Source organism: Streptomyces sp. NPDC021020, assembly GCF_044333285.1.
Classification (GTDB): Bacteria; Actinomycetota; Actinomycetes; order Streptomycetales; family Streptomycetaceae; genus Actinacidiphila.
Genome location: NZ_JBIRQQ010000006.1, coordinates 1 through 112197, shown reverse-complemented (window position 1 = coordinate 112197; position 112197 = coordinate 1). Strand labels below are relative to the sequence as shown.

At 74.2% G+C, this 112197-nt stretch carries 109 protein-coding genes, 1 tRNA gene, 1 other RNA gene and 1 pseudogene (1 of these 112 only partly in view); 52 read left to right on the top strand and 60 right to left on the bottom strand.

The genetic code is table 11. From position 1 onward, the window contains the following. The 7 genes and pseudogenes from ACH4SL_RS19085 to ACH4SL_RS19055 form a co-directional block, all read right to left on the bottom strand. A protein-coding gene (locus ACH4SL_RS19085; RefSeq protein WP_398446925.1) for a caspase family protein crosses the window boundary here: on the bottom strand, nt 1–3166 show its 5' portion. The gene continues 1517 nt to the left of window position 1, outside the view; 3166 of the gene's 4683 nt are visible here — the first part of the coding sequence; it begins with the start codon at nt 3164–3166; the stop codon falls past the left edge of the window. Between the two features lie 112 nt (nt 3167–3278). Further along, the gene (locus tag ACH4SL_RS19080; protein ID WP_398446923.1) at nt 3279–3968 is read right to left on the bottom strand and encodes a DUF4232 domain-containing protein; all 690 of its coding nucleotides are present in this window, start codon (nt 3966–3968) and stop codon (nt 3279–3281) included. Nucleotides 3969–4232: 264 nt separating this feature from the next. Then, on the bottom strand, nt 4233–4778 hold the full coding sequence (locus ACH4SL_RS19075) for a hypothetical protein (RefSeq protein ID WP_398446921.1): 546 nt from the start codon (nt 4776–4778) through the stop codon (nt 4233–4235). A 134-nt stretch (nt 4779–4912) separates the two neighbouring features. Then, complete coding sequence (locus ACH4SL_RS19070; protein ID WP_398446919.1) at nt 4913–6079, bottom strand: endo-1,4-beta-xylanase; 1167 nt, start codon at nt 6077–6079, stop codon at nt 4913–4915. A 211-nt stretch (nt 6080–6290) separates the two neighbouring features. Continuing rightward, nucleotides 6291–6626 (bottom strand): annotated as a pseudogene (locus ACH4SL_RS19065) (transposase); the annotation flags it as partial. 167 nt (nt 6627–6793) lie between these two features. After that, on the bottom strand, nt 6794–8032 hold the full coding sequence (locus tag ACH4SL_RS19060) for a metallophosphoesterase (RefSeq protein WP_398446917.1): 1239 nt from the start codon (nt 8030–8032) through the stop codon (nt 6794–6796). Nucleotides 8033–8101: 69 nt separating this feature from the next. After that, the gene (locus ACH4SL_RS19055; RefSeq protein ID WP_398446915.1) at nt 8102–9073 is read right to left on the bottom strand and encodes a hypothetical protein; all 972 of its coding nucleotides are present in this window, start codon (nt 9071–9073) and stop codon (nt 8102–8104) included. 47 nt (nt 9074–9120) lie between these two features. Here ACH4SL_RS19055 and ACH4SL_RS19050 point away from each other — a divergent pair, with 47 nt between their 5' ends. The 3 genes from ACH4SL_RS19050 (at nt 9121) to ACH4SL_RS19040 (ending at nt 12089) form a co-directional block, all read left to right on the top strand. Continuing rightward, complete coding sequence (locus ACH4SL_RS19050; RefSeq protein WP_398446913.1) at nt 9121–9705, top strand: TerD family protein; 585 nt, start codon at nt 9121–9123, stop codon at nt 9703–9705. Nucleotides 9706–9805: 100 nt separating this feature from the next. Further along, on the top strand, nt 9806–10414 hold the full coding sequence (locus tag ACH4SL_RS19045) for a hypothetical protein (RefSeq protein WP_398446911.1): 609 nt from the start codon (nt 9806–9808) through the stop codon (nt 10412–10414). A 1-nt stretch (nt 10415) separates the two neighbouring features. After that, nucleotides 10416–12089 carry a hypothetical protein gene (locus tag ACH4SL_RS19040; RefSeq protein ID WP_398446909.1) on the top strand — a complete coding sequence of 558 codons (1674 nt, stop codon included), beginning with the start codon at nt 10416–10418 and terminating at the stop codon, nt 12087–12089. A gap of 35 nt (nt 12090–12124) precedes the next feature. On the opposite strand, the gene ACH4SL_RS19035 is transcribed toward ACH4SL_RS19040, so the two are convergent. Continuing rightward, entirely contained in the window at nt 12125–12541 is a 417-nt protein-coding gene (locus tag ACH4SL_RS19035; RefSeq protein WP_398446907.1) for a hypothetical protein, read from the bottom strand. A 176-nt stretch (nt 12542–12717) separates the two neighbouring features. Here ACH4SL_RS19035 and ACH4SL_RS19030 point away from each other — a divergent pair, with 176 nt between their 5' ends. Both ACH4SL_RS19030 and ACH4SL_RS19025 read left to right on the top strand, forming a co-directional pair. Next, complete coding sequence (locus tag ACH4SL_RS19030) at nt 12718–13992, top strand: sensor histidine kinase (protein WP_398446904.1); 1275 nt, start codon at nt 12718–12720, stop codon at nt 13990–13992. Further along, nucleotides 13977–14627, top strand: a complete 651-nt coding sequence (locus ACH4SL_RS19025; protein ID WP_398446902.1) for a response regulator — start codon at nt 13977–13979, stop codon at nt 14625–14627. The genes ACH4SL_RS19030 and ACH4SL_RS19025 overlap by 16 nt, the downstream gene beginning before the upstream one ends. A 159-nt stretch (nt 14628–14786) precedes the next feature. Here the strand turns inward: ACH4SL_RS19025 and ACH4SL_RS19020 are convergent, their stop codons facing one another. The 4 genes from ACH4SL_RS19020 to ACH4SL_RS19005 all read right to left on the bottom strand — a co-directional run bounded on the left by ACH4SL_RS19020 (nt 14787) and on the right by ACH4SL_RS19005 (nt 17983). After that, nucleotides 14787–15008 (bottom strand): hypothetical protein, encoded by a 222-nt coding sequence (locus ACH4SL_RS19020; protein WP_031512513.1) that lies wholly within the window; start codon nt 15006–15008, stop codon nt 14787–14789. A 144-nt stretch (nt 15009–15152) separates the two neighbouring features. Next, a complete protein-coding gene (locus ACH4SL_RS19015; RefSeq protein WP_398446899.1) occupies nt 15153–16115 on the bottom strand; it encodes an SMP-30/gluconolactonase/LRE family protein in 963 nt (320 codons plus the stop codon). Between the two features lie 54 nt (nt 16116–16169). Further along, entirely contained in the window at nt 16170–17069 is a 900-nt protein-coding gene (locus ACH4SL_RS19010) for a helix-turn-helix domain-containing protein (RefSeq protein WP_398446897.1), read from the bottom strand. Between the two features lie 188 nt (nt 17070–17257). Next, nucleotides 17258–17983 carry an SDR family oxidoreductase gene (locus tag ACH4SL_RS19005; RefSeq protein WP_398446895.1) on the bottom strand — a complete coding sequence of 242 codons (726 nt, stop codon included), beginning with the start codon at nt 17981–17983 and terminating at the stop codon, nt 17258–17260. Nucleotides 17984–18118: 135 nt separating this feature from the next. Here ACH4SL_RS19005 and ACH4SL_RS19000 point away from each other — a divergent pair, with 135 nt between their 5' ends. Then, nucleotides 18119–18967 carry a LysR family transcriptional regulator gene (locus tag ACH4SL_RS19000; protein WP_398446893.1) on the top strand — a complete coding sequence of 283 codons (849 nt, stop codon included), beginning with the start codon at nt 18119–18121 and terminating at the stop codon, nt 18965–18967. A 16-nt stretch (nt 18968–18983) separates the two neighbouring features. Here ACH4SL_RS19000 and ACH4SL_RS18995 read toward each other — a convergent pair whose 3' ends face one another. The 4 genes from ACH4SL_RS18995 to ACH4SL_RS18980 form a co-directional block, all read right to left on the bottom strand. After that, the gene (locus ACH4SL_RS18995; protein WP_398446891.1) at nt 18984–19835 is read right to left on the bottom strand and encodes a PIG-L family deacetylase; all 852 of its coding nucleotides are present in this window, start codon (nt 19833–19835) and stop codon (nt 18984–18986) included. Nucleotides 19836–20032: 197 nt separating this feature from the next. Beyond that, nucleotides 20033–20764 carry a hypothetical protein gene (locus ACH4SL_RS18990; RefSeq protein WP_398446889.1) on the bottom strand — a complete coding sequence of 244 codons (732 nt, stop codon included), beginning with the start codon at nt 20762–20764 and terminating at the stop codon, nt 20033–20035. Nucleotides 20765–20860: 96 nt separating this feature from the next. Further along, complete coding sequence (locus tag ACH4SL_RS18985; protein ID WP_398446887.1) at nt 20861–21724, bottom strand: hypothetical protein; 864 nt, start codon at nt 21722–21724, stop codon at nt 20861–20863. After that, a complete protein-coding gene (locus ACH4SL_RS18980; protein ID WP_398446885.1) occupies nt 21721–22266 on the bottom strand; it encodes an RNA polymerase sigma factor in 546 nt (181 codons plus the stop codon). The genes ACH4SL_RS18985 and ACH4SL_RS18980 overlap by 4 nt, the downstream gene beginning before the upstream one ends. An 85-nt stretch (nt 22267–22351) precedes the next feature. Between ACH4SL_RS18980 and ACH4SL_RS18975 the strand changes: the two genes are divergently transcribed. From ACH4SL_RS18975 to ACH4SL_RS18965, 3 genes are all read left to right on the top strand, one after another. Continuing rightward, on the top strand, nt 22352–23263 hold the full coding sequence (locus ACH4SL_RS18975) for a serine/threonine-protein kinase (RefSeq protein WP_398446883.1): 912 nt from the start codon (nt 22352–22354) through the stop codon (nt 23261–23263). A 145-nt stretch (nt 23264–23408) separates the two neighbouring features. Next, on the top strand, nt 23409–24494 hold the full coding sequence (locus tag ACH4SL_RS18970; RefSeq protein ID WP_398446881.1) for an Ig-like domain-containing protein: 1086 nt from the start codon (nt 23409–23411) through the stop codon (nt 24492–24494). Between the two features lie 58 nt (nt 24495–24552). Continuing rightward, nucleotides 24553–24873, top strand: coding sequence for a hypothetical protein (locus ACH4SL_RS18965; RefSeq protein ID WP_398446879.1), 321 nt, complete (start codon nt 24553–24555; stop codon nt 24871–24873). Nucleotides 24874–25041: 168 nt separating this feature from the next. On the opposite strand, the gene ACH4SL_RS18960 is transcribed toward ACH4SL_RS18965, so the two are convergent. Then, a complete protein-coding gene (locus tag ACH4SL_RS18960; protein WP_398446877.1) occupies nt 25042–27009 on the bottom strand; it encodes a UvrD-helicase domain-containing protein in 1968 nt (655 codons plus the stop codon). Nucleotides 27010–27016: 7 nt separating this feature from the next. Next, the gene (locus tag ACH4SL_RS18955) at nt 27017–27508 is read right to left on the bottom strand and encodes a hypothetical protein (protein ID WP_398446875.1); all 492 of its coding nucleotides are present in this window, start codon (nt 27506–27508) and stop codon (nt 27017–27019) included. 437 nt (nt 27509–27945) lie between these two features. Here ACH4SL_RS18955 and ACH4SL_RS18950 point away from each other — a divergent pair, with 437 nt between their 5' ends. The 3 genes from ACH4SL_RS18950 (at nt 27946) to ACH4SL_RS18940 (ending at nt 30228) form a co-directional block, all read left to right on the top strand. Beyond that, nucleotides 27946–28149, top strand: a complete 204-nt coding sequence (locus ACH4SL_RS18950; protein WP_398446873.1) for a cold-shock protein — start codon at nt 27946–27948, stop codon at nt 28147–28149. A 206-nt stretch (nt 28150–28355) separates the two neighbouring features. Then, entirely contained in the window at nt 28356–29852 is a 1497-nt protein-coding gene (locus ACH4SL_RS18945; RefSeq protein ID WP_398446871.1) for a DEAD/DEAH box helicase, read from the top strand. 52 nt (nt 29853–29904) lie between these two features. Further along, nucleotides 29905–30228 (top strand): SCO5918 family protein, encoded by a 324-nt coding sequence (locus tag ACH4SL_RS18940; RefSeq protein WP_398446868.1) that lies wholly within the window; start codon nt 29905–29907, stop codon nt 30226–30228. 42 nt (nt 30229–30270) lie between these two features. Here the strand turns inward: ACH4SL_RS18940 and ACH4SL_RS18935 are convergent, their stop codons facing one another. The 5 genes from ACH4SL_RS18935 to ACH4SL_RS18915 form a co-directional block, all read right to left on the bottom strand. After that, complete coding sequence (locus ACH4SL_RS18935) at nt 30271–30606, bottom strand: MerR family transcriptional regulator (protein WP_398446866.1); 336 nt, start codon at nt 30604–30606, stop codon at nt 30271–30273. Nucleotides 30607–31524: 918 nt separating this feature from the next. Further along, entirely contained in the window at nt 31525–31947 is a 423-nt protein-coding gene (locus ACH4SL_RS18930; RefSeq protein ID WP_398446864.1) for a PIN domain nuclease, read from the bottom strand. Next, on the bottom strand, nt 31944–32159 hold the full coding sequence (locus tag ACH4SL_RS18925) for a type II toxin-antitoxin system VapB family antitoxin (RefSeq protein WP_398446862.1): 216 nt from the start codon (nt 32157–32159) through the stop codon (nt 31944–31946). Before ACH4SL_RS18925 ends, ACH4SL_RS18930 begins: the two co-directional genes overlap by 4 nt. A gap of 344 nt (nt 32160–32503) precedes the next feature. Then, the gene (locus tag ACH4SL_RS18920; protein WP_398446860.1) at nt 32504–32926 is read right to left on the bottom strand and encodes a PIN domain-containing protein; all 423 of its coding nucleotides are present in this window, start codon (nt 32924–32926) and stop codon (nt 32504–32506) included. Next, nucleotides 32923–33192 carry a CopG family transcriptional regulator gene (locus ACH4SL_RS18915; RefSeq protein WP_398446858.1) on the bottom strand — a complete coding sequence of 90 codons (270 nt, stop codon included), beginning with the start codon at nt 33190–33192 and terminating at the stop codon, nt 32923–32925. Before ACH4SL_RS18915 ends, ACH4SL_RS18920 begins: the two co-directional genes overlap by 4 nt. A 193-nt stretch (nt 33193–33385) precedes the next feature. Between ACH4SL_RS18915 and ACH4SL_RS18910 the strand changes: the two genes are divergently transcribed. Continuing rightward, nucleotides 33386–34117 carry a DUF6000 family protein gene (locus ACH4SL_RS18910; RefSeq protein ID WP_398446856.1) on the top strand — a complete coding sequence of 244 codons (732 nt, stop codon included), beginning with the start codon at nt 33386–33388 and terminating at the stop codon, nt 34115–34117. A 320-nt stretch (nt 34118–34437) separates the two neighbouring features. Here ACH4SL_RS18910 and ACH4SL_RS18905 read toward each other — a convergent pair whose 3' ends face one another. Beyond that, the gene (locus ACH4SL_RS18905) at nt 34438–35640 is read right to left on the bottom strand and encodes an MFS transporter (protein ID WP_398446853.1); all 1203 of its coding nucleotides are present in this window, start codon (nt 35638–35640) and stop codon (nt 34438–34440) included. Between the two features lie 92 nt (nt 35641–35732). Here ACH4SL_RS18905 and ACH4SL_RS18900 point away from each other — a divergent pair, with 92 nt between their 5' ends. From ACH4SL_RS18900 to ACH4SL_RS18890, 3 genes are read left to right on the top strand one after another with little or no spacing between them, the layout of a single operon-like run. Then, nucleotides 35733–36338, top strand: a complete 606-nt coding sequence (locus ACH4SL_RS18900) for a TetR/AcrR family transcriptional regulator (protein ID WP_398446851.1) — start codon at nt 35733–35735, stop codon at nt 36336–36338. Between the two features lie 30 nt (nt 36339–36368). Next, on the top strand, nt 36369–36974 hold the full coding sequence (locus tag ACH4SL_RS18895) for a tyrosine-type recombinase/integrase (RefSeq protein WP_398446849.1): 606 nt from the start codon (nt 36369–36371) through the stop codon (nt 36972–36974). After that, entirely contained in the window at nt 36974–37999 is a 1026-nt protein-coding gene (locus ACH4SL_RS18890; protein ID WP_398446847.1) for a tyrosine-type recombinase/integrase, read from the top strand. The genes ACH4SL_RS18895 and ACH4SL_RS18890 overlap by 1 nt, the downstream gene beginning before the upstream one ends. Here the strand turns inward: ACH4SL_RS18890 and ACH4SL_RS18885 are convergent. Then, nucleotides 37970–38057: transfer RNA gene (locus tag ACH4SL_RS18885), tRNA-Ser, on the bottom strand. The genes ACH4SL_RS18890 and ACH4SL_RS18885 overlap by 30 nt on opposite strands. Before the next feature lie 72 nt (nt 38058–38129). Here ACH4SL_RS18885 and ffs point away from each other — a divergent pair. The 9 genes from ffs (at nt 38130) to ACH4SL_RS18840 (ending at nt 47351) form a co-directional block, all read left to right on the top strand. Next, an RNA gene (ffs, locus tag ACH4SL_RS18880) (signal recognition particle sRNA small type) lies at nt 38130–38226 on the top strand. A gap of 42 nt (nt 38227–38268) precedes the next feature. After that, a complete protein-coding gene (locus ACH4SL_RS18875; RefSeq protein ID WP_398446845.1) occupies nt 38269–40485 on the top strand; it encodes a DNA polymerase III subunit gamma and tau in 2217 nt (738 codons plus the stop codon). Nucleotides 40486–40820: 335 nt separating this feature from the next. Next, on the top strand, nt 40821–41153 hold the full coding sequence (locus ACH4SL_RS18870) for a YbaB/EbfC family nucleoid-associated protein (protein WP_398446843.1): 333 nt from the start codon (nt 40821–40823) through the stop codon (nt 41151–41153). 102 nt (nt 41154–41255) lie between these two features. After that, complete coding sequence (gene recR / locus ACH4SL_RS18865) at nt 41256–41855, top strand: recombination mediator RecR (protein WP_398446840.1); 600 nt, start codon at nt 41256–41258, stop codon at nt 41853–41855. Next, a complete protein-coding gene (locus ACH4SL_RS18860) occupies nt 41848–42567 on the top strand; it encodes a DUF5063 domain-containing protein (protein ID WP_398446838.1) in 720 nt (239 codons plus the stop codon). Before recR ends, ACH4SL_RS18860 begins: the two co-directional genes overlap by 8 nt. Nucleotides 42568–42760: 193 nt before the next feature. Next, on the top strand, nt 42761–44074 hold the full coding sequence (locus tag ACH4SL_RS18855; protein ID WP_398446836.1) for an aspartate kinase: 1314 nt from the start codon (nt 42761–42763) through the stop codon (nt 44072–44074). Nucleotides 44075–44553: 479 nt separating this feature from the next. After that, nucleotides 44554–45237, top strand: a complete 684-nt coding sequence (locus ACH4SL_RS18850; protein ID WP_398446833.1) for a SigE family RNA polymerase sigma factor — start codon at nt 44554–44556, stop codon at nt 45235–45237. Next, entirely contained in the window at nt 45234–46379 is a 1146-nt protein-coding gene (locus ACH4SL_RS18845; RefSeq protein WP_398446831.1) for a hypothetical protein, read from the top strand. Before ACH4SL_RS18850 ends, ACH4SL_RS18845 begins: the two co-directional genes overlap by 4 nt. A gap of 90 nt (nt 46380–46469) precedes the next feature. Next, on the top strand, nt 46470–47351 hold the full coding sequence (locus ACH4SL_RS18840) for an SURF1 family protein (protein WP_398446829.1): 882 nt from the start codon (nt 46470–46472) through the stop codon (nt 47349–47351). Here the strand turns inward: ACH4SL_RS18840 and ACH4SL_RS18835 are convergent. The 4 genes from ACH4SL_RS18835 to ACH4SL_RS18820 form a co-directional block, all read right to left on the bottom strand. Continuing rightward, nucleotides 47331–49370, bottom strand: a complete 2040-nt coding sequence (locus ACH4SL_RS18835; protein ID WP_398446827.1) for a S9 family peptidase — start codon at nt 49368–49370, stop codon at nt 47331–47333. The two genes, ACH4SL_RS18840 and ACH4SL_RS18835, sit on opposite strands and share 21 nt — an antisense overlap. Nucleotides 49371–49466: 96 nt before the next feature. Further along, nucleotides 49467–49952 carry a universal stress protein gene (locus ACH4SL_RS18830; RefSeq protein WP_398446825.1) on the bottom strand — a complete coding sequence of 162 codons (486 nt, stop codon included), beginning with the start codon at nt 49950–49952 and terminating at the stop codon, nt 49467–49469. A 270-nt stretch (nt 49953–50222) separates the two neighbouring features. Continuing rightward, nucleotides 50223–50816 (bottom strand): TetR/AcrR family transcriptional regulator, encoded by a 594-nt coding sequence (locus ACH4SL_RS18825; RefSeq protein ID WP_398446823.1) that lies wholly within the window; start codon nt 50814–50816, stop codon nt 50223–50225. 11 nt (nt 50817–50827) lie between these two features. Continuing rightward, nucleotides 50828–51475: a GNAT family N-acetyltransferase gene (locus tag ACH4SL_RS18820; RefSeq protein ID WP_398446820.1), complete on the bottom strand. Its 648-nt coding sequence runs from the start codon at nt 51473–51475 to the stop codon at nt 50828–50830. 94 nt (nt 51476–51569) lie between these two features. On the opposite strand from ACH4SL_RS18820, the gene ACH4SL_RS18815 reads away from it, so the two are divergent. Beyond that, entirely contained in the window at nt 51570–52505 is a 936-nt protein-coding gene (locus ACH4SL_RS18815) for an NAD(P)-dependent oxidoreductase (RefSeq protein ID WP_398446818.1), read from the top strand. Between the two features lie 51 nt (nt 52506–52556). On the opposite strand, the gene ACH4SL_RS18810 is transcribed toward ACH4SL_RS18815, so the two are convergent. Further along, nucleotides 52557–53222 carry a hypothetical protein gene (locus ACH4SL_RS18810; RefSeq protein ID WP_398446816.1) on the bottom strand — a complete coding sequence of 222 codons (666 nt, stop codon included), beginning with the start codon at nt 53220–53222 and terminating at the stop codon, nt 52557–52559. A gap of 196 nt (nt 53223–53418) precedes the next feature. Between ACH4SL_RS18810 and ACH4SL_RS18805 the strand changes: the two genes are divergently transcribed. Together ACH4SL_RS18805 and ACH4SL_RS18800 are read left to right on the top strand one after the other, a co-directional pair. Next, nucleotides 53419–54447, top strand: a complete 1029-nt coding sequence (locus ACH4SL_RS18805; protein WP_398446811.1) for an ArsR/SmtB family transcription factor — start codon at nt 53419–53421, stop codon at nt 54445–54447. 223 nt (nt 54448–54670) lie between these two features. Then, nucleotides 54671–55894 carry a S8 family peptidase gene (locus tag ACH4SL_RS18800; RefSeq protein WP_398446809.1) on the top strand — a complete coding sequence of 408 codons (1224 nt, stop codon included), beginning with the start codon at nt 54671–54673 and terminating at the stop codon, nt 55892–55894. Between the two features lie 105 nt (nt 55895–55999). On the opposite strand, the gene ACH4SL_RS18795 is transcribed toward ACH4SL_RS18800, so the two are convergent. Genes ACH4SL_RS18795 through ACH4SL_RS18780 form a run of 4 tightly spaced genes read right to left on the bottom strand, consistent with a single transcriptional unit; the run spans nt 56000 to nt 59683 of the window. Then, the gene (locus ACH4SL_RS18795; protein WP_398446807.1) at nt 56000–56620 is read right to left on the bottom strand and encodes a response regulator; all 621 of its coding nucleotides are present in this window, start codon (nt 56618–56620) and stop codon (nt 56000–56002) included. After that, nucleotides 56617–58008 (bottom strand): sensor histidine kinase, encoded by a 1392-nt coding sequence (locus ACH4SL_RS18790; protein ID WP_398446804.1) that lies wholly within the window; start codon nt 58006–58008, stop codon nt 56617–56619. The genes ACH4SL_RS18795 and ACH4SL_RS18790 overlap by 4 nt, the downstream gene beginning before the upstream one ends. Further along, nucleotides 57966–58823: an ABC transporter permease gene (locus ACH4SL_RS18785; protein ID WP_398446802.1), complete on the bottom strand. Its 858-nt coding sequence runs from the start codon at nt 58821–58823 to the stop codon at nt 57966–57968. The genes ACH4SL_RS18790 and ACH4SL_RS18785 overlap by 43 nt, the downstream gene beginning before the upstream one ends. Beyond that, complete coding sequence (locus ACH4SL_RS18780) at nt 58823–59683, bottom strand: ABC transporter ATP-binding protein (protein WP_398447779.1); 861 nt, start codon at nt 59681–59683, stop codon at nt 58823–58825. The genes ACH4SL_RS18785 and ACH4SL_RS18780 overlap by 1 nt, the downstream gene beginning before the upstream one ends. 199 nt (nt 59684–59882) lie before the next feature. Here ACH4SL_RS18780 and ACH4SL_RS18775 point away from each other — a divergent pair, with 199 nt between their 5' ends. Beyond that, on the top strand, nt 59883–61346 hold the full coding sequence (locus ACH4SL_RS18775) for a DUF2252 domain-containing protein (RefSeq protein WP_398446800.1): 1464 nt from the start codon (nt 59883–59885) through the stop codon (nt 61344–61346). A gap of 32 nt (nt 61347–61378) precedes the next feature. Continuing rightward, nucleotides 61379–61786, top strand: coding sequence for an SHOCT domain-containing protein (locus ACH4SL_RS18770; protein WP_398446798.1), 408 nt, complete (start codon nt 61379–61381; stop codon nt 61784–61786). 81 nt (nt 61787–61867) lie between these two features. Here ACH4SL_RS18770 and ACH4SL_RS18765 read toward each other — a convergent pair whose 3' ends face one another. The 8 genes from ACH4SL_RS18765 to ACH4SL_RS18730 form a co-directional block, all read right to left on the bottom strand. Further along, the gene (locus tag ACH4SL_RS18765) at nt 61868–65974 is read right to left on the bottom strand and encodes a molybdopterin-dependent oxidoreductase (protein ID WP_398446796.1); all 4107 of its coding nucleotides are present in this window, start codon (nt 65972–65974) and stop codon (nt 61868–61870) included. 187 nt (nt 65975–66161) lie between these two features. Continuing rightward, nucleotides 66162–66797: a DJ-1/PfpI family protein gene (locus ACH4SL_RS18760; protein WP_398446794.1), complete on the bottom strand. Its 636-nt coding sequence runs from the start codon at nt 66795–66797 to the stop codon at nt 66162–66164. A gap of 4 nt (nt 66798–66801) precedes the next feature. Further along, nucleotides 66802–67818 (bottom strand): GlxA family transcriptional regulator, encoded by a 1017-nt coding sequence (locus ACH4SL_RS18755; protein ID WP_398446791.1) that lies wholly within the window; start codon nt 67816–67818, stop codon nt 66802–66804. 163 nt (nt 67819–67981) lie between these two features. Beyond that, the gene (locus ACH4SL_RS18750; protein WP_398446789.1) at nt 67982–68389 is read right to left on the bottom strand and encodes a rodlin; all 408 of its coding nucleotides are present in this window, start codon (nt 68387–68389) and stop codon (nt 67982–67984) included. 193 nt (nt 68390–68582) lie between these two features. Then, on the bottom strand, nt 68583–68969 hold the full coding sequence (locus ACH4SL_RS18745) for a hypothetical protein (RefSeq protein WP_398446787.1): 387 nt from the start codon (nt 68967–68969) through the stop codon (nt 68583–68585). A gap of 187 nt (nt 68970–69156) precedes the next feature. Further along, entirely contained in the window at nt 69157–69783 is a 627-nt protein-coding gene (locus ACH4SL_RS18740) for a chaplin (protein WP_398446785.1), read from the bottom strand. A gap of 137 nt (nt 69784–69920) precedes the next feature. Beyond that, nucleotides 69921–70109, bottom strand: a complete 189-nt coding sequence (locus ACH4SL_RS18735) for a chaplin (protein WP_398447777.1) — start codon at nt 70107–70109, stop codon at nt 69921–69923. A gap of 340 nt (nt 70110–70449) precedes the next feature. Continuing rightward, nucleotides 70450–70860, bottom strand: a complete 411-nt coding sequence (locus ACH4SL_RS18730; RefSeq protein ID WP_398446782.1) for a rodlin — start codon at nt 70858–70860, stop codon at nt 70450–70452. 485 nt (nt 70861–71345) lie between these two features. Here ACH4SL_RS18730 and ACH4SL_RS18725 point away from each other — a divergent pair, with 485 nt between their 5' ends. From ACH4SL_RS18725 to ACH4SL_RS18690, 8 genes are all read left to right on the top strand, one after another. Continuing rightward, nucleotides 71346–72605: a glycosyltransferase gene (locus ACH4SL_RS18725; protein ID WP_398446780.1), complete on the top strand. Its 1260-nt coding sequence runs from the start codon at nt 71346–71348 to the stop codon at nt 72603–72605. A gap of 626 nt (nt 72606–73231) precedes the next feature. Next, complete coding sequence (locus ACH4SL_RS18720; RefSeq protein WP_398446778.1) at nt 73232–74632, top strand: sugar transferase; 1401 nt, start codon at nt 73232–73234, stop codon at nt 74630–74632. A gap of 188 nt (nt 74633–74820) precedes the next feature. Beyond that, nucleotides 74821–76176, top strand: a complete 1356-nt coding sequence (locus ACH4SL_RS18715; protein WP_398446776.1) for an O-antigen ligase family protein — start codon at nt 74821–74823, stop codon at nt 76174–76176. Nucleotides 76177–76601: 425 nt separating this feature from the next. Next, nucleotides 76602–78275, top strand: coding sequence for a lipid II flippase MurJ (locus tag ACH4SL_RS18710; protein WP_398447775.1), 1674 nt, complete (start codon nt 76602–76604; stop codon nt 78273–78275). Beyond that, a complete protein-coding gene (locus tag ACH4SL_RS18705; RefSeq protein WP_398446774.1) occupies nt 78265–79020 on the top strand; it encodes a polysaccharide deacetylase family protein in 756 nt (251 codons plus the stop codon). Before ACH4SL_RS18710 ends, ACH4SL_RS18705 begins: the two co-directional genes overlap by 11 nt. A 333-nt stretch (nt 79021–79353) precedes the next feature. Then, the gene (locus ACH4SL_RS18700; protein WP_398446772.1) at nt 79354–80481 is read left to right on the top strand and encodes a glycosyltransferase; all 1128 of its coding nucleotides are present in this window, start codon (nt 79354–79356) and stop codon (nt 80479–80481) included. Nucleotides 80482–80489: 8 nt separating this feature from the next. Then, complete coding sequence (locus ACH4SL_RS18695; RefSeq protein WP_398446770.1) at nt 80490–81101, top strand: lipopolysaccharide biosynthesis protein; 612 nt, start codon at nt 80490–80492, stop codon at nt 81099–81101. Between the two features lie 53 nt (nt 81102–81154). Further along, nucleotides 81155–82360: a GNAT family N-acetyltransferase gene (locus ACH4SL_RS18690; protein ID WP_398447773.1), complete on the top strand. Its 1206-nt coding sequence runs from the start codon at nt 81155–81157 to the stop codon at nt 82358–82360. A gap of 25 nt (nt 82361–82385) precedes the next feature. Here the strand turns inward: ACH4SL_RS18690 and ACH4SL_RS18685 are convergent, their stop codons facing one another. Then, a complete protein-coding gene (locus ACH4SL_RS18685; RefSeq protein ID WP_398446768.1) occupies nt 82386–83729 on the bottom strand; it encodes a glycoside hydrolase family 26 protein in 1344 nt (447 codons plus the stop codon). Between the two features lie 384 nt (nt 83730–84113). Here ACH4SL_RS18685 and ACH4SL_RS18680 point away from each other — a divergent pair, with 384 nt between their 5' ends. Together ACH4SL_RS18680 and ACH4SL_RS18675 are read left to right on the top strand one after the other, a co-directional pair. Next, on the top strand, nt 84114–84590 hold the full coding sequence (locus ACH4SL_RS18680) for a tyrosinase family oxidase copper chaperone (RefSeq protein ID WP_398446766.1): 477 nt from the start codon (nt 84114–84116) through the stop codon (nt 84588–84590). A gap of 32 nt (nt 84591–84622) precedes the next feature. Next, nucleotides 84623–85489 carry a tyrosinase family protein gene (locus ACH4SL_RS18675; protein ID WP_398446763.1) on the top strand — a complete coding sequence of 289 codons (867 nt, stop codon included), beginning with the start codon at nt 84623–84625 and terminating at the stop codon, nt 85487–85489. Between the two features lie 84 nt (nt 85490–85573). Here the strand turns inward: ACH4SL_RS18675 and ACH4SL_RS18670 are convergent, their stop codons facing one another. Further along, a complete protein-coding gene (locus tag ACH4SL_RS18670) occupies nt 85574–85876 on the bottom strand; it encodes a chaplin (RefSeq protein WP_398446761.1) in 303 nt (100 codons plus the stop codon). 178 nt (nt 85877–86054) lie between these two features. On the opposite strand from ACH4SL_RS18670, the gene ACH4SL_RS18665 reads away from it, so the two are divergent. Continuing rightward, nucleotides 86055–86558: a DUF5949 family protein gene (locus ACH4SL_RS18665; RefSeq protein WP_398446758.1), complete on the top strand. Its 504-nt coding sequence runs from the start codon at nt 86055–86057 to the stop codon at nt 86556–86558. Between the two features lie 86 nt (nt 86559–86644). Here the strand turns inward: ACH4SL_RS18665 and ACH4SL_RS18660 are convergent, their stop codons facing one another. The 4 genes from ACH4SL_RS18660 to ACH4SL_RS18645 form a co-directional block, all read right to left on the bottom strand. Next, a complete protein-coding gene (locus ACH4SL_RS18660) occupies nt 86645–86920 on the bottom strand; it encodes a hypothetical protein (RefSeq protein ID WP_398446756.1) in 276 nt (91 codons plus the stop codon). A 40-nt stretch (nt 86921–86960) separates the two neighbouring features. After that, a complete protein-coding gene (gene crcB / locus ACH4SL_RS18655) occupies nt 86961–87335 on the bottom strand; it encodes a fluoride efflux transporter CrcB (protein WP_398446754.1) in 375 nt (124 codons plus the stop codon). Next, nucleotides 87332–87676, bottom strand: coding sequence for a DUF190 domain-containing protein (locus ACH4SL_RS18650; RefSeq protein WP_398447771.1), 345 nt, complete (start codon nt 87674–87676; stop codon nt 87332–87334). The genes crcB and ACH4SL_RS18650 overlap by 4 nt, the downstream gene beginning before the upstream one ends. A 65-nt stretch (nt 87677–87741) precedes the next feature. Beyond that, complete coding sequence (locus ACH4SL_RS18645) at nt 87742–88152, bottom strand: CrcB family protein (RefSeq protein WP_398446752.1); 411 nt, start codon at nt 88150–88152, stop codon at nt 87742–87744. Nucleotides 88153–88484: 332 nt separating this feature from the next. On the opposite strand from ACH4SL_RS18645, the gene ACH4SL_RS18640 reads away from it, so the two are divergent. Next, nucleotides 88485–89525, top strand: a complete 1041-nt coding sequence (locus ACH4SL_RS18640) for a hypothetical protein (protein ID WP_398446749.1) — start codon at nt 88485–88487, stop codon at nt 89523–89525. Nucleotides 89526–89532: 7 nt separating this feature from the next. Here ACH4SL_RS18640 and ACH4SL_RS18635 read toward each other — a convergent pair whose 3' ends face one another. From ACH4SL_RS18635 to ACH4SL_RS18620, 4 genes are all read right to left on the bottom strand, one after another. Beyond that, entirely contained in the window at nt 89533–90129 is a 597-nt protein-coding gene (locus ACH4SL_RS18635) for a hypothetical protein (RefSeq protein ID WP_398446747.1), read from the bottom strand. Nucleotides 90130–90141: 12 nt separating this feature from the next. Then, complete coding sequence (locus ACH4SL_RS18630) at nt 90142–90633, bottom strand: DUF1992 domain-containing protein (RefSeq protein WP_398446745.1); 492 nt, start codon at nt 90631–90633, stop codon at nt 90142–90144. Between the two features lie 34 nt (nt 90634–90667). Further along, entirely contained in the window at nt 90668–92341 is a 1674-nt protein-coding gene (locus tag ACH4SL_RS18625; RefSeq protein ID WP_398446743.1) for a SpoIIE family protein phosphatase, read from the bottom strand. Nucleotides 92342–93009: 668 nt separating this feature from the next. Beyond that, nucleotides 93010–94503: an MFS transporter gene (locus ACH4SL_RS18620; protein WP_398446741.1), complete on the bottom strand. Its 1494-nt coding sequence runs from the start codon at nt 94501–94503 to the stop codon at nt 93010–93012. Between the two features lie 573 nt (nt 94504–95076). Between ACH4SL_RS18620 and ACH4SL_RS18615 the strand changes: the two genes are divergently transcribed. Genes ACH4SL_RS18615 through ACH4SL_RS18605 form a run of 3 tightly spaced genes read left to right on the top strand, consistent with a single transcriptional unit; the run spans nt 95077 to nt 97220 of the window. Further along, entirely contained in the window at nt 95077–95892 is an 816-nt protein-coding gene (locus ACH4SL_RS18615) for a heavy metal-binding domain-containing protein (protein ID WP_398446739.1), read from the top strand. Nucleotide 95893: 1 nt separating this feature from the next. After that, nucleotides 95894–96757 carry a heavy metal-binding domain-containing protein gene (locus ACH4SL_RS18610; protein WP_398446737.1) on the top strand — a complete coding sequence of 288 codons (864 nt, stop codon included), beginning with the start codon at nt 95894–95896 and terminating at the stop codon, nt 96755–96757. A 37-nt stretch (nt 96758–96794) separates the two neighbouring features. After that, nucleotides 96795–97220 (top strand): hypothetical protein, encoded by a 426-nt coding sequence (locus tag ACH4SL_RS18605; protein ID WP_398446735.1) that lies wholly within the window; start codon nt 96795–96797, stop codon nt 97218–97220. A gap of 69 nt (nt 97221–97289) precedes the next feature. Here ACH4SL_RS18605 and ACH4SL_RS18600 read toward each other — a convergent pair whose 3' ends face one another. The 3 genes from ACH4SL_RS18600 to ACH4SL_RS18590 all read right to left on the bottom strand — a co-directional run bounded on the left by ACH4SL_RS18600 (nt 97290) and on the right by ACH4SL_RS18590 (nt 100639). Then, entirely contained in the window at nt 97290–99095 is a 1806-nt protein-coding gene (locus ACH4SL_RS18600; RefSeq protein WP_398446733.1) for a DUF6461 domain-containing protein, read from the bottom strand. Nucleotides 99096–99253: 158 nt separating this feature from the next. Continuing rightward, the gene (locus ACH4SL_RS18595) at nt 99254–100024 is read right to left on the bottom strand and encodes a class I SAM-dependent methyltransferase (protein WP_398446731.1); all 771 of its coding nucleotides are present in this window, start codon (nt 100022–100024) and stop codon (nt 99254–99256) included. A 171-nt stretch (nt 100025–100195) separates the two neighbouring features. Then, nucleotides 100196–100639, bottom strand: coding sequence for a MarR family winged helix-turn-helix transcriptional regulator (locus tag ACH4SL_RS18590; RefSeq protein WP_398446729.1), 444 nt, complete (start codon nt 100637–100639; stop codon nt 100196–100198). A gap of 154 nt (nt 100640–100793) precedes the next feature. On the opposite strand from ACH4SL_RS18590, the gene ACH4SL_RS18585 reads away from it, so the two are divergent. Then, nucleotides 100794–101366 carry an isochorismatase family protein gene (locus tag ACH4SL_RS18585; RefSeq protein WP_398446727.1) on the top strand — a complete coding sequence of 191 codons (573 nt, stop codon included), beginning with the start codon at nt 100794–100796 and terminating at the stop codon, nt 101364–101366. Nucleotides 101367–101446: 80 nt separating this feature from the next. Here the strand turns inward: ACH4SL_RS18585 and ACH4SL_RS18580 are convergent, their stop codons facing one another. Continuing rightward, the gene (locus ACH4SL_RS18580; protein ID WP_398446725.1) at nt 101447–102031 is read right to left on the bottom strand and encodes a TetR/AcrR family transcriptional regulator; all 585 of its coding nucleotides are present in this window, start codon (nt 102029–102031) and stop codon (nt 101447–101449) included. Between the two features lie 87 nt (nt 102032–102118). On the opposite strand from ACH4SL_RS18580, the gene ACH4SL_RS18575 reads away from it, so the two are divergent. The 3 genes from ACH4SL_RS18575 (at nt 102119) to ACH4SL_RS18565 (ending at nt 103898) form a co-directional block, all read left to right on the top strand. Beyond that, nucleotides 102119–102487, top strand: a complete 369-nt coding sequence (locus ACH4SL_RS18575; RefSeq protein WP_398446723.1) for a DUF4267 domain-containing protein — start codon at nt 102119–102121, stop codon at nt 102485–102487. A 143-nt stretch (nt 102488–102630) separates the two neighbouring features. Next, complete coding sequence (locus ACH4SL_RS18570) at nt 102631–103140, top strand: cupin domain-containing protein (protein WP_398446720.1); 510 nt, start codon at nt 102631–102633, stop codon at nt 103138–103140. Between the two features lie 50 nt (nt 103141–103190). Then, nucleotides 103191–103898 carry an HAD family hydrolase gene (locus ACH4SL_RS18565; protein ID WP_398447769.1) on the top strand — a complete coding sequence of 236 codons (708 nt, stop codon included), beginning with the start codon at nt 103191–103193 and terminating at the stop codon, nt 103896–103898. 17 nt (nt 103899–103915) lie between these two features. Here the strand turns inward: ACH4SL_RS18565 and ACH4SL_RS18560 are convergent, their stop codons facing one another. Then, the gene (locus ACH4SL_RS18560; protein WP_398446718.1) at nt 103916–105730 is read right to left on the bottom strand and encodes a VWA-like domain-containing protein; all 1815 of its coding nucleotides are present in this window, start codon (nt 105728–105730) and stop codon (nt 103916–103918) included. 37 nt (nt 105731–105767) lie between these two features. Beyond that, on the bottom strand, nt 105768–106829 hold the full coding sequence (locus ACH4SL_RS18555; RefSeq protein WP_398446716.1) for an ATP-binding protein: 1062 nt from the start codon (nt 106827–106829) through the stop codon (nt 105768–105770). Nucleotides 106830–107019: 190 nt separating this feature from the next. Here ACH4SL_RS18555 and ACH4SL_RS18550 point away from each other — a divergent pair, with 190 nt between their 5' ends. Further along, nucleotides 107020–107544, top strand: coding sequence for a hypothetical protein (locus tag ACH4SL_RS18550; RefSeq protein WP_398446714.1), 525 nt, complete (start codon nt 107020–107022; stop codon nt 107542–107544). Nucleotides 107545–107730: 186 nt separating this feature from the next. Beyond that, the gene (locus tag ACH4SL_RS18545; RefSeq protein WP_398446712.1) at nt 107731–109554 is read left to right on the top strand and encodes an acyl-CoA oxidase; all 1824 of its coding nucleotides are present in this window, start codon (nt 107731–107733) and stop codon (nt 109552–109554) included. 41 nt (nt 109555–109595) lie between these two features. On the opposite strand, the gene ACH4SL_RS18540 is transcribed toward ACH4SL_RS18545, so the two are convergent. Then, entirely contained in the window at nt 109596–110552 is a 957-nt protein-coding gene (locus tag ACH4SL_RS18540) for an RNA polymerase sigma-70 factor (RefSeq protein WP_398446710.1), read from the bottom strand. Between the two features lie 203 nt (nt 110553–110755). On the opposite strand from ACH4SL_RS18540, the gene ACH4SL_RS18535 reads away from it, so the two are divergent. Continuing rightward, complete coding sequence (locus tag ACH4SL_RS18535) at nt 110756–111241, top strand: carboxymuconolactone decarboxylase family protein (protein ID WP_398446707.1); 486 nt, start codon at nt 110756–110758, stop codon at nt 111239–111241. Between the two features lie 52 nt (nt 111242–111293). Here the strand turns inward: ACH4SL_RS18535 and ACH4SL_RS18530 are convergent, their stop codons facing one another. Next, nucleotides 111294–111845 (bottom strand): EF-hand domain-containing protein, encoded by a 552-nt coding sequence (locus ACH4SL_RS18530; protein WP_398446705.1) that lies wholly within the window; start codon nt 111843–111845, stop codon nt 111294–111296. Nucleotides 111846–112197: the final 352 nt, after the last annotated feature.

Sequence of the window (112197 nt, the reverse complement as noted above, 5' to 3'; positions counted from 1 at the left end):
GTAACGCGGGGCGTGCGTCGTCGGCGAGCCCGGCACGGAGAAGCGTGGCGAGGCGCCACCGAAGGATCGTCGCGGGGATCTGCCGCGCGTAGGCGGCGGCATAGTCGCACTGCTCGTACGGGCGCGGCTCGGGGGCGAGCACCGGCACGAGCAGGCCGTCCGGGGGGAAGACGCCGACCGCGTCGAGCGGGGCCTCGCGGGAGCCCAGGGGCCATGACACATCCCTGCCGCGGACGGCTTCCACGATCGCGTCGGCCAGCGGCCGCGACGGCACGCCGACCAGCCCCAGCCAGGTGGGGGTCAGCAGGGCGAGGCCGGCACCGTCGGCCAGGCTCGGTGCCGCGGCCACCGCGCGCAGTTCCAGCGGTTGCTTCCGGAGGTTCTGGACCGTCGCGCGGTCGACGCTGAGCTCAGGACGGTGCCGCCCGTGCAGGTTGATGACGACGCCGTGCAGCATCGACTCGGGTCCGTGGGACGCGTCCGCGAACAGCCCGTCCGACAGCGCCACACCCTCCCCGCCGATCCACCACAGGTCCGGGTCGCTGGAGGCGAAAACGCCGCCGCCCGGGTCGCGGTAGTCCGGGTTCTCGTACCAGTGCCGCTCCACCGCCCGCTCCGACAGGACCCCCGGCTCCCACTCCAGCCGCCGGGAGGCGTGCACCGCCGTCGTGCGGTACTGCGCGACCCACAGCACCTCCTCCAGCGCGTCCACGCACGACACCTGGCCCGCCGCGCGGGAGAGCAGCAGCCGCACGGACGTGCCGGTCTCGTCGCCCTCGCCGGTGTCCTCGATGCGGAAGAGGTTGCCGGGGCCGGCGATCGTGACCTTCAGGCGGCGGCCGGGGCGGCCGTCGCGGCCCATCCGGCAGGTGTGGACGACGATCTCGTCGGCGAGCATGAAGTAGCTCAACACCCCGATGCCGAAGCGGCTGTTGGGGAACAGCTCGATCTTCGGGTCGAGCGCCGACCAGGCGGCCTGCTCCTCGACGTATTCGGGGAGGTCGACGAAGCGGGCGCCGCCCTGGGCGAAGGTGCGGCTCAGTTCGTGGACGCCCATGCCGATGCCGTTGTCGTGGCATTCGAGGTACGGCCGGCCGGTGTCGTCGACGCCCTGCCGGAAGGCGATCTCGCCGGTCCAGGGGGGCAGGCGGCGGCCGGAGTTGGTACGCGTCAGGTACTGGGTGCGGGCGTCGCGGTAGCGGACCGCGTCGAGGGCGTTCTGGTACAGCTCGCGGATCGCGAGCTTGCGGTCGCCGTAGAGGGATTCGCCCATCAGCAGCTCCTGGACGCGGTCCTCGGCGAGCTGGAAGCGGATGCCGTCGGACAGGTGCGCGGGGGTGTTGCCGGTCAGGCGGACGAGGTCGGCGTCGGCGAAGGGCGGGAGGGCCCGCAGCGGGGCGAGGGACGGGGAGCGGTTGATGTCGCGCAGCAGGGCGTCGGTGCGGTGGGCGTGCTCGCGCAGGGCGATCTGGACGGCCGGGTGGTGGCAGGCGGCGTTCAGGGAGCGGCCGACGCCGGAGGCGTGCCACTCGGACGCGCGCAGGGTGGCGAGCAGTTCGGGCAGGCCGACGTTGTCGGAGATGCCGAGGTGCTCGACGACGATCTCGGGGAGGTCGACGGGGTCGACGGCCAGCGCGTGCGCGGCCTTGGCGAGGGCGAGGAGGAGGCCGTGGCGCACCTCGTGCTCGTCGCCGGTGCTGGCGGCCACCACGTCGGGCGGGCCCTCGGGGGCGACGGCGAAGGGCGCGGTGAGCCGGCCCTGGAGGAAGCGGGCGAAGCGGTCGGCGGACAGGGCGCCGTCGATCCAGTCCGGCCGGTCGGGGTCCTCCGGCGCGTCCGGCGGTGTGAGGAGGGTCTTGAGCGACTGCGCGCCGTAGACGTCGGGTTGCAGGGCGAGCCAGCGGTGGAAGAGCCACCAGCGGATGCCGGCGGCGTCGGCCTTGCGGTCGGCCGACTCGCCGAGGGCGCGCAGCCGCCGGACGAGGCGGGGGTGGGTGCGGACGAAGTCCTCGAAGCGGTCGCGCTCCGGGCCGGTCGCCCCCTCGGCGAGCAGGCCCGCGCGTCCGGCCGCCTCCACCGCCCAGTACGCCTCGGTGACGAGCGGCAGCAGGACGGCGAGCGCGGCCTCGGTCGGCGAGAAGGTGCTGGTGCGCTCCATCCGGCCGACGAGGAAGTGCATGCGCTTCTGGGCGCGGAGGGCGAACTCCGCGTCGTGCCACGGGTCGTCGGACAGGGCCGCGGTGGCGACCGCGAAGCTGTCGGCGAGTTGGGCCGCGAGCGTGACGCACACCGCCTTGACCGCCTCCCGGGCCGGTCCGGGCGCCGTGCGCTCCCACGCCGAGTGGCCCGCGACCAGGTGCAGCCAGGGGTGCGCGCGCGGCGTCCGGGCGGGGCCGGGGACGACCGCGAAGCCGGCGCGGTCGGTGTCGGTGGCGACGCGGATGCGCTGCGGGGTGCGCGGCTTGCCGTACGCGGCGTGCAGGGTGTCGATCCGGGCCTGCACGCGCTGCTCGAACTCCGCGAGGTCCAGGGAGTGTTCGGTGCCGGCGACGACATCGGCCACGGCCCGCGAGAAGAGGCTGAAGGAGTCGCCCGGCGGGCCCGCCGCCGCCTGGTCCACCGCGCGGTCCGAGGTCCTGACGTACAGGGCGACCTCGGCGGGGGAGCACGCGTAGACGTGGGCGACCTTGCGCCGGAGGGCGGCGGCGATCTTCGGTGTGCTCCATCCGCGCACGCCGGACGGGGACTTGGTGTCCCGCTCGAAGCCCTCCCGGCAGGCGTCGATCAGGAAGACGACCCGGGCGGCGGGCGAATTCTCCAGCTCCTTGCGCCAGTCGATCTGCACGCAGCAGTCGGCGAAGGGCTCGATCGCGAAGCTGGCGTCCTCCGGGATCAGGTAGTCGGCACCCTCGAAGTGCTGGCCGTGCCCGCTGAGCAGGACGAGCAGGCAGTCGCCGCGGTCGGCTTCGCGCAGGAAGCGGCTGACGCGCGCGTTCACGGCCGTCCGCGTGACACCGCGGGCGGACTCCAGGATCTCCGCGGACGCGAAGCCCCGCTCCGTCAGCACGGTCTGCACACGCGTCAGATCACCGGGTACGAAGGCCAGTTCGGAGATGGCCGGGTCGTCGTACTCGCTCGCTCCGATCAACAGCGCCTTGTAGGCCACCGGTTGCCCCTCCAAGCCCCGCCGCCCGCCGAACGCGGCGCGTCAACTCTAGAACCCGGCACCGCGGTCGAGCGGCGAAAACGCGGACGGGGGGCGGGCCTGGGGCGGGGGGTCAGCTCGCGAAGGGCACCGCGTCGGCGGCCTTGGTGTGCCAGCTGGTGACGATGGGCTTGTCGACGGTGAAGGTGCCGGTCTTCAGGGAGACCGGGTTCGGGTCGGCGTCGGAGACGGAGACGATGATGAACGTCAGCTCCTTGCCGCCGTTGGTCGCGGTCGACTTGGGGTTCACCCCGGCGTAGGCGGAGACGCCCGCCTTGAGGGTGATCGGCTGGCCCGCCGACTGCTCGGCGGGCTTGGCCTCCGTACCGTCCGAGCCGAAGGCGATGACGGGCAGGGCGGCGGGGAGGATGCAGGTGATGCCGGGCTTGGCGGTGGCCTTGACCAGGAAGTAGCCGCCCGCCTGCGACTGCGACGTCACGCTCCAGGAGATGTCGTTCGTGCCGCAGGTCTGGCCGTAGCCCTTCTTGTCCGGGGCGCTGCCGCTGTCGTCCGCACCGGACTTCGCGGACTTCGCGGGCTTGCTCGTGCTGTCCGACGAGCCGTCCGCCGGGGCCGCGGCAGTGGTCGACGGCGACGCGGTGGCGGAGGCGGCGGGGGTGGACGGGGCGGAGGACGTCGCGGACGGCGACGGATCCTTGGCCGCGGACGACGAGTCGTCGCCGCCCCCGCAGGCCGTCATGAGCAGCCCCGCACCGAGGGTGGTGGCGGCGGCGAGGGCGGCGGCGCGCAGACGACGGTTCATGGTTCGTGACTCCCCTGGAGAGGGCGGCCGTGCTCGGCCGCCGCTGGGTGAAGCGGGTTGACGATCACTCACACGATGCCTGACCAGGGGGCGGTTCCGCCGTGGCACGCCCATGACGGCGTTGTCGCGCGCCCGTGACATGAGACACAGGAACGGCGGATGTCGTGTGGAGGGGCGCGCGGGGCAGCCGTGCTCCGGCGTCTCGGCGGGCGGTACGCGGTTCGTGCGGTGCCTCGGCGGGCGGTCCGCGGTCCGCGCTGCGTCTCAGCGGGCGGTACGCGGCCCGCGGGCGACGACCGGGGCGCCGCCGTCGTCGGGCAGGACGACGAGATACCGCAGCTCGCCGGCCTCGACCTCCGCCAGCCCCGGCCGTGCGGCGGACGCCAGCGCCCCGGCGGCGGCCCCTGCGCCCTCGGTCAGCTCGCCGAGCCGCGCGTAGTGCGCGGTGAGGGTCGCGGCCGGTCCGTCGAGCCACAGCCGTACCGCCGCGCCCCGGCGGAGCGCCGCGAGCAGGGCGTCCCGCACCTCGCCCGGCGCCGCGGCCAGGACCCGGTCGTGCAGCCGTTCCTGGGTGGACGGCTGCGTCGGCGCGGCCGCCGCCAGGTCGGTGCACCGCGGGCACGAGTGCGGGGCGGAGGGTGCGAACAGATGCCGGTAGGTGGTGAGGGGACGCCCGGTGATGCCGCACAGCGTCCCGCGCGGGCCCACCGCGTGGTCGACGCCCGGCGCGTCGTCCAGTTGGCAGGCGCCGAACCGGGACGGCTCGCGCGCCCCCGCGAACGACCAGCCCTCGTAAGGGAATTGGCTCATGCGGTGAAGCTTCCCACCGCCGCCCGGAGGCCAACAGGCCCGGGGCGTACGGCGAGGGCCCCGGTCGGCAGGTGACCGGGGCCCTCGGGACAAGGGGGCTTGCTGGACAGGGGCGGGGCTACTTGCCGCTGCGGCTACTTGCCGCCGCCCACCGGGCCGTGCTTCTTCGTGCCGGCCGCGGCCTTCAGGTCCTGCTGGAGCGTCGAATACGCGGTCTTGGGCTGCATGTTCACGTCGTAGAGCAGACCGTAGCCCTCGCCGCTGAAGGTGCTCGGGATCCAGGAGTCGCCGTCGTGGACGCCCCACGCGGTGAAGGAGATGCACTGGCTGACGAGTTCGCAGCCCTTGAGCAGCGCGGAGAACTCGTACGGCTGCGCGAACTGCGCGAGCGAGTCGGTGGGCACCTGGGTGGCCGGGGCGTCGACGAAGGTGCGCACGTCGGCCTCGGTGATGGCGACCTTCAGGCCGAGGTCGCCGAAGGCCTGCAGGTCGTTCTGGTAGAGCGTGGCGTTGAAGCCGTACTGCGTGTCGAGGTGGCCCTGCTCGCCGATGCCGTCGATCGGGACGCCCTGCTTGCGCAGCTTCTTGACGAAGTCGTAGACGGCCTGGAATTTGACGTTCGTGCCGTCCTCGCCGGTGATGTTGTAGTCGTTGTACATCAGCAGCGCCTTCGGGTCCGCCTGGTGCGCCCAGCGGAAGACGTCGGCGAGCACGCCCGAGCCGAGGTGCTTGACCCAGAAGTCATCGGCGTTCAGGCCGTCGGCCTGCGGGGTCTCCCAGGAGTTGGCGAAGACCTCGTTGGCGACGTCCCACTGCCACACCTTGCCCTTGAAGTGCGAGACCTCGTCGGTGACGTGCTGGTGCAGGATGTTGCGCAGCTGCGCGTTGCTGATGGTGCCGTTGTCGACGCCGGTGGTCAGCCAGCCCGGGAGCTGGTTGTGCCACATCAGGGTGTGGCCGCGGACCGCCTGCCCGTTCTGCTGGGCGAACTTGACCAGGTCGTCGGCGGCCTTCCAGTTGTGGACGCCCTGGCTCGGCTCGACGGCGTCCCACTTCATGGCGTTCTCGGCGGTGACGGCGGAGAACTGCCCGGCGACGATGTCGGTGTAGGCCTTGTTGCTGCCCAGCTGGGCGGCGTCGACGGCGGTGCCGAAACGCAGCCCCTGCTTCGACGCCAGCGCCCGCAGGGAGGTGTCGTCCTGCTTGCCGTTTCCGTGGGCGGCGGCGACTGCGGCCGGAACGAGCAGGGCGGCCGCGGCGACACCGGCGGCGACGACTGCGGATCTGCGTCGGAGCTTCACAGCGGACTCCCGGGTGGTGAGCGGTCTCGAAAGTTTCGGACCGATGTTCGATCGGAGCTGAAAGCTAGCCCCGGCGTTCTGGCGGAGTCAATGACGCTGCACGGCTCGAATTCGACGGATTCGGCGTCTCATTTGGTGGCCGGTGAGGCGGTGTGCGAGGGGCTGTGACGTGGGCGTACGTGCTCGCGCGTCGTCAGCGGTGCCGCGCCGCGGCGCGTGCGGCCACGGCGTCCACCGCGGCGCGGGACCAGGCGAGTTCCGCCCGGGGGCCGGGCGCCTCGCGCAGCAGGGTCCGCAGTTCGTCCCAGACGCGCGACCTGCTCCACTCGGCGAAGCGCCGGTGCGCGGTGGGCCCGGACGGCCCGAAGACCGGGGGCAGTTGGCGCCAGGTGCAGCCGGAGGTGGCCGCGAACACGATCGCGGCCAGCACCTCGCGGTCGCCGTACCGCCGTCGGCCGCCACCCTGCGGCCGGACGGGCGCGGCCGGTGCCACGCGCTGGAAGGCCTGCCACAGCGCGTCCGGCACGAGCCGCTCGACGATCGTCACGCCGCCAGGCTAACCGTCGAACCAAACGAGATGTTTCCGAGGTGTCGCGCCGGTGTTAATTGCCCCTGTTTCGACGGTCGATGGCGAGTGCGAAACTTTCGGACGGGCGGCCGACCGTGGCCGTGCGGAGCGTTCCACGTGGAACAGCCGCAGCCGTCCGCGACCCGTCAGGACGCGTCGGTGCCGCCCGCGCGCAGTGTGAGCACGGTGATCTCGCTCGGCGCGAACACCCGGAAGGGCGGGCCCCAGAAGCCGGTGCCGCGGCTGGTGTAGAGCCGGGTGCGCGTGCCGTGCCGGCTCAGGCCCTGCACCACCGGCTGGTCGATCCGCACCAGGTAGTGGAAGGGCCAGATCTGCCCGCCGTGCGTGTGCCCGGAGACCATGAGGTCGATGCCCGCGGCGGCGGCCTGCCCCACGTACTTGGGCTGGTGGGCGACGAGCAGCACCGGCCGCTCCGGGTCCGCGCCCTCCAGCGCGCCGCTCAGGTTCGCACGGTGCCCGGCCAGGCCCGAGGACTCCGCGGTCACGTCGTCCACGCCCGCGAGCACGAGCGCGTCCCCGCCCCGCTCGACCACGACATGGCGGTTGTGCAGCGGCTCCCAGCCCAGCTCCGCCATGCGGTCCAGCCAGCCCTGGGCCTCGCCGAAGTATTCGTGGTTGCCCGTGACGTAGACCTTCGCGAGCCGCGCCCGTACCGTCCCGAGCGGCGCGGACTGCGCGGTGCGCTGCGCGGGTGTGCCGTCGGCGATGTCCCCGGCGTGCACGACGACGTCCGCGTCGAGCGCGTTGACCGCCTCCGTGACCCGCGCCGACCAGCGGGCCCGGTCGATGGGCCCGTAGTGGGTGTCGGCCAGGACGACGACCCGGGTCCCGTCCAACCCGCCGCCGAGCCGCAGGAGCGGGACGTCCACCCGCCGTATCCGCGGTACGCGCATGGCCTCGTAGTGGCCCCAGGCCAGCAGCACCGCCGCGACCGCCGCGACGCCCAGCGCGATCGCCCGCGCCCGGTCGGCGCCCCCGGTGCCGAGCCCGATCAGCACGAGGTGGACCAGGCCGCCGAGCACCGACCAGGAGAACAGCACCCACACGACCCCGAGCGTGGTGTCCGCGATACGCGAGGCCCGGTCGTTGCGCCGCCGCCCGTGGCCCGCGGCCATCAGGAACGGGAAGGAGACCAGCCCGGCGCCGAAGACGGCCGTGCCCGCGACGAAGACCGGCAGCGGCCAGCCCGTGCCGAAGGCGAACAGCGTCGCCCACGGCAGCGCGAACAGCAGCCCCAGCACGGACAGCACCACCGGCAGCCCCAACCGCCGCCGCCGCGCCCGCCGCCCTCCGTCGTCCGCGGGCTCCGCCCGTTCGTCCTCGCGCTCCGCCCCCGCCACCCGGACCGACTCGCTCTCCGCCACTGCCCCGCCCTCGCCTCCGCCGCCCTGCCGTCCTCCCCATCATCCGCCACCCGCCCGGCAGGGGGGCGTTCAGAGCACCAGGCGTGCCACCGGCGTCGTCGGCCCGGCCCGCCCGCGCGACCACAACTCGGCGTCGGTCGCCGGACGGGCCGCCAGGATCTCCCGCCGCAGCGCCGCCCGGTGCGCGGCCGCGTCGCCTCCCGGCTGTGTGCCGCCGGTGAGGGTGACGGTCACGCCGTCCCGCTGGAGCACGTACCCCACGGCCTCCCGCTCCGTCCCGCGGAACCACAGCCCCGCGCCCTCCACGACGCACGGCGGTGTCACCTCGCCGGCCGCGTCGCCGTCGCCCGTCAGCAGCGGACCGCACGGGTCGGCCCTGCCGGGCGTGACCGTCTCGGCGCCCACCCACGCGTCCGAGCCGCCGACCGGGACGGTGAACATCGCCGTGAGCCGTGTGCCGTCCCAGCGGTACGGCTCCTGCGCCGCCCCCGGCAGCACCACCACCTGGGCGAGCGCGCGGGACGGGATGCCGTTGGCCTTCAGCCACTCGTGCGCCGCGACGTGCTGCTGCACCTCCCGCACCGGCCACGCGAGCGCGTACAGCGCCAGCAGCCCGCAGAGCGCTCCCAGCACCGCCGCGCGCGACCGTACGAGCGCCCCCCACCCCACGCACAGGGCGGGCAGGCAGTACAGGGCGCAGCTCAACACGCCCCAGCGGAAGGGGAGGAGCAGCGCGAGCAGCAGGGTCGCCGCCGTGTTCGCGAGGAGCAGGGGGAGGAGGAGGGGCCGCACGTCGCGGTGCCCGGCGCGGCGGACGGCGTGGACGGCGAGCAGCATCGGGGCCGCCGCCACCAGCAGCCCCGCGCCCACGACGAGCACCGCGCCGAACGTGCCGAACGGCCAGCCGCCGACGCGGCCGAGCCCCGCCATGGACCCGGTGACCGGGAGTGCCGAGCCCAGCCCGCCCGCGAGGCCCAGGGCGGGCAGGGCGGCCCAGCGGGCGGGGCGGGGGTGCCGGGTGGAGGACAAGGTGGGGAGCACCAGGCACACTTCACATGGCGCAGTGCCAATCGACAAGGGGATCGAGCATGATCACGCTGAAGAAGGACGACGAGCCCGCGGACCTGGGCGGTGTCACCCACCTGTCCATCGGGGTTTCCTGGGACCCCAGTGCCGGGAGCAGCGGCGGGCTGATGGGGAAGATCCGGCAGAAGAGCGGTACCGACCTCGACCTGATCGCGATAGCGATGGCGGGCGCCGAGCCGGTGCGGCTGGCCGGGCTGGACTCCCTCGACCCCTTCGGCAACGGCGCGCTGGTGCACAGCGGCGACAACCAGACGGGGCGCGGCGACGGCGACGACGAGACCGTGACCGTCGTGCTCGACAAGGTGCCGGACGCCATCACGTCCATCGTCTTCGTCGCCGCCGCCTACAAGAAGCGCAGCGCCTTCCAGAATGCCCGCAACATCAGCTTCAAGGTCTACGACGCGACGGGCGGCAGCGCCCAACAGGTCGCCGACATCTGGCCGAGCCTGCTCACCACGGACAACGGCTGCGCGGTGGCCAAGGCGACCCGCGAGGGCAGCGTCTGGAAACTCCAGGTGATCAACGAGACCGGGAAGATCAAGCAGGGGGACGAGCAGGCGCTGATGCGCTTCGCGATGAGCAAGTAGATGGGCAAGTAGCGGTGCCGGCCGCGGCGTAGGGGCCCGCCCGTCCTCGGGCCCCTACCGCCGGATCCCGCGGGCGGCGCGCCCCCGTAGGCTCCGGGCCATGGCCCTGCGACCCGACGAATTCCACGCCCGCGCGCTCGCCGCCGCGGACGCCGAGGCCCGGCTCCCGCTGTCCCGTATGACGGGATGGGACATCAGCCCGTTCGAGCCGGAAGGGCTGCGCGTCTCGCCGCTGCGCCCGCCCGTGCTGCCCGAGCCGCCCCGGCACGGCGAGGACCCGGCGGACTGCGGCTCCTGCCGCGCGCGGGACGAGGGGATCTGGCGCGACGACCGCTGGCGGCTCACCCGCATCGAGAAGGTCGGCGTCCCCCTGGTGCTGATGCTGCACCCGCGCGACCACCACGACCTCGCCGACCTCCCCGACACCCTGGCGGCGGAACTCGGCGTGCTCACCACCCACATCGCCCGCCACGTCCAGGCCCTCGCGCACATCGCCCGCGCCCACGTCTACCGCATCGGCGACGGCGGCGCCCACCTGCACATCTGGTTCTTCGCCCGCCCCGAGGGCCAGGCCCAGCTCTACGGCTCCTGGCTGCCGGTCTGGGACGACCTGCTGCCCGAATACCCCGAGGACACCGCGGCCGCGGACGCGGCGGTCGTGGCGGACGCCCTCGTCGCCTCCTACGGCGGCCACCGCCCGGCGGCGTGACGTGACCGACGGGAGCGGGGACGCCCCCGCGCCGCTGACCGTCAGCCGTGTCCTGGGCGACACGCCCTTCGCCCCCGTGGGCAGGCCCACGGCCGTGGCGTCCGACCCGGCGCGGGGCGTCGTCGTGGTCGGCGGGAGTCTCGGGGCGCTGCAGTGGCCGGGGTGGCTGGTCGGCGGCAGGACGGCGCAGCACCGCGTCGGGGTCTTCCCGCCCGACGGCGCGCGCTGCCTGGCGATCCGGCCCTCGCGGTGGCCGGTCAACGCCGTCGCCCTCCACCCGCGGCTTCCGCTGGCCGCTGTCGGGACGGGCAGTTACGACGGCGGGTACGCCTTCGAGGGCGAGCTGATCCTGCTCGACCTGCGCTCGGGCGACTCCGTGTCCGTCCTGCGGTACGGGCGGGAGATCCGCACCCTGAGCTGGTGCGGCGACGACACGCTCGACGTCGTGGCGTCCCCGTTCACCGACTACGAGGACGCCGGGGCCCACACCCACGGCCACGCCTTCAGCCTCACCTGCGACGACTGGACGTCGGTGCCGGAGCGGGGCTTCACCGTCGCGGAGCAGACCGGCCCGCGCGTGCCGTGCGCCCTCCCGGACGACACGTCAGGGGCGGAGCAAGAGCTCGCCGGGATCTGCGCGGCAGCGGGTGTGCGGTGGAGCACGCGCCGCCTGGTGTGGGCGGTGGAGCCGCACGCGGCCCACGGCGAGGGAAGCGTGGTCGCCGCGCTGGACGGGGTCGCGGCGGAGTCGTGGACGCCCGCCGGGACGCGCGCCTGGTCGGTGCCCGACGACGTCGGCGGCCGTCAGCTGCACCCGGCGCCGGACGGCCGCTCGGTGTGGGTCGCGGCGCCGCAGCACGCGGTATGGACGAACCGCAGGTGGCAGTGGCTGCCCACGCGCGTCGAGCGGCTGTCCCTGGCGGACGGCGCGGTCCTCGACACCCTCGACACGACGGGCACCTCCGTGCTGACCGGCAGCACGGAGGGGTGGTTCGCGCTGCGCGACGCGGAGCCCGGCGGCACGGCGAACCACGGGCCCGCCCAGGTGTTCGCCGCCGGGCGGAGCGGCGCGCCCGTGGGCGACCTCCGGCTGAGCGGCTACGACAGCGTGAACCACTACTTCGCCGTCCGCCGCAGCCCGCACCTGCTCTTCCTCAGCGGCAGCGGTAAGCACCACCACCTCGACAAGCATGTCGTCGTCGCGGAACCGGCCGCCGGAGGGCAGGGCTGGTCCGTCCGGACGCTCTTCCCCCTGGAGTGGCAGACCGACCGCCCCCGGCACCTCTTCGGCGGCCCGGGCGCGTACCTCCACGACGGCCTCGGCGCCGCCGTCGTCCACGCGGGCGCCGTCCACGACGGCCACGGGCTCCTCCCCGGCAACGCGTTCGTCGTCCGCCGCCGCCTTCCCGACGGCGCCCCGGCGTGGGTGTTCACCGCCGACCACGCCCCCACCGCCGTGGACACCGACGGCCCGACCGTCTACGCGGCCTTCACCGACGGGGAGGTCGTCGCCCTGGAGTCCCTCACGGGCCGCGTGCGGTGGCGCCACCACCTCGCGGTGGACGGCGTCGCCACGGTCGCCCTGTCCCTGGCCGCCATGCCCACGGGCTCGCTGCTGCTGGGCACATGGGACGGCCGCATCCTCGACTGCCGCGCCGCGCCCGCCCCCGCCTGAGGCGGAAGCGGGCGCGGCGCGCGGGTCCCCGGGCGTCAGCTCTTCGGGAAGGCCTCCCGCAGCGCCGCCCCGCGGGTGAGGACGGCGACGGCGGCGAGGGACAGGGCGGACAGGCCCTGGAGGACGGCGTACCAGGCGGGGCACAGGCCGGGGACGAGGTCGACGGCGACGATCGCGACCGGCATCGTCGTCGCGAGCGTCCGGAGGCGGTCGAAGGCCCGCGGGGAGCCCTCCGCCGCCTTGGCCGTGTAGCGCAGGAGCAGCGGGGTGGCCGCGAGCAGGACGGCGCCGCGGATCCACAGGAAGGCGGTGGTGTGGTGGCCGGTGGCGGCCATGACCGCGACCGTCGCGAGGACGATCGCGCCGACCGCGCCGAAGAGGGTGACGTACGTGCGGGCGGTGTCGAAAGCCTCGTCGGTGCGGGCGGCCTGGGTCGTGGTGGTGTGCGCCATGGTGGGTCTCCTCCGTCGTCGTGGTGCATCCCACGCTAGAAAGCGCCTGGTCGGCGCGGTATGGGCCTGGCCCCACAGGGGGGTGGGGCTGGACCCACTCCGCGGCCGGACGGGGCGGACGCGGGGCCCGGAGCGCGCACAGTGGGAGCATCGGAGCGCGAGCGGAGGAGCAGGGGATGCGGAAGACACGTGCGTGGGCGGTACGTGCCGGGGTGGGGTTCTGGCGGGCGTGCGCGGTCGCGGCCGTCTGCCTGCTGATACCGGCGGTGTGGGGCGGCGCGGTCGCGCTGGGGATCTGGTGGGGCGCGGCGAACCCGTGGTCGTGGGTCGCGCCCGTGCTGGTCGTGGCGGCGGCCACGCCCCTCCTGGCCCGCCCCGTCTGCCAAGCCGTACGTGCCCTCGTCGGCCGCTGGACGGGCACGGTCGTCCCGTCCGGCTACCGGCAGGCCGGGCCGGTGACGCTGCTGGCCACCGGCTACTGGTGGAACGGCTTCTCCTACGAGCGCACCCGCCGCGACGCCCTCATGGACCAGAAGCTGCGGGTCCGCTGGCGCGACCCGGCGAACTGGCGCGACCTGCGGTTCACCGCCGTCGCGCCCTTCACCGCGGGCCTGGCCGCGGTGGTCCCGCCGGGGTGCGCGGCGCTCGCGGTGCTGGGGCTCGTACAGCCGCAGTCCGGGGCGCGGCTGGCGGGGGCGGCCGCCGCGGTCGTGGCCGTCGCCGCCGCCCCGTACGCCTGGCGGCTCGCCGGGCCGGTGGCCGTGCGCTTCCTGGGGCCCTCGCCCGCGATGGCCCTCGCGGACCGGGTGGCGGAGCTGACCGCGCAGCGGGCGGACGTGACGATCGCGCAGGCCGCCGAGATCCGCCGCATCGAACGCGACCTGCACGACGGGGCGCAGGCCCGGCTCGTCGCGCTCGGCCTCTCGCTGGCCACGGCCCAGCGGCTGCTGGACTCCGACCCCGACCGGGCCAGGGCGCTGATGCGCGACGCCCAGGCGGGTGCCGCGGCCTCGCTCGCCGAGCTGCGGGAGCTGGTCCGGGGCATCGCCCCGCCGGTGCTGAGCGAGCGCGGGCTCGTCGACGCAGTCCGCGCGCTGGCCCTGGACCTGCCCCTCGACACGACGGTCGACGCGGAGGATCCCGTGGACGGGGCGCCGCTGCGCCTGGACCCGCCCATCGAGGCGGCCGTCTACTTCGGGGTCGCCGAGCTGCTCACCAACGCGGCGAAGCACGCGCGGGCGACCCGGGCGCGTATTACCCTCGCCCGCACCGCGGCCGGCCTCGTCGTCGAGGTCCACGACGACGGCCGCGGCGGCGCCGAGGCCCGCCCCGACGGCGGCCTCGCGGGGCTGCGCCGCAGGCTCGCCGCCTTCGACGGCACCCTGGAGGTCACCAGCCCCGCCGGCGGCCCGACCCGGGCCGTCATGATGGTGCCATGCGAATCCTGGTAGCCGAGGACCTCTACCTGCTGCGCGACGGCCTGGTCCGGCTGATCGAGGCCTGCGGCCACGAGGTCGTCGCGCAGGCGGCCACCGGCCCGGAGACCCTCGACGCGCTGCGCACCGCGCGCCCCGACGTGTCCGTCATCGACGTCCGGATGCCGCCGACGCAGTCCGACGAGGGCCTGCGCGCGGCCCTCACCGCCCGCCGCGAGATACCCGGGCTGCCGGTCCTGATCCTCTCCCAGCACGTCGAGCAGCTCTACGCCCGCGAGCTGCTCGCCGACGGCTCCGGCGGCGTCGGCTACCTGCTCAAGGAGAGCGTCTTCGACGCCGACCAGTTCCTCGACGCCCTCGAACGCGTCGCGGCCGGCGGAACCGCCATGGACCCGGCGGTCATCGCCAAGCTGCTGTCGGCCGGCACCCCCGGCGGCGCGCTGGACCGCCTCACCGAACGCGAGCACGCCGTCCTGGGCCTCATGGCCGAGGGCCTGTCCAACCAGGCGATCGGCCGCCGCCTCTTCCTCAGCGAGAGCGCGGTGAGCAAATACACCACGTCGATGTTCGGCAAGCTCGGCATCCTCGACGACGACGACACCAACCGCCGCGTCCGCGCCGTCCTCACGTACCTGAACTCACGCACCTGAGCGCATCTGAGCGCACCTGAGCCACCTGCACGCACCACCACCGCGCCACCCACCGCGCGAGCGCCCGGGACAGGTCGGTCCGGGCGCCCGGCGGTCCGGTGGCGCGGTGGTGCGTGGCGGTCGGGGTGGCGGTAACGGTCGGGTGGACGGTGGGACGGTCTAGAGCTTGGTCATCTTGGTGTACGGGCTCGGGATCCGCATGCGGGCCGAGCCGAAATCCACCAGCGCTGCGACTCCCTCCTCGGTGTCGATCACTCGGCCGAGGCCGTACATGTCATGTGTGACCTGGTCGCCCACGGCGAAGTGCTTGGCGGTGGGCACCACCGGGGCCTTGAAGGGACTGGTGGGCAGGTGGCGCTTGGGTACATCGGACTTTGTCATTGGTGCCAGTGTGCACCCGCGGGAGCCATGTCCGCCCCGTCCGTCCACGTCAGACCCTCGTTTCCGGCAGCTCCGGGCCGCCCGGAGGGCGCGATCGGCGGTGCCCGCGCAGGGAAATCCCCCGCTCGTGGAGCTGCCGCCGCTTCAGCCGTCGAAGCGGGCGAGGACCAGGGTCGGATCCGGCCGGGCGGAGAGGTAGGCGGCGCTCAGCACGTAGACGGTGTCGCCGCGCAGGGCGACGGAGGTCGGGTTCTGCAGGCCGTCGGCCGCGGTCAGGACGACGGAGTGGCTGCCGTCGGAGCGGACGAGCGCGACCTCGCTCGACCCGTTGAGCGCGGCCAGCAGTTCGTCGCCGCGGCCGGTGAAGGCGAAGTCGTCGATCCCGGCGAGGCCCGTGGCCCGGGTGCCGACCACTCCGGCGCGCCCGCCGGGGAGGACGGGGATGCGCAGGACGGTGCCCTTGTCGAGGTTGGTGACCCACAGGGCGCCGCCGCGGATCCGCAGGCCGTTGGCGCCGAGGAAGCCGGTGGAGGCCAGTTCGGGAGCGGTGGACCAGGCGGTGGGGGTGCCGCCCGCGGCCGGGACGCTCCAGATCGTGCCGAGTACGGAGTCGGTGACGTAGAGGGTGCCGGTGCGCGGGTCCAGGGCCAGGCCGTTGGGCAGCCCGTTCGCGGGCAGCGCCGCGATCCGCTGCGGCCGCCCGCCGGGGCGCAGCCGCCACACGCCGGTGAGGTCGGCGGTGCCGGTGGCGTACAGGAAGTACAGGGTGCCGTCGTGGGCGCGGACGACGCCGACGGTCAGCGGGAAGTTCAGGACGGGGGTGCGGACACCGCCGTCGGCGGGCTCGGGCAGCGTGGCGAGGATCCGGACGGCGCCCCTGGGGGAGATCGCCGCGAGCTGCCGGGCCTTGGCGAAGGTGACGTACGCGGTCCCGTCCGGCCCCATCGCGACGTTCTCCGGCGTCCGCCCCGCGTCCGCGTCGAAGTGCTCGGCGATCCGCACGTGGCTCAGCGGCGCCGGGGCGGCCGAGGCGGGGACGGCCGCGGGGGCGGCTGCCGCGAGCACGAGGCCCGCTGTCAGGGCGGAGCGGAGGAGGTTCCTGGACATGTTCTGTCTCCTGCTTGAGAGAGGTGCTTCAGGGATGCGCTTCGGGGATGTGCGTCAGGGCTTCACGGGCTGCCGGGCCGGCCGCGAGGGGTCGGCGGGGAGGCCGGGCCGTGCGGTGGCCTGGACGAGCAGGGCCAGTGCCGCGCGGGAGGGCGAGCCGGGTGCGGTGGTCGCGACGACGACGGCGGGGCCCGGGCCGCTGCTCAGGGTCTGCTGCGTGACGGTCAGCGGACCGACGAGCGGATGGCGCATCTCGTAGTCGGCGACGGTGCACGCCTTGATCCGGTGGTCGGCCCACAGCGAGGCGAAATCCCCGCTCCTCGACGACAGTTCGCCCACCAGCGTGTGCAGGGCCGCGTCCTGCGGGTGCTGCCCGGCCGCCAGGCGCAGGCTCCCGACCACCGCCCTGGCCTTGCCCGGCCAGTCCGCGTACAGCTCGCGGACGTGGGGGTCGAGGAACACCAGCCTGGCCATGTTGGGGCGCTGCCCCGGCTGTTCCGGGGCTCCCGGGTCCAGATGCCCGGCGAACAGCGCGTGGCCCTGGACGTTCCAGGCCAGCACATCGCTGCGCCGGCCCAGCACGATCGCGGGGACGTCCCCGAGCACGTCCAGCAACTGCCGGGTCGGCTCCGGTACGCGTTCCGGCGCGGGCCGCCGGCCGCGGGCGCGCCGCCTTCCCGCACCGGCCAGGTCGTGCAGATACCGCCGCTCGGACTCGTCCAGCAGCAGCGCCCGCGCGAGCGCGTCCAGCACCTCGGGCGACGCGCTCGGCGACTCCCCCTGCTCCAGCCGTGTGTAGTACGAGGCGCTCACCCCGGCGAGCAGCGCGATCTCCTCGCGCCGCAGGCCGGGTACGCGCCGCCGCTCGCCGTAGGTGGGCACCCCGACGTCCTGCGGGCGCAGTTGCGAGCGGCGGGCGTGCAGGAAGTCACCGAGAGGCGTTTTCGCGGTCATGGTCCGAGTGTGGAACGGACCGGCGTCCGTAGCCTGCCCCGGCCAGGGGTACCCACGGCGGGCCGTCCGCCTGCGGTGGGCCGAAGATCACACCGTTGCGGCGTCGTGCATCCGGCGTCGTGCATCTGAACGTCGTGCATCCGACGTCGGGCAAGAGATTCCCTCGCGTCCTCAGCCCCGGGCCCGGGTCACCACGGCACCACCCCGTCCTCGTCGAAGAACGCGCCGGTCGGGCCGTCGTCGGGGAGGGACGCCAGCCGGATCGCGATCGCCGCGCCCTGTTCGGGGGTGCGCACGCCGCGGAAGCCGTTGAGGTCGGTGGCGCAGTAGCCGGGGCAGGCGGCGTTGACCAGGATGTTCGTGTCCCGCAGCTCCTTGGCGTATTGGACGGTCAGGGCGTTGAGGAACGTCTTGGACGGTGCGTACGCCGCGGAGATCGGCCCCGTGTCGGGGCCGGGGGAGGTCTGCCGTGTGAGGGAGCCGACGCTGCTGGACATGTTGACGATCCGCGGGGACGCGGAAAGGCGCAGCAGCGGCAGCAGCGCGTTGGTCACGCGCAGGACGCCGATCACGTTGGTCTCCACGGCCGCCCGTACGGCCGAGGGATCGACCGTGGTGGGCATCTGCGGCATGCCGCCGGTCACCCCGGCGTTGTTGACCAGGACGTCGAGGCGGCCGGCGCGCTCCTCCAGCAGCAGCGCGGCGGCCGCCACGCTCGCGTCGTCCGTCACGTCGAGCGGTACGCCGAACGCGTCCGCCCCGCCCGCCCGCAGCTCGCGCACGGCGGCGTCCCGGCGCGCCTCGTCCCGGGCGCCGACGCCGACGCTCCAGCCGAGGGCGCCCAGCCCCGCGGCGATCTCGTACCCGATTCCCTTGTTCGCGCCGGTGACCAGCGCGATCGTCTGTCCGCTCATGCGGTCCATCGTGTCCCGCACCCCCGCGGCGCGGCCAACACCGTCTGGGTAAGCGGCGATACCTCCCCGGTATCGGACCAGCTCACCGCGGCGGTTCCCGGCGGCGCAGGGGAGGCGTCGGGTAGTTTGGGCGGCATGGAGACGAGGGAGCTGCGGTACTTCGTCGCCGTCGCCGAGGAGCTGCACTTCGGGCGGGCGGCCCAGCGGCTCGGGATCGCCCAGCCCCCGCTGTCGCGGGCGATCCAGCAGCTCGAACGCCGGATCGGCGCCCCGCTGCTGGAACGCGGCAGCCGCGGTGTGACCCTGACCGAGGCCGGATCGGTGCTGCTGCGGGAAGGGCAGGCGGCCCTCGACGCGGTCGACGCCGCCGAGCGCCGGACGCGCCGCGCCGCTCTCGCGCCGACCGGCAGCCCCGGCCTGGTCCTCGTCGTGAAGGCCGGGGCGACGGGCGAGCTGCTGGCGAAGCTGCTGGACGCCTACGCGGCCGAGCCCGACGCGGTCGCCGTCGACGTGATGCTGTGCGGGATCGGCGAGCAGGAGCGGCTGCTGCGGGACGGGCGGGCCGATGTGGCGCTGCTGCACCGCCCGTTCGACTCGACGGCCGGGTTCGACACGGAGGAGCTGCACGCGCAGGGGCAGGTCGTGGTCCTCCCGGCCGGGCACCCCCTCACCGGCCGCGCGCAGGTCCGGATGTCCGACGTCGCCGCGCTGCCGGGCCTGCCGATGCCCCGCTGGCCGGACCTCGACGGCACCTTCCCCGACGGCCCCGGCCCGGCGGTGCACAGCCACACGCAGCTGCTCCAGCTGATCGCGCTCGGCCGGGCGTCGGCGATCCTGCCGGAGTCGGTGCGCCCCGAGCTGCGGGACGGCCTCGCCGCCGTCCCCGTGGCGGACGCGCCGACGGTGACGACGGTGATCGCCTGGCCGCCCCACAGCCGCTCACGGGCGGTCGCCGCGCTCGTCCGGACCGCCACCCGCCTGTGAGGCCCCGGGCCCGGGGTCAGCGCAGTCCGGCGAAGAGGTCGTTCTCGGGCACGGCCGCGCCGGTGGTGTCCCGGACGCGGACGAAGGTCTCCACGCCCATCAGCTCGCCGAAGCGCTCCTTGCCCATCTTGAGGAAGAAGATGTTCTCGCCCTGACTGGCGTGCGCGGCCAGCGCGTCGAACTTCTGGCCGCTGAAGGCGGTGGTGTCCACCCAGGTGGTGATCTCGTCGTCGGGGAGGCCGATCTCGGCCATCGTGACGGTCTCGGCGGTGTCGGCGGCCTCGGCGGGCTCCGGCTCGGGCATGTCCGCGCCGAATTCGCGCATGGCCTCGCCGAAGCGCTGCATCATCGAGCGGGGCGCCGTCGTCCAGTACACCTTCGGCGTCAGGTCGGTCAGCTCCAGCGCCGCCATCGTGATGCGGTGGGCCTGGATGTGGTCGGGGTGGCCGTAGAAGCCGTTCTGGTCGTAGGTGACGACCACGTCGGGCCGGTAGTGCCGCATGAGTTCCGCGAGCCGGGCGGCGCCCTCCTCGACCGGGGTCCGCCAGAAGGACCCGGGGGCGTCGTTGGTGGCCCAGCCCATCATCCCGGAGTCGGCGTAGTCGAGCATCTCCAGGTCGCTGATCTTCAGGACGTCGCAGCTCGCTTCGAGTTCGTGCCGGCGCATCACGGCGACGGCCGCGGGATCGTGTCCGGGCTCGCCGGGCTTGACGCCGTCCGGTCCGTCACCGCAACCGCCGTCGGTACAGGTCACGAGAACCGTGCGGATCCCCTCCGCCGCGTACCGCGCGAGGATTCCCCCGGTCCCGGTGGCCTCGTCGTCGGGGTGGGCGTGCACAGCCATGAGGGTCAAGGGCCGGTCGGTCATGGAACAGTCCTCCTGCGGAAGGCGTCTCGATCCGTCATGCGTCGCGGGCGTACCACGATGCCGGATCCCGGGGCTCGGCGGGACGGGCGACCCTGCGGCTGCGTGTCTCCCGCCCGTGCGGGCGCCGGCCCCCCGTCCATCCAACCGCGCCGACCGGACCGGCTGTTCCCGGCCCGGCGTGGCGCGGGGCTGCAGGATCAGGAGGGGAGCCGGTTCAGGGCCGCGGTGGCGATGCCCTTGACGTAGTCGGGGGCGTCCGTGGGCTGGCCGGTCAGCTCGACGACGGCGACCCGGGTGCCGCTGCGCAGCACGGCGACGCCGCCGGTGACGGCGCCGTCGCCGCTGAAGGCCGGGTACCAGTGGCCGGTACCGCCGTTGACGGTGAGGTTGTGGGCCGCTCCGTAGTACCAGTGCCCGGCCGGCTCGTCCTGGCAGTCCTGCACCAGCGCGTCGAGCCGCTTGGCGTAGGCACTCGCCGACGCGCTGGTGGCGGCGTCCGCGGCCGACTCGGTCAGCAGGCTCTCGGTGCCGAAGGTCCAGGTCACCGACGCGTACCCGGTGGCCTTGCCCTTGGTCAGGTCACGCATCGTCTCCTGGCCCGAGCACGCGGAGAGCGCCTGGCGCCCGGCCAGTTCCACGGTCGCGCCGACCGGGTCGAGGCCCTGCTGGAAGAAGTCCTCGCTCTGGAAGAGGGCGGCGGAGCCGAGGCCGGGCGCGGCGACCGCGGCCGCGGCGGGGCGGGCGGCGACGGGCTGGGCGGCCGCGGTCTTGTGCGCGGTGTTGTGCGCGGTGTTGTGCGCGGCCCCGTCCGCGGTGGCCGACTGGACGCTCACGACGCCGACCGTGACGAGTGCGGCGGTGAGGCAGAGCGCGGCGGCGACACGGTTGCGGCGGACGGAGGTGCGGCGGACTGCCTGGTTCTCGGACATCTTGGTCTCCCTGCTGGTCGGGACGCCCACTGCGTCCTCGTACAACCGGGGAGATGACGCCGGGGGAGGGAAATGTTGGAGCCCTCACCCGCTGTTTCACAGCTGTGACAGAGCGGTCCTGACGATGCGGGTCATCGCGTCCGTGCCCAGGCACGCGTCGACCTCCAGCACCCCGTAGTGGGTGCCGCTGCGGAGCACGGCGATGCCGCCGCAGGGCTCGACGCCCTCGGGCGCCTCGCCGGTGGTGTTGAAGGATCCCTGGTAGGAGCCCATCCAGCTCGCGCTGACGTCGGGGGCGAGGTCCAGCGTCGTGGTCTTGCCGTAGACCCAGTGGCCGGGGGCTTCGTCCTGGCAGGGCACCTCCTCCAGCAGCAGGCGCTGGGTGAAGTTCTGCGCGAGGGCGGCGGTCTCGGCCTCGGCGGCGACCTCGTGGGCGACCTGGCCGCCGGGGTCCGTCACGAGGGTGGAGTCGTCCGGATCGGTGCGGGTGCCGGTCGTCAGCTCGCGGAAGTGGGCGCCGGGGCCGCCCAGCGTCTCGGTGAGCGTCTTCTCCCCGGCGCAGGCCGCGTTGGCGTACGCGCCGTCGCCGTAGCGGTCCTTGGCGTGGACCTTCGCGGTGATGCCGACCGTGCGGAAGGCCGCGGGGTCGAGCAGGTTGGCGGTCGTCACCGGCCCGGAGGCGGCTTTCGGCGGGGCGGACGTGGGGCCGGAGGCCGAGGGGGACGCGCTTTTGCTCGCGAGGGCCGCGGCGGACGCGCTTCTGCTCGTGGGGGCCGCGGCTGCCGGGTGCGCGCTGCCGGCGGGCGGTGGCAGGACGAAGCGGCCGGTCGCCAGGCCGCACACAGCGGCCACCACCACGGCGGCGACGGCGGATCGGCGCCGGACGGCGGCGCGGGGCTCGGCAGCGGCGCGGAGCCTGGAGGCGGTCCGGTCGTCCCCCGCCGCAGGGTCGCCGCTCACAGACCGCCGGCCAAGCGCTCGCGCATGAAGCGCCGCGCCTGGTGGATACGGTCCTTGACCGTGCCCAGCGGCGCGTCCAGCTGGTCGGCCACCTGCACATAGGTCAGGTCGCCCAGGTCGCGCAGCACGAAGGACTCCACCAGGGTGGGGTGCTGCTGCTCCAGCGCGGTGAGCGCCTCCATCAGGTCGAGCCGGGTCCCGGCGATGACGCTGGTGCTCCGCGGGTCCACGGACTCGGGCAGCTCGGCGTGGCTGTCCTCGGCCCGCCGGCGCATCGAGCGGTACGTGGACCGGGCGGCGTTGGACGCGATCACCGTGACCCAGCCCAGGAAGGAGCCCCGGCCGCCGTACTCGCCCAGGTGCGTACTGATGGAGAGCAGCGCGTCCTGCGCGGCCTCCTCGGCGTCGGCGTGGTGCGGCAGGAAACGGGAGCAGCGGCGCAGCACCACCGGCCGCAGCTTGGCCAGCAGGTACTCCATCGCCCCCGGGTCACCCGCCTGGGCAGCCGCCACGAGCCGTTCCAGCTCGCCTTCCTCGAACACCCGGAGCCCCCGTCCTGTCCTTGTCATGTCCCACGCGTCGAACGACAGTTTCCCACCCCCGACGATTCCGGCAGAATGCTGCCACATGCGCAAGCTCGGCCGTTACCTCCTCCTGGACCGGCTCGGAGCCGGCTCCTTCGCGACGGTCTGGAAGGCCTACGACCCGGAGCTCGACACCGAGGTCGCGGTGAAAGTGCTGGCCGAGAACTGGGCCGCCAACGCCGACGTACGCGAACGGTTCCTGGCCGAGGCAAGGCTCCTGCGCCGGATCGCCAGCCCGCGGGTGGTCCGGGTGCACGACGTCGGGGTGCAGGACGACCGGCCCTACTTCGTCATGGACTACGTGCGCGGCGGCACCCTGGCGGAACGGGTCGGGCGGTGCGGCCCGCAGGAGGCGCTGCGGCTGGCCGCGGAGGCGGGCTACGCCGTCCAGGTCCTGCACGAGGCGGGCGTGGTGCACCGCGACGTCAAGCCGTCCAACCTGCTGCTCGCCACCGAATCCGCACCCGCCGCGGTGCTGGTGGCGGATCTGGGCAGCGCGAAGCAGATGGCCGACGCGTCCGGTCTGACGGTGACCACGGGCACGCCCGCGTACATGGCGCCGGAACAGGCCTTCCAGACCGGCGGGTTCGACGGGCGGGCCGACGTGTACGCGCTGGCCGTCGTCACGTACGAACTGCTGACGGGCCACAAGCCGTTCGGCCCCGGCGGACGCGCCACCGCGCTGATGACGGACCAGCCGGCCGCGTCGACGCTGCCCGCGCTGCCGGCCGGCGAGGAGCTGCCGCCGGGGGTGGGCCTGCTGCTGCGGACCGCGATGTCCGTCGAGCCGGCGGACCGGCCGCCGACGGCACAGGCCTTCGCGGACGCGCTGCTGGCCCCGGCCCCGCAGCCCCAGCCCCGGAGCCGTCCCGGGCGGCTGACCCGGCGCGCGGTCTGGTGGGCGTCGGGCGCGGTGTTCACGGCGACGACCCTGCTGAGCTGGCTGTACCGCTGAAGCCACCGGTTTGTCACCGGTCTGGAACAGCTGCCCAGGGCTCCAACATTTCCGGTGCGGTCGGCATCTCCCCAGGTGCACGAGGGCGCGACGGCACATCGCGTTCCTATGACGCACAGGGGAACTCAACGGGAGCGTGGGGAAGATGGCACGGAACGCACGACCGGAATCGATCCGCGGGCAGTACGGGCAGGGCGGGTCGCGCAGGCGCACCCGGCACATCGGCGCGGCGCTGCTCGCCGCCGCGGTGCTCCTGGGCGCCACCGCCTGCCAGGGCGCCGCCGCCAAGGCCGACGGGCCGGCCCCCTCGTCGGCGAAGCCCTCTTCGCCCGCCGCCACACCGGGGAAGGGGACGGGTACGGCCACGGGCACGGGCACCGCCACCCCCTCCTCCTCGCCCTCCGCGACCCACCCCGCGGGCCCGCCCCTGCTGCTCGAAACGATCACCCCGACGAACGGCGCGACCGTCGGCGTGGCGATGCCCATATCCGTGCAGTTCACCAAGCCCGTCGCCCGCAGCGCCCGCGCGACGGTCGAGCGGGCGCTGAAGGTCACCACGTCCACCCCGGTCACCGGCGCCTGGCACTGGTTCAGCAGCACCCGGGCGGACTGGCGGCCGCAGCACTACTGGCCGTCCGGCACCCATGTGGCCATCGACGCCCGCCTCACCGATGTCGGCGACGGCAACGGCCGCTACGGCATCCACGACTACCACCACGCCTTCACCATCGGCGAGGACTGGGAGACCAAGGTCGACGCCCCCGCCCACACCATGGACGTCTACCTCGACAACGTCCGCCAGAAGCACTTCCCGATCGACGCGGGCAGCGCCCAGTTCCCCACCTGGGACGGCACCATGGCCGAGATGGGCAAGGCGCCCTCGGTCCACATGACCTCGTGCAGCGTGCACATCAGCTGCACCCCGGGCGACGTCAACTACTACGACGTCACGCTGCCCTGGGACGTCCAGCTCACCACCAGCGGCACCTACGTCCACTTCTCCGACTCCCACCCCAACCCCGGCCAGGCCGGCTCCCACGGCTGCATCCACCTGTCGCTGGCCGACGCCAAGTGGTTCTACGCCCACGCCCACCAGGGCGACCCCGTCACCGTCACCGGCACCCCGCGCGGCCTCGTCCCCGCCGACAACGGCTACGCCGCCTTCACCATGAACTGGAACACCTGGCTCACCGAAAGCGCCACCGGAGCCCAGCAGACCGCGAGCTCCTGACCCGCTCTTCTTCCTCCGGGGCTACTCTGAGCGCCGACCTGAAGGACGAGGAATCCCCTTGAGCGCGAAGCTCGACGCACTGGCCCGGCTGCTGCCGCCGCCGCAGGAGAACGTGACGGCCCCGCCGTGGGAGCAGTCGAAGGCGGCGTGCGGCTTCGACTTCCCCTCCGACTACCGGGAGTTCGTCAACGCTTACGGCGGCGGGGCGATCCTCACCGCCACCGGCGAACGACCGGTCCAGGTGCTCGCGCCCTGCTCGATCCCCCGGCGCCCCGGCACCCACCCCGCCTCCGAATGGCTGGCCTCCCCCGCCCTCCACTGGACCCAGCATTCCGACTGGCTCCACCTCACCCCACATCCCCCAGCCGATCCCTCCTAGCGCGGGGAGCGCACGGACCTCGGCCGGTGCGGCGAACACATGGAGCCGCGCGGCCTCACGCGCGGCTCCGGAGCGAGCCGCGCGGAGAGCGCCTACGGAACGTAGGACGGCACAGCTGCCTGGGCTCCGGCACGTCGCTGTGGACCCGGCACTGCGGACGGGCACGGACTAGCCGGCGGGTGGCGGCCCCAATGAGTCCCAGGGCGAAGCCGCGCCACCCGCGGCGCCGAGGCGGTTGGCCGTAGAGGGAAGCGCGTGCTCGGCGGTCGTGGTGCGGGCGGGGGCGTCGGGGTGGGTGTCGAACCAGGCCAGGCCGGCGGGGTCGAGGTGCCGGCGGGCGCGGGTGACGGCGACGTAGGCCAGCCGGGCCTCTTCTGGAAGGATCGGCATCGGCAGTGGCCGGCCCTGGGCGTCCGTTTCCTCGGTGGGGGCGGGCTCGAAGTCGGGGCCGATCTGCACGCAGGGCCATTCGCGGCCCTTCGCCTTGTGGGCGGTGGAGACAACGATCTGCGCGTCGTGCTCCTCCGACAGTTTGCGTACGGCGGCCAGGATGACCTCGACACCGTGTTCGTCGATGATGTCCACGAGCGGCAGCAGGTCCTGGCCGGACGGGTCGTACTCGGCGTACTCCTGCAGCTCACCCCAGGTGCTGAACAGTACGAGCTCGGGGTGGGAGGCGCGCCGGCCGGACTTCAACTGGCCCGCGGCGATCGCGAGTTCCTCCAGGGCCGCCCCGCCGCCGACCAGGGCGACGCGGCGGTTGTCCGCCAGGAGCTGCATCACCGCCACCATCGCGCCGACGTTCGTCCGGCACAGGATCGCGTCCGGTGAGTCGGCCGGTCCGATGGTCGTGGTGATCGCAGGAGTGCCGCTGAGCCTGATGGGTGATTCCACGAGGGTCAGCCAGCGGTTGGCCTCCTGCGCGAGCGCGGGCCCGAAGCGGAAGGACTGCGAGAGCGCGAGCTGTTCGCCGTCGAAGCCGGTCATGACGTCGCGCGCGCCGCGCCAGGAGTAGATCGCCTGTGCGGAGTCACCGACCATGACGAGCTGGGCGTGCGCGCGCTGGTTGGTGAAGATCTCCTCCAGGACCGGGTTGGTGTCCTGGGCCTCGTCCAGCAGCAGGTAGTCGCCGTGGATGGTCGGCTCGGTGAGGGCCCACATCTTCAGATAGTGGTCGTGCTCGAAGCGCATCGCGCCGCCGACCGGGTTCTGCAGGTCCTCCCAGGCCTTGCGGGCGTAGGGGAGGATGAACTGCGCCAGCTGGTGGTGGAGTTCCTCCTCGTACAGCCCACGGAGCCTCGGCACGTGGTGCAGCCGAAAAGTGGTGTCGGCGGAGAAGCAGAACCTGCGGACGGTGCGGACCAAGGCATAGGCCAGGCCCTTGTTGGTGACCGTCCGGTCGCCGATCCGCAGCTGGGTCCTCGGCGAGATGCCCAGCTCGGCCGCGCTCCGCCAGGCGGGCTTGCGCGGGGATCGCAGACGCGATTCGAAGCGGCGGCCGACCTCCGCGTAGGCGAGGGAATGGCCGGTGCGGCAGGCCACGTTGGGCGGGAACTTCGCCGCGGCGTCGGCGGCGATGGACTTGTTGAAGGCGATGTAGCGGCCGTGGCGACGATCGGCGCGCGCGAGCATCGTCAGCGTCGTGGTCTTGCCGGTGCCGGCGCCTGCCTGCAGCGCCAGGTGCTTCCCCGACCGGAACACCGCCACGGCGACGTCCTGTTCCGGGGTCGGCCGACGGGCCGCTGCCGCCGTCCGGTGTGTCGGCGCGGCCCCACCGGCGCTGTGCGGAGCAGCCATGTCCGACGGCGCGGCCCGCTCGGCGAGTTCGGTGAGTTCGGTGAGCCAAGCGGTTGCGACGTCCGCCGCCCTGCGGACCAGATCCAGATCGGCCCCGGCGTGGCTGCGGACACCGAGCCGGCGGTTGATCTCCGCGTTGACCGCGCCGTGGTTTTTTGCCGTCGTACGGGCCAGCTCGCCCACGAGGCGCCGGAGTTCTGCCCGCGGGTTCCACTCGATCGGCCCGGGCTTGGCCGGTTGCCGTGGTTCCGGCCTGCCGGAGCGGGAGCCGCCGGCGAACAGCGGCATCTGGTCATCGGGCTCCGAGGAGGCCGGCGGCCCGGCGGATGAACGGCTCAAGGATCCCTCACACAGGCCGAACCACTGGGGGTGGTTCACCGAGAGTATTCGGCCACATGCTTCTTGTACAGCAACGCCCGGACGTCGCCTGGCCGAGCGTACGGAGCACGTCGTCGATGTTGGCCCGGTACAGCCGCAGTTGCCGCAGGCCGCCCGCGTAGCCGCCGCGGTGCTGCGCGATGTCCGCGGCCTGCTTCTGCGCCCGCACGGTGTGCCAGGTCTCGACCGTGCGGTGGCGGCGCTTGCAGATGACGTCCGCGACGGTTGTGGCCCGCTCCCGCTGCGTGTGCGGGGTGTTGCCGTGGCTATCGCGGTGCCAGGCGGTGTCGGTGTAGGCCGCGACGGGGTCGTGGTAGGGCGTGAATCCCTGCCCGGCCATACAGCGGGACCACGTCTTCCAGGCCGCGAGCAGGCGCGGGTCCTGCTTGACCGCCTTCTCGACCTCGACGGCCCGGGTGCTCGCGTAGAGCCAGTCCTCCTCGAGGTCGATGCCGCGCATCAGCCGGCGACCGGCCTCTGCTGTGCAGGAGGGATAGTGTCGACGGGGTAGCGCGGGTCGAGCGGGAAGCCCGGGTGGCCGCGGTCCGCCATGCACTGCCGGACCAGCAACGCCGACGCGGTTTTCCCGGACTTTCTGTGCTCCGACCGCCTCAAAACCTGTTCCGGCCGATCCAGAATTTGGCCGGAGGTGCGCGCAGATTTACTTTCGTGGCGGCTGTAATGGCATTATTCGACCTGCTCGGGCCGCTTCGGCGTGCTACTGTCGTCTCAGTTGCAGTTGCAGTTGTGGTTCCCAATATTTCAGGTTTTTCGGCCGGTGTTCGCACCGCTGAAGAATTCCTGGTAATTCCGGTATCCTCCGGTCGGGGTAATCATCGCGGCGACACGGCATTCGCATCGCGTGGATGCCGGTGCACTGCCCCGAAGGAGAATGACATGAGTTCAGGTACCGTGAAGTGGTTCAACTCGGAAAAGGGCTTCGGCTTCATCGAGCAGGACGGTGGCGGCGCTGACGTGTTCGCCCACTACTCGAACATCGCCGCCCAGGGCTTCCGTGAGCTGCTCGAAGGCCAGAAGGTGAACTTCGACATCGCGCAGGGCCAGAAGGGCCCGACGGCCGAGAACATCGTTCCTGTCTGACGAGCCTGACGCGTCCGACACACTCGCAGCTGGGGCCCGCATCCTTCGGGGTGCGGGCCCCAGCTGCGTTCGCGCGGCAACGGTCCCGCAGGCCGTACGGGGTTACGTTCCCCTTTCGCGTTCCACCCGGCCAATTCTTGCGATTCTCCGTGCCGCTCATCGCCGCGGAAATTCCTTGATGCGGGCCGTGTCAAGGAAGGTTCCGCATGAACCGCACACGTACGAACGGCCTCTCTTCCCGCACCCGCGACCGCAGTGCCGAAGCGGGGAAGAGCAGTCGCTACAGCTCGCAGGGCGGGGGCCGTCCTGGCGGTCCGGCCCCTTCCGCCGGCCGCGGATTCGTATGGCGCGCCCGGGCCCAGGGTGAGTTCACCCTCCCTCGGACGACCAGCCCCGCGCTCCCCGCGGTGGAGAGGTTCGCGGACCTCGACATGCCCGGGACGCTCGTGGCCGCACTGGGCGCGCAAGGCGTGACCGTGCCGTTCCCGATCCAGGCGGCGACGCTTCCGAACTCCCTCGTCGGCCGCGACGTCCTGGGCCGGGGACGCACCGGCTCGGGGAAGACGCTCGCCTTCGGCCTGGCCCTGCTGGCCCGTACAGCCGGGCGGCGCGCCGAGCCCGGCCAACCGCTCGCGCTGGTCCTCGTACCGACCCGCGAGTTGGCGCAGCAGGTCACCGACGCGCTCGCCCCCTACGCCCGCGCCGTGCACCTGCGGCTGGCCACGGTCGTGGGCGGGATGCCGATCGGCCGGCAGACGGCCGCCCTGCGTCATGGCGCAGAGGTCGTCGTCGCCACGCCCGGGCGCCTGAAGGACCTGGTCGATCGCGGCCACTGCCGACTCGACGAGGTGGCCGTCACGGTCCTCGACGAGGCCGACCAGATGACGGACATGGGATTCATGCCGCAGGTCACCGCCTTGCTCGACCAGGTGCGACCCGGAGGGCAGCGCATGCTGTTCTCCGCCACCCTGGACGGTAACGTCGACCTGCTCGTGCGGCGTTACCTGCACGACCCCGTGGTGCACTCCGTCGATCCCTCGGCCGGCGCGGTCACGACGATGGAGCACCATGTGCTCCACGTCCACAGCGCCGACAAGGACGCGGCCACCACCGAGATCGCCGCACGCGACGGCCGCGTGATCCTCTTCCTCGACACCAAGCACGCCGTCGACCGCCTGACCGAGCGTCTTCTGAACAGCGGGGTGCGGGCCGCGTCCTTGCACGGCGGGAAGTCGCAGCCACAGCGCACCCGCACGCTCGCGCAGTTCAGAACAGGTCATGTCGGCGTGCTGGTGGCGACCAACGTCGCCGCACGCGGAATCCACGTCGACAACCTCGATCTCGTCGTCAACGTCGATCCGCCGACCGACCACAAGGACTACCTCCACCGCGGCGGACGCACGGCCCGTGCCGGCGCGTCCGGCAGTGTCGTCACCCTGGTCACGCCCGGCCAGCGCCGGAGCATGGCCCGCCTGATGGCAGCGGCCGGCATCGTTCCGCACACCACACAGGTCCGCGCCGGCGAAGAGGCCCTGCATCGCATCACCGGCGCACAAACCCCCTCCGGCATCCCCGTGGTCATCACCGCGCCGACGGTGGAAGCCCGGCACAAGCGCGGCGCCGCCTCGCGCGGCCGACGCCGCCCCGCTCCGGCCGCCGCGCGTACGCCCGCCGGCCCGGCCGTAGCCGGTGTGGCGGCCTGAGACCTTCGCGCCCCCCACCGAACGCCCCGCCCGCTCTCCCCTGTGAGGCATCATGCGCTGTGTCATCGCCCGCTTCCCGTTCGACCTGACCAAGAACGGCGTGCTGGAATCGATGAAGGGTGTCAAGCCCGAGCTGGTCACCGACGACCTCGACCTCGTCGTCATCGGACGACACCGCTACCCCGCCAAACAGGTCGGCCAGATCATCACCCGCCAGGACCGCCGTGATTTCAGCGCCGTCGAAGTCCTGAGAGCCATGACCCGCCTCGGCTTCAGCTGCCGCCCGCGCCCTACCGCCGGACCCGCTCCCGTGGCCGACCCCTACCGACGGGCTTCCGCCATGCTCGGCGTGCGGCAGCCCTACTGCCAGGTGTGAGCCCGGGGCGTCGCCCCTGCGCGCCCGGCGGCCGGGCGAGGATCAGGCCGGAGGTTCCGACCGGCCGCGACCTCGGAGTTCTTCGTTGATGCGCAGGGCGTCCTCGAGTTGATCCTCAAGGATGATGATGCGGCAGGCCGACTCGATGGGCGTGCCGGCGTCGACGAGTTCGCGAGCCCGGCTGGCCATACGCAGCTGGTAACGGGAGTAGCGGCGGTGACCGCCTTCGGACCGCAGCGGGGTGATCAAGCGGTGTTCACCCAACGCGCGCAGGAAGGCCGGCGTGACGCCGAGCATCTCGGCAGCCCGGCCCATGGTGTAGGCGGGATAGTCGTCGTCGTCGAACTTGTCGGCGGCGCGGGCACTACTAGGGGGCACAGACCTCTTCTTCCACAGGGACGCATCGAGGGGCCCGAGCGCCGACCGGCGCTCGGGCCCCGAGCTTTCAACACCATCTACCGGCTGACTGCACCGGCCTTCTTCTTCCGTAGACCCACCCATGTGGGCGGGGCTGCGAGGATCGCGGTTGCGTGACCGGGGACCACCTTCCAATCCGGGGCCTGCGATACCCGGGCGGACATCGTCCTGACCCCGGGCGATCCTGATGGTGTTCTGCTCCTTACCTCTTCGATCAACGTGCACTTACCGGTAACGCTACTGCTGTGCGACCTCCTGGTCGCTCAGCCCGGCAGCCAGCGGAGGAACCCTCCTCTACCTGGCTCCGCCACTCCGCTGCCGGGCCGCTACCGCGGTGAACTGCTCGCGCGCCAGTTCGTCCCTGCCGCGCCTCACTGACTTTCAGGCTACGCAGAAGAAACTAACCCTCCTCGGCGCCAATGTCTACCTCAGCCGCTACAGATTTTCTTCAGCATCGACCCTCCGTAATGTGCAGCCCCGAGGTACGGAACGACTCCGTACCGGACTGAAGCCCTGCGCTGCGGCCATGACGTCCTGCTCGCTGAGGCACGGAACCGACGGCCCCCATCACGGGGCCGTCCGGTGCAGGACCATGTCTCGAGAGCGGCGAAGTCGGTGGGGGGTGAGGCCGTGGCGGAGGATGCGGGATTCGAACTCGTGAGGGTCACCCCCAACGCGCTTTCCAACTGGGACCAGTGGTCCTCATGCAGCACACGCAGGGGACTCGGTTGTGAAGGTGCCACCGTCCGCGGGGGATGCTGTGCGGCGGCGTCGAAGATTTCGGCGGACCGGGTGAGCGCAGGGGCTGAAACGCGTACCGGGACTGCACGGAGATCCGGGAGAACCTCCGAGGACGGACAGTGCCGGGTGCTGTCGGGGCTATTTCCCAGGATCGGGGCCGTACCACTGGAGGGGCTGACCGGTGACGGCGGCGATGCAGTCGAAGTCGCGGTCGCGATGGAGGAGGGTCAGTCCCTGGAGCTCCGCGGTGGCTGCAACCACCAGGTCCACCGCGCCCGCGCTGCGGTGCTGCCCTTTGCGGGTCAGCAGCTCCTGGACCCGCCAGGCGCGATCGTAGGCTCGGTCATCCACGGGCACCCAGCCGAAGAGCAGGCGCATGTCCTCGATGCCGCGTGCCCGGTCCTCGGCAGAGCGCGCACTGTAGAAGAACTCCAGCTCCGTCACCGGGCAGGTCGCGACGAGTCCCGCTGCCGCCGCCCGATCCCAGCCGTACTGCCCGGCGTCCCCTCGCAGGAAGCGGGCGAGGGCGCTGGTGTCGATCAGGAACTGCGCCGCACTCATCGACGGTAGTTCCTCTTGTCCTCGAAGAGATCCAGGTCAAAGCTGCCCTCGTCGGCGGCTGACCGCAGCCGGGTGAGCGCCAGGGCGCGCCGCCGGTTGTCCAGCACCTCGCGGAGAGCCGTGTTGACCGTGTCCTTCTTCGTGCTCGTGCCCAGTGCCTGGGCTACATCGGCCAGCAGCTCGTCATCGAGGTCGATCACGGTTCGACTCATGGCTACCTCCGTGGATATCAACGATGCACGTCATGATACATCGCTGGATGCACAGACGGCAGAGTCGGACAGCGGTCTTCCCGCAAGACCAGAAAATGCCCGGCTGCCCGTGCTGACTCCGGGCCTCCGAGTCGAGAGCTCAAGGAGGCGCCGCCGCGGCGCGCACGTCACTCCGGCGCAGCCGGCGAGGGGGTGGAGCACGCACTGGCCGCTTGCCTGGAGGAGATGGCCCGAGTGGTTCGCGCACTGCGTGCGATCCGAGAAGACCTGACCCTGGGCGGCACATCCACCGACCGGCGAGTCGGCTCCCCTAATGAGACCAGAACTGAGACCGGACGACGGTGTCATACCTTCTTGACGACGACGGTGTCCGGGACCAGTTTCTCCAGGTCGTCGACGTCCGAGGTGAAGACGGTGACCTGACCCTGCTGCTGTCGTGCCACCACGGCGAGCACCGCGTCGATCGCGTACTTGTGCCCGTGCAACTTGGTGTCGGCCAGGAGTCGGCGGGCCTGTCGGGCCTCGTCCTTTCCGATGTCGGCGACTTTGAGGCGGGAGAGCACCCAGTCCCAGCGCTGCTCGGTGGTCCTGCCGTCGTACGCTTCGACCAACGTCATCGGGGATGTCACCACCTCGGCTTCGCCCCGGGCCGCAAGGTCGAGCCAGGCGATCATCTTCCGGTCGCCGCGTACGGCCAGGGACAAGGCTTCGCAATCGAGCACGAAGACCCGGAGCGGGGGCCCGTGCTCGCCGCCTCGCTTCTTCACGCGGCGTCTCCGACGCTGCCGGCCCGACGACGCTCGTGCTCGGCGTCGAGGCTGTGCAGCTCGTCGAGGGCCGTCATGCGTTCGTCCTCGGTGACCGGGCCGTGCTCTTCCTCCAGCCAGCCGACGAGTTCCACGAGCCGGTCCCGGTCGCGCTTGACCCGCAGTGCCTCGGCGACGTACGCCGACAGGCCGCGCTCAGCCGCCTCCGCGCGGATCTCGTCAAGGAGATCCTCGGGAATCGTCACCGTTACCTTCTTACTCGCCATACAAGGCACCATACTCCTGGTGCTTCGAGCCTGCTACCAGGCAGGCGCATGGGTGGCGGTCCCCCTTGGCGTCCATGCGCGGCGGAGGCCCAAAGGCGGTGCTGGGCATGACCGCGGAGCTGTCAGCCGGGCGTTCGCCGCGCTACGTTTCCTCTCGTCCTGCAACTGACTGATGCGCGCAAGGAGGAGGACCATGTTCCCGCTCCACCCGGTCAACCTCCTTCGGCGCAGGTGGGAGGCGCTGTACGGCCTCGGGGTGGAGATCCGCACGCGGGATCCGCAACGGGCGTTGGAACTGCGGGTGACCCGTCGGTACGTGAAGGCGCACGGACGGTACTGGTACGTGTTCTCGGGAGCGGCCCTGCTGCTGCCTCTTCCTCGCCTGCGGCTCTTCCAGCGGCGGCTGCGCCGGGACGCCCGGCGGGCCACGGCGCGCGAGTTGGAGACGCTGCTTCGCCTGGGATGGCGCGAGCAGGGCGTGGGTCTGTGGCTCATCGCCGCCGGCCGGCGGGTGGACCTGCGGAACTGCCTGGCGGAGATGGCGGCGGAGCAAGAACATCATGGCATGGCGGACCTCGGGCCGGCCGCGGCCTGCCTCGGCGGGGACCAGGACGCCGAAACACTGGTCAGGTACCTGCGCGTCGCACTGCCCCGGGGCGACGAAGACGGACCGCGCATGGCCCTGGCCGCACTGCTTCATCTCGACGACCGCCTCGACGCCCACCGCGCACAGGAGTTCCTCGCTACCGACGGGCCCTGGGAGCGCTACGCGGGCCATGCCGCGGACCCGGACGATCTACGCCGTTCGATTGCCGAGTACCTCGACCTGTTCTCAGGCGGGCGCCCTGCCTCACGCGCCGAACTCATCCGCGACGGCACCTACCCACCCGGCTGGCGGGGCTGGCACCTGCCGACCTTCTTCTGAACGCCGGCGCGGCGGGTCGAGTGCGCCGGCCCGCCAGGCGAACAGGGAAAGGGCGGGCACCGCAGGGCTCACCTGGCGAGCCCGGCCGGAGAATACGAGATTCGAACTCGCGAGAGGTTGCCCCCAACACGCTTTCCAACTGCTCGTCCGGGGGTTCAGCTGTGTTCGCCAGCGTCCTGACCTGGGGTGAAGGGGGCGGGCAGAGATGTGCTGGACCGCGCTGAACGGCAGCGAATGCAACTGCGACTGCGAAGTGCGATGCGGATGGCCCGTTCGACCAGGGTGGCCGTGTTGGCCTGGCCTTCGGCGTTGGGGTGCGGTCAGCGCAAGGCTTCGTTGGTACGGGCGGTCCAGAGCACCAGCGCGGCGAGCAGGGCGCACGCGCCGCCGAGCCAGAGCGGGCCTTGGAGCGTGAGCGTGTCGACGATGATGCTGCCGGCCAGCGCGCCGAAACCGATGGACAGGTTGAACACCGCCACCCACAGCGAGGAGGCCGCTTCCACGGCCTGCGGAGCGGCTTTGATCATCCAGGTCTGGAGGCCCACCGACACACCGCCGAAGGCCAGACCCCAGACGATCAGCATGATGGCGCCGCCGGTCGCGGTCCGGCCCAGGAGCAGGAAGAGCGGCAACGCTGCGGTCATGGCTACGGCGATGGTCAGTACGCTGCGGTGGACGCGGCGGGAGAGCGCCGAGCCGGCGACGAAGTTGCCGACCATACCGGCCGCACCGAATCCGAACAGCAGCGGACCGACATAGTGCTCGTCGACTCCCGACAGCTTCTGCAGTGCCGGGCTCACGAACGTGTAAGCGGCGAAGTGACCGAACACGAGGAGCACCGTCGCGATGATGCCGACGCGCACGCCCGGGTTCCGGAACTGCTCCGTCAGCAGCCTGGGCCGGACGGCCTGGGAAGCGACCAGCCTTGGCAGTACCGCCAGCAGGGCGATCAGGGTCACGAGCGCCAGGGCGCTGAGCGCGGAGAAGGCGATGCGCCAGCCGGTCAGGTCACCGACCAGGGTGCCGAGCGGGACCCCGAACACGTTCGCGGCTCCGACGCCGCCGAAGATGACCGTGGTGGCGCGAGGCACGTCCGCAGGCGCGACGAGCCGGACCGCCAAGCCGGCGGCGACCGCCCAGAAGCCGCCGACGGCTATACCGACCAGCACCCGGAAGCCCACCAGCAGGGCGAAGTCCGGCGCCAGTGCGGAGCCCAGGTTCGCGACGGTCATCAGGGCCATCAGCCCGAGCAGCAGCACGCGGCGGTCCAGTGACCCGACGACCACCGGGACCAGCGGTGCCGCGAACCCGGCGACGATGCTGGGCACCGTCACTGTCAGTCCCGCCGTCCCCTCGGAGACCGACAGTCCGGACCCCACGGAGGTGAGCAGACCGATCGGCAGTTGCTCGGCGGTCACCAACGCGAAGGTGCCCAGTGTCACCGCGCAGACCGCCGGCCAGCGACTCCGGTCCGGGGTTCCTGCCCCCTGCGTCTGGGCGGGGGTCTGCTCTGCGGTCGTCAACGGATCCTCCTCCAACGATTCGGGAGTGATCGCTCCCGAATCGGGACCCTAGTATGGGAGCGAACGCTCCGCAAGGTGGGTAGGGTGGACCCATGGCACGCCCTCGACAGTTCGACGAGCACGACGCGGTCGCCTCGGCGACCGAGTTGTTCTGGCGGCGCGGTTACCACGCCACTTCAGTGCGCGACCTGGGCGACGAGCTGAAGCTCACGCCCAGCAGCCTGTACCGGACGTTCACGGACAAGCACACGCTCTTCCTGCGCGCCCTCGACCACTACCGGGCCAACGAGTCGACGCAGGCCTACCGGCGTCTGGACGCGAGTGACCGACCGGTTCGTGAGGTGCTGCGGGAGTGGATGCTGTGGCTGGTGACCTGCCCGGCCGACGGCGAATCCGGTCGCGGCTGCTTCGTGGTCAACACCGCCACCGAACTCGGCACCACGGACACCCAGGTCCAGGAGCGGACCGAGGCCGCGTTCGCGGTCACCCGGCAAGCCCTCCGTGCGGTGCTGGCCGAGGGGCGGGAGCGAGGCGAGCTGTCCACCGATCTCGACATCGGCGGAGCCGTGGAATTGCTGTTCACGACGGTGCTCGGTCTGCGGGTGCGGGAGCGCGCCGGCCACAGCCTGGACCGCCTGACCACCACGATCGATTTCGCGATCCGGGCCTTGGGGGCCGCACCCGCGCAACCCGCCTGACGGAAGAGCGGGTGGAGAAGCCGGTCAGACGTGGACGGTCGAGTCCTGGCTGACCCACTGGGTCGAGAAGTCGGGGCCCTGCACGTCTCCGAGAACACCATCGACGGCTACCGCGTAGCGGTCTGTCACCACCTCATACCCGGACTCGGCGCACACCGCCTGGCGAAGCTGGAGTCCGAGCACCTGGAGCGCTTCTACAAGAAGATGCAGGACAACGGCAGTTCAGCCGGAACCGCCCACCAGGCACACCGCACCGTGCGCGCGGCCCTCGACGAGGCCAGGCGCCGCCGCCACCTCGCCGAGAACCCGGCCACCATCGCGAAAGCCCCGCGTCTGGTGGAGGAAGAGGTGGTGCCCTACACGGTGGAGGAGGTGCAGCGCCTCCTGGAGGTGGCCGGCCGCCGGCGGAACGCCGCACGGTGGGTCATCGCCCTTGCGCTCGGCCTCAAGTGGGCGGACGTCGACTTCGACCTCGGAGTGCTGGTCGTTCACCGCGGCCCCGCTACCAGCACGGCTGCGGCGACACGTGTGGCCGCAAGCCGGGCTACTGCCCGCAGAAGGTCAACGTCCGCCGCGAGACGAAGGAGACCAAATCCCGCGCCGGACGCCGCCCCATCGGCGTCCCCGACGAGCTGATGAAGCTCCTCGTCCAGCACCGCGACGAACAGGACCGGGAGCGCTCCATTGCCCGCGACCTGTGGGTCGAGAAGGGGTACGTCTTCACCTCACCGACCGGGGAGCCGCTCAACCCCAACACCGACCACCACAAGTGGAAGGAGCTGCTGGAGGCCGCCGGCCTCCGCGACAGCCGCCTGTACGACGCCCGCCACACCGCGGGCACCATCCTGCTCATCCTCGGCGTCTCGGACACCGTCGTCGACGCGACCATGGGCTGGGAACCCGGCCAATCCGCCCGCATGCGCCGCCGCTACCAGCACCTGACCAACCGCGTCCTCAACGCCCTGCCCGGCGGGTGTCTGCTTGAACTCGTAGTCGTTGTAGGCGACGACCGCGCCTCCGGTACCTCGAGCGTCCCCCTTCGGGAGGTCCTCTCCGTACATGTTCGAAGCCTCGCCCCGTCGGCCTTCCGGGCTGCTCAGGAAAGGACACACCATAGCGGCGTAGATCATGCACGTCCGGTGGCCAGGGGCTTCAGCCGTCGGGGCGTTGTTGAGGAACTCCTTACCAAGGCCAAGGACGGCATCGATCATCTCCGCTTCGTCTCCATCGACGACCCGCCAGACCGGCCCAGGCTGCATCTCCCGGCCGCAGACCGTGCATCGCCGCTCGGCGACGCAAAGGAACACCCGGCCCATGCTGGTGCTCGCAAACTGGGGGACTCCGTCCTCCCAGGGAGTGATCGCCGGCACGGGGTACCCGCGTTCGTCTCGCGGGCGGGTGGTGATGCCGGTGGGCATGGTGACGTCGGCGACTCGCAACCAGCGAACATATGGCTCTGCTGGCCGACCGCGCCTGCTCTTCAAGAACACCGCCGACAGGATCAGCGGACTGCCCTGAACCCGCTCGGACCAGCAGCCTCCCGCTGCCCGATCACGGCAACTGCAACCCTCGACGTCGAAGGGCCCCACCGCGGACGGTGGGGCCCTTCGACGTCGTGCCCGGTGAGGCACTGGCGGAGGATACGAGATTCGAACTCGTGAGGGGTTGCCCCCAACACGCTTTCCAAGCGTGCGCCCTAGGCCACTAGGCGAATCCTCCGTGGGGAACAGTACAAGACGGAGGGGGGTGGGGGCGAACTCGTTCGGGGTGGGGGGGATCGGGTAGGGTGGGCGTAGCCCCTCACGTGGCGCTATCTCGCTGAAATCCCCCAGGGCCGGAAGGCAGCAAGGGTAGGTGGGCTCTGGCGGGTGCGTGGGGGGTCTTTGTGTGGGTGGGGACGGTTGTCGGTGGGCGCGGATAGGCTCGTGGTGTGTCGCTCGCTCTGTATCGCCGCTATCGTCCCGAGACCTACGCCGAGGTCATCGGGCAGGAGCATGTCACCGACCCGTTGCAGCAGGCCCTGCGGAACAACCGGGTCAATCATGCGTACCTGTTCAGCGGGCCGCGCGGGTGCGGGAAGACGACCAGTGCGCGGATCCTCGCGCGGTGTCTGAACTGCGAGCAGGGGCCCACGCCCACGCCGTGCGGGGAGTGCCGGTCGTGCCGGGACCTGGCCAGGAACGGGCCGGGGTCGATCGACGTCATCGAGATCGACGCCGCCTCGCACGGTGGTGTCGACGACGCCCGTGACCTGCGGGAGAAGGCGTTCTTCGGGCCCGCCGGCAGCCGGTACAAGATCTACATCATCGACGAAGCCCACATGGTCACCTCGGCCGGCTTCAACGCGCTGCTCAAGGTCGTCGAGGAGCCTCCGGAGCACCTGAAGTTCATCTTCGCCACGACCGAGCCCGAGAAGGTCATCGGGACGATCCGGTCGCGGACGCACCACTACCCCTTCCGGCTCGTGCCGCCGGGGACGCTGCGGGACTACCTCGCGGAGGTCTGCGGGCAGGAGGACATCGCCGTCGAGGACGGGGTCTTCCCGCTGGTCGTACGGGCCGGGGCCGGATCCGTGCGCGACTCGATGTCGGTCATGGACCAGCTCCTCGCCGGGGCCGGGGCGGACGGTGTGACATATGCCATGGCCACCGCGCTGCTGGGGTACACCGACGCGGCGCTGCTGGACGACGTCGTCGACGGCTTCGCCGCCGGGGACGGGGCCGCGGTCTTCCAGATCGTCGACCGGGTCGTCGAGGGCGGGCACGACCCGCGTCGGTTCGTCGCCGACCTGCTGGAGCGGCTGCGCGACCTGGTCATCCTCGCCGCTGTGCCGGACGCCGCGGAGAAGGGGCTCATCGACGCCCCGCGGGACGTCCTGGAGCGGATGCAGGCGCAGGCCTCGGTCTTCGGCGCCGCCGAGCTGAGCCGTGCCGCCGACCTGGTCAATACCGGGTTGACGGAGATGCGGGGGGCGACCTCGCCGCGGCTGCAGCTGGAGCTCATCTGCGCGCGGGTGCTGCTGCCCGCCGCCTACGACGACGAGCGGTCCGTACAGGCGCGGCTGGAGCGGCTGGAGCGGGGCGGTGCCGGTGGCGGCGGCGGGTTCGCGGCCCCCGCGGGCGGTGGCTACGCGCCCGCCGCCCCTGCGCCGGTCGCGCCGCCCGCCCCGGCGGGCCCCCCGCCGGTCGCGCCGCCCGCCGCCGCGGCCCCCGCCCCGGTGGCCCCGCCGTCCGTACCTGCGGCCGCGCCCCCGGAGCCGCCGGCCGCGCCCGCGCCCGTACCTCCCGCCGACGCCCCCGCCCGGCGCGGGGCCTGGCCCACCGCCGCGGCCCCCGGGGCCCCGCCCGCCGCTGCTCCCGCGCCCGCCGCCCCGCAGGGGGGCTCCGCGGGGGTCGGGGATCCCTCGCGGGTACGGCAGATGTGGCCGCAGATCCTGGAGGCCGTCAAGAGCCGGCGCCGCCTCACGTGGATGCTGCTCTTCAACAACGCCCAGGTCTCCGGATTCGACGGCGAGACGCTGCAGATCGGCTTCGACAACCCCGGGGCCCGCAACAGCTTCGCCAACAACGGCAGCGAGGACGTCCTCAAGCAGGCCATCAGCGACGCCCTGGGCGTGCAGTGGCGGATCGAGGCCATCGTCGACCCCTCCGGCGGCGGTCCGGGCGGCGGCCCCGGTCCCGGTCCCGCAGGCTTCGGCGGAGGCGGCGGCGCCCCCGGCGGCTTCGGCGGCTCCCCCCGCCCGCCCGCGCCCCCGCAGGCCCCGCCCGGACCCGCGTCCCCCTCCCCGTCCTACGCGCCCGCGAGCCCGGACGCGTACGGCTCGGTCCAGGCCCCCGCCCGTACCGCACCGCCCACCACCGCGCCCGGCGGCGGACCGGGCGCGTCCGGCGGCAGCACCAGCGCGCCCGTCGCCGTGGCCGCACCGCCCGCGCCCCGCCCCGCTCCGTCCGGGCCCGGGGACGTACCGCCAGGTCAGGCGCCCGGCGGGCAGGGGGGTCGGCTCATGACCGACGAGGTGCCGCCCCCGATCGAGGACGACATCCCCGAGGACGACGACCCCGACCTCGTCGATTCCGCACTCAGTGGTCACGATCTGTTCATCCGCGAGCTGGGCGCGACCGTGGTCGAGGAGATCCGGCACGACTGACCGCCCGCGGTTCCTCCCCGGAAGCGGACTGACCTGCCCGGCAGCGGGCAGACGGTGCACCGGGTACGCCGTTGGGCCTGCGCACCCGCTACTCCCGGCGGAGTCCGCGGGTGGCGCGATCCTCCGTACGGCGTAGGGCGCGGCAGGGGGCGAACACGTAGGCTCGGCGTGTCACGGACGGCAGGGTGCGAGACGATCGAGAGACGGACCGGACCGGTACGAGGAATCGGGTGCCGGAGGAATCCGGGACGAGAACCCGGTACGAAGAACCGGTAAGAGAAGTCGGTACCAAGGACGAAGCTCGTCCGGCGGACGATGCGAGGCAGGAGCGAACCATGATTCCCGGTGGTCAGCCGAACATGCAGGCGCTGCTCCAGCAGGCGCAGAAGATGCAGCAGGACCTGGCCGCGGCCCAGCAGGAGCTGGCCCGGACCGAGGTCGAGGGCTCGGCGGGCGGCGGGCTGGTCACGGCGACCGTGTCCGGCGCGGGCGAGCTGCGCGCGCTGGTGATCGACCCCAAGGCCGTCGACCCGGAGGACACCGAGACGCTGGCCGACCTCGTGGTCGCCGCCGTGCACAACGCGACGGAGGCGGCACAGGAAGTGCAGCAGCGCAAGCTGGGCCCGCTCGCGCAGGGCCTCGGCGGCGGGCTGCCCGGACTCTTCTGACCATCGGACCGTCGGCCCCTGCCGTACCGATCGGACGATCGGATCGGACGACCGGGCGGCCGGTGACCGAAATCCCCACGACTCCCCGAAAGGCGACCCGGCGTGTACGAAGGCGTGGTCCAGGACCTGATCGACGAACTGGGCAGGCTGCCCGGCGTGGGTCCCAAGAGCGCGCAGCGGATCGCCTTCCACATCCTGCAGGCCGACCCCGCCGACGTGCGCCGGCTGGCGCACGTGCTGGCGGAGGTCAAGGCGAAGGTGCGCTTCTGCCAGGTGTGCGGGAACGTCGCGCAGGACGAGCTGTGCCGGGTGTGCCGGGATCCGCGCCGCGACCCGTCGGTGATCTGCGTCGTCGAGGAGCCCAAGGACGTGGTCGCGATCGAGCGCACCCGCGAATTCCGCGGGAAATACCACGTGCTGGGCGGGGCGATCAGCCCGATCGACGGGGTCGGGCCGGACGATCTGCGGATCGCGGAGCTGCTGCGCCGGCTCGCGGACGACTCGGTCACCGAGCTGATCCTGGCGACCGACCCCAATCTGGAGGGCGAGGCGACCGCGACGTACCTCGCCCGGACGGTCAAACCGATGGGTTTGCGTGTGACGCGCCTGGCCAGCGGCCTGCCGGTGGGTGGCGACTTGGAGTACGCGGACGAGGTCACGCTGGGGCGGGCCTTCGAAGGGAGGCGGTTGCTCGATGTCTGAGACCGTGGTGAACAGGAGCCCGGAAAGCCCGGCGGGCGGCGCCGCAGGGATCGTCGATCCCGTGGTGGCGCTGCCGCGCGAGCAGGAACCGGACGAGTACGCCGTCCAGATCGCCGACCAGATCGAGAGCTTCATCCTCTCGGTCCGCGAGATCGGCAAGGGCGACGACCCGGACAGCGCCGTGCCGTATCTGCTGCTGGAGGTCTCGCAGCTGCTGCTGGCGGGCGGGCGGCTCGGGGCGCACGAGGACTTCGTGCCCGACGAGCGCTACGAGCCGGACGCCGGGCCCGAGCCCGACGAGGACGACCTGCGGCAGCGTCTCGCGACGCTGCTGGAGCCGATCGACGTCTACTCCGAGGTCTTCGACCCGTACGTGCCCCGGTCGACGCCGGTGGCCTGCCGGATCTCGGACGACATGGCCGACGTGGTGGCCGATCTCACGCACGGGCTCACGCACTTCCGGGCCGGGCGGGTGTCGGAGGCGCTGTGGTGGTGGCAGTTCTCCTACCTGTCCAACTGGGGGTCGACGGCGAGCGCGAGCCTGCGGGCCCTGCAGTCGCTGGTGGCGCACGTCCGGCTGGACAGCCCGCTGGACGAGCTGGACGGGCTGGACACGGGCGGCGAGGCGGACGACGAGGAGGAGCTGGCGGAGGAGGCCGGCCGCGTCATGGAGGCCGAGTTGGGGACGATGGGGCTGCGCCCGGCTCGGTGAGCTGCGCGGGGGCGGGTGGCGGCCTGCGCGGGGGCGGGTCGGTGGGCCGACCGCGGGGCCCGGCGCGGCGGCCGGGCTGATCGCGTGATCATTCTCTGAGCGTCACATCTCACCATGCGATACGTTCCGGGCGAATCGTGCCTGCTCGTTAAACTGGGCCGACCGCATTCACATCCCTGAGCGAGGAGCGCACGTGGGCCTTGTCGTGCAGAAGTACGGCGGCTCCTCTGTCGCCGATGCCGAAGGCATCAAGCGGGTCGCACGCCGGATCGTGGACACCAAGAAGAACGGCCACCAGGTCGTCGTGGTGGTCTCGGCGATGGGCGACACGACGGACGAGCTGATCGATCTCGCGGAGCAGGTGTCGCCGATCCCGGCGGGCCGCGAATTCGACATGCTGCTGACCGCGGGAGAGCGCATCTCCATGGCGCTGCTGGCGATGGCGATCAAAAACCTCGGCCACGAAGCGCAGTCCTTCACCGGCAGCCAGGCGGGTGTGATCACCGACTCGGTGCACAACAAGGCGCGGATCATCGACGTCACGCCGGGCCGGATCCGTACCGCGCTGGACGAGGGCAACATCGCGATCGTCGCGGGCTTCCAGGGTGTGTCGCAGGACAAGAAGGACATCACCACGCTCGGGCGCGGCGGATCGGACACGACGGCGGTCGCGCTCGCGGCGGCGCTGGACGCCGAGGTCTGCGAGATCTACACGGACGTCGACGGCGTCTTCACCGCGGACCCGCGGGTGGTGAAGAAGGCCCGCAAGATGGACTGGATCGCCTTCGAGGACATGCTGGAGCTGGCGAGCTCCGGCTCGAAGGTGCTGCTGCACCGCTGCGTCGAGTACGCGCGGCGCTACAACATCCCGATCCATGTGCGCTCGTCCTTCTCCGGACTCCCGGGCACCTGGGTCAGCAACGAACGGCCCGAGGGGCTGGAACCGCGGCCGGTGCCGCACCACGTATCGCAAGGAGGCAGCCCAGTGGAGCAGGCGATCATCTCCGGTGTCTCGCACGACACCTCGGAGGCGAAGATCACGGTCGTCGGGGTGCCGGACAAGCCGGGCGAGGCGGCGACGATCTTCCGGGCCATCGCGGACGCCGAGATCAACATCGACATGATCGTGCAGAACGTGTCGGCCGCCACGACCGCGCTGACCGACATCTCCTTCACGCTGCCGAAGGCCGAGGGCGCCAAGGCGATGGAGGCGCTCCAGCGGGCGCAGACGGTGATCGCCTTCGACTCGCTGCGCTACGACGACCAGATCGGCAAGATCTCGCTGGTCGGGGCCGGGATGAAGACCAACCCCGGTGTGACGGCGACCTTCTTCGAGGCGCTGTCCAACGCGGGGGTCAACATCGAGCTGATCTCGACGTCCGAGATCCGCATCTCGGTCGTCACCCGGGCCGACGACGTGAACGCGGCCGTGCAGGCCGTGCACACGGCGTTCGGGCTGGACAGCGACAGCGACGAGGCCGTGGTCTACGGCGGCACCGGCCGCTGAGCTTCCCGGGTTTCCCGGGTTTCCGGCGGGCAGATTCCGGCAAATCAGGTCGAAACTGGCCGAATCCGGTCGGAAGATGGTCTGGACCACTTGAATCCGCCCGTACAACCCTGGAGAATTTGCTCCCCCGTGGCCGCAACCGCCGGCCGCGGGGGAGCGTCTTTGTGTCAGCGCGCTACCGGGTGCTGTCCGGGGTGCTGCACACACCGAATGTGGACGGGGGCCGTCGGTGCAAATCTGGCGCTGAGGGAAGAGCTGGTGCGCATGGGGATATATGACGCTCCGTCGGGTGGAGTGCCTTGCGCGTACAACCCTGACAGGGGGATGCGTGTCCAACTGGCGTGGCGGAGGCACTGGCTATCGATACGGCACTGGGACGAACGGCGGTCGCACCCGCGGTCCGTCCGGCGCGCCCGGCCGACCCGGCCCCTGCGGCCCGCCCCGCCGGAACGAAGCGGGCGCCGTACGGAGGGCTTCCGGTGATCGCGCCCTGGCCGGTGGCGCGGGTGACGCCCGCCGCACCGGACACGGCGACGACCGACGACGGGCAGGACGGCCGGCCGGACGACACGTACGCGGACGGGCAGACGGACGAGTACGCGGGCAGGCACGCCGACGGGGCAGCGGGACGAGCCGACGGACGCGGGGGCACTGACGCCGCGATGGCCGCCGGCACCACGGTCGACCACCTCACCGAGACCTACCGCGCGCACTACCGCGCCCTGCTGGGCCTCGCCGCCCTGCTGCTGGACGACACCGCCTCCTGCGAGGACGTCGTGCAGGAGGCCTTCATACGGGTGCACTCCGCCCGCAGCCGGGTCCGCGACCCCGACAAGACCCTCGCCTACCTCCGCCAGACGGTGGTCAACCTCTCGCGTTCCGCCCTGCGCCGCCGCATCCTCGGGCTGAAACTGCTCTCCAAGCCCATGCCCGACATGGCCTCCGCGGAGGAGGGCGCGTACGAGCTGCTGGAGCGCGACCAGCTCAAGGCCGCGATGCGCTCCCTCCAGCGGCGGCAGCGCGAGGTGCTGGTGCTGCGCTACTTCGCCGACATGACCGAGGCGCAGGTCGCCGAGACGCTCGGGATATCGCTCGGCTCGGTGAAGGCGTACGGCTCGCGCGGCATCGCCGCCCTGCGGGTCGCGATGGAGAGCACGACATGAGCCCAGCCCCCGACGCATACGACGACGACACCCCCGAGATCATGAACCGGCACCACCACACCCCCGCCCCGGGCGCCTCAGCCGAGACCGGCGCCTTCGGCGAGACCGGCGAGGAGGAGCTGCGCGTCCTCTTCCACCAGGCTGTGCGGGACCTGCGGCCCGCGCCCGGCGCGCTGGACCACCTGCGCCACGCCGTGCCCGCCCGGCGGCTGCACCGGCGGCAGGCGATGGCCGGCAGCGTCGCGGCCCTGCTGCTGGTCGGCGCGGCGGTGCCCGCGCTGGTCCACGCCGCGGGCGCCACCGGCGGCCCCACCGCGGCCCCCGCCGGTCCCGGGAGCCCGCGCGCCTCCCAGCCGGACGACGGAGGCCGCGCCGACGCCTGGGGCACCAGCGGCGACGCCGGGGAGGACGCCACGGGGCCGGGCGACGACGCCTCCGGCCCGCAGGCCACGGCCCCCGGCAGCAGCGGCAACTCCGCCGGCCCGGCCACCAGCCCCGGCGGTCTCCCGACGGCCGGCCTCCCGGCCTGCTCCAGCACCCAGCTCGGCGGGGGCAGCAGCAACGCCGTCCCCGGAGCCGACGGGCACGTCCACGGGTGGTTCCGCGTCGCCAACGTCTCCGACTCCGCCTGCACCGTGCCGCCCGGTCCGGCCGCCGTGGGGGCCATCGCCCAGGGCGCCGCCGACCCCGGGCAGATCACCGTCGTCAACCACACCGCGGGTGACGCCGCCACCGAGCTGCCCCCGCCCGCCGCCGACCCGCAGCCGCTCGTCCTCGTCCCGGGCCAGACGTACGAGGTCGCCTTCGCCTGGGTGCCCGCCGACACCGGGCCCGGCGGCTGCCCGCCGACCAGCTCGCCGACGGTCGGCCCCACCACGTCGCCCACCCCCACCGACACCTCCGCCGCCGCCGACAGCGCGGACGGGGCGGGCTCCGCCGCCGCGGGCAAGCCGGACGGCCCGGCCGACGGCGGGCAGTCGGCCGGCACCCCGACCGGGACGGCGGCGCCGGCCGCCATCGCGCTGACCCACACCCCCGCCGCCGGCGCGCCGCTCATCGTCGGCCCGACCCTCCAGGACGCCTGCGCCGGCACCGTCTACACCACCGGGCCGATCGCGGAGAGCCCGCCCGCGAGCCCCTGACCGGCCCGGACGCCCCACCCTGACCAGGGCCCGGCGGCAGGACCGGGTCCCGGTGGCGGGCGGTGCGGCGCTGCCCCGTACCGTGGGGGTGTGTACCGGTTCCTGCTCACCCCGCGCTGGCTGGCCGTCGGCGTGTTCGTGGTGCTCGCCGTCGTCGTGTGCGTCTTCATGGGCACCTGGCAGCTGAGCCGCTTCGAATTCCGGGTGGACCAGCACCGGGACGCGAAGAACTCCCAGGCCCACGCGGCGGAGCAGAAGCCCGTACCGCTCGCCGGGGTGCTGCCCGACACCAGGGCCGACGTGCCCTCGGACGACTCCGGCCGCAAGGTCACCGCGACCGGCCGCTACGACGCGGCGCACCAGATGCTCGTCCCGGACCGCCGGCTGGACGGCCACGACGGCTACTACGTGCTCACCCCGCTGCGGCTCGACGGCGGCGCCGCGCTGCCGGTCGTGCGCGGCTGGCTGCCGGGCACGGTGCCCTCGGGCGGTTCGGCGGACGGCGCTGCCGGCGGCGGGGCGGTGCCGGCCGCACCCTCCGGCGAGGTCACCGTCACCGGCGCGCTGCAATACCCGGAGACGGCGGGGAGCAACGGGGTACCCACCGCGCCCGGCGGGCTCCCCTCCGGGCAGCTGGGCATCATCAGCGCCGCGTCCCTGGTCAACCTCCTTCCGTATCCCGTCTACAACGGCTGGATCACCGCTTCCGAGGCCGCGGCGCCCCTGAAGCCCGTGCCGCCGGTGGCGCCACCGAACAGCGGGCTGGACCTCAAGGCCTTCCAGAACCTCGGCTACACCGGCCAGTGGTTCGTCTTCGCCGGCTTCGTCGTCTTCATGTACTTCCGGCTGGCCCGGCGGGAGGCCGAGGCCCGCGCCGACGCCGAGCTGGGGATCCTCCCCCCGTCCGGCCCGGGCGCGGGACCCGGGGCCGGAGCCGGGGCGAGGACCGGGTCAGCCGCCCACGTGGCGTAGGGCGAAGGCCAGCTCAAGCCGGACCTGCTTGATGCGCTCCTCCACGACGAGCGAGCCGTGGCCCGCGTCGTAGCGGTACACCTCGTGCGGCTTGTCCAGCGTCCGCAGCCGCTCCACGTAGTTGTCGATCTGGCGTATCGGGCAGCGCGGGTCGTTCATCCCCGCACTGATGTAGACCGGCGCGGTGACCTGCTGCACGTACGTCAGCGGCGAGGAGGCCTCGTAGCGCTCGGGCACCTCGGCGGGGGAGCCGCCGAAGAGCGTGCGGTCCAGCGACTTGAGCGCCTCCATCTCGTCGGCGTACGCCGTCGGGTAGTCGGCGACCGGCACCGCGGCTATGCCCACCGCCCAGTCGCCCGGCCGGGTGCCGAGGCCCAGCAGTGTCAGATAGCCGCCCCACGAGCCGCCGGTGAGCACCAGCCGGGCCGGGTCGGCCAGACCCGACTCCACCGCCCACGTACGGACCGCGGTGATGTCCTCCAGCTCGATGAGGCCCACCCGGTGCTTGAGCGCGTCCGTCCACTCCCGGCCGTAACCGGTCGACCCGCGGTAGTTGACCCGCACCACCGCGAAGCCGTGGTCCAGCCAGGCGGCGGGGCCTGCCGCGAAGGCGTCCGACTCGTGCCACGTCGGGCCGCCGTGCACCTCGAAGACGGTCGGCAGCGGTGCGGCGTCCGGCCCGGCGCCGGGCGGGCGCTGCACCAGGGCGTGGATGAGGCCGCCCGGTCCCTCCACCCAGACGTCCTCCACCGGCACCGAGTCGGGTGCCCGCAGTCCCGCCGCCTCCAGCACGACCGCACCGGTGGTGGAGCGCACCGCGGGCGGGCGCTCGGCCGAGGACCACAGATACTCCACCGTGCCGTCCGGCCGGGAGGTGGCGCCGCCGACCGAACCGCGCGGGGTGTCCAGCGCGGTCAGCGTGCCGTCCGCCAGGTCGTACCGGAACAGCTCGCTGCGGGCGTGGTAGTCGTGCACCAGCAGCAGCGCGCCGGCGTCCGGATACCACTCGGCCTGCACGTCGCCCGGCAGGTCTATCGACGGGAGGGTCTGCTCGCCGCTCGCCACGTCCCAGATGAGCGGCAGCCAGCGGTCGGAGCGCTGGTGGCCGACCAGCAGCCGCGGATCGCCGGGCACGGGGGCGAAGCCCCAGCTGTCGAGGCCCAGCTCGCGCACGCCGCCCTCGGTGTCGTCCAGCTCGGCGACCACCGAGCCGTCCGCGACCCGCAGCACCCGCAGGGCGCTGTGCATCGCGTCGCCGTGCTCGGTGTGCTCGACGACGACGAGCGTGCCGTCCTCCGAGAGGTCGCCGACGCCCGCGGACTCCTCGTGCCGGTAGATCTCGTAGGGCTCCGCGCCGTCCGGCGGCACGACGTGCACGGTCGTGCCCTCGTCGTCCGTCGAGCGGCCGACGACCGCGACGCCGCCGACACCGAGGGCCACGCCCGCGGGGTAGGACGGGGCGAGGCCGGGAGCGGCCGGTATGTCCTCGCCCCCGCCGAACGGCTGGCGCATCCACACGCCGAACTCGTCCCCGTTCGTGTCCGAGAACCACCAGACCCACTCGCCGTCCCTGCTCAGGGTGCCGTCCGTCGTGCCGTTCGGCCGGTCGGTGACCTGGCGGCGCTCGCCCGTGCGGCGATCCCACGCGTACAGCTCGAACGTGCCCGTCACGTCGGAGACGTACAGATTGCGCTCCGGGGCGTCCTCCGCCCACTCCGGCAGGCCCACGCGCGGCGCGCGGTACCTCTTCTCCCAGTCGGGGAGGCGGCCGTGGGGCTCGCGCCGGGACGCGGCGCGCTCGGCCGCGGCGGCCGTGACAGCCGCGGAGGCGGCGGGACCCGCGGGGGCCTCCTGCGCGTGCGCGGGGGGAGGGGCCGTGAGGGTGGCCGGGGCCCCGGGCGCGGTGGTGGCGGCCGGGGGGGCCGAGGGCGAGGCCGGTGGTACGGGCTGGGCTGATACGGCGGGCGCCGCGTCGGATGCGGGTGCGGACCCGCTGGCGGATCCGGTCGTCTCGTTCATGCCCTCCATCATGCTCCGCCGGGCAGCCCTCACGAGCGCCCGTCGCCCAGGCTGTGGATAACTCTGAGCAGGGGCCTGACAAAGCAGGGAGCCGCGTTATTCCTGAGGCGTGCTGTCCGGCGCCCCGGCGGTCTCCGGGACGTCCTCGCCGCCGCGCACCACGACCACCGGGCAGTCCGCGTGGACGGTCACGGTGTGGCTCACCGAGCCGAGCAGGGTGGCGCGGAAGGTGCCGTGGCCGCGGACGCCGACCACGATGAGGTCGGCGTCCTCCTCGTCGGCGCGGTCCAGGATCGCCTGCGCCGGGTTGCCCAGGACGACGACCTGCTCGACGGTCTCGGCCTGGGTCGGCGGGAGGCCGTCCTTGACCGCCTCGGCGAGTGCCTGGACGGCGGGCTCCTCCATGTCCAGATCCTGCGGGAGGCCGGGGACGCCCGCCCAGCCGAACGCGCCCGGCAGCTCCCAGGCCATGACGGCGACGAGCCTCCCGCCGGTCAGCTCGGCCTGCCGGCCGGCCCAGCGCAGGGCCTGCACGGAGGGCGCCGAGCCGTCGACCCCGACGATGATCGTGTCGTTCGGCATCTGTCGGCCTTTCGCTTGCGCGGGCGGGTGGACGGATGGGCGGCTACCCGCTGATTCGGAGCGTAAGCACGGGCGGGGGCCGGCGCGACCGGAGCGGGGGCCGGAGCCAGCCGCGCGGGGCGCCGCGGACCGGGGCCGGGGCGGCTGTCCCCGCGGGCCGGTCACGCCGACTGGGCGACCCCGTACGGCTGCGGCTGATGCCGGGGTCTCCCCGCGGGCCGGTCACGCCGGCCCCCGGCGGTCGCCGCGGCCTCTCGCGCGGGAGCGGCTTCAGGGGCGGGCGGCCGCGTCCAGCAGCGGGGTCAGCTCGGTGGTGACCGTGGTCAGGGGGGCGGTGGACTCGTGGGCGCGGCAGAGGAGGATCGCGCCCTCCAGGGCGGAGACCATCAGGGTCGCCAGGGCGGGGGCGCGTTCGGCGGGGACGCCGAGGGTGACCAGGGCCGTGGCCAGGGGGGTGGTCCAGGCCGTGAAGGCGGAGGCCGTCGCCGCGCGGGCGGAGGGGGTGGAGGCCGTGGAGTCGACGGTGGCGGCTGCCACCGGGCAGCCGGTGCGGAAGCCCGTGGACTCGAACTCGTCGATCCACTGCTGGGCCATCGCGGCGAAGAGGGCGCCGGGCGACGGCTCCGGCAGGGCGGCCAGGTAGTGGTCGACGCGCTTGCCTGCGTAGCGGCCGGCCCAGGAGACGGCCTCGTTGACGACCTGTTCCTTGCCGCCGGGGAAGTAGTGCTGGAGGGAGCCGCGCGGCGCCTCGGCGCGGGCGGCGATGTCGCGCATGCCCGTCGCGCCGACGCCGTCGCGGCGGATGAGCTGGGCCGCGGCGAAGACCATACGCTCCCGCGGGCCGTGGGTGCGGGGTGCGGTCATCGCCGGCCTCCTCAGGGTCGGTCCAGCTTATAGACGCCGCTCGGGCCGTCGGTGGTGTACGCCAGGTGCGCGGCGGGAAGATGCCGCCCCAGCGCGCCGAGCAGTGCGGGCCTGCCGGGCAGCACGGTCGCCGCGACGCGCCGGACGCCGCGGGTGCGGGCCCGGGCGAGCAGCAGCTCCAGCATCGCGCGGCCGGCGCCCTGCCGCTGCCAGGGGTCGCCGACGAGGACGCCCAGCTCCGGGACCGTCTCGCCCCCGTCGCCCCCGTCGCCCCCGTCGCCTGCGACGTTCGCGGGCATGGCGAGGCTGGCCAGGCCGATCAGCCGGGTCCGCGAGCCGCCGCGCGCGTACGCCACAACCGCGTCGTGACGGTCCGGGCTGCCCGCGAGCACCTGCTCCAGATACTCCGCCGGGAGCGCGCGCACCCGGCCGAAGAAGCGCAGCCGGACCGTCTCGGGCGAGCAGGCCGCGAACAGGGCGTGCAGCGCGGACGCGTCGGAAGGGCATACGGGCTCCGTCCGCCAGCGCCCGGACGCGGCCGAGTCCGTAGGCGAGGTCGCGGCCGAGGCGCCGTACGCCGTGCGGGCCGCGGCCGCCTCGGGAAGAGGCGGCTCCGCGTCTTCGGGCTGCCGGGCCGAGGTCCCTATGACGGTCGTCATAGGGACCAGTATTATGACGCGCGTCATAGGCCGCAACCCGGCCTCGGCCCGCCCGGGGAGCCCCGGCGCGGCACGGCGGAAAGGGCGCGCCCGCATGCACGGAAACGGAAGAGGGATCGGCTTTCTCGGGCTCGGCGTCATGGGGCGGCCCATGGCGCTCAACCTCCAGCGGCGGCAACCGGCGGGCGCGCCGCTCACGGTGTGGAACAGGACACCTGCCAAGTGCGCGGAACTGCGGGAGGCGGGAGCCGTTGTCGCCGGCTCCGCCGCGGAGGTGCTGCGTACCTGCGACGTCGTCTTCCTGATGCTCGCCGACAGTGCGGCTGTCGACGACGTCCTCGGGCGCGGTACGGACTCCTTCGCCGGACGGGTGCGGGGACGGACTCTCGTCCACATGGGCACCACCTCGCCCGGCTATTCGCACGCGCTGGAGGCGGACGTCCGCGCGGCGGGCGGGCGTTACGTCGAGGCGCCGGTGTCGGGGTCGCGCGTGCCCGCGGAGGGCGGGCAGTTGGTCGCGATGCTCGCCGGTGAGCAGGCGGCGGCTGACGCCGTACGGCCGCTGCTCGCGCCCATGTGCCGGGACGCGGTCGACTGCGGCCCGGTGCCGAACGCCCTACTCACGAAGCTGGCCGTGAACCTCTTCCTGATCACCATGGTCACCGGCCTCACCGAGGCCTACCACTTCGCCGACCGGCACGGTCTGGACCGGGACCGCTTCCTCGCGGTGCTCGACGCCGGGCCCATGGCCAGCGCGGTCTCGCGGATGAAGGCGCCCAAGCTGCGCGAGCGCGACTTCGCCGTCCAGGCGGGCGCGGTGGACGTGCTGAAGAACAACCGGCTCATCGCCGACGCGGCCCGCGCGGCCGGGCTCGCCTCCCCGCTGCTCGACGTCTGCCACGCCCTCTTCACCGAAACCGTGGCAATGGGCCACGGCGAAGGCGACATGGTCGCGGTCCTGCACGCCATCGAGGCCCGCACGTCCGCCGGCGCGCGGGAACGGGACGGCGCGCTCCCGCAGGCCGGGTGACGGACCGGCATACTGCGGCGCCGTCGCAGTATGCCGCGGACGAAGGGCCCGTCAGGACAGCGTCGTGCAGATGTCCTCGTACGGACCGCTCAGGGCCAGCAGCTCCCTGCTCGTCCCGCCACCGACCGTGGTGACCTTCACCGACATGAAGGTGCTCGCCACGATCCACTTGTTGTGGACGGGCCGGTCGGCGGTGTGGAAACCGGCCGACCAGTCGTTGCCGCTGAGGATGTACGAGTCGGGGGTGGGATAGGTGATCACGCCCGTGCCGGAGATGTCGCGCACGATGCTCCTGCCGCTGTCCACGTTGGTGACCTTCATGAGCAGCGGGCCGTCCTCGATGGCGACGACGGGGGTGCCGGCGGAGTCCGTCCAGGTCCGCATCCGCAGGTCGCTCACCGGGAATTCGGTGTGCGTGGGGAAAGTGCACACCTCGCCCGCGGGGTAGTCCCTGGGCGACTCGGTCGGGTAGGTCACCACCGGGCCCTGGAGGCCCCGGAGGCCCTGCACGTCCGCCGGTACGCCCGGCAGGTCCGGGACGGCGTTCGCGGGCGCCGCCTGCGCCTGGACCGGCGCTGCGAGGGCGGCGACCAGCGCGCCCGCGGCCAGCGCCGCCGCGCCCGCCACCCGGGCGGAGTTCCGCCGGGCGGCCCGTGCGCACTCGTCCCCGTCCGGCGCGCCTGCCCGCCGCTCCGCGTCCCGTTGCCGTGCCTTCATGCCACGTCCTCCCGTTCCGTGTGTCCGCCGCCGCCCTGTCGCCGGACGGCCGATCGTGGGCGGCGCTCCCGGGCTCCCCCGTACGCTCGAAAGCGCCGCACACACCACGGTGCCTGGCGAGGAGGACGACGGCGCTACGTTTCGGCCCTGGTCGAAGCGAAAGCCGGGCGGGAGCCGGAGCGAAGGGGGGACGTCCGTGCGCATCCACTTCACGCTGACCGACCTGGCCCGCACCCGGATCGCGGGCCGCCCCAGCCCGCTGGCGGCCGCCACCTTCAGCGCCTTCCGCCTCACCCAGCGGGCGGGCGGCCCGCGGCTCGACGACTGGCGGCGCCTGGTACGCGCCGGGTTCGCGCTCCTCGACGCCCCGGCCCCGCGCCCGCAGCGGCCCTGGCAGACGTATTTCGCCCAGCTCACAGCCTCCGACCCGGCGCATCCGGTGCCGCGCTTCCTGCGCCCGCACATCGGCCTGGAGAGCCTGGAGGAGGAGCTGGAACGGCTGCTCGGCACGCCCTCGCGGGTATTGCGCGCCGACCTGGAATATGTGGGGCGGCACCGCCCGCTGCCCGGCTGGACCCGCCACCTCGCCGCGGGGGACCCGGCCACCGTGGCAGGCCTCGCCGCGGCCGTACGCACCTACCACCGGGTGGCCGTTGCGCCGTTCTGGCGCCGCATCACCGCCGCGCTGGCCGCCGACCGCGCCGCTCGCACCCGGCAGTTGGGGGAGGGCGGTGTCGAGCACGTGCTGGGCGGCCTCGGGCCCCATGTGCGGTGGCGGCCGCCGGTGCTGGAAGTGCGGACGACGGCGCCGCTCGCGTACGACTACCACCTGCGCGGGCGCGGGCTCGTCCTCGCGCCCGGGGCCTTCGGCGGGTACGTGCCGTGCGATCCGGACGACGAGCAGCCGACGCTCTACTACGACGTCGGCGCGGGCGCGGGCGGGGGCGCCCCGCACCCGTTCGCGCCACCGCCGGGCGGCCGGGCGCCGTACGAGGCCCTGGCGGCGCTGATCGGGCACAGCAGGGCGGCGGTGCTGGAGGTCGTCGCGGACGGTGTGACGACCGGCCAGCTCGCGCGGCGGGTAGGGCTGTCGCCCGCTTCGGCGAGCGAGCACGCGAGCGTGCTGCGGCGGGCGGGGCTCGTGGTGACGCGGCGCAGCGGGCGGTGGAGCTTTCACAGCCTGACGGCGCTGGGGGCGGAGCTTCTCGCCGCCGGCGGTGGGTGAGCCGGCCGATCCGGGCCGATCCGGGCCGATCCGGGCCGTTGCGCGGCCGTCCGCCGGCGGGGGCCGGGCGGCCGGTTCCCCGCGCCCCGGGGGAGGGCGGCCATTCGGCTGGTCTGGGGGTGGGGGCGCGTGTGTCGGGCGGGGGAGGGGGACTGATCGTCAGATCGTAAGGGCGCTCGTGTGCGCACTGCCACGACTGTCGACGTCCCCCTGGGAGCTTCCCATGCGTCTGTTCGCGCGCGGTCTGTCGGCCGCCGCCCTGGTGCTTGCACCGCTGGCCGTGGCAGGTACGCCTGCCGTGGCCGCCATCCCGCTGCCCACGCCGCAGGCGACGCTCGCCCCGCTGCGTACGCACGACAACGCGATCGCCGGGCAGTACATCGTCACGCTCGACAAGGCGATGGACCCGGCGTCGACGGCGCAGCAGATCGGCGTCACGCCCTTCTTCACGTACAGCAGCGCGCTGCGCGGCTTCGCCATCACGCTCACGGCGACGCAGCTGGACGCGGTGCGCAGGATGCCGGGGGTGACGTCGGTCGAGCAGAACGCCACGGTCAGCGCCTTCGGGCTCGCGCACACGACGGACACCGCCGCGCCGCTGCTCGACCCGACCGGCAGCAGGGTCAAGGCGAACTCGTGGGGGCTGGACCGTATCGACCAGCGGCAGCTCCCGCTGGACGGGCAGTTCAACACGGTGGGCAAGGGCGCGGGCGCGACGGCGTACATCCTGGACACCGGCATCGACTACGGGCACAGCGAATTCGGCGGGCGGGCCGTGCCGGGCTTCGACGCGATCGGCGACGGGCGCGACGGGCAGGACTGCCAGGGGCACGGCACGCACGTGGCGGGCACGGTCGGCGGTGCCACCTTCGGCGTCGCGCCGCAGGCGAAGCTGGTCAGCGTACGGGTGCTGGGCTGCGACGGGACGGGCAGCTGGGCCGGGGTCGTCGCCGGCTTCGACTGGATCGCCAAGAACGCGCAGCAGCCGGCCGTGCTGAACGCCTCGCTCGGGGGCGGCTACTCCGCCGCCGTCAACGACGCGGCCGACGCGGTCGCCGACGCGGGCGTGCTGCCGGTGGTGGCCGCCGGCAACAGCAGCGAGGACGCGTGCGACGTCTCCCCGGCGAGCGCGGGCGGTGCCTTCACGGTCGGCGCCACCACCTCCTCCGACCAGCAGGCGGGCTTCAGCAACTTCGGCCGCTGCCTGGACATCTACGCCCCCGGCCAGGACATCGTCTCCGCCCGGATCGGCGGCGGCAGCGTCGCGGAGTCCGGTACGTCGATGGCGAGCCCGCACGTCGCGGGGGTGGCGCTGCTGTACAAGGCGGCGCACCCGAGCGCCGGTACGGCGGAGGTCGGCAGCTGGCTGCTCGACGCGTCCACGAAGGGCGTGCTGGCCGTGAGCGCGGGCTCCCCGAACAACCTGCTCTACACCGGCGGTCTCTGACCCCCTGGACCCCTCCACGAGCCTTCACGGCCCCCGCGAGCCGTCTCGCCGCACCCCGCGGCTACGAGGCGGCTCGCGCTCTTCCGGCTCGTGGCGGCAGGCGGCTCAGAGGAGGCCGAGCCGCATCGCCGAGGTGACGGCGGCGGTGCGGTCGTCGACGCCGAGCTTGGCGAAGGAGCGCAGCAGATGGGTCTTGACGGTGGATTCGCCGATGAAGAGGCGGCGGCCGATCTCCGCGTTGGTGCAGCCCTCGGCGACGAGGCGCAGGACGGCGGTCTCGCGGTCGGACAGGTGCGGGCGTTCGGGGCGGGTGCGGAGGTGGTCGACGAGGCGGGCGGCGACCGTGGGGGCCAGGACGGTCTCGCCGCGGGCGGCGGCGCGGACGGCGTCGGCGAGCTCGCCGCGCGCGAGGTCCTTGAGGAGGTAGCCCGCGGCTCCGGCCTCGACCGCGCGCAGGATGTCGCCGTCCGTCTCGTAGGTGGTGAGCACGATGACCCGGCAGGGCAGGCCCGCCGCCGTCATCCGGACGATGGAGTCGACGCCTCCGCCGCCCGGCATACGCAGGTCCATCAGCACGATGTCCGGGAGCAGCACGGCCGCCTGCGCCTCGGCCTGCGGGCCGCTGGACGCCTCCCCGACGACGTCCAGGTCGTCCTCAGCGTCCAGCATCGCGCGCAGGCCCTCCCGGACGACGGGGTGGTCGTCGGCGAGCAGGATGCGGATCACGGTGCGCTCCTCGAGGCCTCGGCGGACCGGGCCGGGGGGTGGGCGGGTTCAAGCAGGGCGTCATCGGACCCGAGCAGGGCGTCGGCCGCCAGCGGCAGGCGCACCGTCACGCACGTACCGGCGCCCGGCGCGCTGCTGACCGTCGCCGTACCGCCCAGCTCGGCGGCTCTGGCGCGCAGGCCGGGGAGGCCGTAGCCGGTGCCCGGCGCGGATCCTGGGGTGAAGCCGCAGCCGGTGTCGCGGACGGTGAGGCGGAGGGCGTCGGCGGCGTAGTCGACGTCGAGGGACACCGGGACGGCGGGCCCGGCGTGCCGGCGGGCGTTGGACAGGGCCTCCTGGCAGCTGCGCAGGGCGACGACCTCGACCGCCGGGGCGAGGGCGCGTACGCGGCCGGACACGGAGACGGCCGCGGCGGCGCCGCTCTGCTCGGAGTGCCGGGCGGCCAGGCGGCGCAGGGCGTCGGGCAGCGAGGTGCCGTCCAGGCCCGCGGGGGCGGTGCCGGCGACGAGGGCGCGGGCCTCGGCGAGGTTCTCGCGGGCGGTACGGCCCATCAGGTCGAGGTGGCGGCGGGCCTGCGCCGGGTGGGTGTCCAGCTCGCCCTCGACGGCCTGGACGAGCATGACCAGGCTGATGAAGCCCTGCGCGAGGGTGTCGTGGATCTCGCGGGAGAGCCGCTCGCGCTCGGCGAGGGCGCCGTGCTCGGCCGAGAGCCGGGCGATCTCGCCGCGGCTGGCCTCCAGTTCGGCCACGAGTTGGGCCCTTTCCGTGCTCTGCTCGATGATACGGATGATCCAGCTGCCGACGACCGCCGAGAAGGCGAGCGTGACCATGCCGAAGACGGAGTTGTAGAACAGGTCGTGCGTGCTGGGCCGCCAGACGACGGCCCACGCGGCGACCGGCGTGACGTTGACGACGGCCACGGCGGCGAGCGCGCCCGGCACCCGGAGCAGCATGAAGCACTGCGGCACGAGGGCGAAGGTGGCCAGCCGGGTCTCGCCGACGAGGGCGGCGGGCGGCAGGAAGAGCAGCACCAGCCCGGTCAGGTAGCGGACGGCGGCGGGGCCGCCGGTCGTCTCGGCCTGACGGCACAGCAGCGGCCGGCCCACGCACAGATACCAGGGGACGGGCAGGCAGAACAGGCACGCCGAGACGACGCGCACCCGCAGGCCGGGGCTCTCGGCGGAGAGCGCGAAGAGGACCGTGCCGAGCCACACCACCGCGAAGTACAGATCCCACGGCAGGAAGGTGCGCTCCCACACGTGCCCGCCGCGGGCGGAGTCCGCGGCGGGCGGTGCGGCGGGAGCCGGGTCCGCCGGCGCCCCCGCGGTTTCGTACGGCCGCACGTTCACCCGTCGTTCCGGCTCTTCCAGCGGAAGGTCAGCAGGCACAGCACCAATCCTCCGACGCACCAGGCGGCGAGCACCAGGGCGGTGCGCCCGTACTCCCAGCTGCCCGCGGGCTCCAGCGCGGCCGCCGCGTGCGGCAGGAACACCCCGCGCAGGCCCTGGCAGAGCCACTTGAGCGGGAAGAACGAGCTGACGGTCAGCATCCAGCTCGGCACGGTGTCGACGAGGATGTAGACGCCGGAGATGAACTGCAGCACCAGGAAGGGCAGGACGACCACCGAGGTGGCGCTGCGCGCGGACTTCGGGACGCTGCTGACGGCGATGCCGAGCAGCGCGCACGCGGTGATGCCGAGCACGAAGATCCAGCCGAAGGTGAGCCAGCCGGTGGCGTCCGAGGGCAGGTCGACGTCGTAGACGGTGGCGCCGAAGACCAGCAGCGCGGCGGTCTCCAGCAGCCCGGTGACGAGCACCAGCCAGATCTTGCCGAGGAAGTACGCGGCCGGGGGCATCGGGGTGCCGCGCAGCCGCCGCAGCACCTTCTCGTCGCGCTCGACAGCGATGGATATGCCGAGCGACTGGAAACTCGTGGACATGATGCCGGCCGCGGTCATCGACGCCACGTAGTACTGCGACGCGGTGGAGCCGGTGCCGGCCATGTCGTCGTGGAAGATCGAGGCGAAGAGGAAGAGGAAGACGATCGGGAAGGCGAAGGTGAAGATCACCTGTTCGCGTAGCCGGAAGAAGAGTTTGATCTCCATCGCCCCGCGTACCATGCCGAGCCGCCAGGCCCCGGAGGGCGCGGCCTTGCCGGTGCTGCGCGGTGCGGACGCCGCCGTCGTCGCCGTGGTGCCGGCCATCACTCTTCCCCCGGTCCGGTGAGTCCGATGAGTCGCAGGTAGACGTCTTCGAGCGTGGGCCGGGTGACCCGCAGCTCGGGGATCTCGCCGTCGAGGCGGCGGGCCAGCTCGCCGACCGTACGCGTCGGGGTGTTCGTCTCGGTGCTGCGCGCGGTGCCGTCCGGCTCCGTCCAGTGCACGGTCGCGCGGGCCTTCGCCCGCCCGGCGAGCGAGGCGGGCGCGCCCTCCGCGACGACGCGGCCGGCGGCGATCACCGCGAGCCGGTCGGCCAGCGCCTCGGCCTCCTCCAGGTAGTGCGTGGTCAGGATGATCGTGGTGCCCTCGGCCGCGAGGCTGCGGATGAGCGACCAGAACTGCCGCCGGGCCGCCGGGTCGAAGCCGGTCGTCGGCTCGTCGAGCAGCAGCAGCTCGGGGCTGCCGATCACGCCGAGCGCCACGTCGAGGCGGCGCCGCTGGCCGCCGGACAGCGCCTTGGTGCGCGCGTCCGCCTTCTGCGTCAGGCCCACCAGGTCGATGACCTCGGCCGGGTCGCGCGGACGCGGGTAATAGCGGGCGAAATGCCGTACCGTCTCGGCGACCGTCAGCTCCGCCGCCGCGGACTCGTCCTGCCAGACGATCCCCACCCTCGCCTGCCAGGCGCGGTTCGCGTGGCCCGGGTCCTGCCCGAGCACCGTGACCTCGCCCCCGTCCCGCCGCCGGTGGCCCTGCAGGATCTCCACCGTCGTGCTCTTGCCGGCCCCGTTGGGCCCCAGGATCCCGAACACCTCGCCCCGCCGGATGTCGAGATCCACCCCGTTCACCGCGTCGACCTCGCCGTATCGCTTGCGAAGCCCGCGGACCGTCACCACGTCGTCCGTCATGGCGTCCACGATCCCGCCCCTCCCGGCCGCGGGGAACGCCCGTACGGCCACGGCAGGGTCCACCGAACGGTGGACAGCGGCCGGGGCGGTCGAGGACGGCGGATACGTGCCCAGGCAGTGCCCGGCCAGGCGCGTACGCCCGCGTGGCGGGCTCCGCGGGCCGGGGTGATGATGGGGGCACCGGAGGGCGGTGGGGCTCATGGGGCGCAACAACCACGACCCCGCGTCCGCGGGTGACCTGGCCGCTCCGCGGCGCAGCACCGCGGAGCGCGCGGCGCACGGCAAGGCCGTCAGGCGGCACATACCCCGCTCGGCGCACGCCCGCTGCAAGGCGGGGCCGGAGCGCTTCGACCCCGTCGCGGTGCTGGAGTCGCAGTCCGCCGACCGGGTGCCCGAGCTGGTGCCCATCCGCTACGGGCGCATGCTGGAGTCACCCTTCCGCTTCTACCGCGGGGCCGCCGCGATCATGGCCGCGGATCTCGGGGCGGCCCCGCACACCGGCCTGACCGCCCAGCTGTGCGGCGACGCCCATCTGCTGAACTTCCGGCTGCTCGCCTCGCCGGAGCGGCACCTCGTCTTCGACATCAACGACTTCGACGAGACGCTGCCCGGTCCCTTCGAGTGGGACCTCAAGCGCCTCGCGACCAGCCTGGAGATCGCCGCCCGCGCCCGGGGCCTGTCCGGCGGGCAGCGCACCGCGGTCGTCCGCGGCGCCGTCGAGTCCTACCGCGAGCGCATGCACCTGTTCGCGGGCATGGACACCCTCGACGTCTGGTACGCCCTCGACGACACCGACCAGCTCGGGGCGCTGCTCGACCAGCGCCCCGACACCCGCCCGGACAAAACCGTCCGCAAGCGCACCGGCAAGGCGCTCGCCAAGGCCCGCACCCGGGACACCGCGCAGGCCTTCGGGCAGCTCGCGCACGTCGTCGACGGGCGGCCGCAGATCATCGTGGACCCGCCGCTCATCACCCCGGTGCGCGAGCTGCTGCCCAGGAACAGGGAGCGCGGCGAGTTCACCGACTGGCTGCGCGGACTGCTGGACCGCTACGCCCGGAGCCTGCCCGCCGAACGGCAGCTGCTGCTCAGCCGCTTCGAGGTCGTCGACATGGCCCGCAAGGTCGTCGGCGTCGGCAGCGTCGGCACCCGCTGCTGGGTGGTCCTCGCGGTCGGCCGGGACGCGCACGACCCGCTCGTGCTCCAGGCCAAGGAGGCCGGCCGGTCCGTCCTCGCGCCGTACGCCGGCGGCCCGGCCGCCGGTCGCGGGCACCAGGGACGGCGCGTGGTCGAGGGGCAGCGGCTCATGCAGTCCGCCGGGGACATCCTGCTCGGCTGGGTGCGCGTCAGGGGCCTGGACGGGCGGCAGCGGGACTTCTACGTGCGCCAGCTGCGCGACTGGAAGGGCATCGCCCGGCCCGAGAGCATGACGCCCGAGATGCTGCGGCTCTTCGCCCGGGTCTGCGGCGCCTCGCTGGCCCGGGCGCACGCTCGCTCCGGCGACCCCGTCGCGATCGCCGCCTACACGGGCACCGGCGACGTCCTCGACCGGGCGCTCGGCGAATTCGCCGAGGCCTACGCCGACCGCAACGAGGCGGACCACCGCGCCCTCGCGGCCGCCGCGTCCGACGGCCGCGTGACCGCGGCCGGCACCGCACCCCGCTGACAGCGCTCACCACGCAGAACCGGAGGCAACCCATGAGCGACACCGTCTATCTCGCCTACGACTACCCCGTGCTCGGCGCCTTCCTGACCGCCCTGTGGGTCTTCCTGTGGGTGCTGTGGGTCTTCCTGCTCTTCCGCATCGTCGTCGACGTCTTCCGGGACGACGACCTGGGCGGCTGGGCGAAGGCCGCCTGGCTGATCTTCGTGCTGGTCCTGCCCTTCCTGGGCGTGTTCGTGTACGTGTGCGTGCGCGGCGGCAGCATGGGCCGGCGCGAGGCGCGGCACGCGAAGGCGCAGCGCGCGGACTTCGACGACTACGTGCGCAGGACCGCCGGTTCCGGCGGGTCCGCGGACGAGCTCGCCAAGCTGGCGGAGATGAAGCGCGAGGGGCACCTCACCGAGGAGGAGTTCCAGCGGGCGAAGGAGAAGATCCTCAGCTGAGCGGGCGGCCCGGGGACGGAGGATCCGGAAGGGCCGGTACATTGCCGCGGCGCGGCAATGTACCGGCCCTTCCGCCGTGCGTCAGTACACGTCGCGGACGTAGCGCTTCTCGGCGGCGAGCTGCTTGAGGTAGGCGGTGGCCGCCTCCGGCCGCATCCCGCCGTGGGTGGTGGCGACGTCGTGCAGGGCGCGGTCGACGTCCTTCGCCATACGGGCGGCGTCCCCGCACACGTACAGGTGCGCGCCGTCCTGGAGCCAGGACCACAGCAGGGGCCCGTTCTCGCGCATCCGGTCCTGGACGTACACCTTCGCGCGCTGGTCGCGGGAGAAGGCGGTGTCGAGCCGGGTGAGGGTGCCGTCGGCCCGGAAGGCGGCGAGGTCGTCCGCGTAGTAGAAGTCGGTGGCGCGGTGCTGCTCGCCGAAGAAGAGCCAGTTGGGCGCGCGGTGGCCGCGGGCGCGGCGCTCGTCGAGGAAGCCCAGGAAGGGCGCGACGCCGGTGCCGGGGCCGACCATGACCATGGGGGTGCCGGGGTCCGCGGGCGGCCGGAAGTGCGGGGCGCGGCGGACCTGCACGGGCACGGTGGTGCCGGGCTCGGCGTCGGCGAGGAAGGGCGAGCAGACGCCGCCGCGGGGCCGGCCGCCGGGGCTCTCGTACCGGACGACGGAGACGGTCAGCGCGATGGCGTACGGGTCGGTGAGCGGGCTGGAGGATATCGAATACTGCCGCGGCTGGAGCTTCTTGAGCACCGCCGCCCACTCGGCGGCCTCGGCGCGCACCGCGTACTCCGCGACGACGTCGACCGCCTGCCGGCCCCACGACCACGCGGCCAGCTCGTCCTTGTTGTCGGGCCGCAGCAGCTTGCGCAGCAACCGGCCGTGGGTGTGGTCGCCGTCGCGCTCGGCGAGGAAGCGCAGCAGGTCGGGGGTGATGCGGGTGATGTCGAAGTGGTGCCGCAGGGCCTCGCCCAGGCTGACGTCGCCCGTGCCGGGAAGGGTGACGGCGGTGTCCGCGGCCAGGCCGGTCGCGTCGAGCCACTCGGCGACGAGGGAGGGCGCGTTGACCGGCGTGACGCTGAGCGCGTCGCCCGCCTCGTACGGCAGCGGGACGGGGCTGTCGCGGGTGTCGAGGACGAAGCGGCGCACCTCCTTGGCGGCGCCCGGCAGGCTGAGCAGCCGGTTGCCGGTCAGCCGGGCGGTGCCGGACGCGGGGCGGCGCTGCCCGGCCGGTGCGGGCGCGGGTTCTGCCGTGGCAGCGGGGGCCGGGGCGGTCTGCGGGCCGGACAGGGCGGTGAGGACCTGGTCGAGCCAGGCGAGGGCGGACGGCTCGTAGTCCGGCTCGCAGTCGGCGCGGGGTGCCAGGCGGACGCCGCCCAGCTCGCCGAGGCGCTCGTCGAGGCGGCGGCCGTGGCCGCAGAAGTCGGCGTAGGAGGAGTCGCCGAGGGCGAGCACGGCGTAGCGGCGGCCGTCGAGCCGCGGGGTGTCGGGGGCGGTGAGGGCGTCCCAGAAGCCCGTGCCGTTGTCGGGGGCCTCGCCGTCGCCGAAGGTGCTGGTGATGAGCAGCAGGTCGGCGGCGACCGGGAGCGCGGCGGGGGAGGCGTCGGCCATTCCCAGGAGGGTGGCGCGGTGCCCGGTCCCGGCCAGCCGCTCCGCGGCCGCGGCGGCGAATTCCTCCGCATTGCCGGTCTGCGAGGCCCACAGGATGACGACGTCCCGCCCGGCGGGCGCGGGGGCGGCGGCGGGCGCGGAGGTGTCCGGGAGCCGCGAGTACATCCCGGCGAGCGCCCCGTTGACCCACTGCGCGTGCTCGGGCGTGAAGGGCGCGTCCGGCGGCAGCACGGGCACCCCGGCGGGCCCCGACCCCAGCCCGGCGAGGAAGCCCGCGAGGTAGCGCCGTTCGGGCCCGTCGAGCACGGGCGGCGCCAGGTCCTGCACGCCGAAGACGCCCGCGGCCGCGTACGCGGCCTCCCCGGGCCCGGCGCTCCCCGCGCCCGCCTCAGGCGCAGGAGGGCGCGCTACGGGCCCCTGGAGGGCCTGCGCGGGTGCCTCCGGGGCGGGCGCGGCCGCCACGCGGGTCAGCGACACCGCGCAGACCTTCAGCTCGGGCTGGAAGGACACCGGGTCGACCGCGTCGCTCGTCACCGCGTTGACGCTGAGGTATTCGCCGAAGAGGTCGTTCCAGTGGAAGGGCGCGAAGCAGCAGCCCGGCAGGACGCGGTCGGTGAGCACCGCGGGCAGCACGGCCCGCCCGCGCCGGGAGGCGACCTCGACCGTGTCGCCCTCGGCGATGCCCAGCTCGGCGGCGTCGCGCGGGTGCAGCTCCACGAAGGGCCCCGGGTTGAGGCGGTTGAGCTTGGGCACCTTGCCGGTCTTGGTGAGGGTGTGCCACTGGTGCTGCAGGCGCCCGGTGTTGAGCACGTACGGGAAGTCGTCGTCCGGCATCTCCGCGGGCGGCACGTGCGGGCGGGGGTGGAAGACGGCGCGGCCGCTGGGGGTGGGGAAGCGCAGGCCGCCGTCCTGCTCGACGTAGCGGATCGGGTTGCGGTCCGGGCCGTCCGCGGTCGGCGCGGGCCACTGCACGGGGGTGCCGCGCAGCCGCTCGTACGTCACGCCGCGCAGGTCGTAGCCGGTGAGCGGGTTGTGGGCGCGGCGGATCTCGTCGAAGACCTCCTCGGCGTCCGCGTAGTCGAAGGCGTCCCCGTAGCCCATGGCCCTGGCCACACCGGCGATGATCCGCCAGTCCGGCATGGCCTCGCCGGGCGGGTCGACGGCCTTGCGGGCGAGCGTCAGGTTGCGCTCGCTGTTGATCAGGACGCCGTCGGACTCCGTCCACAGCGCGCCCGGCAGGACGACGTCGGCGTACGCGTTGGTCTCGGTGTCGGCGAAGGCGTCCTGCGTGACGACGAACTCCGCGGCCTCCAGGCCCTCGATGACGGTGCGGCGGTTCGCCACCGAGGCGACGGGGTTGGTGCAGATGATCCAGCAGGCCCTGATCTCGCCGTCCGCCATCCGCTGGAACATCTCCACGGTGCCGCGCCCGACGCCGTCGGCCCGGACCGTGCCCGCGGGCAGGCCCCACAGCTCCTCCGCGAAGGCGCGGTCCTCGGCGACCAGCACCGAGCGCTGCCCCGGCAGGCCCGGGCCCATGTAGCCCATCTCGCGGCCGCCCATGGCGTTGGGCTGGCCGGTCAGCGAGAACGGGCCGCTGCCGGGGCGGCAGATCGCGCCCGTCGCGAGATGCAGGTTGATCAGCGCGTTGGTGTTCCATGTGCCGTGCGTGGACTGGTTCAGGCCCATCGTCCAGCAGCTCACCCAGTTGGCCGCGCCACCGATCAGCTCCGCGGCGCGGCGGATGTCCTCCTCCGCGAGGCCGGTCGTCGCTGCGACCGACGCCGGGTCGTAGTCGGCGAGGAAGCCGGGCATCGCCTCCCAGCCCTCGGTCCAGCGCTCGATGAAATCCGGGTCGGTGGCGCCCTCGGCGTGCAGCAGCTGCAGCAGGCCGTTGAGCAGCGCGAGGTCCGTGCCGGGGCGCAGCTGGAGGAAGAGGTCCGCCTTCGCGGCGGTCGCGGTGCGCCGCGGGTCCACGACGATGAGCTTCGCGCCCTGCTTGACCCGGTCCATCAGCCGCAGGAAGAGGATGGGGTGGCAGTCGGCCATGTTCGCGCCGATGACGAGGAAGACGTCGGCGCTGTCCAGGTCCTGGTACGAGCCGGGCGGGCCGTCGGCGCCCAGCGACAGCTTGTAGCCGCTGCCCGCGCTCGCCATGCACAGGCGCGAGTTGGACTCGATCTGGTTGGTGCGGACGAAGCCCTTGGCGAGCTTGTTCGCCAGGTACTGCGCCTCCAGGCTGAGCTGGCCCGACACGTACATTGCCACGGCGTCCGGACCGTGCTCGTCGACGATCGCGCGCAGTCGGCGGCCGGTCTCCGCGATCGCCTGCGCGGTGGGCGAGGGCGCGGCCTCCGCGCCGCGCTCGGCCCTTGTCAGAGCGGTCGTCAGACGGCCTGGGGCCGCGAGCATGTCCGCGGTCGTCGCGCCCTTCGTGCACAGGCGGCCGTGGTTCGCCGGGTGCGAGGCGTCGCCGCGGGCCCGCAGGACGGTACGGCGGCCGTCGGGCCCCGCCCCCACGTCCAGGAGCAGGCCGCAGCCGACGCCGCAGTACGAGCACGCTGTGCGCACCGTCGTGGTCACCTGCGGGTCCTCCCACCCGCGGCCGCCGCGGCCGCGCCCGCGTCAGGCTAGGCGGTGCCGATTTCGAGCGGATCACTCCGTGGGCCGCCCGGGGTTACGCCCTCCTTACACCTCGGGGGGCGAGGCGGTGAGGCCCTGCGTATTGCCGCGGCGTGGCAATACGCAGGGCCGTTGCGGTCGCGCGCGGTCAGAGGGCCGGGACGCGGAGCTGGGAGGCGCGGAGGGTTTCGACGAGGGAGGCGGGGGCAGTAGCCACCGAACCCGTGCCGTACGGGGGTTCGGGGGCGTACTCGACGACGAGCTGGATCGCCTCGGCGACCGCGTCGCCGGCGATGCGCCCGGCGAGGGTGAGGGCGAGGTCGATGCCCGCGGAGACGCCCGCCGCCGTCGCGTACTTGCCGTCGAGGACGACCCGGTCGGTGCTGGGCACGGCACCGAGCAGCGGCAGGTGCTCCAGGGCGAGCCAGTGGGAGGCCGCCCGCCTGCCCGTGAGCAGCCCGGCGCCGGCCAGCAGCAGCGAGCCCGAGCACACGGACGTGGTCCAGGCCGTCCCGGGGTCGACGGCCCGCAGCCAGTCCAGGAGCGCGGGGACGCCGAGCGCCGCCTGCGTACCGGGGCCGCCCGGCACGAGTACCAGGTCGGGCGCGGTGACCTCGGCGAGCGGCCGCTCCGCGGTCACGGACAGGCCCATGTCCGTGCGTACGGGCCCGGCCTCGACGGCGGTGAAGACGACCTCGGCCCCGGGTATGCGGGACAGGACCTCGTACGGCCCGACGACGTCGAGCGCGGTGAAGTCCTCGTAGAGCAGGGCGGCGATCTGCACGGTTTCAGCTCCTGACGCTGTGGAAGCGCCGGCGGTATTCGGCCGGCGGGAGGGCGAGGGTGCGGAGGAAGGCGCGGCGCATGGCCTCGGGGGTGCCGTAGCCCGCGGCGCGGGCGACCTCGGCGATCCCGTCGGCGGTGTCCTCCAGCAGCCGCCTGGCCGCTTCGAGGCGCACCCGGTCGACGTAACTGCCGGGCGTGACGCCGACCTCCGCGCGGAAGGCGCGGGCGAACTGCCGGGGCGAGAGCGAGGCGCGGGCGGCGAGCGCCTCGACGGACAGGTCCGCCTCCGGGTGCTCGGTGATCCAGCGCTGGACCTCCCGCAGCGGCTGCCGCTCGGCGAGCTGCGCGGCCAGCTGGGTACTGAACTGCGCCTGCCCGCCGGGCCTGCGCAGGAAGACGACCAGGCCGCGGGCGACCGCCAGGGCCGCGTCGCGTCCGAGGTCGTCCTCGACGAGCGCGAGCGCCAGGTCGATCCCGGCGGTGACGCCCGCGGACGTGGCGTATTTCCCGTCCCGTACGAAGATCGGCTCGGCGTCCACCTCGGTGCCGGGAAAGCGGCGGGCGAGCGTGCCGCAGTAAGCCCAGTGCGTGGTGGCCCGGCGGCCGTCCAGCAGCCCCGCCTCGGCGAGCAGGAACGCGCCCGTGCACACCGACACCACGCGCTCGGCGTCCGGCGCGAGCGCCGCGACACGGGCGACGGTCTCCGGGTCCGGCCGGTGGGTGCCGGACCCGCCGGGCACCAGCAGGGTGCCGGGCGGCGCGGCGGTGCGCAGGTCCTCGTCGGGCAGCAGCCGCAGCCCGGCGCTGGTGCGTACCGGCCCGCCGCCCAGGGCCGCGGTCCGCACCCGGTAGGCCGCGCGGCGGGCCGCCGGATCCGCCGTGGAGGACGCGTACCCGGCGGCGGCGAAGACCTCGACCGGTCCGGTCACGTCGAGGCTCTGCACACCGTCGAAGAGCACCACGAGCACGTCGTGGGCGGGGCGTCGGCCCGCGGCGGCGGGCGTTCCGTGGCTGGTCACGCCCCTCAGCGTGGCAGCGGGCCGCGGAGGGCGGCAATGACGGATTTCCCACCTTTCCTGCCATGCGCTCGCGAGCCGGGGCGTGCGGACATGCGGAGGGCCGCCGGCGAACGAAAGTCGCCGGCGGCCCTCCGGTGCACCGCGCGGGGGCGGTGCGGACGTGTCAGCCGTTCGCGGTGCCGTTGCCGGACAGGACCGGGATGTCGTCGACGATGTGCGACAGCGGCTCGTCGCCCTGGGCCTGCGTCGAGTTCTCGGCGCACTGCTGGTTCTGCGGCGAGGTCAGGACGTTGACGTCCTGGACGGTGACCGGGATCAGGCCGATCAGCGAGCCGACGTTGGCCTTGACCGGGACGCCGAGGCACGGCTTGTTGACGCTGCCCTGGACCAGGCCGATCTGCGGGCTCTGGGTGCCGCTGGTGACGGTGTTGCCGTAGTTCTGCTCGGCGCCGTTGCCGTTGACCGTGGTGGTGCCCTGGTCGTCACCGAGCGCCATGGCCGGGGCGGCGGTCACGCCGACGGCGGCGACGGAAGCGGCGAGGGCGGCTCCGGCGAGCATCTTCTTGATCATTGTGTGTCCCTTTGCGGTGCTCGGTGGCACGGTTCTTGGAAGGTCTGAGCGGTCTGGTCAACCGCTCAGGGAGGTTTTGGTTCCGGCGATTCACTCCGACGGTGGAGCGGGCCGTCGCTGTCCTGACGGCCGGTCGGCCGATCGGCGTACGGCTCGGCCCTCGGACCGGCGGAGCGCCGGGCCGACCGCCGGGTCAGCCGACGAGGCCGCCCATCGGCAGTCCGCCGATCAGCGCGGCGCCCGGTACGGCGTCGGCCACCAGCCCGGACGCGGCGAGGCCCTGGGCGGCGCCCGTGGCGTCCCCGACCAGGACGACCGCCGGGGTCCGGCCCTGCAGGGCGGCGCCCGCGTCGTCGACGGTGCGCATGGCGGAGTCGAGGTTCGCGCTGTCGGCGGCCTTCTGCAGCGGCTGCTCGGCGAGCGCCTGGTCCACGCCGCCGTTGATGCTGGTGGGCATCGTGCTCATGGTGCTGGCGTCGACGGGGTTGGCGGAGTCCGTGGTGGAGGCGAACGCGGGGGCTCCCACACCGACCGCCATCACGGAACCGGCCACGACCGCTGCGACCTTCGAGAACTTCACTTGCCACCCTTTCGGTAGCGCGGGATGTCTGTCGTCACGCACAACGACTACGGAGCGCGACGGAAACTGTGTGCCGCGCCGCCGCCCGACAATCACCCGATAGAGCGCGGTGTTGCCGTCGCGCGTTCGCGTGTTCGCGCGGTAAGGAGCGCAGGAACGCGGTTCGGGGGCGGGCGGCGGGCGTTGCTCAGGAGTACGTGCGCCGGATGCGCGCGGCCCGGGCGGAGCGCCGGTAGATCAGCGTGCCGCCCACCAGCAGAAGGGCGCTGGCGCCGGCCGCGGCCCCCATCGCACCGCCCGAGGCGCCCGTCTCCGCGAGCTGGGTGTGCACCTCGGGCGCCGGGGCCTGCGGCGTGGCGGCGGGCGCCGGGGGCGCCACGTGCGGGGCGGGCGTGCCGTTCGCGCAGGAGTTGCCGAACGAGGGGTTCAGCAGCCCGACGACGTCCACGGAATTCCCGCACACGTTCAACGGCACGTGGACCGGGACGCTCACGTTGTTCCCGGACAGCACGCCCGGCGAGCCCTCGGCGTTGCCCTGCGCGGTCGCCCCGCCGCCACCGGCAGCGGCGGTGTTCGCGGCGGCGGCGATGGCCGCGGCGTCCGTCTCCGTCGAGCTCCCGGCGGAGGGGGTTGCCGCGGAGGACGCGGAGGCCGCGCCGCGGTCCTGCTGCGACAGGTCCTCGGCGGAGTGGCCGGGCGCGTTCTGCCCGCCCTCCGCCGCGGGGGCAGCGTGCGCGTAACCTCCCGTCACCGTGAGGATGCTGCTTGCCGCAGCAACGGTGAGCAGACCCCGGTTCAGAATCTGTCGTCGCATGGACTATCTCCGCTCGTGCAAAGGGTGGTGCAGATGACGGACCGCCCCGGAGTGCTCTGCACACTTGGCCCGGGGCGGCTCCTGGCCGGCCGACGCGTGACGCCCGGCCGTCGGTGTCGATCGGTGTACGGCCGTCGTCAGCCGTTGTTCTCGCAGACGTTGCCGAAGGCCGGGTTCAGCAGGCCGATGACGTCGATGGTGTTGCCGCACACGTTCACCGGGACGTGGACCGGGACCTGGACCAGGTTGCCGGACACGACACCGGGGGAGTTGGCGGCGCCGCCGAGCGCGCCGGAGCTGGCGAAAGCCGGGGTGGCGACGCCCATGGCGACGACGGTGCCCGCGGCGAAGGCCGCTGCCTTGGTGAGCTTCTTCACGTTTCTACTCCTCTAATTTTCCGGCGCTGCGGATGGAGCGCCGCCACGGATTTCGTGCCGGCCGGTCCCGGATGACGGGCCCGTGCGCACCGCGCCGATCGGTAAACGAGCATTGGTGCCGTCAGGTGACTCCTCCTGCTTCTCCTGGTGCCGTCAACCACTCGAATGGAGGGTGGATTTGACATGCGGGGAGAAACGCAGAAGGGAGGGGACGGCTCCGGCCGCCGGTTCCGCACCGGCGGCCGGAGCCGCGCGAGGGGTCCCTGGCGGGCCTTCCGGGCGGCTGACCTCAGCCGTTGCCCTGGCCGTTGCCGGCCAGGACCGGGATGTTGTCCAGGATGTGCGAGAGCGGCTCGTCACCCTGCGACTGGGTGGAGTTCTCGACGCACTGCTGGTTCTGCGGCGAGGTCAGGACGTTGAGGTCCTGGACGGTGACCGGGATGACGCCGATCAGCGAGCCGGCGTTGGCCTTCAGCGGCAGGCCGACGCAGGGCTTGTTGAGCGAGCCCTGGACCAGCGCGAAGGACGGGCTCATGTAGCCGCTGGTGTAGGTGTTGCCGTAGTTCTGCTCGGCGCCGTTGCCGTTGACGGTGGTGGTGCCGCTGTCGTTGCCGAGAGCCATCGCCGGGGCGGCGACCGCGGCCGAGATGCCCGCGACGGAGGCGGCCACGGCAGCCGTGGCGAGGAACTTCTTGATCACGGTGGATCCTTTGCGAACTGGAGTGGTGCCCCGGAAGGCGGGTCGCTCTGACCAACCCCGCGGATCGCGATTAGTAATGACGTTTCACTCGAATGGATAGCGGCGGGCGCGGCGGGCAGGCGTCACCAGGTGCGGGGGTGAATGCCCGGAGTGTCGTGTTGACGTGACGTCAATGCGGTGCCCGGCGCATCCCGGGCGGGCGCGCGCCGGGATTCGGGTGCGGGCGGTGTGATGGTCGTAAGAAGCCGCAATAATGCCCTCGTTCGCGCGGCTTGCGTGATTTTCGACGCGCTGTCTGCGACCGTGCATTTCTGTTTCCGGGCTTACCAGGTCTTTCCGGGTTCTGGTTTCCGGTTTCCGGTTTCCGGGGACGGCAAGACCGCCTCGGTATTCGTTGGGAGCACGGAGGAGCACGCGGGCCACGCAGCGGCCCGCGGAGCCGAGTGGCGGGGTTTGACGGGCTCGTAGAGGGAGAACGGCGCGCGATGCCGCAACATCTGGACGGACTCGCCGGTCTGACGGTGCTGCACATGGCCCAGCCCGTCGAGGGCGGGGTGGCCCGCGTCGTCGTGGACCTGGTCCGCGCGCAGGTACGGGAAGGGGCCCTCGTCGTCGTCGGATGCCCGGCCGGGGAGGGGCCCGTCCATTGCCGGTTTCCGGCGTCCGGACCGTTCGGGGCCGCACCTGCCGCGGACCTCCCGGCCGCGCCCCTCGGGCCCGACACGCTCGCCGCCGCGGCGGCGAGCGCGGGCGCGCGGGTCCTGCGCTGGGACGCCCGGCGGGCGCCCGGCCCCCGGCTGGCCCGCGAGGTCGCGGCGGCGGCCCGTGCGGTGCGGGAGGCGCGGCCCGACCTGGTGCACCTGCACAGTGCCAAGGCCGGGCTGGCCGGCCGGCTCGCCCTGCGCGGCGCCCTGCCCACCGTCTTCCAGCCGCACGCGTGGTCCTTCGACGCGGTCGGCGGCCCCACCGCCCGTGCGGCGCGCGCCTGGGAGCGGTACGCCGCGCGCTGGGCGGACCGGGTGCTGTGCGTCAGCGACGCCGAACGCCGCGCGGGCCTCGCCGCGGGCGTACGGGCCCGCTGGGCGGTCGTGCGCAACGGCGTCGACCTCGCCCGCTTCACCCCCGCCGCCGACCCCGCGGCCGTCCGGGCCGCGCTGCCCGCCCTGTCGGACACCGGGCCCGGCACACCGCTCGTGGTGTGCGTCGGGCGGCTCTGCCCGCAGAAGGGCCAGGACGTGCTGCTGCGGGCGTGGCCCGCGGTCGCCGCGGCAATGCCCGAGGCGCGGCTCGTCCTGGTCGGCGACGGGCCCGACCGGCCGCGGCTGCTCGCGGGCGCGGGGCCGGGGGTCCTGCTCGCGGGCGCCGCCCGCGACACCGTGCCGTGGTACCAGGCCGCGGACGTGGTGGTGCTGCCCTCCCGCTGGGAGGGCATGGCGCTGGCCCCGCTGGAGGCGATGGCCTGCGGGCGTCCCGTGGTCACCACCGACGTCAGCGGCGCCCGCGAGGCCCTGCATCCGCGGGACGTCGGCGACTGCGTCGTCCCGGTCGGCGACCCGGCCGCGCTGGCGGCGGCGCTGCTGCGGCTGCTCGCGAACCGGCCGTTGCGCACGGCCGCGTCGCTGCGGGCCCTCGCGCACGCCCGCGCGCACCACGACGCGGCCCGTACCGCGGCGGACGTCGCGGCGCTCTACCAGGACGTGCTCCAACTCCCCCACTCCGCCCGCCAGCGGCGGCTGCCGCGGTGACCCCCGGCTCCGTCCCCGCCCCCGACCCCGTCCCCGTTCCACCGGCCGAGCCGGCCGCCCCCGGCGAGGGCGGCGCGGTCCCCGCGGCACGCCTGCGCACCCCCGCGGACGCCGAGCCCGGCGGGACGGCTGCGGCCCGCTCCCGTCCCGACTCCGAGGCGACGGATCGGCCGCGAGAAGGCGGCCCGGAGGCGGAGGGCGGCCCGGGGGCTGCGGGCGCGGTCGCCGAGGTGCCTGGGGCGGTGGCGGAGCCGCAGCCTGGCGACCGCCGGTCCGGGCTGCTGGCCGCAGGCGTGCTGGCCGGGGCGGCGGCGGAGCCGGGACCTGACGACCGCTGGGCCGGGCTTGTGCACGGGGCGGTGGTGGACCCGGGAGCGGAGGGGTCGGTGCGGGGGGCGCGGGTCGGGGCGGTGCCGGCTGCTGAGGTGTCCGGGGTGCCTGGGGCGGTGGCGGAGCCGCAGCGTGGCGATCGCCGGTCCGGGTTGCTGGCCGCAGGCGTGGTGGCCGGGGCGGTGGCGGAGCCGGGGGCGGAGGGTTCGGCGCGGGGGACGCGGGTTGGGGCGGTGTCGGCCGCTGGGGTGTCCGGGGTGCCCGGGGTGGCGGGGGATCCGGGGCCGGAGGCTTCTGTGCGGGGGGCGCGGGAGCGGGTCGGGGTGGTGCTGGCCGTCGCGGACTGTGCCGGGGCCCTCGCGGGCGTGCTGGCCGTCGTGCCGTCGCGGGTGGCGCCGGCCTGCGGGATCGTCGCCGGGTGCCTGCTGGTGGCGCAGCAGCGGGCCGGGCTCTACCGGCCGGCCTTCGCGCCCGGGGCCTTCGCGGAACTGCCCGGCCTCGTCGGCCGTGCGGTGCTGGCCTGGGGGTTGTTCGCCGCCGTCGCCCTGCCGGGAGCGCCCGGTTGGGCGGCGCTGCTGGCGGCCGTCGGCGTGACCGTCGCCGTCGCGGGTGCGCTGCGGGCAGCGGTGTACGGCGCGCGGCGCCTCGCGGCCCGCAGGAGGCCCCGCTCGACGCTGGTCGTCGCGGCGGACGCGGCTTCGGCGGGGCGTATTGCCGCGGTTCTGCACGCGCGGCCCGAGTACGGGATGCGCCCGGTGGGCCTTGCCGCGCCCGTGCCGGTGCGTCCCGCGCCGCCCGAGCCCGAGCCGCCCGCGGCCGTACCCGTGCAGCAGGCACCCCATCTGCCGCCGCCCGTGCTGCCGGTGCTGCCGTCACCGGGCGAGGTGACGCGGGCGGTGGTGCAGAACGCCGTGCGGCACGCCGTCGTGACCGGGCCCGCGGCGCCCGACGCCCGCACCATCGCCACGGTGCGGCTGCTGGCCGCGCAAGGGTGCGTGCTGTGGCGGGTCGAGGGTACGGACGCCGCCCTTCCGCACGGGCGCGGGCGGTCCGCCCGCGGGCATCTGTGGGGCTACGCCTGCCACCGGCTCGACCCGTACCCGCCGGTCGCCGCCCGTTTCGCACGGGGCGCCAAGCGGGCGCTGGACGCGGCCGTCGCAGCCGCCGCGCTGCTGTGCCTGGCGCCGCTCTTCGGCGCGTGCGCGCTGGCCGTACGGCTCGCGGACGGGCCCGGCGTGATCTTCCGGCAGGAGCGGATCGGGCTGCACGGGCGGCCCTTCACCCTGCTCAAATTCCGCACCCTGCGCCCCGCCGACGAGCGCGAGTCGGCGACCCTGTGGAGCGTCGCCGGCGACCGGCGCATGAGCCGGGCGGGCCGGCTGCTGCGCCGGACCTCCCTGGACGAGCTGCCCCAGCTCTGGAACGTCCTGCGCGGCGACATGAGCCTCGTCGGGCCGCGTCCGGAACGCCCGCACTATGTGGCGCAGTTCAGCCGGACCCTGCCGGGATACGCCGACCGGCACCGGATGCCCGCGGGTATCACCGGGCTCGCGCAGGTGCACGGGCTGCGCGGCGACACCTCCATCGCCGACCGGGCGCGTCTCGACAACCACTACATCGACAGCTGGACGCTCTGGCAGGACGTGTCGATCCTGCTGCGCACCGCCGTCACGGTGTTCCGCCACACGGGGAGCTGACGTGCCGTGAACGTGACGATCCTCCGCCGCTCCGGCCGTCCCGCCGGGCCCGGGCTCGGCGTATTGCGCAGCCGTGGGTATTGCGCCGCCGCGTCCGCAGCGCTTCCCGGGCCGGGGCCCGCGTTCGGGCTCGCGCCCGGGCTTGTGCTCGCGTTCGGGCTCGCGTTCGTGGCGGGAGGTGAGCTGCCGTGACGCTCGCCGCCGTCGTCGGCCTGCCCTCCGCCCGGGGGCGGGTGGTGCCCCTGCTGCGGCGTTACGCGCCGCTCGCGCCCGTACTGGCCACCGTGCTGCTGCTGGCCCTGCCGGTGGCCGCGGGGGACGTGAGCGCGTCCGGGAAGGTCACGCCGGCGGACGCCGCCTCCGCCGTGCTCGTCGTGACCGCCGCGGTGCGGTGCCTGCGGGAGCGGGCGCGGCCGCTGACGGCCGCCTCCGCGGCCGTGCTGGGGGCTCCGGTGGCGGGATTCGCCGTCGCGGCCGTGACGTCGCTCGACCCGGGCGCGGGGGCCACCGGATTCCTGCGCTACGTGCAGGTCTTCGTGGCGGTGCCCGCGGCCGTGGTGGTGCTGCTGCGCGACCGGCGGGACTTCGACGTCGTCGCCGGCGCGATCGTGCTGCTGGCCCTCGCGCAGGGCGCGGTCGGCACGTGGCAGTACGCCACGGCAACCGGCGCCTCGTACATGGGCCGGGACATCCGCGCGGTCGGCACGTTCGGGCCCTCCGACATCATGGGGATGGCCACGGTCGTCGCATACGGCCTCGTCATCGCCCTCGGCTACGCCCTTGCCACGCCGTCGCCCGGTGCCCCGCGGTGGCTGCGGCCCGCGGCAATGTGCTGCGCGGCGCTCCTCGTCGTCCCCCTCGCGGTGTCCTTCAGCCGCGGTACGTGGATCGCCACGGCGCTCGCCTGCGCCGTGATGGTCCCGCTCGCCGGGCGGCGGCAGGTGCTGCGCGCCCTCGCCGTGCTCGTGGCCGGCGCGGCGGCGGGGGTCGTCCTGGTCGGCGGCTTCGGCGCCGGGTCGCAGGTGATCGGCGCGCGGGTCGCCAGCATCACGGAGGTCACCGCGGCGCCCGACTCCTCCGTCAGCGACCGCTACACCCTCTGGTCCGCCGCGCTCGGCATGTGGCGCGAGCACCCCCTCACCGGCGTCGGCCTCAAGCGCTTCCCCGCCGAGCGCGACGGGCACGCGGCCCTCGGCCTCTCGTCGGCGAGCGACACCGGCGGCGCGGGGCAGGGCTTCGCGCGCGAACCCCTGCTCTCCCCGCACAACATGTACCTGCTCGTCCTGAGCGAGCAGGGCCTGCTCGGCTGCACGCTGCTGGCCGGCGGCTGGGCGGCGCTGCTGGTCCTCGGCCTGCGCAGGCTGCGCGCCGCCCCCGCCACTGCCCGCGGCGCCGGGCTCGGCGCGGTGGGCCTGCTGCTGTGGCAGTGCACGGACTTCGGCTACGCCGACATCGGCGGCCCCTCCACCGCCGCGACGGCACTCCTGCTGGGCCTCGCGGCTTGGTGGGCCCTGCACGCGTCCCCCGCCGGGAGCGAACGGTGAATGCCCCGCTGCGCCCCTCCACCGCCGCGCACGCCCTCGCCGCCGCCCGGACGCGGGCGCTGAGCCGCTTGCGGAGCGCTCGGCGAGCTGCACCGGCGCAGGAGGGGGCGGTCGCCCCCGCGGGCGGTGTTCGGGCGGGTGAGGCGGCGGCGCCGGAGCCGCCCATGGCGTGGGAGGCCGCCTCCTCGGGCGGTCCTCGGGCGGTCGAGGCGGCCGCGGCGCCGGAGCCGCTGTCCCCCGCGGGCGCTCGGGCGGGTGAGGCAGTCGCCGTGGCGCGGGACCTGCTCCGGCCGCAGTCGGCTGCCGGTGCGGACGGAGGTGGCGCCGGGGCTGACACGGCGGAGGGCGCTGGGTGCGGGGCCGTTGCGGGGGCGTGCGAGGACGGCGCCGGGGCGGCTGCCGGCGCGGCAGGTGCGCCTGCGCCGCTGCTCGTCGGACGGGGTGCCGGCACGCCGGACGGAGGCGCCCAGGGCGCCGGTGCGGCGGGGGCGCGGGGGTTTGTGGCGCGGGCCGCGGCGGTCACCGCGGGGCTGAGTGTGGCCGGGTCGGGGCTGGGACTGGTGCGGGACCAGGCCATTGCGCGGTATTTCGGCGCCGGGGCGGGGAGCGACGCCTTTCTCGTCGCCTGGACCGTGCCGGAGATCGCCGCGACCGTTCTCATCGAGGACGCGATGGCGCTGCTGCTCGTGCCCGCCTTCAGCGCGGCCCTTGCCAAGGGCGGTACGGCCGCGCTCATCCGTGGCACACTGCCACGCCTTGCCGCTCTGCTCGCCGCTGTCACGGTCGCGCTCTGCGCCGCGGCCCCGCTCGCCGTCCGCGTCCTGGCCCCGGGCCTGCCCGACCCCGCGCTCGCCGCCGCGTGCGTCCGGCTGACCGCCACCACCGTGCTCGCCTTCGGCCTGGCCGGCTACCTCAGCGCCGCGCTCCGCGCCCACCACCGCTTCCTGCCGCCCGCGGCGATCTACGTGGCCTACAACGTGGGCATCGTCGCGACGCTGCTGGCGCTCCACCGCCCGTTCGGCGTCCGGGCCGCGGCGCTGGGGGTCGCGGTGGGCGGCGCCCTGATGGTGCTGGTGCAACTGCCGCCGTTCCTGCGGGTGGTACGTGGGCGCGGCGGCCGCGCGGACGTGGCCGTGTGCCACGCCGTGGCAATGGGCCGGGCCGAGGGCCCGGTGGCGGCGTACCCCGGCACGCCGGGGCGGTCCGGCGCGGACCGCCGGGCCCCGCACCGGCGGCCGTACCGCGTCGTGCGCGGCAAGGGCGGCGGGCTCGCGGTGGGGCTGGTCGTGCCGGTCGTCGTCTTCGCCGTCAGCCGGCAGGCGCAGGTGCTCGTCGAGCGGTATTTCGCCGCCGGGCTGCCCGCCGGGGCCATCTCGCACCTCAACTACGCGCAGAAGGTCGCGCAATTGCCGATGGCGCTCTCGCTCATGGTCAGCACCGTGACCTTCCCCGTCGTCGCCCGCGCGCTCGCCGCCGGGGAGCGGGAGGGCGCGCGGCGGCGGGTCGAGCGCGACCTCGCGCTCGCGTGCGTCGTCGTGCTGCTCGGCACGGCGTACGTCGTCGCGTGCGCGCCGCAGCTCGTCGGCGTGCTCTTCCAGCGCGGTGCGTTCGGCGCCGCGGACACCGCCGCGACCGCCGCGGTCATGCGCGTCTACGCGCTCGGGCTGCTCGGTCAGACCCTGGTCGGCGCGCTCGTCCGCCCGTACTTCTCCGCGGCGCGGCCCACGTGGTTCCCCGTCGCGGCAATGGCCGCGGGGCTCGCGGTCACGCTCGCCGCGGACGCCGCCGCCGTCGGGGCCTGGGGCGCGTACGGGATCGCCGCGGGGAATGCCGCGGGGATCAGCCTGACCGCCGTGCTGCTGCTGCGCGGGCTGCCCGCGCGGGCGGTGCCCGTCCGGGTGGGCGCGCTCGCGGTGGTCGTGGCCCGGTACGTGCTCGCCGCCGCCGTGGCCGCGGGTGCCGGGTGGTGCACCGTGCGGCTGCTGCCCGGGTCGGCCGTGGCCGGCGCGGGCGCCTGCTGCCTCACCGTTCCGCTCGCCTTCGCCGCCGCGGCCGCCGCGGCCGGCGCGCCTCTCAGGAGCCTGAGCCATGCCGTCTGAAGCCGCCGCACCGGCACCGTGGGTGCTGATGTACCACTCCGTCGCCGCGGGCGGCGAGGACCCCTACCAGGTCACCGTGAGCCCGCGGCGGCTCGCCGCGCACCTCGGCTGGCTGCGACGGGCCGGGCTCACCGGCGTCGGCGTCGGTGAACTCCTCCGGGCCCGCGCGGAGGGCCGCGGGCGCGGCCTGGTCGGGCTCACCTTCGACGACGGCTACGCGGACTTCCTCACCGCCGCGGTGCCGCTGCTGCGGGCGTACGGGCACCGGGCCACGGTCTTCGTGCTGCCCGGCAGGCTCGGCGGCGACAACGCGTGGGACGCGGAGGGGCCGCGCAGGGCGCTGCTGGACGCGGACGGGGTCCGCGCCGCCGCGCAGGCCGGGATGGAGGTCGGCGCGCACGGGCTGCTCCACCGCGACCTCACCGCCTGCGAGGACGCCGCCCTCGCCGTCGAGACCGCCGGGAGCAGGGGGCTGCTCGGAACGCTCACCGGGGAGGCCCCCGCGGGCTTCTGCTACCCGTACGGGGCCGTCGACGCGCGGGCGGTGGTGGCGGTGCGCGCCGCCGGGTACGCGTACGCCTGCGCGGTGACCCCGCCCGCCGGGCTCGCCGCCGGGCCGTACGCCCTGCCGCGCGCGTACGTCGGCGAACGCGACCACGTCGGGCGGCTCCTGGCGAAGGGCGTCCTCCACCGCCTGCCGCTGGCCCGCACCGCGCTGCGCCGGGGGGCGGGGTCCCGTGCGTAGCCCCTGCGGGGTGCGCGGGAGGGGGCTCGGCCCGCGGCCGGCGGTCCGCTTTCCGCCGGGGGCGGCGGCAGAGGGGGCGCCACTTGCCGCGGCGTGGCGATGTGCCGGTCCGTTCGGGCTGGGCGCGGGGTTCTCCCCCGGGGTTTCGCCTGGGAGGTGCCCCCACGCGCTCCTGGAGGGCGCTCGTCCGGCGTGGTGCGTGCCCGCTTCTGCCGGAGCGGGCCGCAGTCCCGCGGGGTGCCGTGTCCGCGGCACCGGTCGGTCGGGTGGCACCGTGCGGCTGCCGGAGAACGTCCGCCCGGTGGGGCGCGGGTCGGCTCCGGGGGTGGGGGGATGAAGGTGCTGCACGTCATCACCGGGCTCGGGGTGGGCGGGGCGGAGCAGCAGCTCAGGTCGCTGGTGCGGCAGATGGCCGACGCCGTACCGGCCGCGCAGGTCGTGGCGTTGACGAACGCGGGGGCCGTGGCCGAGGGGATCAGGGCGGACGGCTTCCAGGTCACGGATCTGGGGATGCGGGGCAATCGCGACCTCGCCGCGCTGCCGCGGCTCACGCGGCTGATCCGGGCGGGCGGCTTCGACCTCGTCCACACGCATCTGTACCGCGCGTGCGTCTACGGGCGGATCGCCGCCCGCCTGGCGGGCGTGCGCGCGGTCGTGGCGACCGAGCACTCGCTGGGTGACTCGCAGATCGAGGGCCGCCCGCTGAGCGCGGGCACGCGGGGGCTGTACCGCGCGACGGAACGCCTGGGCGCCGCGACCGTAGCCGTGTCCGCGACCGTCGCGGAGCGGCTGCGGGCGTGGGGTGTGCCGGAGCGGCGCATCCATGTCGTGCCCAACGGCATCGACCCGGAGCGTTTCCGCTTCGACCCCGCCGTGCGGGCGGCGGCCCGGCGGGTCCTCGGTCTGGACAAGGCGGCCTATGTCGTTGCCGGTGTGGGCCGCCTGGTGCCGGGCAAGCGGTTCGACCTGCTGGTGCGCGCGGTGGCCGCGGACCCCGGCACGTACCTGCTGCTGGCGGGGACGGGGCCGGAGCGCGGCCGGTTGCTGCGGCTCGCCGCGGAGGCGGGGGCCGCGGACCGTGTCCGGGTCGTCGGCGAGGCCGGGGGCGGGACGGGCGGCGGGCCGGACGTACCCGGTGTGCTGGCCGCCGCGGACCTCTTCGTGTCGCCGAGCGCCGAGGAGGCCTTCGGGCTCGCGGCGGTGGAGGCGCTCGCGGCGGGGCTCCCGGTGCTGTACGCGGCCTGCCCGGCGATCGAGGACCTGCCGCCGCAGGACGCCCCCGGCGCGAGCCGGACGGGCGGCACGGCGGAGGAGATCGCCGCGGCGATCGGGCGGCAGCGCCGGGCGGGGCCGGTACGGCTGGCCGTGCCCGCGGCAGTCGCGCACTACCACATCGCCAATACCGCGGACCGGGTCCTGGCGTTGTACGCCACGGCGCTCGGGTCCGCCCGGAAGAAATGAGCTCCTGTATGAGGGCACTCCCGAAGGCAGCGCGGTGGGCCGCGCTGCCGCTGGGCGTCGGCTTCGGCATGCTCGCGGGTCTGGGCTGGGACATTGCCGCGACTCCGCAATATGCCGCGACCAGTTACGTGATGGTCGTGTCGCAGCACGCCGACGCACCGGCCGCGCTGGGCTTCGCGCAGGCCTACGGGCGGGTGGTGACCGGTACCGCGGTGCTCGCGGGCGCGCAGACGGAAGCCGGTACGTCCGCCGAGCGGCTGCGCGGGCACGTGGAGTCGCAGACCTCCCCGGACGCGCCGATGATCTCGGTGACCGGCACGGCGTCGAGCGGCGCCGCGGCGGCGCGTTACGCCAACGCCGTGGCCAAGTCCCTTGCCGCGACCGGCAACCGGGAGGCGTCCAGCACGGGCGTCAGCCTGCTGCTCTTCGCACCGGCGTCCGCGCCCGCCGCGCCGTCCTCCCCGTCCGCGGCCCTGTCGGCAGCGGTCGGCGGGAGCGCGGGCGGCCTGCTGGGCGCCCTTGCCCTGCTCGTCCGCCCGGCCCCGCGCCGTACCCCGGACGCCGCGGACACGGCCGCTCCCGTCCCCGCCCCCGCACCGGCCGTGCGGGAGAGCGCGTGACCCCGCAGCCCGGACCGGCCGCCGACCACGGACCGGCCGCCGCGCCATCGCCCGTGCCCGCGGCCCCGCGGGCCGCCGCCCTGCCCGGCGTGGGGGCCGAGGCGCCGCTCGTGGTCAGCGTGTGCCGGGAGAGCGGGGAATTCGGGAGGCTCGCGGAGGAGTGGGGCGGGCTGTGGCGGCGGTGTGCGGGTGTGACGGGGTTTCAGGGGCATGGGTGGCTGCACTCGTGGTGGCTGGCGTACGGGGGGCGGCGGGATCGGCTCCGGGTCGTGCTGGTGCGCAGGGCGGGGGTGCTGGTGGGGGCGGCGCCGCTGATGCGGACGTACCGGCCGTGGCCGGTCGTGGTGGCGCTCGGCGGGGGGATCACGGACTACACGGACGTGCTGGTCGCCGCGGACGGGGTGGCCGGGACGACGCCGGACGCGGTGGCGCGCGCGCTCGCCGAGGGGATCCGCGCGGTGGCGCGGGGGGCGGTCGTCGACCTGCGGGAAGTGCGGCCGGGGGCGGCGGCGTTCGCGGTGTACGACGCGTGGCGCGGGCCGAAGCGGCGGGCGGCCGGGTCGGTGTGCCTGGAGCTGCCGGGGCTGCCGATGGAGGAGCTGATCGCGCGGGTGGGCAGTTCGCGCGGGCAGCGCATCCGCGCGAACCTGCGCAAGCTGGACGACGCGGGGGTGACCGTGCGCGAGGCCGCCGCGCACGAGGCGCCGGACGCCGTGGCCGGCCTGCTGCGGCTGCACCGGGCGCAGTGGCAGGGCCGCGGGGTGACGCCGGAGCACCTGCGGCCGCGCTTCGCCCTGCACCTGACGCGCGCGGCCGGGGCGATGGTGGCGTCGGGCGAGGCGGCGGTCGCCGAATTCCACGTCGGCGGCCGCGTCGTGGCCGCGAACCTCACCGTGCTCTCCCCCGCCCTCGCCGGCGGCTACCTCTACGGGGCCGATCCGGCGCTGCGCGGCACCAAGGTCGACGTCATGACGCTGCTCATGCGGCACGGCGTGGGGCACGCGGCAGGCGCGGGCCGCCCCGTGCTGAGCCTGCTGCGGGGCGCGGAGCCGCACAAATTCCACTGGCGGCCCGAACACGTCGCCAACGAGCGGCTGCTGCTCGCGAGCCGCCCGCTCGGCCCCCTGCTCCACACCCGCTACGCGCTCGCCCTCGCCCGCACGCGGCTGGCCGGCACGGCGGCCGCCCGGCTGCCCGCCCTGCGGGCGTGCCGCGCCCGCCTGAACGACCTGCTCTCCCGCCGTCCCGCCCGCTCCTGACCCCGCCGGAAAAGCCCGCTCCTCCTCATCCCCGCGTCTTCCCCGACGGGCTCGGCACGGGAGCGGTCCCCGGCGGCACCGCGCCCTTTCCCGGCGCCCGCGAGGCCGGCGCGACGGACGGCGCGGGCGCCGCGCCCGGCGGCACCGGCGCGGAAGTGCCATGCGGCGGCTTCCGCGTCGGCGCGGGCGTGCTCGGCCGCGGGCTCCGGGACGACGCCGGAGTGCTCGGCCGCGGACTGCTCGACGGCGTGTGAGTGCTCGGCCGCGGACCCCGCACCGGCGCGGAAGTGCCCGGCCGGGGGCTGCTCGACGGTGCGGGCGCGCCGCCTCCCGAGGCGGCGGGCGCGGCCAGCAGCTCGCGGAAGACCTTCGACGACTCCGGGTTGGCGGTGCACTGCCACACGCCGTGCGGGCAGTAGTCGGTGATGGTCTGGTAGAGCGCGTGGTGGTCGCTCATCCACCGCAGCATCCCTTTGACGTACGCGGTGTCGTCGCCGTTCTGGAAGAGGCCCCACTCCGGGTAGGAGACCGCCTTGCCGTGCTGCGCCGCGAAGTCGACCTGCGCCTGGAGTCCGTACGGCTCGCTGACCTGGTGGTCGAAGGACTGGCCCGGCGGCTGGTCGTACGAATCCATGCCGATGACGTCCACCGTGTCGTCACCGGGGTAGCACTCCGTCCACGGGACGGCGTCCTTGCCGCGGCTGGGCGCGAAGTCGAAGCGGAACTTCTGGCCGGGCACGGCGCGCATCGCCGCGACGATCCGCCGCCAGTACGCCTGCCAGCTCTTCGGGTCGGGGCCGCAGCGGTGGGCGTACGTCGTGCCGTTCATCTCCCAGCCGAGCACGACCACCGTGTCCGGCACGCCCATGTCGACCAGATGCTGGGCGAGCAGGGAGAAGTGCGCGTCGAAGGCGCCGCTCGCGCCCTGCCGCAGCAGGCTGCGGACCTGGGTGTCCGAGGTGCGCTCCTCGTTCCCGGCCTGCATCGGCACGTTGAGCACGAACAGCCGGTCCGCCTCGGCCCGCCGCCAGTCGGCCCAGGGCTGGAGCAGATCCTGGGGGCCCTCGACGTCCTCCCATGTGCCGCCGGGCAGGTAGGTGTGGCCGACCCGGACCGGGGTGCCGCCGAGCCACTTCTGGAAGCCCGCCAGATTCGCGACGCCCTCGGCGCCGGAATCGGTGAAGGCACCCAGGTAGGGGAAGGCCGGATCCGCGGACCCCGCGGCGGCGCTGCCACTCCCGCGGGCCTGCGCGGAGCCGCCCCGGCCCGCGGCGGCGGAGCCGAGCGCGCCCGCCACCAGGCCCGCCAGCAGGGTGGCCGTGGCGACAGCGGCCCCCGCTCCTGTGATCCACCGGCGCCGGTCGGCCATGCTCCGTCACTCCTTGCTCGTCGGAAACGACGGAATGAGTGTTCCCCTTTCGGCGCGTCATAACGTATGACAAACGGCTCGATGTCGCGGAGTAGGCCAAACGCGCTGTCAGTTCCCTTGCCCGCATTTCCAATCGCCCCCAGACGGTGAATTCCGACGTATCGTCGATATGCCCATGGCATGCGCGTGCGAATCCGGCCGCCCTGTCACTCGCGCGGATGAACTTCCGGCTCGCATAAACCGATAATCCGCAGTTCTTCGTCTCCGCGTCTGCATGATGGCCCGGCGGCGAACGGTCGAGAACGGCCGAGAGCGGCCGTGAACGAACGGGAAGCGCAGGGGGAACGGGCGAGAACCGATGAGAGTGGACGAGAGGAGTCGGCCGTGAGCGAGCCCGACACAGGACGGAAGGCCGACCGGAGGTCCGGGCGCACCGCCGTCACCCGCCGGCGGGTGATCACGTCCGGCGTGACGTCCGCGGCCGCCGTGGCGGGCACCGTCGCGGCACTTCACCCGATGCTGGCGGCGGGGCAGCCGTCGGGCGCCGCGGGCGCCGTCGCGGCGGGCGGACCCGCCGGGTCCGACGGCAGCGGCGGCGACGTCGAGGCGCGGCCCGCGCTCTTCGACGAGGTCTACCGCGGCCGCCGCATCCAGGGCTTCACCGATCCGGGCGAGGACGGCGTGGCCGTCACCATCGACGGGGTGGCGCTGCCGCTCATGCGCCGGGTCGACGGCAGCTGGATCAGCACCGCCAACCACTACCAGCCCTACACGACGCCGCTGGCGACCGCGCGGGCGGCGGTCGACGTCATCGGCCGGGCGAAGCTCTCCGCGGCCTTCGCGCAACTGCACCACCACTGACCCGCGTACCACCACCGATCGGGGCACCACCGGTGAACACCCGCAAGAACCAGCGCAATCTGACCAGCAGCCAGCGCACCCGCTTCGTCGAGGCCGTCCTCGAACTCAAGCGCTCCGGCCGCTACGAGAAGTACGTCCGCACGCACGCGCAGTATTTCGCCTCGGACGGCGAGAACGGTCTGCGCGTGGCGCACATGGCTCCGACGTTCTTCCCCTGGCACCGGCAGTTCGTGCTGTACTTCGAGCGCGACCTCCAGCTCATCGACCCGTCCGTCACCGTGCCCTACTGGGACTGGACGGTCGACGACAAGGAGACGTCGGCGCTGTGGGCGGCGGACTTCATGGGCGGCAACGGGCGCGACAGCGACGGCCAGGTGATGACCGGCCCGTTCGCGTACAGCGGGGGCAAGTGGCCGATCACCTTCGGCGTCACCGACGAGAAGTACCTGACCCGCAACATCGGCCGCCCCGACCGGCCGATCGCGCTGCCCACCAAGGCCGAGCTGGACGGGGCGCTGGCGCTCGGCACCTACGACACCGCGCCGTGGAATTCCGCGCCCGACACGCAGGGCTTCCGCAACAGGATCGAGGGCTGGACGGTCAGCGAGACCAAGGGCGGCTACCTGCACAACCGGGTGCACCAGTGGGTCGGCGGGCACATGATCGGCGCGGCCTCGCCCAACGACCCGGTCTTCTGGCTGCACCACGCCTTCATCGACCTCATCTGGGTGCGCTGGCAGCGGCTGCACCCGAACTCCGGCTATCTGCCGACGAAGGCGCTGGCCGGTGACGATCCGGAGAGCGGCCGGGTGATCAGCGCCGACGAGCCGATGCCGCCGTGGAACGTGAAGCCGTCGGAGATGTTCGACCACCGCCCGTACTACCAGTACGAGGAGTAGGCGCTCCGGCAGCCCGGCCCGTTATGCCGGACGGCCTCCCCGCTGTGCGGGGAGGCCGTCTCACGCGTACGGGCCGTGCGCGGTCTACCAGCTGTCGTCGCCGCCGGGGGCGGGCTGGGTGACGGGGGTCGGGGCCACCGTGCCCGTGGAGGTGTTCACGCACTCGTTGCCGAAGGCCGGGTTCAGCAGGCCGATCACGTTGACGGTGTTGCCGCACACGTTGAGCGGCACGTGGACCGGCACCTGGACGAGGTTGCCGGACAGCACGCCGGGGGAATTGACGGCAGCACCGGCGGCGCCGGAGTCGGCGGCGGCAATCCCGGCGCCGGCGGCCAGAACGGCGCCCGCGGCGGCGGCGACCGCCGCTGCCTTTGCGATACGCGACATCGAGATCTCCCTGAGAGGTAAGAGCGGCAGCATTACGCTGCGGCTTCGACGCAGTGGGCAACGGGACGGGTCGGCTATGGTCACGCAGGTTGCGCTGAATCGGTGATTCGTTATCGGATTACGCCAATGGAGTGACAACGGCTCCGGGCGGCCGCCCCCGGCCGTTAGGGTCCGGCCCATGAGCCAGACCACTTCCGCGTCCGACGCGTCATTGCTGAGCCGACTGGGCACCTTCATGGTGATCCCGTGGTCCGGCGAGAATCACCAGGACGGCCGAGACATGGCCTTTCTGATGGCCTACACCCTCGGCGACGGGGCCGAGGGCCCGGCGGGGTCGGAGGCGGCCGCGCTCGCCGTCGCCGAGGAGGCGGGGCTGCCGGTCGGCGGCGCGATCCTCGACGTGGCGCAGACGCCCAGGTCGCCCGTCAAGCTGCTGGTCGAGGGCGGCAAGGCCGTGCTGACGATGCCCCATCTGCATGTCGCGTGCGCGGTGCCGGACGAGTGGACGGCCGCGGCGCGCGACCGGGGCACGGTGTACGTGATCCTCGCCAGCCGCCCCTGGCCGCAGGCCGTGCCGGGCCGCCAGATCACCGAGGACGACCTCAAGGCCTTCATCTCCGACGAGACGGCGCTGACCTCCGCCGCCCACTGCTTCGTCCCCGTCAGCTCGCTCATGTCCTGACGCGCCGCCCCGTCACAAGGCCACCGGTCCTATGTACGACCGGTGGCCTTGTGACGGGAACGGCCGCGGGCCGCAGGGGGGCGTCGCTAGTCGTTGACGAGCTCGTTGCCCGCGTTGACGGCGTCCGTGCCGGCCTGCACGGCTTTCTTCACGGCGCCCACCTTCCTGGCCACACCGGACTGCGCGACCAGCCCTCCGGCGGTCTGCTCGCCCACCGTCCCGGCGGTGACAGCGGTGCCGTTGAGGGTGTTGCCGAGGTCGGCGGCCTGGGCCGACGCGGAGGTGGCGGCGGTCGCGGACGTGGCTGCGGCGAGCAGGACCGAGCCTGCCGCCGCCTTGCTGAGGAATCGGCGTACGTTCATGGCCCGTCCAACGACCCACCGCCCCCCGAGGGCACGCGCCTCACCCCCACACGCTGGTCCCCAAGGTCACCCCGGCGAAGGCCATGGCCAGCCCGACGACCACGCTGAGCAGGGCGTTCCCGGCCGCGTACGCCTTCGCACCGTCCTCGGCCAGCCGCAGCGTCTCGTAGGAGAAGGTCGAATACGTCGTCAGCGCCCCGCACAGCCCCGTGCCGAGCAGCAGTTGCAGGTGCGAGGACGCGGCGCCCGCCAGGGAGGCGCCGGTGAGAATGCCGAGGATCAGGCAGCCGCACGCGTTGACGACGAAGGTGCCCCACGGGAAGACCGAGTCGTGCCGGGACTGCACCGCCCGGTCCGTCAGGTAGCGCACGGGGGCGCCGACCGCGGCGCCGACGACGACGAGCAGCCAGTTCACTCCGCGGCATTCCCGGGCCGGGCGCTGTGCCGTACGACCTCGCAGGCGTCCAGGACCACCATGCCCTTCTGCACCAAGCCGTCCAGCTCGGGCAGGAAGGCGCGGACGCGCTCCTCGGTGTCGACGACGACCACCGCCACCGGCAGATCCTCGCTGAGCGACAGCAGCCGCGAGGTGTGGATCAGGGAGGACGCGCCGAAGCCCTCGATGCCGTGGAAGACGCTCGCGCCCGCCAGGCCCGCGCGGCGGGCGCGGTGCACGATCTCGGTGTAGACGGGCTTGTGGTGCCACCGGTCGCTCTCGCCGAGCAGGACGGTCAGACGCAGCGCGGCGCCGGACAGCTGCCACTCCCCGCCCGTCTCTGCGGCGCCGGGACCGGTGCTGTTGCCGGAGTTCGTCTCAGGGGTCACGGAATCCATCGTGCCCGCCACGCCAGCACCCCGCGGGTTGCCCACGCCGAGGCCCACACCGCGCCGAGCGCGGCGGCGAGGGTCGCGGCGGTGTACGCGGCCGCCGTCGCCGCCTGGTGCGCGTCCACGAGCCGCCGGGCCTCCACCGCGTACGTCGAGAAGGTGGTGTAGCCGCCGAGCACGCCCGTGCCGAAGAAGGGCCGGACCAGCCGGTGTGCCGCCCAGACCTCGGTGATGAGCACCATGAAGACGCCGATGACCGCGCAGCCCGTGACGTTCACCCCGAAGGTCGTCCACGGGAAGACGCCCGCCGACTGCGGCCACAGCAGCACGGCGCCGTACCGCGCGCACGCGCCCGCCGCGCCGCCGGCCGCGACAACGCCCACAACAGGCCACTGGTCATACATAAGACCGGGCACCTTGTGCGGTGGATGCGGTGGACGGGGGCGGCGCCGGGGCGGCGGCTCGGGCGGCTGCTGCATGCGCGGGCGTCCTCTCGTGCCGTGCGGGCCCCGTTGGTCAGCGTAATGCGCGCCCGCCCCGTACGGCCTGCTCGCAACGGCGGCGGGGCGCGGGGCGCGGGGCAGCCGAGGGGGCCCCGGCAGGGGCCGCGACACCGTTGCACGCACGTGACAACGGGCTGACAGGAGGGGGACGTTGCGGCTGCCAAGATGGCCGGAGCGTCGGCGGGACAACGCGACCGGCGCACGACCACATCATGTCCATGGGGGAATCAGCCATGTCCGTACGCACCAGAAACCGCCGTGCCGCCGCCGTAGCCGTCGTGGCGAGCGTCACCGCGGGGCTCGGCCTCGTCCTCACCGGCTGCGGCCCGGAGGACGCCACCGGGGCCGACGACACGAACCCGACGGCCACCAGCTCCGCCAACGGCTCGGCGAACGGCGGCGCCACGTCCGAGCCCACCAAGGGCTCCGACGGCAAGGCGCAGCCCGCCAAGCTCAACGGCACCGCCAAGAGCGGCCTGACCATCAGCGACGGCTCCCGCTTCGTCGTCATGAACGGCACCCGCGTCGACTTCGGCACCGTCGTCCGCGACCTCGCGTGGTCGCCCGACGGCAGGAAGGCGGCCTTCGTCGACGGTGACGGCGACCTCGTCGTCAGCGCCCCCGACGGCAGCAGCCGGACGATCGTCGCGAAGAACCCCGGCAACGAGAACTGGTCGCACCCGACCTGGCAGGTCCGGGCCGCCGACACGGCGAACCAGCTGCCGAAGCTGGACAACATCTTCTTCGCCGGCCGCAAGGACGGCGTCTCCCGGCTCTACGGTGTCTCCGCGACCGCGCACAACGGCACCCCGCACGTCCTCAGCCTGGGCCACGAGTCGGGGGAGGACGTCAAGGAACTGCCGCAGGCCGGCAACGTCTGGCCGAACGCCGCCGGCAAGTACGGCGCCGCCGTCTACGCCAACTCCGACGACGGCAAGGTCTACGTCCGCGACGACTACCTGCGGCAGCAGGGCGCCGCGATCACCCAGGGCTCGGAGCCCGCGCCCGCCCCCGTCGACGACGACGGCTTCGTCTTCGTGCGCTCGGTCGGCGGCCACGACCACCTCTTCCGGGAGACCCCCGGGGACAACGGCCCGACCTTCAAGGACCTGACCCCGAACGCCACCACCGACTACACCGAGCCGGCCTTCTCGCCCGACGGACGGACCGTCGCGGCCCGCACCCCCGCCGGCATCGTGACGCTGCCCGCCGACGGCTCCGCGGCGCCCGTCAAGGTCTCCGACTACACCGGGCTGCCCGCGTACCGCGCCTGACGCCCACTCACCCAGCGGCCTCGGCCGCCCGGGCGGCCAGCTCCGCGCGCAGCTCGTCCAGATGGCTGTCGGACACCTCGTGCGGCAGGAACTCGACGAGGTCGACGAAGCGGAAGACCACCTGGGACGCGGTGACGGCGAACTCGTAGTCGGCGAACCCGACGACCGCACCCGTCGCACCCCGCACCGCCCCCCTGACCACATGGCCCGTCATGTCGTCGGGGGCGTCCGCGCCCATGCGGCGGCGGGCGTTGGGCCGGGCCAGGTACGGGCAGACCATCGAGGCGTACAGCATGCACGCCCGGTGCCCGGGGCCCTCCAGCGTCGGCGCCATGTTCCGGTACGGCCGCCCGGCCGCCAGCGCCTCGGCTATGGCGGCGCACTCCGAGCCGCCCACCACCCGCCACACCGGGCCGCGCGGCATCAGCCGGTTGCACACCGAGCACAGCCGCTCCCGCGCGCACTTCGCACTGCGCTCGTAGTCGGTGAGCGCGAACTGCGGCTGGTCCCCCTCCCACGGGGTGATCGCCGGGACCGGATAGCCGCGCGCATCCCGCGGGCGGGCGTCGACGGAGGGCGGCACGGGGACGGATTCGAAGCGCACCGCCCTTCTCTATCAGGCCTGACGCGTCCGGCGGAACAGCCGCCGGAATCCCTTCGCGGGGGCCTCCCGCGGCTCCGGCTCCTGCTCCTGCTCCGCGGGATCCGGCTCGGGGTGGGCCGCGCGCCAGTCGGCCGCGACCTGCTCGACGTCGAAGAGCCCGCGCATCAGCGGCGGGCCCTGCGGCGGCCGGCGCAGCGCCTCGCGCAGATCCTCGTTGACCGCCTCGACGATCCGCCGCGCCCGCGCCTCGGTCGGCGCGGCCATGGCCGCCGCCTCCGCGTCCTCGGCCTGCTTGCGCAGCACCAGCGACGGCGGCAGCGCCGACAGCCCCTCGGACTGCATCTTGCGCCGCACCCACCACAGCGGGTCGTACGGCTCGTCCAGCGCGGGCAGCGGCTTGCCCGCGCCTTCCAGGCCCGCGAAATCCCCGCGCCGCTCGGCGTCCTGGATCTGCTTGTCGGCCCAGGTCTCCCACGAGACCCCGGGCGGCTTGCGTTCCGTCATCGCGCGCTCCTCCCCTGCGTGGCCGCTCTCCAGGCTAGCCCGGCGCGGCCCCGTACGGCCTGGCACGGGCCGCGAGGAGGGCCACGTCGTCCTCGGCGGCCTCCGGGGCCAGGCGGTGCACGACGCGGGCCAGCAGCGTGTCCAGGGGCCCCGCGGCGTGCGGCAGGACCATGCCGGCCAGGCGGGCGAGGGAGGCGTCGATGTCCTCGCCGCGCCGCTCGACCAGGCCGTCGGTGTAGAGCAGCAGGGTGTCGCCGGCGGGCCAGCGCACGTACACCCCCTCGTACGTACCGCCCAGATCCGCGCCCAGCGGCGGGCCCGGCGGCACCTCCAGCAGACGGATCCGGCCGTGCGGGTCGACGAGCGCGGGCGGCAGGTGGCCGGCGTTGGCGAAGCGGCAGCAGCCGTGCTCCGGGTCGGCGAGCGCCAGCAGGCACGTCGCCGGGCGCTCGGTGCCCGCGGCGGTGAGCAGCGCGTCCATCCGACCCAGGATGACGTCCGGCGGGTCGCCGTCGCCCGCGACGACGCGCAGCAGGGAGCGGTAGTGGCTCATCTCCACGGCCGCCTCCACGCCGTGGCCCATGACGTCGCCCATGGCCAGCAGCGTGACGCCGCCGGGCAGCGCGAACGTGTCGTACCAGTCGCCGCCCACCAGATCCGACGCGCCCGACGGGAGATAGCGCGTCGCGACGTCCAGCTGCGGCTGCGAGCCCCCGCCGGGCGTGGCCAGCAGCGCGCGCTGCAGCTCCACCGCGATGCCGTGCTCGCGGCTGTAGCGGCGCGCGTTGTCCATGCTGATCGCCGCGCGGTCGGCGAGCGCGACGGCCACGGCCACGTCCTCCTCGCCGAAGGCGGGCGACGACCCCGCGCGCACCATCGTCACCGTCCCCAGCTGCGCGCCGCGGGCCGCCAGCGGCACGACCAGCGCCGAATGGATGCCCGCCGCGCGGTAGGCCGACACCCGGCCGGTGTTCGGCGCGGACCTGCCCATCTCCGCGTCACCGGGCACGTTGTACGCGAGCGGGCGGCCGTTCTCCAGGCAGCGCGGGATCGCCGAGCCCGGCTGGTACTCGACGTGCTCGCCGGGCACCCCGAACTGCTGCACCGCATCGCGCAGCCCCGGCACCGACGCGAGCGCGGCCCGGCGCAGCCGCAGCATGCCCGTGGCGGGCGGGCGGCGCCCGTCCGTGCCGTTCATCGCCAGCAGCTCCACCGTCGCGACGTCCGCGATCACCTCGACGAGCAGATCGCACAGCTCCTGGCAGGTGCGGTCCACCTCCAGCGTCCGGCCGATCCGCACCGCCGCGGTGTCCAGGAGCTGGAGACGCTCCCGGGCCCTCTCCAGCTCCGCGCGCGCCTCGCGGTCGTCGCTCACCTCCAGCACGACGACGCCGATGCCGTGCACCCTGCCCTGCGCGTCCTCCAGCCGGTGGTAACTGCCACGCCACACCCGCAGCCGGTGCGGGGAATCCGCGCGGGTCTGCCCGCTCGACACCAGCTCGCGGGTCCGGCCGTCCGCCAGAACCTGGCGCAATGTACCGAGCCCGGCGTCCACGCCGGGTACGACCTCGGCGATCGTACGGCCGAGGTGCGCGTCGGCGGGCACGCCGTTCAGGCGCGCCAGCGCCGGATTGACGTAGACGAAGCGCAGGTCGGTGTCGAGCACGGCCACGCCGGCGCCGGTGCCCTCGATGAGGGCGGCATGCACCCACTCCCCGCCTGGAGCGCCTGCCCCGGGCGGGGAGGCGTGGTCGGGAGCGTCTGCTCCGCCTGGCCTCCCGCCCACCCGCACCTCCACGCGTCCGCCGGCCTTGCCCTCCAGCCTGCGCTTCCCTCCGGGGGCAGGCGAGTTTTCGTCCCCCGGCCGCGCCGCGCGACCCCGCCGCGCGGGGGGTGCCTCTGCGGCTTTCCCGCCGCGGGGGTGCCCGCGCCTGGCGGCGCGGGGTGGCTCCCACCCCCAGCCACCCGTGCGGGAAGTAGCAAAAGTTGCGGTCTCCCTGTGGGGCGCATTCGCCTTCGGGGGCGACCCGCAGTACCTCACACATCCACCCCCACCGGCTGGCACCCGCCCTCCGGCCGGGAGGGGGACGATCCGGGGGTGCCCCCGGAGGAATGCGCTTGCCAGTCCCTTCACGGCTACGAAAGAGGGCGAACGCGCATTCCGAGGAGGTACCCCCGGAGTGGCCCCCGACCCCACCCACCGCGCAGGCGCGCGATGCCACGCCGGGTGACACCGGGGGCGCGAGGAACTGCGCGATCAGCCACAACGCACCCAGCGCGTCGCCACCGACCCGAAGGGGCACCCCGGTCCGTACCGGACCACCGGCCGGTGGGGGCGGGCCGCGCAGTTCCCCGCGCCCCTTGGGGGCGCACCGCTCAGGGCCTGCGGGAGGGACGGGGCAAGGCCGCCGCCAAGGCAATCGCGGGGACCGCAGCCGCCAAGAGCAGCGCCGCGCCGACGCGCGAATCGGACCGCCCCCCGCTCAGGTGCGGCGACACCGTGGCGAAGGCCCCGACCACCGCAACGCCCAGAGTCGCGCCGAACTGGCGCACCGCGTTGAAGAGGCCGCCCGCCGCGCCCGCGGTGCCCGGGGGCGCGAGGGCGATGACCGCGGTGGTGAGGGCGGGCAGCGCGCAGGAGACGCCGAAACCCGTCACGGCGAGCCCCACGGCGAGCAGGGCGTAGGGCGCGCCCGTCCAGACCGCGCCGCCCATGACGCCGCCCCCGGCGGCCAGGAGGCCGAGCCCGGCCAGGACCGGGGCGCGGGGCCCGACGCGGGCCACGACGCGGCCGGTCAGCAGCGGGTTGAAGGCGGTGGGCAGCGTCATCGGCAGGAAGGCCAGGCCCGTGCCGACGGCGCTGTAGCCGAGCCGTTGCTGGAGCAGCAGCGGGAGCACGAAGAGCACGCCGGTGAGGGCGAAGCCCACGGCCGCGCCGGCGAGCAGCATCGCGGCCATGCCCGGGGCCCGCAGTACCGCGCGGGCGAGGACGGGCGCGGTGCTGCGGCGCTCGCGCCGGGCGAAGAGCCACGCCGTGGCAATTGCCACGCCGAAGGACGCCGCGGCATGCGCCCAGTGCCGCCCGCCGCCGGCGATCGCCGCGTCCGTGCCCAGCGCGAGCGCCGCGCACGCCAGCACCTGGCCCGCGCGGTCGATGCGGCGGGACGCGTCCGCGCGGCAGCGGAGGCCGGCGCCGCGTACCAGGGCGAGGGTGAGCGCCGCGATCGGCGCGTTGACGAGGAAGACCGCGCGCCAGCCCGCGAGGCCCACGAGCAGCCCGCCCGCGATGGGGCCGGCCGCCAGCGCGGCGCCGCTCACCGCGGCCCACACCGCGACCGCGCGGGCCCGCCGGGCGGGCTCCGGGTAGAGGACGGTGATCAGCGCCATCGAGCTGGGCACGCACGCCGCCGCGGCGACCCCGAGCACCGCCCGCAGGACGACCAGTACCCACAGCGCGGGTGCGGCCGCGCACAGCAGCGACGCGGCGCCGAAGACGGCGACGCCGCCGCGGAAGAGGCGGTGCGCCCCGAAGCGGTCGGAGGCGGCCCCGGCGGACAGCAGCAGCGCGCCGAAGGCCACGGTGTAGCCGGTGACCGCCCACTGGAGCCCGGCGACCGACCCGCCGAAATCGTGCGCGAGGTCGGGCTCGGCGACCGACAGCACGGTCATGTCGAGCAGCACCATGAAGTAGCCCAGCGAGATGCCGAGCAGCGCGTACGGTGCACGCTTGGCACCCGGCGCTCCGGCAGGGGCGGCGGACGGCGTGTGCGCCTGCGCAGGGGCGGGGTTCCCGGCGGCGGGAGCGGGCCGTGGCGCGGGGGATGGCATGTGCGGCTGGGCAGGGGGCTGGGCGGCTGGCTGGGCAGGCATCGGCTCTCCGGTCGTCCGGACTCACCCGGATGGCGGGTTTATGGGGAAGTGCCCGCAGAAGCGCCGCCGGGCTCCGGCCCGGCACATCACCCCGCGGGAAACGCCCGCCAGCATGCGGCCCACCCCCGTACCCCCTCCACCGGTACGGCCGCACGCAGCGTTCGGTCCAGCCGAACGCAGCCCCCGCCCGCGCGGCCGGCACCCCCACCCAGCGCGTGAGCGGCTCGGCAGTCGGTCACGGCGGCGGCGCGCCCCGCGCACGTACCCGTACGAGACCCCGACCCGGCGGCGGCCCCGCCCCCCGTACCTGCCCGGCCGGGCAGCCGGCACCGCTGTCGGCTCGCGGACAGTACGTCCACCGGTCCGCCCGGCGGCAGCGCGCCCCGCGCACGTACCCCGTACCGGGCCCCCGCACGTTCCCCGTCCACAGGCCTGTGGAAAGCGGCGCGGAGACCCAGGGGCGCCGCCCCCCGCGCGCCCCTCGGGAAGAGGCGGCTACCGGACGGGAGCGCCCACAGGGGGATGGCCTACGCTGCCGGGAGGCGGTTCCGCGGGGGCGGGGGGACGTGGGTCATGGCAGCGGGGGCAGCAGGCGGCGGGGCGTGGGGGTCCGCCATGTCGGCGCAGGAGTTCGCGGCGGTCACGGGCGCGGGGTTCGACCCGGTGGGGCAGGTGCTCGGGACTGCGGTCTTCCACCTCGGCTACACGGGCAACTGGTGCGCGGGCGCGTGGTCGCCGGGCCGGGGGACGGACGTGTCGTCGTCGCGCTGGGCGCCCTTCGCGGACCTGGTGCGGGCGATGTACGAGGCGCGCCGGCGTGCGCTCGGCCGGGCGGTGGCGGAATGCCGCACCCTGGGCGCGGACGGGGTCGTCGGGGTGCGGCTGCGGGTCGGCCGCTTCCCGTCCGGCGGGCTCGAATTCACGGTGCTGGGCACCGCGGTGCGGGCGCGTTCGGCGATCCGCCCGGCGCGGCCCTTCACGTCGCATCTGAGCGGCCAGGACTTCGCGCGGCTGCTGGGCGGCGGCTGGGTGCCGACCGGGCTGGCGTTCGGGATCAGCGTCGCGAGCCGGCACGACGACTTCCGCACCGTCCGGCAGACCCGGTGGCGGGCCGGGAACCAGGAAGTCGACGGCTACACCGAGCTGATGACCCACGCCCGCCGGGACGCGCGGGCCCAACTGGCCCGCGACGCCGCGGCGAACGGCGGCGACGGGGTCGTCGTGGACGAGATCGACGTACGGGTGGGCGAGCGCGAATGCGGCCAGAACTCCCGCGACCACATCGTGGAAGCGGTGTTCGTCGGTACCTCCGTCGCCCGCTTCGGCCGTACCGCGACGCACACCGGGCCGCGGCCACTGACCATCATGAGACTTGAGCGGGAGCACTGACATGGCGAAGCAGGCAGCGGGGGGATCGGACGGGCACGAGGCCCAGTTGGCGGCCGCGGGGGTGCCCGAGGACGCGATGCGGCGGCTGTCGCAGCTGCAGTCGGGGAAGGCCGGGTCGATCTTCACGTCCGACCTCTCGGTCAACGAGTTCCTGCTCGTGCGGGAGGCCGGTTTCCGGCCGCTCGGCCTGGTGCTGGGCTCGTCTATCTACCACGTCGGCATCCAGATGGGCCGCTGGTCGAAGAACCAGGAGCTCACGACGCTCTCCCAGGCGATGTACCACGCCCGGGAGCTGGCGATGAGCCGGATGGAGGCGGAGGCCAGCGAGCTGGGGGCGGACGGCATCGTGGGCGTCCGGCTGGACATCGAGATCAAGGAATTCGGCACGGACATAGCGGAGTTCATCGCTGTCGGCACCGCCGTGAAGGCGGACGGGGCCGACCCGGGCCACACCGGGACCTGGCTCAACAACAAGGGCAAGCCCTTCACGTCCGACCTGTCCGGGCAGGACTTCTGGACGCTCGTCCGCGCCGGGTACGCGCCCCTCGACATGGTCATGGGCTCGTGCGTCTACCACGTGGCGCACCAGAAGCTCGGCCAGGTGATCGGCAACGCGGGCCGCAACGTCGAGATCGAGCAGTTCACGCAGGCGCTGTACGACGCGCGGGAGCTGGCGATGGGACGCATGCAGGCCGAGGCGGAGGAGCTGGGCGCCGAGGGGATCGTGGCCGTGCAGCTGCGGCAGCACTCGCACACCTGGGGCGCGCACACCACGGAGTTCTTCGCCATCGGCACGGCGGTGCGGCCGCTGCGGGACGACCATGTCATCGACCGGCCGACGATGGTGCTGGGCCTCGACAGCTGACCGCGCCGGGAGGGAAACGGGAGGGAAAGGGGACGCCATGTCCGAGAACGAAGCCGAGCACGGTGCGCCCGGCGGTGACGGGGAGGTCGAGCTGCTCGCCGCGGCGCTGCGGCGGGACAGCGCCGACCTGGATCTCTACGCCCGGGTGCTGTCGGTCAACCTGATCGAGTCGCTGCCGCCCGGTGCGGTCCGGGTCGCGCGGAAGCGCTCGGTCGCGGACCGGATGGCCGGCCGCGAGGGCACGGTCACCGGCATGGACGTCTCGCTCGGGGAGCAGCGGCTGGCGCTGCGGCGGGAACGGGAGCGGACGGTTGCCGAGATCCACAAGGAGGTGCGCGGCGTCGTGCTCTCCCGCCGGGAGGTGGGCCTGGACGAGTGGGTCGACGCCCTCGCCCGCGCCTTGGCCGGCGCCGCCGCCTCCAGCGCCCGCGCCCGCGAGGCCCTGGAACGCTTCCTGACGTGACGGAACGCTTCCTGACGTGACGTGAGCCAGCGTGACGGGGCGGGTGGGCGTACGGGCCCGGGCCCGCGCTCAGCCCCGCAGATGCGGCGGCAGCGGCACCCAGCGGCGCGCGGAGCGGTTGTCGACGGCCTCCCGCGCGGCCGGCACCCGCATGCCGGCCGCCGCGCACGCGTACGCCAGGGCGTTGGCGCCGTACGGGAAATGCGGCCGGTTCTGCCAGAACCGGAAGCGCCAGTACGCCTCCTGGTCGGCCTGGCCGGGCCGGGGCCCCGGGGTGCCGAGCTCGTCGGACGCCACGACCTCGCCCTCCCGGGCCAGCGTGAAGAACGTGCCGCCCTTGGGGTTGAAGTACAGCCCGCACGCGTCCGTACCCGCCGACAGGGCGCGCAGTACGGCCCCGTCGTTGGGCAGATAGCCCTGCTGCGTGACGGCGCAGCCGCCGGGGTCGCCGGGCAGCGCCGTCACGCCGACGTAGTGCAGGGACTCCTCGTAGTCGTCCTCGTCGAAGGGCGCGTCCTCGATCTCCACGGGCGGGCATTGCGCCGGGTCGGCGCCGAGCCGGCGTATCAGCTCGTCCTCGGTCAGGCCGCGGACGAAGGCGGCGCCGAGGCCCTCCGTCCACAGCCCCCGCGTGTCGAAGGCGGCGACGAGCGCGTCGGCCTCCGCGAAGGCGGCGGCTTCCGCGGCGGGCAGCCGTACGGCCCCGGGCAGGGCGGCGACCAGCGGCGCCAGCGGCGTGGTCAGCAGCAGCCGGCCCGGTGACCAGGGGCCCTCCTGCGGGCTCCAGGCATCCGCGCCCGCCGCGAGCAGCGCGCGGACGCTGCCCTCGTCCAGGGCGCGGGCGGCCTGCCACAGCGGGGTGCGGCCCGCCTCGTCGCGCGCGTCGGCCGCGGCGCCGTGCGCGAGGAGCGCGGCGACCGCCTCCGCCGCGCCGCGCTCGGCGGCCATGTGCAGCGGCGTGGTCGCGGTACGGCCCTCGGCGACGCGGTCCGCGGGCGCGCCGCCCTCCAGCCGGGCCCGGACCAGGGCCGCGTCCTCCCAATCCCGGTAGCCCATGCCCTGCCAGTCGGCGCGCGGCAGGTAGCGCTGCCGGGCCTCCTGGGCGCGGCGCAGCTCGGCGCGCTGCCGGTCGGTGAGCGGCGGCGCGAGGAAGGCGGGCGGTCCGCTCCGCTCCATGTGGGCGAACGCGCGCGGGCCCGCGGGATCCGCCGGCGGCTCGGGCAGCCCCGGCCAGACCTCCAGCGCGTGCCGCGCCGCCGCCCGTATCGCCGCCGTGTCCAGCGGTGTCCGGGTCTCGGGTATGCCCTCGTCCGGCCACTCGACGACCAGCTCCGTCGCACCCGGCGGGGGCAGTTCGGGCAGATACAGCTCGACGTCCGTCCGGAACGGGGACCGGTGGGAGGGGCCGAGCCCCGGGTCGAGCGGGATCAGGCCGACGGCCTGCGACGTGGCCGCCGTACGGGGCGCGCCCTGCGCGTCGGTGTACGTCACCCGGCGCATCACCGTCCCGTCCAGCGAGGTCACCCGGCGGCCGTCCGCGAGCAGCAGCCCGACGCGCAGCCCCGACTGCCGCTGCCCCGCGGCCTCCTGCCGCCGGACGGTGCGGAAGACGGTCAGCCGCGCGGTGACCGCCCGCGGCCACACCGACCACCCCACGGACACGACCCGGACCTCCGCCCCCGCGCCCACCACCCCGGCGCCGGGCAGCACGGCGGGCGCGAAGTGGTCGGCGGGCGGCGCGTACTCACCCGCGGCGGCCCCGCCCGGCCGCAGCGCGGCCACCACCGGCCGCCCGCCGGCGTGCACCCCGGAAAGGGCGCCGGCGGGCTCGTCGTCCGGCTCGTCGGCCATGACCAGATCGTCGAAGAATCCCACGCGCCCAGCCTCACACGGGGGTCTGACAACGGGCTCCGGACCGGACGCGCGGGCCCTTCCGCAAGACCCGCAAGACCCGCAAGACCCGCAAGACCCGCAAGGTCCGCCGGGTCCGCGAGGCCCGCAAATCCCGCAAGCCCCGCCCCCCTCCGCCGCCTTCAGCTGTCGGCGCGCAGCACCAGCAGGTCCATCCAGCTGACAGCCTTTTCCGCGGGGTCGGCGGCGGCAGCGGCCCGCAGCCGGTCGAGGCCGCGGGCGTAGGCGGCGTCGCTGATCGCGCGCAGCTTGCTGTCGGTGTCGCGGCGCAGGCCGTCGGCGTAGGCGGCGAGGGTGGGCGCGGACTCCTGCGGGAGGGTGTGCAGCGCGGTGTGGTGGAAGCCCGCCGCGGTGAAGACGGTGATGACGTGATCGAGGGGCGGGTAATAGGCCACGGATCTGGCGGTCTCGGGAAAGAAGCGCAGCCGCAGGTCGCGCTCGCCGCGCCCGGGGAAGACGTTGCGGATGAGCACCGGTGCGCCGGGCCGCAGCGCGCGGCGGGCCTCGCGGGCGGTTGCCACGAGGTCGTCGATGTGGTGGACGACGGAGCCGAACCAGGCCATGTCCGCGCACGCGTCGTCCACCGGCAGGGACTCCGCGCGGCCCTTCAGCACGGTGATGCCGTCGTCCGCCGGGATCAGCGCGCGCATGGCCGCGTCCGGCTCCACCGCCAGGACGTCCACCCCGAACCACTCCCGGAAGGCCGTGGCGAAGCCGCCGGTCCCGGCCCCGACGTCGAGCACCGTCATGCCGGGCCGCAGCCCCGCCTCCTCGGCGACGGCCTCCCGCCACGCGCCGAGCCCTTCCCGCGGCACTTCCCGCGCGGCCCGGTAGGCGGCTGCCGCGTCCCCGTCGATGCCCGGGGCCGCCGTGGCCTCGTCCTCCGTGGTCATGTCCCGTCCTCCTGCGGTGCCGGTCCCGCGCCTCGCGGGCGTACCCGCCCAGTCTGTACGAGCGGCGCAGGGCGCGTACGGCGTTCAGTCACAACGCAGGGTGAAGATTCCGCAGCGGACGGTGAGGGTCGAAGGCGAAGAGGTGAGGGCGAAGTTGAGGCGGGCACGCCCCTACTCCGGTGCGGGCAGCCCGTGTTCGGCGGCGATCGGGGCCAGCAGGGCGCCCAGCCGGGCGCGTTGCGCCGGGGTGAGGGCGGCGGCGAAGTCGGCGTCCGCCGCGTGCGCCAGTTCGCCGCAGAGGGCGAGGAGTTCGCGGCCCTGCGGGGTGAGGCCGAGGATCTGGCGGCGGCGGTCGGCGGGGTCGCGTACGCGCTCGACCGCGCCGAGCTCCTGGAGGCGGTCGGCGAGCGCCACCACCAGGCTCGGGGCGACGCCCATCACACCGGCTACCTCCAGCTGGGACGACGCTTTGCCGGTGTCGAGCAGGACCATCAGCCCGACGTGCTTGGGCTTGAGGCCGTGCTCCTCGATGCGCGCGGCGAAGAGGTCGGCCGCCATCGCGCCGAGGACGCCCAGGCGGAAGACGACGCTGGAATTCACCTTGTCGGGAGCCATGGGGGCTAGGCTACAGTGGGTGAATGATTCAGGGTGTGAATGATTCACGCTCTGATGTCCCATGTCCCATGTCCCATGTCCTGCGACCGTGCCCGCGGCATCCCGTGCCGCCCGGTCCGCCTGCTGCCGTTCCACGGCCGAGAGGGGCTCCGCCATGCTCGAATCCACCACCGTCCAGGTGCACATCGCCGACCTTCAGGAGGGCATCGTCGACCTCAGCGCGACCACGGCACCGGCCGTGATCAGGCGCTCCGCGGGCTTCCTGGTCGATCTGGCGCGGCTGCTGGACATCCCCGTCACGCTGTCGGCGGCGCCGCGCCCCGGCGGGCCCGCGGTCGTCGCGGAGGCTGCCGCCGCGCCGGACGCGCCGGTCTTCGTCCGCACCGGGCCCTGCGCGTGGGACGACGTCCCGACCCGGCAGGCCATCGCCGCCTGCCGCCGCCCGCACCTCGCTCTGTGCGGCGTGACCAGCGAGATGGTCGTCCTGCACACCGCGCTGGACGCGCTGGCCGCGGGGTACGAGGTCACCGTCCTGCTCGACGCCTGCGGCGGGCTCTCCGCCCGTACCGAACAGGCCGCCTTCCGGCAGGTCGAGGCGGCGGGCGGGCGCGTCACCGCGGTCGCCAGCTTCGCCGCGGACCTCGTCCGGGACTTCACCACGCCGGTGGGCCGCGAGGTCATCACGGCCCTGCACGGGCTCCTCCAGCCGGTCGGGAGCGCGGCCTGAGGCGGGGGGACAGGCTCGCGCGGCCTGAGGCTCGTCCAACCGGGTGACAGGTCGCGGGCCGTCCCCCCGGAAACACCGCCTCAAGCCGGTGGCGCCGCCGTGAAGCGGGCGACCAGCAACGACAGCCGCTCCGCGTGGGCCGCGGCGGGGAGGCGGTCGCTGCGGGTGAGGGTGACCAGGCCGTGCAGGGCGGCCCAGAAGGTCTCCGTGAGCAGCGTCGGGTCGTCGCCGCCGGTGAGGGGGGCGACGGCCCGGACGAGCTCGCCGAAGGCGTCCCGCAGGGGCGCGGGGGCCTCCGCGGTGGCGAAGGGCAGGTCGACGGCGTGGGTGAACATGGCGTCGTAGAGGGCGGGCCGCTGCTGCGCGAAGTCGGTGTACGCCGAGGCCACCGCGGCGAGGCCGGCGGGCGCGGAGGCCTTCGCGGTGCGGGCCGCGCGCAAGGTGGTGGCCAGTTCGGCGAAGCCCTGCTCGGCGACGGCGGCCATGATCGCGCCCTTGCCCTTGAAGTGGCTGTAGAGGACGGGCTGGCTGTACTCGATCTCGGCGGCCAGTCGGCGGGTGGTGACGGCGTCCCACCCCTCCGCCTCCGCGAGTTCGCGCGCGGTGGTGACGATCAGCCGCTCGCGTTCGGCTCGTTCGCGCTCCCGGCGCGTCTGGATGGTCATGACCGTGATTCTAGCATCGCTAGCAATTGTGCTGGCGCTATGTTAGCTTCGCTCTCGTCCCTAGCGTTGCTAGCAAGGAGTTCCGGCATGACCGCCACCGCGTACACCCTGGCCGCCGTTCTCGACGTGTTCGTGCTCTTCATCGGGGCCCGCTTCCTGCTCCAGCCGCACCCCGCCGCCGCGGGATACGGCGTGCCCGCCCGGCCCGCGGGCGACGCGGCCTACCTCGCGGTCAAGGGGCTGCGGGACGCGGTGTCCGGCGTCATGGGCCTCGCGCTGCTGGCCTTCGCGGGGGCGCACGCGGAGGCGTGGTTCATGCTCGCGGTGGCGCTCGTGCCCCTCGGCGACACCGCGATAGTGCTGCGGCACGGCGGGACGAAGGCCGCCGCCTTCGGGATCCACTTCGCGACCGCCGTCGTCGTCCTCGCCGGTGCCGCGCTGCTCTTCGCCGTGTGAGTGAGCCGTGTGAGCACGGCTTCCGCACCCCTCTCACCCGTTCGCCACAGATGATCAACCCTGCGGGCCCACCCCCGCGTCCGTCCGTACGCCGGAGCGGCCGCCCCGGTCAGGGCCCGACCCACCCCACCCAGGAGTTCGCCATGTCGCTGATCGTGCCCCGCTTCGACGAGTCCGTGATCGTCCGCTCCACCGATGCCGAGGTGGTCGGCCGCGCGCCCACCACCGTGCGGCTGCTCGCCGACAGCAGCGCGACGGGCGGCGCGCTGTCCACGCAGCGCGTCACGCTCCTCGACGGCGCCGACGGGGCGCGGCCGCACCGGCACGACCGCTCCGCCGAGATGTTCTACGTCCTGGACGGCGCGGCGCAGTTCCTGTCCGGGGACGAGGCGGTGACGGCGGAGACCGGTGACCTGGTCGTCGTCCCGCCCGGCTGCCCGCACGCCTTCGCCGCCGCGCCCGGCAGCGACGCCGACCTGCTCATCGTCATCACCCCGGGCGTCGAACGCTTCGCATACTTCCGCCACTTGCAGCGGATCGGGCTCGGCCAGGCCACCCCGGAGAGCCTGCTGGAGGTGCAGGAGGCCTACGACACGTACTTCCTGCAGAGCCGGACGTGGGAGTCCGCCCGCCGTGCGGGGGAAGGGCCTTGAGGGCGGAGCGGGCCCGGTCGGAGGGCAGGGCGCCGTACGATCGGGGCGTGATCAATGGTGTGATGTTCGACTTCTCCGGCACGCTACTGCGGATCGAGTCCGCCGAGGAATGGCTCGCCGCCGTCCTGGCGGAGGCCGGGGTCCGCCCGGTGGAGGGGGAGTTCGCGCAGTGGGCCGCGCGGCTCACCGAATACGGGGCCGTGCCCGGTGGGACGCCACCGCGGCGCATGCCCGAGGAGGCCGTGAAGCTCTGGGACGAGCGGGATCTCAGCGCTGAGCAGCACCGCGCCGCCTACACCGCGCTCGCGCGCGCCGCGCAGATCCCCGTCCCCGGCGTCGAAGAGGCGCTGTACGAGCGGCACATGAGCCCGGCCGCCTGGCGCCCCTACCCCGACACCGCGCCGACCCTGCGCGAGTTGCGGCGGCGCGGGCTGCCGGTGGCCGTCGTGAGCAACATCGGCTGGGACCTGCGCCCGGTCTTCCGCGCGCACGGGCTGGACGAGCTGGTCGACGCGTACGTCCTGTCGTACGAACTCGGCGTCCAGAAGCCCGATCCGGGGATCTTCGCCGAAGCCTGCGCGCGTCTGGGGCTGCCGCCCGCCGAGGTGCTCATGGTCGGCGACAGCCGCGAGGCGGACGGCGGCGCGGCCGGGCTGGGCTGCCCGGTGCACTTCGTCGACCACCTCCCCGCCGACCTGCGGCCGTCCGGCCTGACCCCGGTGCTCGCCCTCCTGGAGCCGGAGGCCGCGGCCGGCTGACCGGCCGCCGGGCGCGGTCAGTGCAGGGGGAAGACCGGGCCGCGCGGGGTGAAGGGCAGGCGGGCCCCGCGGGGGAGCAGGAAGGCGTGCGGGCGGGGGATGCGCAGGGGGTCGCAGGCGCCGTCGGTGATGACGAGGACGGGCGCGGACGGCGGGAAGTCGTCGGCGGCCAGGAGGAGTTCGACGGCGGGCTGGAGGACCGTGCCGCCACGGCCCCGGACGCGCACGCGGCCCGCGATGTCGGCGGGCGGGAGGTAGCCCGCGTCGTAGGGGGCCGCATCGCAGAAGACCACGCGCGCGGCGGGCACGTCGCGCGCGGCGGCGTAGGAGGCGATGGCCCCCAGCGCCTTGCCGAGCATCCGCGGGCTCATCGACCCCGAGGTGTCCAGGACGACGCCGAAGGTGCAGCGCTCCAGCTCCTCGGGCGGGTAACCGCGGCCCGCGCGGGGGATGTCGGGGGTGGACGCCTGGCGGCGCGCGGGGCGGGCGAAGCTGCGCAGCGGCTCGGGCCGGGGTACGTACTCGTCGAACCAGCGGGCCAGCCGTACGTCCCAGGGCAGCGGCGGGTGGGCCAGCGCGCGGATCTCCTCGACGAGACCGGCCGGGAGCGTGCCGCGCGTGCGGTCGTGCAGGTCGAAGCCCTGGAGCAGGCCGCGCCGGTAGAAGGCGTCGAGGTCGACGTGCTCGGCGGGCGTGCCGGCGTGCGGCAGCGGCTCGCCGAGGATGTCGCCGAGGCCCTTGCCGCGCAGCGTGGCGAGGCGGCGCCGGCGCCGGGCCTCGGTCGTGACGCGGTCGTAGACCTCCTCCGCGGACAGGCCCGCGAGCACCGGGTCGTACAGCAGCCCGGACGGCATCGCGCCGACGCCCATCTCCAGCAGCCACGCGTTGACGACGTAGTCGCAGGCGACGTTGAAGAGGTACGGGTCGCGCGCGCCGCAGCGGTCGCCGTGCCGCAGCGCGGCGTGCAGCATCTCGTGGGCGAGGACGAAGCGCCATTCGTCCTCGGTGTACGACCGCAGGGGGTTGACGTAGATCTCGCCCGCGGCGGCGTTCACCGCGGCGACCGAGATGTGCTGGGCGCGCGCCAGCTCCGCGTCGGCGACGACGGTCATGCCCGCCGCGATGCCGCCGAGCAGCGGGTAGGAGGCCACGAACCAGTCGAGCGCCGCCGTCCACGGCCCCTTGCGGCTGCCGTCGGGCGCGTTGCCGCCCGCCTCGCGCATCGCGTCGGAGACCGTACGGGTCAGGGCGCGCGCGAAGTCCGCCTGCCAGTCGCGCGGGTCGCTCTCGTACGGCCACGGGTCGAGCCGCTGGTCGGGTCCGGAGCCGCCGACGCCGCAGCGCGCGAACCGCGCAGGGATGCCGTCGCGGCGGAAGCGCTCGGCGAGCTGCTCCTCGTCGCCGTCCGGGAAGGAGTCGGGGACGTCCAGCCCGGCGGGCGGGGTGCCGACCAGCAGGCTCTGCTGGAAGCGGCTCACGACCAGGCAGCGGGCGGCCAGTTCGTACGCGTCCGGCTGCGTGCGGGCGCCGCGGGCGGCGGGCACATGGCCGAAGCCCAGGTGCAGCAGGCAGTGCGCGAGCACCCAGGCCCACTCGCGCGGTTCGGCGAGCCGCCGGGGGTGGACGTGCAGGCAGCCGTCCGAATCGGCCATTGCCCAGCCGTCCTCGGGCACGGCGCGGCAGCCGGTGCGGCAGAAGCGGACGTCGAGCGAGCCGAGCGCGGGGTCCTCGCGGATCAGCGACAGGCCCTGGCGGTAGGCGAGTTCGGTGCGCGGGTCGGGGACCAGCGGCTCGTTCTGCTTGCGCGGGCCCCGCTGCCGTCCCCCGCTCACGTCCCGACGCCCCTTCCCCGCAGCGGAGTCGCGGCGCTCACCGGCGGGCCTCGACCAGCCGCGGCATGGCCCGCGCCGCCTCCACCAGGAACCACCCGGGCAGCACCGGGTTGCCGTCCTCGTCGTCGGCGATCACGGTCTGCGCGACCTCGACCGAGATCTCGGCGAGCTGCACCAGCAGCGCCTGCGCGCGGTACGCGTTCTGCCGCACGGACGGCGAGGCCTGCTCCTTGCTCGCGGGCAGCTCCTTGACCAGGCGGCCGCGGAAGGACTCGGCGAGGTAGTAGAGCAGATCCCGGTCCTGGAGCCGGCCCGGCCAGCTCGCCCGGCCCTTGACGATGGCCTCGATCCCGAAGTCGCTGCGCACGATCTTGACGTAGCCGCGGAAGGCGGCGGCGTGCGCGGGGGTGAGCATGCCGTGGACGAGCACGGTGAGGGTGGGCTCGTCGAGGGCGGGGCCGAAGGAATGCAGCGCGTCGGAGAGCATGTGCCACGAGCGCGGGGTGGAGAAGGGCTCCTCGGTCTTCGGCGCCTTGGACCACAGGTGGTGCGGCCGGTCGGTGAGGTAGTCCGTGACCCACGGGTGGATCCCGGCGCCCGCCGCCCAGCGCAGCCAGTCCGTCGCGGACGCCTCCAGGTGGACGTGCGCGAGCCGGTTGACCAGCGCGGACGCGAGCGGGCGGGCGAGCGCGTTGTCGGTGGCCCGGTTGCCCGCGCCGATGACGATGCTCCCCGCGGGCAGCTCGTAGCCGCCGATGCGGCGGTCGAGGATGAGCGAGTAGAAGGCCTTCTGCACGTCGGGCGACGCGGCGTTGAGCTCGTCGAGGAAGAGGCAGTACGGCTCGTCGCGCGCGATCATCTCGGGCGGGCAGAAGACGGAGCGCCCGTCCCGTATCTGCGGCACCCCGATCAGGTCCTCGGGCGCGAGCTGCGTCCCGAGCAGGCTCACGCACTCCAGCCCCAGCGACTCCGCGAACTCCCGCACCAGGGACGACTTCCCGATGCCGGGCGCCCCCCACAGGAACACCGGCCGCACGGTCGCGAGCCCGAGCAGCAGCTCGGGCACCTGCGACGGGCTCACGGCAACGGCGGACTGCACGGATCGGCTCCTTCTCGGGGGGTGTCGGCCCCATGCCCTGGATCTCCCGGGCGGACCGCTACGTCATCGTCCACCGCACGGCACCACGCCCGCACCCGGATTAACCGGGCGACGGCGCCCACCGCCGCTGCCTACGATGCAGACCCGTCCGCCCCGTCCCGTCCGCCGAGTCCCGCCCGGGAGCCCCTTCGTGAACTACGACCGATCCGCGCTCGTCGACTGCCGGCTGCACGTCCTGGCGGGGCCCGCCAGCGGCTTCGGCGACTACTCCCGCGGAGGCGAGGCCTTCAACGAGGCACTGGCCGCCTACTGGGCGGAGCTGGAAGCGGCCCTGGAACGGCGCTTCGGCGCGACGCTCGTGAGCAGCCGGGCGACGGACTTCGACGCGCGGGTCCTGCTGATGCTCTTCGGGAGCACCGCGCACTCCTACCTCGCGATCCGGACGCCCTGGTCCGACTACCTGGAGGTGGGTCTGCTCGTGCAGAAGCTGGACGGGGCGGGCCCGGCGGGGACGCGCGTCCGCGCGGCGAGCGACCGGATCGAGGAGGCCGCGAAGACCTCCCGCGCGGCCCACCGGGAGATGCTCGACACGCTGGCCGGGCACGTCCTGGGCGACCGCGCGGACACCGTGGTCACCTCCGCCGACCTGCTCGCCGACGGCTTCGACGACACCCGGCGGCCCGACCCCGCCGACTTCCCCGCCTACGAGGACTGACGGCGGAGCCGAGGCCACGACGGGACGCGGGCGGCGGTGTACGCGTACGGGGTCCGGTCGGGTGCGCTCCGGTGGGGGCGTGGTCGTGGGGTGGCGGGTGCGCCCCCGCGTACGCCTGTGCGGGGTGCGCGCCTCCGCGTAACGGGTCGTGCAGTAGCCGCAGGTTGGCGGCGTCGTTGCCAGGGCATGAAGATCGTGAACCCGGCGCCGGCTTCCGCACCGGCACGGATCCCCGGCCAGGAGTCCGGTGTGCGGCCGGGGGCGCTCGCGGCCGTGCTGTACGAGGACGGTCCGGGGGAGTGGCACGGCCTGTGGCGCAAGGCGGTGTCCGCGGACGTCTTCCGCCACGCACCGCACCTGCCCGACCAGGAGCGGTGGGCGCAGGCGTACGGGCGGCTGCGCGCGCTGCACGACGAGGTGCCGGACGCGGCGGCCCTCGCGTGCGACGTGCGCGGGCTCGCGGCGCTGCACGAGTGGACGGGTCAGGTGGACGGCGCCACGGCGACGGTGGCGGGCATCCACTTCAACCTCTTCCTCGGCAGCGTCCTCGACGACACCGTCACGGTGCCGGCGCACGACGTACGGGACTTCACGTCGCTGCGGCGGACGGGCGTCTTCCTGTGCACCGAGCGCGCGCACGGCAACGACGTCGGGGCGCTGGAGACCACCGCGACCTGGGATCCGGCGGACGGCGGCTTCGTCCTGCACACCCCGCACCCGGGCGCGGCGAAGTTCATGCCCAACACCGGGCCCGCGGGCGGCCCCAAGACCGCGGTGGTCGCGGCGCGGCTGCTCGCCCGCGGCACGGACCACGGGGTCTTCCTGCTCCTCGCCGCGCTCACCGGCGAGGACGGCGACCCGCTGCCCGGCGTGCGGATCGAGGCGCTGCCCCGGCGCGCCGGCGACCCCGTCGACCACTGCACGACCGCCTTCGAGCACGTCCGGCTGCCGCCCGGCGCGCTGCTCCAGGGCCGGCACGGCAGGCTGCGGCCCGACGGCACGCTCGACGCCGAGGTCAGCAGCACCCGGCGCCGGGTGCTGCACGCGATCCGCCGGGTGACCGTCGGCAAGCTGTGCATGAGCGCCGCCACCGCGGGCGGCGCGCGCGCCGCGCTGGCCGTGGCCGTGCGGTACGGCGAGCTGCGCGTGGTGTCGGGGGCCGTACCCGGCAGCCGTGTCCCGGTCAACGCGCTGCGCAGCCACGCCGCCCCGTTGCTGCGCGCGACCGCCACCGCGTACGCCATGACGCTGTGGCACCGCCGGGTCGTACGCCGCTGGATCGGCCACTCCCCGCACGAACGGGCCGCGGCGGAGCGGCTGGTGGGCATCGCCAAGGGCTGGATCACCTGGCAGGCCCGCGACGTCATCGCCGAATGCCGGGAGCGCGTCGGCGCGCGAGGCCTCTTCCCGGCGAACGCGCTGCCCGACTACTACGCCAACGCCGAGGGCGCCGTCACGGCCGAGGGCGACAACCTGCCGGTGTGGTGCAAGGCGGGCAGCGAGATGGTCTTCGGGCAGTCGCTGCCGCCCGCCCCGCCCGCGCCGACCGGCACCGAGGCGCTCACCGACCCGCGCTTCCTGCTGAGCCGCGCGGCCGCCGCCGAACGCCACTGGCAGCTGCGGGCCCGCGAGCGGATGCGGGACGCCCCGGCGGGCAGCCCGCTGGAGCGCTGGAACCACGCGTCGGGCGCGGCGGTCGAGCTGGTCCGCGCCCATGCCGTGCGCGGCGCGGGCGAGGCGCTGGCCGCCGCGGGCGAGCGGTGCGCCGACCTGCGGGCGGCCGGGCTGCTCGACGGCCTGGCCGCGCTCTTCCTGCTGGACCACCTGCGCGCGTCGATCGGCCCGCTGCTCGCGGACGGCGCCCTCACCGCGGGGCAGGCGGGCGCTTGGGCCGGGGCCCGCGACGACCTCACCGGCCGCCTCGCACCCCATCTGCCGCTGCTGACGGCGGCGTTCGAGGTGCCGGAGGAGCACCTGGCGCGGCTCCCGCTGCTCCGGGAGCCGCTGTAGGGGCGGGCGTTGGCGCGGCCGCCGGGGCGGCCGGCGTGCGGTCAGGCCCGGGTGACGCGCGTCTCCTGCCCGATACGGGAGAGCTTCTCGGGGTTGCGCACCACGTACAGCGCGCTGATCAGGCCGTCGTCGACGCGGACGGTCACGATGTCGTCCACCTCGCCGTCGATCCGGACGAGCAGCGCCGGGGAGCCGCCCACCAGGAGCCATTCGAGCGTGGCCCGGCGGCCCAGCTCGGGCAGGCCCGCGGAGAGCGTGGCGCCGACCGCGTCCGCGCCGCTGACCGGGGCGGTCGCGGCGGTGCGCACGCCGCCGCCGTCGCCGACGAGGACGACGTCGGGGGCGAGCATGGCCAGCAGCTCGCGCAGGTCGCCGGTCTCCACGGCCAGCCGGAAGGCGGCGAGCGCGCGGCGGCTCTCGGCCGCAGGAAGGGTGCCCGGCGCGGCGCGCGGGCGGCGGGCGGCGACATGCGTACGGGCGCGGTGCGCGATCTGCCGCACCGCCGCGGGGGACTTGTCGACGGCCGCGGCGATCTCGGCGTAGTCGACGGCGAAGACCTCGCGCAGCACGAAGACCGCGCGCTCGGTGGGGCCCAGCGTCTCCAGCACGAGCAGCATCGCCGTCGAGACGCTGTCCGCCAGTTCGACGTCCTCGGCGACGTCGCGCGTGGTCAGCAGGGGTTCCGGCAGCCAGGGGCCGACGTAGGTCTCGCGGCGGCGGCTGAGGGTGCGCAGCCGGACGAGCGCCTGGCGGGTGGTGGCGCGCACCAGATACGCGCGCGGTTCGCGGACCGCGGCCAGGTCGACGTCGATCCAGCGCAGCCATGTCTCCTGGAGGACGTCCTCGGCGTCGGCGGCGGAGCCGAGCATCTCGTAGGCGACGGTGAAGAGGAGGTTGCGGTGCGCGACGAAGGCCTCGGTCGCCGCGTCCATCCCGCCGAACGCCGCTGTGGCCATCCCGCTGGCCGCCGCCGTGCCGCCGGTGGTGTGCTCGCTCATGTCCGCCCCTGCCCTTCCCCGCCCGCCTGGTCGCGGGCGGCGCCGCCCATCCGACACCGGCGGGGGCGGCCGTGTGACGGGCGCGGGGCGTGGCGCTCGTCACAGCGGCGGGCGCGTCACAGGGCGCGAACGGCCGGTGTCCTGTGGGCGATCGGCGCTGCGCACCACCGCGCGGCGCACCCCGCTCCACAGGAGGACACCCCATGGCACCCCGCTTCGACCTGCTCGCCGCCCCGACGTCCGCGAAGGTCGGCAAGCACTTCTACGCCACCTCGACGGCGCTCCTCGAATCGACCACGCTGCCGCGCGCGCTGCTGGAACTGGTGCAGTTGCGCGTCAGCCAGATCAACGGCTGCGGCTACTGCGCCGACGTCCACATCACGGAGGCCGCGGGGGCGGGGGAGAGCGCGCTGCGGCTCGGCCTCGTCGCGACCTGGCGGCACACCACCGTCTTCACCGAGGCCGAACGCGCGGCGCTGGCCTTCGCCGAGGAGGCAACCCGGATCGCCGACGGCGCCCCGGGCGTGACCGACGCGACCTGGGCGGCGGTGCGCGAGCACTACGACGAGGACCAGACCGGCACGCTGATCGTGCTGGTCTCGCTCATCAACGCGGCGAACAGGATGGGCGTCATCGTCCGGAACCAGGGCGGCTCCTACACGTCAGGGGCCTTCGCGGCGCTCGACTGAGCGGGGGCATTCCGCCGAGCGCCGCGAAGGAGTGACGGGCGGACGCGGACGCTCAGGCCGCGCTGCCCGCCGTGTCGGCGGCCCCGGCGACCAGGTGGTCGCCGGGGATGCCCGCCTTGTCGGGCGCGTAGTAATCCCGGATCCCCTCGGCCCATGTCCGCACCCCGATGCGGTCGTCGGGGGTGGGTGCGAAGGCGTCGAAGAGCGTGTCGATGTTGTCGCGGCGGAAGCCGATGGCCGTCATCAGCGCCATGAACGCGGGCCGCTCGACGAGCCCGTCGCCGTCCGGGTCGCCCAGTTCGGCGAGCGCATCGGCGAATTCGCCGACGGTCGCGGTGAAGCGGGCCGGGGACAGGACGCACGACTGGAATTCCTCGAAGTCGATCCGCCCGTCCCGGTCGGCGTCCAGCTCCTTCAGGAGCGTCGTCCAGTACCGCGCGAAGGCGGCGTGCATCCGTTCCTGTGCCGCTGTGCTCGCGCGCGGCGCGGCGGCGACGACGCGCTCGCTCATGAGTGAGAAGTCGTCGGCCTCCAGCACCCCGTTGCCGTTCGCGTCGAGCAGCGAAAAGACGAGCGCGACCCTCCGGGTGGCCTCTGTGCGCATGGCTCCGTTGCCTCTCTTGCGGTGATGCTGCCGTGGTGGGGATGGGGACCCCGCGGCCGGACCCGCTGTCCGGCTCTTCCGAAGTGGTGCCCGGGACCCGCCACTCGCACACCGCAAGCGCACACGGTTACCCGCAAAGGGGGAAATCCCGGCATTACGGTGTGAGTTCGGGCGGGATCGGGTAAATGCTCAAACGGACCTGCGGCGTTCGGCCCGAGGGTCGGGCCGAACGCCGGGAAGATCCACACGGCACCCCTAGTAGTGCTTCGTTAGGTTCTGGGTCTGCTTCTGGTGGTGAGTGGTCGGCCGCAGGTGGTGCAGGTGCCGGTCCAGCACTTCAGCAGGTTCTGGA

Coding starts and splice junctions, on each gene's coding strand:
- ACH4SL_RS18975 (WP_398446883.1), top strand. CDS start 22,352: ATGCGCAAGCTCGGCCGTTACCTCCTCCTGGACCGGCTCGGAGCCGGC.
- ACH4SL_RS18585 (WP_398446727.1), top strand. CDS start 100,794: ATGCTCGAATCCACCACCGTCCAGGTGCACATCGCCGACCTTCAGGAG.
- ACH4SL_RS18545 (WP_398446712.1), top strand. CDS start 107,731: ATGAAGATCGTGAACCCGGCGCCGGCTTCCGCACCGGCACGGATCCCC.
- ACH4SL_RS18535 (WP_398446707.1), top strand. CDS start 110,756: ATGGCACCCCGCTTCGACCTGCTCGCCGCCCCGACGTCCGCGAAGGTC.
- ACH4SL_RS18815 (WP_398446818.1), top strand. CDS start 51,570: ATGCACGGAAACGGAAGAGGGATCGGCTTTCTCGGGCTCGGCGTCATG.
- ACH4SL_RS18945 (WP_398446871.1), top strand. CDS start 28,356: ATGAACCGCACACGTACGAACGGCCTCTCTTCCCGCACCCGCGACCGC.
- ACH4SL_RS18665 (WP_398446758.1), top strand. CDS start 86,055: ATGAGCCAGACCACTTCCGCGTCCGACGCGTCATTGCTGAGCCGACTG.
- ACH4SL_RS19035 (WP_398446907.1), bottom strand. CDS start 12,541: ATGGCGCACACCACCACGACCCAGGCCGCCCGCACCGACGAGGCTTTC.
- ACH4SL_RS18785 (WP_398446802.1), bottom strand. CDS start 58,823: ATGGCCGGCACCACGGCGACGACGGCGGCGTCCGCACCGCGCAGCACC.
- ACH4SL_RS18930 (WP_398446864.1), bottom strand. CDS start 31,947: ATGAGTGCGGCGCAGTTCCTGATCGACACCAGCGCCCTCGCCCGCTTC.
- ACH4SL_RS18845 (WP_398446831.1), top strand. CDS start 45,234: ATGAGCCCAGCCCCCGACGCATACGACGACGACACCCCCGAGATCATG.
- ACH4SL_RS18640 (WP_398446749.1), top strand. CDS start 88,485: ATGTCCGTACGCACCAGAAACCGCCGTGCCGCCGCCGTAGCCGTCGTG.
- ACH4SL_RS18955 (WP_398446875.1), bottom strand. CDS start 27,508: ATGCGCGGCATCGACCTCGAGGAGGACTGGCTCTACGCGAGCACCCGG.
- ACH4SL_RS19015 (WP_398446899.1), bottom strand. CDS start 16,115: ATGTCCAGGAACCTCCTCCGCTCCGCCCTGACAGCGGGCCTCGTGCTC.
- ACH4SL_RS18775 (WP_398446800.1), top strand. CDS start 59,883: ATGGGGCGCAACAACCACGACCCCGCGTCCGCGGGTGACCTGGCCGCT.
- ACH4SL_RS18540 (WP_398446710.1), bottom strand. CDS start 110,552: ATGAGCGAGCACACCACCGGCGGCACGGCGGCGGCCAGCGGGATGGCC.
- ACH4SL_RS19080 (WP_398446923.1), bottom strand. CDS start 3,968: ATGAACCGTCGTCTGCGCGCCGCCGCCCTCGCCGCCGCCACCACCCTC.
- ACH4SL_RS18820 (WP_398446820.1), bottom strand. CDS start 51,475: ATGACGACCGTCATAGGGACCTCGGCCCGGCAGCCCGAAGACGCGGAG.
- ACH4SL_RS18910 (WP_398446856.1), top strand. CDS start 33,386: ATGTTCCCGCTCCACCCGGTCAACCTCCTTCGGCGCAGGTGGGAGGCG.
- ACH4SL_RS18940 (WP_398446868.1), top strand. CDS start 29,905: ATGCGCTGTGTCATCGCCCGCTTCCCGTTCGACCTGACCAAGAACGGC.
- ACH4SL_RS19075 (WP_398446921.1), bottom strand. CDS start 4,778: ATGAGCCAATTCCCTTACGAGGGCTGGTCGTTCGCGGGGGCGCGCGAG.
- ACH4SL_RS18530 (WP_398446705.1), bottom strand. CDS start 111,845: ATGCGCACAGAGGCCACCCGGAGGGTCGCGCTCGTCTTTTCGCTGCTC.
- ACH4SL_RS18780 (WP_398447779.1), bottom strand. CDS start 59,683: ATGACGGACGACGTGGTGACGGTCCGCGGGCTTCGCAAGCGATACGGC.
- ACH4SL_RS18990 (WP_398446889.1), bottom strand. CDS start 20,764: ATGTCCGAGAACCAGGCAGTCCGCCGCACCTCCGTCCGCCGCAACCGT.
- ACH4SL_RS18725 (WP_398446780.1), top strand. CDS start 71,346: ATGCCGCAACATCTGGACGGACTCGCCGGTCTGACGGTGCTGCACATG.
- ACH4SL_RS18770 (WP_398446798.1), top strand. CDS start 61,379: ATGAGCGACACCGTCTATCTCGCCTACGACTACCCCGTGCTCGGCGCC.
- ACH4SL_RS19000 (WP_398446893.1), top strand. CDS start 18,119: ATGGAGACGAGGGAGCTGCGGTACTTCGTCGCCGTCGCCGAGGAGCTG.
- ACH4SL_RS18615 (WP_398446739.1), top strand. CDS start 95,077: ATGGCAGCGGGGGCAGCAGGCGGCGGGGCGTGGGGGTCCGCCATGTCG.
- ACH4SL_RS18705 (WP_398446774.1), top strand. CDS start 78,265: ATGCCGTCTGAAGCCGCCGCACCGGCACCGTGGGTGCTGATGTACCAC.
- ACH4SL_RS18810 (WP_398446816.1), bottom strand. CDS start 53,222: ATGAAGGCACGGCAACGGGACGCGGAGCGGCGGGCAGGCGCGCCGGAC.
- ACH4SL_RS18620 (WP_398446741.1), bottom strand. CDS start 94,503: ATGCCTGCCCAGCCAGCCGCCCAGCCCCCTGCCCAGCCGCACATGCCA.
- ACH4SL_RS18925 (WP_398446862.1), bottom strand. CDS start 32,159: ATGAGTCGAACCGTGATCGACCTCGATGACGAGCTGCTGGCCGATGTA.
- ACH4SL_RS18900 (WP_398446851.1), top strand. CDS start 35,733: ATGGCACGCCCTCGACAGTTCGACGAGCACGACGCGGTCGCCTCGGCG.
- ACH4SL_RS18685 (WP_398446768.1), bottom strand. CDS start 83,729: ATGGCCGACCGGCGCCGGTGGATCACAGGAGCGGGGGCCGCTGTCGCC.
- ACH4SL_RS19020 (WP_031512513.1), bottom strand. CDS start 15,008: ATGACAAAGTCCGATGTACCCAAGCGCCACCTGCCCACCAGTCCCTTC.
- ACH4SL_RS18610 (WP_398446737.1), top strand. CDS start 95,894: ATGGCGAAGCAGGCAGCGGGGGGATCGGACGGGCACGAGGCCCAGTTG.
- ACH4SL_RS18700 (WP_398446772.1), top strand. CDS start 79,354: ATGAAGGTGCTGCACGTCATCACCGGGCTCGGGGTGGGCGGGGCGGAG.
- ACH4SL_RS18830 (WP_398446825.1), bottom strand. CDS start 49,952: ATGCCGAACGACACGATCATCGTCGGGGTCGACGGCTCGGCGCCCTCC.
- ACH4SL_RS19050 (WP_398446913.1), top strand. CDS start 9,121: ATGATCACGCTGAAGAAGGACGACGAGCCCGCGGACCTGGGCGGTGTC.
- ACH4SL_RS18950 (WP_398446873.1), top strand. CDS start 27,946: ATGAGTTCAGGTACCGTGAAGTGGTTCAACTCGGAAAAGGGCTTCGGC.
- ACH4SL_RS19045 (WP_398446911.1), top strand. CDS start 9,806: ATGGCCCTGCGACCCGACGAATTCCACGCCCGCGCGCTCGCCGCCGCG.
- ACH4SL_RS18800 (WP_398446809.1), top strand. CDS start 54,671: ATGCGTCTGTTCGCGCGCGGTCTGTCGGCCGCCGCCCTGGTGCTTGCA.
- ACH4SL_RS19010 (WP_398446897.1), bottom strand. CDS start 17,069: ATGACCGCGAAAACGCCTCTCGGTGACTTCCTGCACGCCCGCCGCTCG.
- ACH4SL_RS18870 (WP_398446843.1), top strand. CDS start 40,821: ATGATTCCCGGTGGTCAGCCGAACATGCAGGCGCTGCTCCAGCAGGCG.
- ACH4SL_RS18590 (WP_398446729.1), bottom strand. CDS start 100,639: ATGGCTCCCGACAAGGTGAATTCCAGCGTCGTCTTCCGCCTGGGCGTC.
- ACH4SL_RS18825 (WP_398446823.1), bottom strand. CDS start 50,816: ATGACCGCACCCCGCACCCACGGCCCGCGGGAGCGTATGGTCTTCGCC.
- ACH4SL_RS18740 (WP_398446785.1), bottom strand. CDS start 69,783: ATGCGACGACAGATTCTGAACCGGGGTCTGCTCACCGTTGCTGCGGCA.
- ACH4SL_RS18570 (WP_398446720.1), top strand. CDS start 102,631: ATGTCGCTGATCGTGCCCCGCTTCGACGAGTCCGTGATCGTCCGCTCC.
- ACH4SL_RS18750 (WP_398446789.1), bottom strand. CDS start 68,389: ATGATCAAGAAGATGCTCGCCGGAGCCGCCCTCGCCGCTTCCGTCGCC.
- ACH4SL_RS18670 (WP_398446761.1), bottom strand. CDS start 85,876: ATGTCGCGTATCGCAAAGGCAGCGGCGGTCGCCGCCGCCGCGGGCGCC.
- ACH4SL_RS18630 (WP_398446745.1), bottom strand. CDS start 90,633: ATGACGGAACGCAAGCCGCCCGGGGTCTCGTGGGAGACCTGGGCCGAC.
- ACH4SL_RS18695 (WP_398446770.1), top strand. CDS start 80,490: ATGAGGGCACTCCCGAAGGCAGCGCGGTGGGCCGCGCTGCCGCTGGGC.
- ACH4SL_RS18890 (WP_398446847.1), top strand. CDS start 36,974: ATGAAGCTCCTCGTCCAGCACCGCGACGAACAGGACCGGGAGCGCTCC.
- ACH4SL_RS18995 (WP_398446891.1), bottom strand. CDS start 19,835: ATGACCGACCGGCCCTTGACCCTCATGGCTGTGCACGCCCACCCCGAC.
- ACH4SL_RS18835 (WP_398446827.1), bottom strand. CDS start 49,370: ATGAACGAGACGACCGGATCCGCCAGCGGGTCCGCACCCGCATCCGAC.
- ACH4SL_RS18660 (WP_398446756.1), bottom strand. CDS start 86,920: ATGAACGTACGCCGATTCCTCAGCAAGGCGGCGGCAGGCTCGGTCCTG.
- ACH4SL_RS18645 (WP_398446752.1), bottom strand. CDS start 88,152: ATGTATGACCAGTGGCCTGTTGTGGGCGTTGTCGCGGCCGGCGGCGCG.
- ACH4SL_RS18605 (WP_398446735.1), top strand. CDS start 96,795: ATGTCCGAGAACGAAGCCGAGCACGGTGCGCCCGGCGGTGACGGGGAG.
- ACH4SL_RS18580 (WP_398446725.1), bottom strand. CDS start 102,031: ATGACCATCCAGACGCGCCGGGAGCGCGAACGAGCCGAACGCGAGCGG.
- ACH4SL_RS18595 (WP_398446731.1), bottom strand. CDS start 100,024: ATGACCACGGAGGACGAGGCCACGGCGGCCCCGGGCATCGACGGGGAC.
- ACH4SL_RS18860 (WP_398446838.1), top strand. CDS start 41,848: ATGTCTGAGACCGTGGTGAACAGGAGCCCGGAAAGCCCGGCGGGCGGC.
- ACH4SL_RS19005 (WP_398446895.1), bottom strand. CDS start 17,983: ATGAGCGGACAGACGATCGCGCTGGTCACCGGCGCGAACAAGGGAATC.
- ACH4SL_RS19030 (WP_398446904.1), top strand. CDS start 12,718: ATGCGGAAGACACGTGCGTGGGCGGTACGTGCCGGGGTGGGGTTCTGG.
- ACH4SL_RS18575 (WP_398446723.1), top strand. CDS start 102,119: ATGACCGCCACCGCGTACACCCTGGCCGCCGTTCTCGACGTGTTCGTG.
- ACH4SL_RS18970 (WP_398446881.1), top strand. CDS start 23,409: ATGGCACGGAACGCACGACCGGAATCGATCCGCGGGCAGTACGGGCAG.
- ACH4SL_RS18915 (WP_398446858.1), bottom strand. CDS start 33,192: ATGGCGAGTAAGAAGGTAACGGTGACGATTCCCGAGGATCTCCTTGAC.
- ACH4SL_RS19025 (WP_398446902.1), top strand. CDS start 13,977: ATGCGAATCCTGGTAGCCGAGGACCTCTACCTGCTGCGCGACGGCCTG.
- ACH4SL_RS18735 (WP_398447777.1), bottom strand. CDS start 70,109: ATGGGCGTCGCCACCCCGGCTTTCGCCAGCTCCGGCGCGCTCGGCGGC.